Here is a 111675-nt window from a genome sequence, read left to right as displayed (position 1 = left end):
AGATGAATATGGGGCTGCGCCGTGTCATAGTGATTGGCGGCGGCCCATTCGAGCTTTGTTCCGAGATCCTTTTCCATATCACTGACGAGATCGCGGGTGAAATCTGTGAGGCTCGCAAGCTCGCCCGCATCTTCAGGTGAAATGATAAATCTGAATTGATGACGATCACCCTGGCTGCGCTCCATAAAGGTGTCTCGGTCCGCTTCCAGGGATGTGCCGTTATAGAGCTTGCCGCGCTCACCATCTCTGGCCGCGCTGTCGCGTTCAATATATTTCAGATGCAGGGTTTGAACCTTGGCACCAGACCCACTCAGCCTCTGAATGTGGGCTTTGACCAAAACGCGTCTTGCGAAGTGAGATTGCTGGGCAAAGTTTCGCTGGGTTTTTCTGTAATGACGAGACGCGCCTGCGAGACGTTTCCCGCCATATCTAACCTGTCCAAAAAATCCGCGCAATCTTGTGCTGCCGGATGGAGAACGTATACGCCCAAGCCTGACTTCAAACTGGTCAGAATTGCCCCTCTTGCTCATTGGGGTTTCCGTGACGTCGCGTGATAATCCGGGTAAGGAGCGCTCCCGATAAAGCCCATAGACTCAGGCAATCCGGCTAAAATGGGGGTGCTCCCTGCTCCCAAGGGAGTGCCCCCAAAACTGATGTGCAGACAACCGCTTAGCGCCCCAGGAGCGCTATTTGCTTTTATCTTGCCCTCCACGCCCTTCACCCGTGCCCAGCCCCCCAACGTATCCGATCGCTCCGACTTGTTTCCGAGGTAAGTCACGGTTCCCAGAATTTTTTCCATCGGGACAGCACCAAAATAGCGGCTGTCCCAGGATGTCTGCACATCTATGGATACAAGGAAGACTTCGTCTACATTAAGAGTGAAGCATCCTTCGAGCTGGGGCAGTTCTCGCCCAAAATCATCCTGCGCGCGCGCGTAAATATCAGGACGGTTTTGGGCTGAAACCCGCCCGTTTCTGACGCAAATCCGCTCGCCCCCAACCGCCCAGACGGTTTTAATGAGGGGGACATGCTCCGGCAAATACCCCCGTTCATGTGCAAGTTCTCGCGCCTTGTCTGGCGCAAAACCTGCGACGAGGGAGCCGCGTTTGACGTCTCTATCAGTGTGCAAGCGATACCATCCGGTGGGGGCACTGGCGCTACTATTATAGATGAGCCGCGGGCCCGGCGGCGCGTGTATCTGATAGAGAGTCGCGGCGCAAAACACAGTCACGGCGATATGGGGAAGCCAGCGGATCACGGATGCGGGGCCGTCTCAAAGGCGCGGCTTTGCAGCGTGGTCAACACATGCGGCTGACGGCCGGTTTCAAAGGCATTATGGGCATGTCGCCAGTAATGAGCGGATAATTGGCTAGGCTTAAGTCCCGATCTTTCCTGTTCTTGTAGCCAGCCAAGCACGCGTTTTGCCCGCGTCTTGCCTGTTGTTCGCAGCAGAATTTCCGCGCCGGGAATAACGCCTTTGACTCTGGTAACCGGGCCAAAGGAAACCGCGAGCAATACATAAGTCTCCCAGCTTTGGGTGCCGTATTTATTTCCCAGCCACCGTTCATAACCGAAAATCTGACCCGGATTGAACACGGCCAGTTTCCGGTGCCAGCCTCGCCGAACTGTCAGGATAGGCTCACCAAATACAAGCCGGTGATTGATGCGGTTCTTGCGATATTGAATGATGACGGCGGTCAGGTCACGCCTCATTATCATTCTCGCCCTTACTTTTTATGTCGTAACTCGGTCCGTCTCCGAAGTCGTTTTCCCGTGACCATCCTTCCAGATCGAGGCGGTGATAAATCACTTTCCCGCCATGCTTGCGCCAGTGCGGACCCTCTCCGCGCCAGCGCATATTATTCAGTGTGCGCTCTTCGAGGCGCAAAAAGGTCGCGGCTTCCGCAGCCGTTAAATAAGGGCTTTCGATTGAGACCTGGGCCATAAATTTACTCCTTAGTTTCAAATCGAGCCAAAACTAAAAAAGGCTCGCACAGGAAATCTAAGGTGAATATGGGATCGTTGAGAGTGTCGAAATCGGGACGGCAGAATATCGACACCCCAAAATTTTGTGATGTTTACAAGGTCTTTTTACCCAGCATGTCCAGATAATCACGGGTGACAAAAGCCATGCCTTTGTCCCGGGCGCGCCGGGCCATATCCTTCAAACAGCGCGATGTTCCGTTCCATTCTTCATCGACGCGGCGTGGTCCAACCAGCGCGGCGGCGATGTCTTTTAATGATCCTTTTGGCCGTTCAAACCCTGTCCAGATATCATATGCGGTCAATGCCCGTTGCAGCGGTTCAATGTTTTTGTGCCGCCCGATGCGCTGTAATTTTCCGCCGTTATTTCTGTAAAGCGACAAAAGCTGAGAGGCGGTATCAAGGTGCCGCTCCATAGTGGTTGCAGCGTTCATCCTGATACCGATATGGGCTGTATCTCCGATCACATTGGGCTTTCCGCAGAAGAGCTGTATCCAGAAACGGTGTCCATTCAGGACGATATGGCGTGCGCCATCCATGGTTTCCAGCAACACTCTTCGTGTCTGCAACCGATGCAGATAGATAGCCCCCATTTTGCTGTCCTGTTTAACTTCGTCTGGAAATAATCTGGATAGTCGCACGTCCAGACATCCGGAAAACACATGTGGGCACCAGAAAATATCGGCATCTATAGCGGGTTTTCGCGGGTCAGCAAAAGCCAGCAAACCGAACTTCTCCGCCCTGCGATGGCGTGAACGCATACGCAGCAATGTTGCCCCGGTTGTAAGATTTATGTTTGTCAGCGAGTGATGCCGTTCCGCGAAATAGGCCCGGCGATAATCAGGGTTTCGCCGCAATCCTTCCCAAGCCCACGCCGCATTGGGTGCACGGCGCGGCAATTGTATTTCGCCAGCCCGTTCCATAACATTGTTTTGGGAGATGCAGTTTCTATGCCATCTCTGGATGAATACATCGAAGTTTCAAGCATAAAGACGCCCGCCCGGCGTGAGCCGGGCGGGCGAGAGTTTGAGTCTTGTTGCCTTAGTCCTGCGGGTTCCAGAGCAGAACGTGGCGGCCTTTCTGGCCTTTGACAGGTGCGAGGTTTGCGTAAACCCTGCGTGGTCCGATGGCAGGGTCCGCGAGCGTCAGGGACACATATTTGCGGCCCGATGATTTGGCTTTACGGAACCAGCCACCGCCAATGTCGGAGCCGGTTTTGCGGCCCGCATAAACGCGGAAGTCAGGCTGTGCCTCACCAGTCTTGTCGCCATTTTTGACGATACGGATCGGTGTGGACAGGCTCATCATTGCGAGTGTGCCTTCAAAGCCGGTTTCAGTTTCAGTGACATATCCAAGTGCATTTGCCATGGTTTTCATCTCCATATGTTAATGTCGCAAGAGCCCAATGCCCTGTTGACGTGCCACCGCCCGATGGGCAGGTCCAAGGCGGGCAGCCTCGAACGTCAGTGAGAGGGCGTAACGTCAGAGAAGCGCCGCAGGCCGGACTTATTTTGCTGCGCGAGGAATGACGCGTAGCGTCAGGGGAAAATAAGTGCGGGCCAGGTCTGGTAAGCCGCAGGCTGTCCATCAGGTTGCACGCGGGAAACAGGGATATGGGGTCTTATGGTGACAACGGCTGTGATGAAGGCCACGGCAAATTGCTCGTTTTGTGCCTGATGAAAGCGGCAGAACCACAGCTGAGGGTGAGACTGTCCACACCGTCGTATTTGCGAGCGAACAAAAGCTGAGACACAGGCTTTTCTATCCTGCTTTACGGGTTTCCTTTACATCGGACGGCTTGTAACGCCCGACGCCGCACAAATATCCATCACTTACTGACTAGGTTCCGTCGACATCGAGAACACGTCGACAAACACAGCGAAACGATAAGTGCGGAGGTTCAGTTGGTAGGCTGGATAGACAAGAGCATCTGGCACTATTTCTCGCCGACCGAAAGTTTACCTGCGCGATGCTGCAAAGATGCCCGTCACCAGCCCATCACCAGAACGATATGCTGAATCATTAGGGTGCTGTAGAGTGCAAATGTCATGCTGCGCTGTTCGATTGGCCAGACGCTCGCCAAGTCAAAAACTGCCAGACAGCAACCGCGCCGACGGCCAGCGCGTCGGCCAAAACGAGAGTGCCTGCGCCTGCCTGGCGGTCTGGACCGAAAACAAGATAGGCAAGCAGAAGAAATGGGTAGGGACCAACGCATATCAGGTTGAGCTGCGTCCATAGTCGCACATCCGATCGCCTGTGGACAATCATGAGAACCACGAAGTGGACGAGGAGGAGTACCGCAAAAGCCTGCAGCCACAGAGCGTCATTCAGGCCAAGCGCCGGACCCAAACGCGCGGCAAACGCGCCAATCAGCAAGCCTGTCAACAGAGAGAGCACCGCATTGGCCAATAGCGACAGGCGAAGAGAACGAACTGCAGTTTGTGCCATCATTCACTTATCCTCCGCTTCTTGCCAGTCTTCGTCGCTCACTTTCCCCGCACCTTTGCTGTGCGTTTTTTATAAGCTACCGGGCTTTTATCCTCAAGGACGGAATGTGTGCGCAAGGTGTTGTAAGAGTTGTTGATGCAGGCAAACAGGGCGGCATAGACCTGCTGCTGTGTCTGCGAGAGTGAAGCTGTCAGATACTCCTGCATCTGCGAGCGAAAAGAAGCTGAGTCACAGGCTTTTCTATCCTGCTTTGCGGGTGTCGATTGCGGCTCCAAAGGAAGGCGAAGGCCGCGCCCAGATCGGACGCGGCCCTCTTGAGGCCATCGGGCTTGGCCCCGTCATTGCGCCCGCGTGTTGGAGACGTGCCTGTCGCGGGGGCAATCTCTCGAAATCAGGCCGCTTTCTGCTTGGGTGCTGTTTTGGCAAAAAGCTTCGCCGCCACCGTCCGGTCTGCGCTGGGCGGGCAGGTTTTGGCACTAAGATAATGGCGGGCGGCAACCTGCATCCAGCGGGGTCGCCAGTCAGGACGCGCCTTGTCTGCGCTGACACCAATGCCTTTCATCCGATTGCGGATAATCTCCTTTTGCGCCTTGCCCGTATCGGTCAGCGCGCCATCCGCGCAGGACTTGCCAGCAACCTCTTTGACCATTTCGTTGATGACTTTCTTGTCGCGCAAGATGTCAAAGAAAGCATCATCCGGCTCCCACAGGGTCTGCATATCGACAGGGATAGCGAGCGTCACAGCTTCGGTGATGGTCTCGCCCGCGCCAAGGCTCATGCCCATAGCAAGGGTCAATGCGCGCATGACCTGCGCATCTGATGTCTCCATAAGAACGGCGAACACCTCCGCCACATCCCCTTCGGCCAGTTGCTTGGTTGGGCCGTAATGGGCTTGGGCCGCTTGCAATCCAAGCGATTCCAGAACCTCTTTCTGTTCCTTGGCAAATCGCTGCGCACCCTGACTGTTTGCGACGCTTTCACTTGTCAAATCCTTGCGTGAAGTCGTTTTTTGCGGAGCAACCGACCACAGATTGGAGCCGACCAGCATATGCGCAACCGTCAGGCGCAGGGCCACCATGGGATGGTCTAACAGACTGGCGCGAATGGCGGCGTGGCGGTGCAAGCTGATATATTCGACCATTGGGCCTGACATTTCAGGTTTGGCTGATTTCGGCGCGTCGCCGCTGTCACTGCCAGTTTTAAGAATGGCGTCAATCTTCCTGATGTCCGCATTTGACAGATAACCGATATGCGGCGTCACGCTGCCATCATGGCCGATTGCGAGGAAGATTTTGCCGCCCTGTCCCTGTGTCCGCTTGCCGTGTTCCCATGTGGCGAAGTGTTCACCGCGCTCCATCACCACAATTTCGTTCCAGCCCTCGGCTTTCCATGTCTCTATGGCTTCGGCAATCGCTTTGTTCTGGTGCGTCCAGAATAAATCAGGGTCTTGAAAATAAGCACTCTCGCCAAACAGGTCGGTAATGATCGTGCCCGCGTAATCCTCAAGGCTGAACAGGGCGACGTCGGTCTTAATCCGCGCCCCGCCTGTCAGCCATGCCTTGAGTTGTTCCCCCTGCGGGGCGTAGTCGTCGGAATGAAAGACCTCCAGCCATGCGCTCTGTTGTTCTTCGGTGGCGAGGGTGAGGGCCTGCAAAGTGGCCCCGCGAATCTCTTCACTCTCATAAAGCGCAAGCAATTCAGGTTTGAGATTGGCGAGAGCCAGAACGCGCTTCACGTCCAGTTCCCTGATGCCAAAGGTTTCCGCAATCGCGGCGGTGTCTTTGCCCGTCTCGGCCAGTGCTTTGTAAGCGGCAAAGCGTTCCAGTTGCGTGGCAGGAAGGCGCGCGACATTCTCCAAAAGAGAAGCTTCACGGGCGGCCCCGATGTTCCCGCTCTGCATGATAATGCAGGGTGCGGTGACAGCCTTGCCCGTTTCTTTGGCTTTCTTCTTCAAGGCAAAGAGGCGGCGGCGTCCCGCGATGACACCCCAGCCTTTGCCTTCCTTGCGGACAAGTAAAGACTGGTGAATGCCGCTCTCCAAAATGCTCGGATATATGTCGCCTATATCGGGGGTTTGCTTGCCGTGCCGCATATTCAGCTTGCTCACATGCAGGTCAGCAACAGGCAGAAATCTGACCTGCGGTTTGGGCGTCGTTTTTGCCTTTGGGCGGGGTCTGGTTTTTGTATCGGTGCTCATGGTTTTGTCTCCTTCATTGATTGAGCGATGAGGTCACACAGGTCTGTTTGTGCACGGCCGACCTCATCAAACAGGCCGTGGTCACAGGGTTTCTGGGGAAGGCCCGCGTTCCGTTTCGGGGCCAAGGGCTGGGCGGCCAGAACACTGAGGCGGTCGCGCAAAGTTACAGGCCGCACGCCGGGAGTCAGGGTCTGCTCGCCAACATCGGTTGCTTCGGAGTCCTGTGCGTTCGGGCGGTTCATGCCGCTGCCGCCGTTTCGTTCTCAAAGGCGAGAATGTAATCCGCCGCTTTGCTGGCAAGAGACGCGGCGCGGAAAATCGCGCGCTTGTCTTCTTTCAGGACTTGCAGCCAGTTGGCGATATAATCCGTATGCCGCACGGTTGGTGTGATGGACTGCGCGGCACAGATAAACGCACTGGCCATTTCCGCGACCAATTCTTCGCGGGCATAGTCCTTACTTCCGAAACGGCTTTTCAGATTACGGTCAAGGCGGGTTTTATGTCCCGTCCAGTGGCCGAGTTCATGAAAGCAGGTGCGGTAATAGTTTATCTGGTCGTGGAAGGCGGGCTGCGGCGGGACTTGAATAAAGTCTTCGCTCGGCACAAAGAATGCGCGGTCTCCGCCAATCCGAAAATCTGCGCCCGTGGCCGCAATCAGTTTTTCCGCGCGGGGGATTAACTCGCGCTCTGGCAAAGGCGTGACGCCCTCAAAAAATCTGTCGTCCAGCCCGTCACACTGGTCAGCGTTAAAAACGGTATAGCGTTTTAAGAATCCCACGCGCTGGGCGTCTTCGCCCGTTCCCTGCGCCCGCTGCGCTTCGGCTTTCGGAATGAAAGTGTCAGCGTAACAAACGGTTGTGCCGCGCTCACCTTTTCGCACAGCGCCGCCAAGGGAAAGGGCCTGTTTGAAGGTCAGCCAATAAGGGGTGGTGCGGGCGGTCTCAATCGCAGCGCCCCACAAGAGCAGGATATTGATGCCCGAATAGCTGCGCCCCGTGCTGGCATTTTGGGGCAGCGCACAAGGGGCCGTGACATCAGGTCTGCCCCAAGGCTGCACCCATGGCACAGCGCCCGCTTCAAGCTGGGCAATCACGGTATCGGTGACCTCTTGGTAGAGGTCGCGCCGTGCTTTGCGCGGTTTGCGGTTTCTCGTCGCGGTTCCTTGGCTGGCGGTCTTGGTGCTCATGTCGCGTCTCCTTTAGCCCCCACACAAATTTCCCCGGGCAGGCGGGGTGGGCGGCAGGAAGGGACGGACAGGCTCAGGGCATCAGGACGGCGGGCAATTGTCTTGGTAGGAGAACTTAAAAGCGCTGAGACAGCTTATAGTCCCAAGGCGGTTGCGCGCTGGCCGCCCTGTGCCAGACCGGCCTGACGCCCACCCCGACTGCCAAGGGAAATTCTCCATAATGCCGGCGCGCCAGCGCCGTCCGCTGACCCACAAGACAATCAAGACGGCGCCAGGGATCAAAGCCGCATGGCGGACACGGCGCAAGCCGGGTCCGTTTACGCGAGCCCGGTCGCGGGCCAGCCCGCGAGGCGTCCGAATTTATGTTTTTCAGAACGCGATGTGATTGTGGCCCCAAAACCAATCCGCACTGCTAAACGTCAGAATCTCTCCCCGAGCTTGGTTTATGGTGTTTGCCGAGCATAGTCATAACTCAAAGAAAAATGTTCAGACACAAAAGACAATCTATCACTTGTTACATTCCGCTTCATCATAGAAATACCGATCAATCGAAACCGGAGACGAGGTTCCACTCTTCACGAAACCAATGCTTGTCAATCAGTATGGCATGGGTCTTGCCAAGTCTTTTCAGCCAAACTGACGATGCGGAATTTACGGCATCGCTGACCAGAAAAACGTCATGCCCGCGTTCCCCGGTCATCATCGCCAAAGCGGTCAGCCCGGCCGTCAGTGTGCTCGCAAATATGGCAATCTGCCGGCATTCGTTTTCGTCCAGAAAAGACAGAAGTTCCCGATTTTGCCAGGGCGGACATTCTATATCCGAGATTTCAAAATAGGGCCTGCCGGCTGTGCCCCGGTATGGTTGCACACGGTCAGATACATCCGTCCCGAAAGCAATCAGCGCAATATTGTCCGGATTTACCCAATGGAGCGGTGGTACAGGCTTATCGGTCATGACATCTGCTCAGACCGCAAGAAATCTCGCGCGTCACAACCGGTATCATTAAGCTGGTATATGCAGGCCAGCACCCATTTTGCCGTCCTCTGCCCGCCATGGCGGCCCCCTGAAAGTGAGCTGCCGACCAGGCTTGTTTCGATTGTGAGACATATCGCCATTCAATCGAACGCGTCACGCCGCACTGCAGGTTTCAATCGGGTAACTGGCACGCCGCCATTGCACGGTTTCACCGAGATGCTCCCGGCCAATGCCGGCTCTGGTAAAAAATGAAAGTAGGCTGACAATACCGGTGTCACCGCTCAACGCGCCGACACCCAGGCCGATGGCCTCATCAATGCTCGCCCCCAGATAAATCCGGGCTTCTATCTCATCGCGGGACTTTGCAAGAACAATAAGATTGTAAACCTGGCCCTCATTGGGATCATAAAGGGTGCCGCGATATATCTGAGCCGCTTCTGATTGCTCCAGATCGGCCACGATAAGGCTGCCGCAGAGTTTTTGTCCCCAGTGAAGCCAGCTTGGGTGGAGGTAATCCCGTGCTTTCGGATTTCCATCAAACGCAATTAAGTGGCCGCACAGTTTTTCAGTGTCATTTTTACAGGGACGTATTTCGATATAGGATGCAGCGTCGTCGATACGCCAAATTCCTTCTATAGGATGCACTGCGCGCGTTTGAGATTCGTTGGTAACGGGCGAAGTCGCGCAGGCTGACAATGCGATCGTCAGAACGACTAAAAAGCCGACCCGCCATTGCGTAAGCTGATATCGCTGTTCCGCGCTGATATTTGAAATATTCACTTGGCTCTCCAGACGACACTGACCTGTCGTCCGGAGTCTGATGCATTAATGATGGAATAGCTGCCAAGATTTTATGGAGAGACTGTGGATGTATCTCCAGGTAGCGGCAAACAGAGTGTGAAAGTCGCGCCTCCATGCGCGTTCGTACTGGCCGAGACCTTCCCGCCATGCGCCTCAATGATCGATTTGACTACGGACAGGCCGAGTCCCGTGCCGCCCTTGGCGCGATTTCGCGATTCATCCCCGCGCCACCACCGCTGAAAAACATTTTCGTGGTCCACAGGGTCGATTCCAGGCCCGCGGTCACTGACCTCAATATAGCCATGCATGCCATCCTTATAGGTCGAGATTTCGATGTGCTGTCCAGATGCGGCGTAATGTTTTACGTTGTCGATGAGTGCCGTTAGTGCCTGGCGAATACGAACGGGATCTGCGATGAGTTTCACGGGCTCATCGAGTAGAGTGATTTGAAGCCCCAGTGATTCAAGGTCGGGCCGCAGCGGTGTTACGACCTTTTGAACTTCTCCAACAAGGTCAATTTCGATCGCCTGAAGCTCGAATTTTCCGGCACTGAGCCGGGACAGCAGGCTCAGCTCGTCAACAATGCCCGATAGCGTATCGACCTGCGCGATGAGGCTATCGGTCATCTCTTTTGAAGGTTCGAACGCGCCATCATTGAGCCCCTGCAACCGGCCGCGCAGAATGGTCAATGGGGTGCGCAATTCATGGGCGATGGCCGCTGAGGATTCCATGGTTTCACGTTCCGCCGCAGACAGCGCATCGGTCATGGTACGGAAGGCTTTCACAAGCTCTTCTGTTTCAGCTGCGCCGCCCTGGATTTGAGGCAGTGCCAGAGTGAAATTGCCGTTTGCAATTTCCAGGGCCGCATCTGTAACAGTTTCGATTGGGGCGCACATTCTTTTGGACATAATAAGACCGATAACAACAGCGCACAGTGCCGCGAGGATCACTAAAGTGATGAGGGCGGCAAGCTCGGCCTGCGCGTATCCGCCGCTCCACGAAAATGAAAAAGTGCTTATCAGCGTGGTTAGGGCGTCGGACGAAACTGTTCCATCATCCATGAGTGTCTGGAGCGTGGCCCGGTTTTCATCGCTCAGTCCGCTGAGCCAGGATTTCTGCAAGAACAGGTAGAACGAGATCATACCCAGACAAAACACGCCAAGTGCAACGAAAGCTGTCATGATCATTGAAAATGAAAGCTGTGTCCGAAGTTTTGACCCGCGCCCGATCATTTGAGCGGTTCCAATCGGTATCCGACGCCTCGGACGGTTTCCAGAAACCCTGAGATACCGTTTGCCTCCAGCTTCCGTCTTGCATTTGAGACATGGCTGTCGATGGTGCGTTCAAGTGCTTCCCCTTCAGGCAGGCAGGCATCAACCAATTCTGCCCTCGAATAAGCCCGTTGCGGCGATCGGGCCATTCTGGCGACAATGCTGTATTCCGTTTGTGTCAGTGGAATCGGTTTGCGGCCACTCTCATGAGCCAAAAAGGCTGCATGTGCATTTGGGTCTATGATTAAAGACTGGATTGTAATGGGCCGGTCGCCTCGCTGTGCATTCGAACCGGCGCGCCGCAAGATGGCTTTTATCCGTTCAACGACCTCCAGTGTGTTGAAGGGTTTAACGACGTAATCATCCGCACCTAGACGTAGGGCTGAGATTTTTTCGATATCTTCGGCCATCGCTGTTACCATGATGACCGGCGTGTCCGAGGTCTGCCGTATAATGCGCAATACATCGATACCATCGCGTTTCGGCATTTTCACATCCAGCAGTATCAGCGCCGGAGAAAAATGCCGAAAATGGGAGAGTGCCATTTCCCCATCACCGGCAACCACCGTCCGGAAACCTGCCCGTTCCAGATAGGCCTGAATAATTTCTGCAATTTCACCTTCGTCCTCAGCGATGAGGATCAATTCGTTACTCATAGTCAAAGTCCTGAAAAACGCTGAGGGATAGTATATGAACAGTGCCGTGCAATCCAGAATTTATGGAGATTTGATGGAGACGAAAATAAATTGCTCCACGAAACCTTGACCAAATCTTCCAATCTTCTTGATGCCGCGAATTCACATTGCGTCTGACATTGATCAGAAATGTGAAAGGACTCTCTTATGTCAAAAAAATCACTCGCAGTAATTGCCGGCGCGGCGACCTTGTTCGCGACGCCAGCCATGGCCGGCCCGGACGGCGCATTCAGTGGACCGTTCATTGGCGGAGAAGCTGGCTTTCAGCGTAACAAGGTTGAACTCACGGCGCCGGGGAATGTTGCTTTGAAGGACCGCGACAAGGGTTTCAATCTGCGCGGTCTTGCAGGTTATGATGTCACCATGGGCGACAGTCTTGTATTGGGCGTTGAGCTTGGCTTAGGCCGCGGCGGCCCCGAGGTTGATGATACACAGGGAACGGCCTCGTTCAAGGCGGACCCGGGTTTGATGCTGGATGCATCGGCGCGCGCCGGCATTCTCGCAACACCCTCAACACTGCTCTATGGACGGGTCGGGTATGCCAACTCAAAGATAGATATCACGGCGACGAATACGGATATCACCGACGGAACATTCACCCGCGACAAACGCAAAGGCGGCCTGATGTTTGGAGCCGGCGCTGAGTTCGCTGTTACGGATGGCTTGCGTCTGCGTACCGAATATCGCCGCTCGAAGACTGGTGATCTAAAATCAGATCAAGCTCTGATTGGTGTCATTCTCAGCTTTTAACCGGGCAGCTAGTAAACACTTCACGCAGCATCTGCCGATTTTCGCCTGCTTCATCACGGCGAGCTGCCGGATGACAGGTGCTGCGTGATCTCCAAGGAGGTCAACCATGATCCATCCCCTTGAAATCCTGCGCGTGCTCCGCGCTTTTGCGCTGCTATCGCTCACTGTCCTGGTGGCGGCCTGTTCCCATAGCATGACAGATACCCGCACCGACTTTCCGCATAATGACAATATGCTGGCTGGCAGGCTACTGCTTCCAAAGACGCCCGGGCCGCATCCGGCGGTTCTCATTGTCCACGGGGATGGGGATAGCACCTGGAACGGCTATGGCTATTACAAACCCTTTATGCAGGCTCTGACTGAGGCCGGGTTTGCCGTTTATTCATGGGACAAGCCCGGTGTTGGCGGCTCCAGCGGGAATTGGCTGAACCAGTCCATGGAGGACCGCGCCGATGAGGTCATTGCGGCAGCAAATGTTCTGCGGCGCAGGTCTGATATTCGCCTGGATGAAATCGGATTACTGGGCTTCAGTCAGGCCGGCTGGGTCATGCCAAAAGCCATCTCAAAAGATCAGAATTTCGCATTTATGGTGTCAGTCTCTGGCGCCATTAACTGGCTCGAACAATCTGAATACACAACACGCAATCGGTTGCGTCTGGATGGCGCGCCGGATGCGGAAATTGAGATTGCGCTCACTTTTGACAAACGTGTTGTTGATCTTCTGATCAAGGAAGCTGACTATCAGGCTTATCAAGAGCTCATGAACAGTGCGCCCGAGTGCTGCGATGATGTTATGTCAGAAGAACGCTGGGCCTTTGTAAAGCTCAATTTCAGGAGCGATGCCCGTGAAGATCTCGCACGCGTCGACGTGCCGGTTCTCGCGGTTTTTGGCAATAGAGACATGAATGTCGACTTCGCCCAAAGCGCCGAAGTCTATATGGACATTTTATCAAAAACACCCGGTGCTGATGCCATTGTTACATTGCGCGATGCAGATCATATGCTCCTGCCCGCATTATCTGATCGCTACGTCACCGCCGATGCAGCACTTACGCAACGGATCATTTCGATTGAGGTATTCGGGGCGGATGCTTTCGCAGATGGCGCCATCGAACGCATCACAAATTGGATCAGTCGCCTTGATCATATTGCGCCGCCCGCGCTCCCGGCCAAAGAGCAGGAGGGCAACTGAGATGAGTGCATTTGAACTGCGGATTGCACCGCATGAAGGCTTGTTTGTGGCAGTAATCTCAGTCGCACTGTTCTTTTTTGTGATCATTTTTGCTGAAACCATTTTTGATCTTGCCACAGGAAGACGCTCTGGCTGGAGGGAAACGCTGGCCAATTTCACGATAGAAATTGGCAATCAACTCCTCGAAAGAACCATCTTTGGGACTGCGTTTGTTTTAGGGATTCTGTTTGTTGAACAGTTTGCCGTTCTTTCAATACCTGTAACTTGGTGGAGCTGGATTCTTGCACTCCTTGCAGCGGATTTCACCTATTACTGGATGCATCGCATCGAGCATGAGCGGCGTGTCTTCTGGGCGTATCACAGTGTCCATCACTCCTCGCCTGAATTTAATCTGACGACTTCTTTGCGATTGTCCTGGGTTGAGGGAATGGTGGAGTGGATCTTCTTTATTCCCATGATCATGCTTGGTTTCGATGCCGTGCAGATTGTCGGATCGATACTCATCGTCGTTGTGTATCAGACATGGATACATACAGAGAAGATTGGCCGCCTTGGAGTTCTGGACAGGATTTTCAATACGCCGTCCGTACACCGTGTGCATCATGGCCGAAACCCGGAATATCTCGACAAAAATTACGGCGGGATACTGATCATCTGGGATATTCTCTTCGGAACCTACCAAACTGAACAGGCGCCCGTTGATTATGGCGTAACCCAGCCGCTGGAAAGCTCCAACCCGGTCACGATCAACTTTCACGAATTCTGGTTGATGGCTCGCGACCTGCTGAATGTCCGAAAGGCTGCAAGCGTGTGGAATGTGCTTTTCGCGCCGCCAGGCTCCGACCCCAATTAAACGCATCCCAATCACAAAGGAACGCAAAAATGACCCATCTGACGCGGCGGCGTTTCATGTCCCTATCCGCGGCTTCGGTAATCGCGGGGCCGCATATCTCAGCCCATGCCCGGAACAATCCAGAAATGTTTGACACAATCATTATTGGCGCCGGGCTATCCGGTCTGAGTGCCGCTCATCGGCTTATTGAGCGCGGCGTCACGAATATTCTCATTTTAGAGGCGCGGGACCGGCTCGGCGGACGGATTTATTCTCAGCAAGTCGAGGGGCTCAGCCTTGAAGCCGGCGCCCAATGGGTGGGTCCCGGTCAAACCAGATTACTGGCACTGGCCGATACGCTGAACATAGAACGCTATCCAACATTTATGACGGGTAAATCCATAATTCGGTGGATGCGCCGCAACCATGTCATTTCCAAAGAAGAGACATTTGCGCAGTCTACTGCGCTCCGCACGGCCATCGCACAACTGGATAGAATCGCGGCGACTGTTCCGCTTTCTTCGCCCTGGAATTATCCCGGCGCGAAGAAAATTGACGACTTGTCTGTCGCAGCCTGGGCAAAGCAATCAGGCTATACCGGCCCGCCATACCAGGAGCTTCTAACTGAAACCATTGACGCCCTCGGGGGAAGTCCGGCCATGTCAGCTCTTGATTATCTCTGGTCTGTACGCGCCTGCGGCGGGCATGACAGCATCAACCGCTTTGAAGGTGGGGCCCAGGATTCACGTTTCATCGGTGGGCCGAGTGCAATCATCGAAATGATGGGCGCCCGGATGTATGATCACATACGGGTGGATGCACCTGTGACGTCCATTAGATATGGATCTGATACGGTGACTGTGAATGTCGAGGATCTCGCGCTACAGGCCCGTAAATGTATCATCGCGCTCAGCCCTCTGGATATGCAGCGAATAGAATTCACACCCGGGCTTCCATTGGACCGCAGAGGGTTGAATCAAAACTGGCGTATGGAGCCAGGGTTCAAAGCACACATCATTTATAAAACCCCTTTCTGGCGGAGCGGCGGCCTCAGCGGTCTTGCGGTTGGTCATAAACATATCGAGGCTTCGCTCGACAACACACCTGCTTTGAACACGGAAGGTTATGGGGCCTTGCTATTGTTCCTGAGCAAAAAAGCCGCTGATCTGTCACCGGGGCAGAGATACAAGTCAATCTTGAAAGAGCTGAAGAGTTTCTTCGGCAAAGAGGCAATGTCTCCGATTGGGTTTTCCGAAATGAACTGGGCGAATGATCCCTGGAGTGGTGGATGCACGTCCCCACTCCCGCCGGGTATTCTCACCCAATACGGTCCGGCTCTATTTAAGAATATTGGGCCCTTGCACTTTGCCGGCACCGAGGCGGCAACCGCTTGGCGCGGATATATGGAAGGCGCAGTACGGGCGGGCGAACGGGCGGCGGACGAAACGCAATCATGACCCAAGTGATAACCATTCGCCGTCGCTCTGCCCGTATCCTCGTGACCAATGAGTCGAAAGACGTGCTGCTTCTCAAGTTTGAATATGGTGACCAAAACAATCACCGGTCATATTGGGCGACGGTGGGCGGCGGTCTTGAAGCAGGTGAGACGCCAGAACAGGCCGCGCGCCGGGAGCTACTGGAGGAAGTCGGCCTTGCGGCTGACATCATGGATTATATCGGTGCGCAGGCCGCGCAGTTTACAGATCCGAACGGCAACAGAATCGAGGCTGAAGAGCATTTTTTCCACACAAACACTGCATCCCGGCAGATCAGTTTAGCCGGGCTATCGGGAGATGAAGCGGCGATGATCAAAGGTCATAAATGGTGGTCGGTTGAAGAGTTGAAGGCAACAAACGAAACATATTTTCCGAGTAACCTGCCTGAACTGCTGCAAAAGACGCTCAGTCCCTGAATGGGACATGGCGTTCGCTGTTGGTTCATTCCAGTGTAGCTAACTTCGCCATTTGATCAGCCTCCGGCCGAACTGGAAAATGCGGCGCGGACCTTTGCTTCGAGTTCAGGCCCGGCCTTTTCTGGTGATGCATCACCAGAAAAGCTGATAGGAAGCACTTGAGTGAAACAGTGTTGAAGTTACCCAGTAAACTCCGGAACTATAAAACATCGATTTTATTGACCCATTGGCGCGATCAGCTCTTCCCCTTGATTGCGAACATTCCCAACGGCTTTGTCCACTGGCCATGCATGCAAATCATTGCCCGCATACGGCGCGATCATCGCCATTCGCTCATCCAAGCTACCCGTAATCCATGCCTTAGCGTCAGATTGTTCGGGGATCAGCGGCATCCTATTGTGAATGCCCTCCATAAAGTCATTTGGCGCGGTGGTAAGTATGGTGAAGCTATCCAACGGCTCATCATCAATATACGCCCGATCCCATAGACCCGCCACATAGAACCATCGTCGGTTACGCATGGAGATTGCATATGGCTGCTTTTTGCCTTTTGGGCCTTTCCATTCGTAGAAACCGCTCATCGGCACAAGACAAGGTTTTGACTTGAACGCTGATCGGAAAGTTGGCTTTTCATGCGCCTCTTCCGCCTTTGCGTTGAAAGTTGAAAACTTCTTCTCGGATAAGGGTTTCTTCCACCAAACAGGCACGAGGCCCCACATGGCGAATGCGAGTTCTACCTCTTCGCTATCATGAAGTTGTCGGATGATGGGGGCAATTTGCGTTGGCGCTACATTGTACGCAGGTTCATTCTCCGGAATCTCATCCGGACGAAACAAAGCAAGCTGAGCATAATACTCTTCCCAACTGACCTTATGCCTGAAAAATCGTCCGCACATACTATTGAACCGAACAGGTGAAACCAAACTCTGAAATCTGCTTACTGACGAACCCAATTGCGTGAGGCTTGCAATAATTTCTATCATTCTTGGCAGACCAAAGCGTTTCGAAACCTTTTTCGGATTTATATATTACGCGGCACTTGTCTGAGGATTGAGAGCTAGGGAACTCTAGTGCGATTTGCCGTACGATGTCAGCCTTCGTGCAAATGAATGAGTGTCCGATGTAGCTCTCAAGTTGCTCATCTTGTGACTCTGAACTGACGCTTCCTACGGAAGCCCGGTAGTCAATGGACTCGCGTCCATCATTTTCTATAGCGGACTCTCTAATTAAGTCGTAACTTGGACCGCCTGTTCCAATATATGTAATCACAGTAGCAGGTGGAATTGTGAGCGCGGAAGAAACGGGGTCCATTTCCCAGTTTATTGCCCATTGATCGTGAAATACGGACATAGCATTCATCCCGGGAATTTTGGAAACTCCCGTCATTACCATTCCAGTTTCTTTCGACGCGAAATGCCCAATCCCAGTTTCGCCTGGTTGAGACCATTTACCGACATGAGGTCGGCGATTATCCAACTCGGCCATTATTCGGCTTTTGTCTCGAAATTTTGGAATTGTGCGTTCAGCATCTTCGTAAACAATCTGATTGTTTTCGTCCCTTACAAATATATCTTCTGTAGGGAGGCAACTGGCAGCAGAATTCTTAGCAAGGGATTCTGCAGTCACATTCAAACAATAAGCCTCTCCACGCGAAGCTTTCAATGAGTCTCGATCCAGATCATGTTCTGTAAGTTCCTTATAGCCATCTTTGACGACTACCAATCCAGCAGATAGAACAAATCCATCCAGCATCGCTTTCTCGTCACCGCCACTTGCCGCAACTGAGATGCCCCCAATTGCACCTGATAAAATTGCTTTCTTTGTGGTATGGCTAAGTCCTTCGCCCTGTATCCCGGCTACAGCTTCATTCCCGTAACTTGTTGCCGCTGTGATCACACCAACCTTAAGCGCTAACTCAATATCGCCCGTCTCATTATATGTTAGCCAAGCTGCATATGCAGCGGTACCAGCAGGGCCACCATATGCACCAGCAGCTACTTGCCCGACGGCACGAATTATATCGCTCTCCATAGCAGCGGCGGCAGCGGCTTCTTCAGTGTTTTTTACTGGGTCTGTTGCCAAGTGCCAAAGCGCGTCAACAACTTTTCCTTCTCTTACTCTCTTTTCGGCATCCGATAGCGAGTCACCTAAGCCATGAGCCTGAGATTCAATAAATTTTCCTACCGCGTGAACTGCTTCCTCCAGATTCTCTCCAGTACGCTCAGATTCGTCAAGGATGTCTGAGATTGCCTTATCCAGTGTGTCGCAAATATCTCCACCGCAATCGCCAGTTCTTATAGTCGTTTCAACATCGGAAAGAGCGTTTTTTACTTCGTTCTTTCCTTTTTCAAGCGCATCGCAGATGTCACCGCCACAATCGGGTAAAGTCGGGCCAATTACTTTCGCCGCCTCGCATGTTGCCTTGCATGCCGGTTCGCAAACCGTTTCCCCAAATATTTTTGTGCAGCATTTCTTCTTACAATCAGTTTCGGCGGACGCCTTTGAAAATAGGCACAGTGCCGCAGTAAACATGAATACGAAAATAAATTTTTTGCTCATTTTGTCCCCACTACCGAATGAACTAGTGAGGTTTCATTCGCATACTTTGCAGTATTTATACGCTATTGTTCTTTCAATGAAAATCCCGACTGTAAAAGAGCTTTTTGGCTTGTTGTCTCGGATGATGCGCGCCCGCGCCCAATCGCGCGTGCCGAGCGTTTTGTAGGGCGTCCGTGACCGTCTCTGATTGCGACTTCAAAGCTGGCCTTGGCCCTGTGCGATTGTCCTGCACGGGCCGCTTGGCCTCATCCATACGATCCGCGGATGGATCAATGGAGCCTCCCGCATGCGCCGTATCACCCAGCGTATCGAGTAAATACGAATAGTCCTCTATATGCGTGGCAATAACATGCGTGACTGTGCCTTCGCGCTGCAAACGCCCGCGAATATGCAAGAGCCGCCCGGCCATCACTGCTTTGCGGTATTTCTCAAATGTCTTGGGCCAAACAACGATGTTCGACACAGCGTTTTCGTCTTCGAGCGTCAGAAAGATAACCCCACTCGCTGTACCAGGGCGTTGTCGCGTTATCACAAGGCCTGCAACACTCAGCCACGTCTCATCTGCGATCTGGCGTAAGTCTTCAGCACCCATATAGCGTTTCATCTGAGGTTTCAGAAGTGTGGTCGGATGCTCTCGGAGTGTCAGTCGCGTTGCCACATAATCTTCAAACACATCCTCATCCAGACTGAGTGTTGGCAGCAATGCTGGAATATCCGGTAAGCCTTCACCGTCATTTTCAAAGAGTGGTAGCGGTTTATCCCCGCCAAGACCTTTCACTTTCCAAATCGCGTCTCGCCGAGATAGTTCGTATTCGGCAAAGGCATCTGCGCCAGCCAGTTTCACAAGCGTTTTGCGGGACACTCCCGCTCTGCGCCATACTGCATCAATCGCCCGATAGCCATTTCCGCGCGCTGCCGCAATCCAATGACCTTCTTCTTCTTTCAGCCCTTTGATCTGACGAAAACCCAACCGCACGGCGAGAGAACCATCATGGTCATATTCCAACACATTGTCCCAATAGGAACGCTCGACGCAAATCGGCTTAACGTTGACATCATGCTGAATAGCATCACGCACAATCTGGGCTGGCGCATAAAAACCCATGGGCTGCGAGTTTAAGAGCGCGCAGCAAAAGACTTCCGGGTGATTATGTTTAATCCAGCAAGAGGCATAAACAAGCAAGGCAAAGCTGGCGGCATGGCTTTCGGGAAAGCCATAACTTGAAAAGCCTTGAAGTTGTTTGAAACAGTTTTCGGCAAAAGCCAGTTCATAGCCGCGCTCCACACACCCTTTAATAAACCGCTCCCTGAAATCCTCCACTGCGCCTTGTCTGCGAAAGCCATTTAAGGCTCGGCGCAGGGCATCGGCTTCTGTTGGCGTGAACCCTGCTGCAACAATGGCAATCTGCATGGCCTGTTCCTGAAACAGCGGCACGCCATATGTGCGCTCCAAAACTTCCTTTAATTCCTCTGAGGGGTATGTGACCTTTTCTTCGCCGCGCCGCCTGCGGATAAAAGGGTGTACCATGTCACCCTGAATGGGACCGGGCCGGATGATGGCGACTTCGGCAATCAGATCCTCCAAATTGCGCGGGCGCATACGCGGAAGAAAATTCATCTGCGCGCGTGATTCAATCTGAAAAACGCCAACCGTATCGGCCTTGCAAATCATGTCATATGTGCCTGTGTCTCCCTGGGGCAGTGTCGCCAGCGTGTAATGCTCACCCTTCCATGTTTTCAGGAGGTCAAAGCTACGACGCAGGCATGAAAGCATCCCCAACGCCAAAATATCTATTTTCAGCATACCGAGCGTTTCGGCGTCATCCTTGTCCCATTCGATAACAGTGCGATCCTCCATGGCCGCATTCTCAATGGGGCACAGCTCATCGAGCCGCCCGCGCGTAATGACAAAGCCGCCAACATGCTGCGAGAGATGGCGAGGAAAGCCGATTATCTCTTTCGTAAGTTCCAAGGTAAGCGCGAGCCGCCGATCTTTCACATCAAGACCTGCAGCTTTGGCGCGTTCTTCGTCGAGCCCTGAACTGGAGACGCCCCAAACCTGACTGGACAGCGCAGAAACCGCATCTTCGGATAGTCCCATCGCTTTGCCGACCTCGCGGATGGCGCGGCGCGAGCGAAAATGCACAACGGTTGAGCAGAGGCCCGCACGGTGACGTCCATATTTCTGATAGATGTGTTGAATAACTTCTTCACGCCGCTCATGCTCAAAATCGACATCAATATCGGGCGGTTCATTCCGCGCTTCCGAGATAAAGCGCTCAAACACCATGGTAATCATTTCTGGTGAGGCTTCTGTGATGCCGAGCGCATAACAGACAACGGAATTGGCGGCGCTGCCGCGCCCCTGACAAAGTATGCCTTGGCCTCGCGCAAACTGCACAATGTCATGCACGGTTAGAAAATAGCGCGCATAATCGAGCTCCTTGATGAGCGAGAGTTCCTTTTCAATCATCGCACGGACTTTCAGCGAGACGCCATCGGGATAGCGCCGCTCCAGCCCGTCCTCAGTGAGCGCCCGCAGGCGTTCATCCGGATACATCCCATCGGTGATTTCGTCCGGGTATTCATATTTCAGTTCATCAAGGCTGAACGCGCATTTTTCCGCAATCACCCATGTATTCGCACAAGCCTCGGGATAGGCTTTGAACAGACGGCGCAATTCAAACTCTGATTTCACTCGGCGCTCAGCGTTCGGCTGAGCGTGGCGCCCCAATCTATCGATGGTGGTTTTCTCGCGCAAACAAGACAGTACATCAGCGAGGCGCAAGCGCCCGGCAGTGTGCATCAGCACATTGCCAAGACTCACAAGCTGAATCTCGGATCGCGATGCCATCGCGGCGCGTTCGGCAAAGCGGGTTTCATCCTCACCATCATAATGTGGCATAAGGCCGAGAAACACATCGCTTCCAAAACGTTCGCGCAGACGCGCTAAAAGCAATTCAAGATCAGGGGCGGTCAAAGCGACCAGCACGCAAGTCGCGCCCCATTCCAGCACATCGTCTAAGGTGAGATCGCAGTCACCCTTGGACGCCCGCCGCTTTCCAAGTGTGAGCAAGCGGCACAAATGACCGAAGCCTTTGCGGTTTTTCGGATAGGCGAGGATTTCACAGCCATCACTCAAAACAAGACGTACACCGACGATAAAGCGTAGGCCCAATTCTCTCGCTGCACCATGTGCGCGCACGATCCCGCCAAAAGTGTTCTTATCGGTGACGGCCATGGCCCCTAGGCCGAGTTGCACGGCGCGCGTAACAAGCTCCTCAGCGTGTGAGGCCCCGGTTAGGAAGGTGAAATTGCTGGTGACGTAAAGCTCGGCGTAGCTCATGCGAAACGCCCTGCAATATACCAGTCCGGTTCGGCTTGACCCGGATAATTCAAAAGCCAGAAACGCGGGCCTTCTTCAGTCTGCACCCGCCAATAATCTCGTGTGCGTCCATCGCTGCTTGCCCACCATTCTGGCGTCAGTCGTTCCGGGCCATTGGCAGTCTGTAAATGAAAAGATGCTCTGCGCCACTGGAAGCGGCGCGGCGGTCTGCCAGCTTCAATCAGATGCAAGCGCTCCGGCCCGTTAAACAGTCTCAAGGGACGCTGGCGAGGGGTCTGTGTCCAGCTTGGTGCATCCCGCCTGTCCATGGTTTCAAGCTGAAAAAACTCACTTTCGGGCAAGTGGCTTTCATGGCCTGCAAAATGGCGCACATGGTCAAAGCCGATCCGATTGCCAAGAGTCGAAACAATACGCGACAGTTCATTCTCCGTGTCCGTCTGTTCGGTCAGTTCCATTTGCTTTGATCGGACAGGCTCAATGTGCGCAGCGCGCAGACGAAACCAGTCCGCGCCAAACTCGATTTTCAGAGCGTCCAAGGGGCGCGCAAATTGCTGTAGGATCGGGCCTTCCTCGAAGCATGGCTTGGCAAAACCGACACGCAAGACATGATTGCCTGTATCCACGCAGCGGACTGTCAGTTCAAATCGGCGTGCGCCTTTTTGATCCGTTTGCAGCCGTCCACATACGCTGGAAGCAAGCCTTCCAATCACACCTTCAATGTCGGACAGATAACCAATCGGATCGGGAAGGCTCATACGCGCCGCATAGACTGGATTAGCTGCGCGAGGTGTGACCGGATCGGGCGCATGGCCTGACGCCGTTGAGAGTGCTTTCGTTAAGTCCAGACCGAACCGCCGCGCAAGTTCGCCTGACCGAATGTCCATAAGCTGACGAATGGTCGTCAAACCAGTTCGGCTCAGGTCAGAGATCGTCTTGTCGTCTAAACCTAACGCGGCAATCGGAAGCGTGCGCAAGGCGTCCATTGTCGCACCGATTTCAGCAATAGCCGGATTGCCCTTCCCATAACGCGCGAGCGCCCAGGCGCCACCCTTGGTATCAGCAATGCCCAGCCGCGCGGTGATCTGCATGTCAAACAAGCGCTCCTTGGCATGGGTCGCCATCTCTTTTTCGCCGCCAAATAAATGCGCGCAGCCCGCAATATCGAGGAGCAACCCGTCCGGCGCATCGAGCGCCACACGCGGCGATAGCACATCCGCCCATCGCCACAGCGCACGCAACAAAGACGCTTCGCGCATCTCGTCTGAAGGCTCGGTCAGCAGGTCAGGACAAATTGCCCGTGCATCAGGAATGGACAATCCGGGGCCGAGCCCTGCGCGCCGGCCCGGTGCATTCACATGAGTCAGGCGGTGCGCGTTTTTTATGTCTTTGGTGATCGCGAAGGGGCCTTCAAGGCGCGGGTCTTGTTGGCGCACCCATCGGTCAAGCGGCAGTTGCGGCAACCAAATGGACAATATCCTGACCATCGCGTCCTCCTTGCCATTTCACCTGCCATATGCCGGGTTCTCCTTTTCTGTTCTTTGTGCAGCGCCATTCCCAGTCATAAGCTGCGCTCGACACTGCATGGCAGTCCCACCGTGTTTCTGCCGCCGATGTCTGGGCGCGGCCTTCGATTAAGATAAGTCCGAGTGCGCCGCTTTCTTCGCAGGCGATTTGAAAACGGCGGCTTTCGCGCAAGTCAGGCCCATCGCGTAGTTCGACAATCACCACGCCCACGCCAGACATCCGCAACGCCTGCTCCGCCGACCACATGACTTCGCCCCGCGAGACACCTTCGACGAGAAGCAAGCGCGCCGGATCAAGAAAGTCCTGAATGGCGGTCGGGGCGAGCGTGCCAATATCCGTCCCGCCGCCACACCACAAAACAGGCCCCGAGACTTTCGCCGCAGCAATAAGTGCAAAGACATCGGCACTATCGCCCAGCACTTCATGCACACGGCCAAGCGCCAAGCAGATGTCATCGCCAAGGCGAAGCACCTTGTGGGCATGAGGGTACAGCTCCCCCGCAGCGCCGATAATGGCACCGGATGGTAGACTAATTTTGTCCATTATGTTCTTATTTTGTTCTTTTTGAGGAGCAAGAGTCAAGAGGTATATGAGTTTCAGCAAAGTTCTTGACTAAAGCTAGGACTGGAAATGGTAGATGGAATAGACGCGGCAGAACTCGTCCAACGCATCTCAAGTTAGAAATAGTAGCAACACAAATCGATTTTCAGAGTGGCACTGTTTAACTTCATCCACTCAGGGGAATACGATTGCGAGTTAGTCTGTTACGAGCGTACCGACATCGCCATCTACAAGAGAATAAAATGATAGTTTGGACAATGGGTGGCCTCACTATGCCAGTTAATTTTTCAAAGTGAGAAGTGGCGGTCCCTATTGGATTCGAACCAATGGCCTCTACCTTCGGAGGGTAGCGCTCTATCCAGCTGAGCTAAGGGACCGCAAATCGATTTCGGTGTTACCTATGTGTTACCTTTGTAATTTCCTCAATAGAGCGTCATAGGCAAGCATCAAGCTAAGTCTTTGACAGTTTTATTTTTTCCTTCTCTGCACCTTTTCCTTCAAACCGCTTGACACCCGGCTTCGGAGGGCGACGCTCTATCCAGCTGAGCTACGGGTGCATACCGTTCGCGAGATGCTTACGCCATGCTTACGCGAGATTTTCGTCGGCCTGAAGAGCGAACCCGACATCCGCTCAAACCGTTGTTTAGTCACTTCTTTCTTCCAACACCAACAACCATCGCCAGACTTGACATCCGCCTTCGGAGGGCAGCGCTCTATCCAGCTGAGCTATGGGTGCCAGCCGAAGCCGGTGAATACGGCAAGCGGCCGGAGAGTGCAACGCCGGAATGCGGTTCCCGCCGCACGCGGTGCTTGCGCCGCCGCCGGATTGGGCTAGGTCTGGATGTCCCGGAATTTTCAGGAGCCAATTCATGCGGAGAGTTTCCCTTGCCATGACAGGCGCCGCCCTGGCGCTTGCGTTCAGCCTGTCCGGCTGCGGCCCGAAGGCGGATGCGCCTGCGCCCGCCCCGGCGGCGCAGACGGCCGAGAGTCGCGCCGCACAACTCGAGGCCCAGAAGGCGGCCTATGCGGCCGCGCTGGCGGAGGCGGAAGCCTCCCGCGGGGCAGGGACGCCGGCGCTCTGGACGCTGTCGGATGAGGATACGACGCTCTACATGCTCGGCACGGTCCACCTGTTGCGGCCGGATCTCGACTGGCGCAGCGATGCGATCGATGCCGCGTTTGCCGAGGCGGACACGGTCGTGTTCGAAGCCGATGTGACAAGCCAGGCGGCGGCATCGGAAATGATGCGGTTCATATCCACCGAAGGCATGCTGGAAGGCGGGCAGCAGCTGACCAGCCTGCTGGACGAAGTGGAACGCGGTGAATTGCAGAAGGCGCTGGATCATGTCGGCATGCCGCTGGGCGCGGTCCAGCCGATGCAGCCCTGGTGGGCGGCGGTGAACCTGTCCGTCCTGCAGATCCAGAAAGAAGGCTATGATCCGAATTCCGGGGTCGAAATGGTGCTGGGCGCCGAGGCGCGCGCCGCGGGCAAGTCGCTGGCCTATCTGGAGACCATTGAGGAGCAACTCGGACGGTTTGCCGATCTGCCGATGGATGTGCAGGTGGACTTCCTGATCGGGTCTGCCGAATCCATCGAGGAAGGCGGCGAAGTGCTCGACACACTCGTATCCGAATGGGTGGATGGCGATGTGCATGGCATCGGCCTGCTGATGGCCAATCCGGACATGATGGGGTCGGACGAGGTTTATGATGCGCTGCTGAAATCGCGCAACGAAATCTGGGTCGGCAAGATCGAAGCCATGCTGGACACGCCGGGGACGCGGCTGATCGCGGTCGGCGCAGGCCATCTGGCCGGTGAGGACAGCGTGATCGACATGCTGGAAGCGCGGGGCCACACGGTCGAGGGCCCCTAGGCGCCGTCCGGCGGGCTCAAATCTCGGCGGACCGGCGCAGGGCCAGCAGGGCCTGATCCAGAATGTCCTGGCTGGCGCAGCAGACGATCTGGCCGCCCAGTCTCGGCGCATTGCCGCGCCAGTCTGTCGCCAGGCCGCCGGCCCCGCGCACGACCGGGATCAGGGCCGCAATATCCCAGGCCTTCAGCCCGCTTTCCGCAACCAGGTCGATCGTGCCGGCTGCCAGCCGGGCATAGGCATAGGCATCCAGGCCATACCGGCTGATACGGGCCGTGGCCCGCAAATGGGTCCATGCGCCCTGTTCTGCGGGGTTCAGGATGAACGGGTCGGTGGTCGAGATGACGGCTTCGCGCAGGTCGCGGCAGCCCGATACCCGGATCGGGGTCTGCGTGCCCGCCTGTTGCAGGGCCGCGCCGCCCGGCCAGCCAAGATAGCGCTCATCCAGCACGGGCTGGTCAATGATGCCGATCAGCGGTGTGCCCTCTTCGTCGCATAGGGCGATCAGCGTGGTCCAACTGGGCAGGCCGGCCACGAAGGCGCGCGTGCCATCGACCGGGTCCAGCAGCCAGGTCAGGCCGTTGCGGGACGGGATGTCCTCGAACTCTTCCCCGATGACGCCATGGTCCGGCCGCTCCGCCGCGATCAGGTCGCGCATGGCGCGCTCGGCGCCGGTGTCGGCTGCGGTGACCGGGTCAAACCCGAACTGGGCCGGGCCGCCCGTCTTGCCGTCAACACCATCCAAAGCGCGAAAATGCGGCCGGATCGCTGTCCGGGCCGCATCTGCCAGCCGGCCCGCAAAGGCCAACTCGTCTTCAAGGGAAAAGGGAGTGCTCATCGGCGCAGGGATTGCCCCGCGCCGTGCGCAGCGTCAAGCGACGCCGGTATTGCTGGTGTCGCCTTCGAGCGCCTTGGCCAGCTCCAGCAGGCGTTTGCGCGGGCGCTCGCCAAGCCGGTAATAGGCCCGGACCAGTTCCAGCGTTTCCTTTTGCGAAAGGATGTCGCCTTCCATGCGTTCGGCGTCATTGGCAGCATCCGGGGCATCGCTGGCGGGAATGCCGTCGAAGAAATATTGCACCGACACGTTCATCGCCTTGGCGAGTTCGTACAGGCGGGAGGCGGTGATGCGATTGGCGCCGCACTCATATTTCTGGATCTGCTGGAATCGCACGCCAACCTGGCTCGCAAGGTCCTGCTGGGTCATGCCAAGCAGTCGGCGGCGGCGGCGGAGGCGTTTGCCCACGTGCAGGTCTGTTTCGTCAGCCATATTCAGCTCCTTGCGGATGGGACCGGTATCAGTCCCAATTCGGGATGGTGTGGCCGATCCCTCGCAAATGGCGTGCCGATGGTCAGTTTTGCACAAATCTTGGGCGGGTGATTCAAAAAACAGCGAATTGCCGATTCAGCTGTTGCGTTTTGTGCGGCGCAACATAAATCTGGTCCTGCACTCCGGTGCAGACGCCTCTGGCGTTTCCTCCCTTTGACCTTGGCCGCGCTTTCGGAGCGCGGCCTTTTTTTTTGGAAATGAATCAAGGGGCTGGGCGTGGCTGTCCGGATCAATCCGGATCAGCGGGGCCCGATCTGTCCGGCCACAAGCAGGATTTCCTCGACCACTTCTGAAATCAGCTGCTGTACGTGGTCAAAGCCCGAAGCAACCGCCACAGCGTGCTCGTCCATGTAAAGGCCCCGATTGATCTCGATCTGGACGGCGTGAAGGTCCCGCTTGGGGCGGCCATAGCGGCGGGTCGTGTAGCCGCCGGCATAGGGCGCATTGCGCGCGACGCTGAGGCCGCGGGCCCGGAAGGCGCGTTCTATGCGGCCTGTCAGGCGCGGATCGCAGCTGGAGCCGAAGCGGTCGCCCAGAACGATATCGGCCAGATTCCGGCGGCCGGGCTGAATGCTGGGCATGGAATGGCAATCGATCAGGAAGGCGCGGCCATGGCGTTCCGCCAGCTGGCTTAGCTCCGTGGCGAGGAATTGGTGATAGACATCGTGAATTCCGGTCAGGCGAGCCTCGCCTTCAGCGCGGCTGAGGCGACGGCCATAGATCCGTTCCCCGCGGGCGGCCACACGGGGCAGGCAGCCAAGGCCGGCCTCGACGCGGGCCGTCGGCAGGCCGCAGGCCCGCGGCGGGCCGTCAACGAACATGTCCGGGTCCAGTTCCCGCGGATCTCGGTTCAGGTCGGCAACGCTGCGGGCATAGCGTGCCGCCAGCAGCATGGCGCCCTTTCCCGGCACATCCGCGAACAATTTGTCGACGAAGGCATCTTCCGTGCGGCGCAATGTCTGCAACGGCACACAGAGCGCTGACTGCATCTCGTCCGGATACAGGCTGCCGGAATGCGGAGAGGCGAAAATGACCGGGACATCCAGCGTTTCGGGCAGTTCCAGGCGATAGGGCAGGCCATAGCGCACCGCGCCATCCTGATCGGTCGGCGTCGTCGGCGCATGCGGCACGGGGCTAGTGTCGGTCCGGTCCAGGAATTGGGGCGCTTCGGTCATTCACCTTATCGTTTCGTGGTTTGCAGGAAGGTCAAGCCTTTTCGCCGTGCCGTGCAGTCAGGCAGAGCGAATATGGTTTCCCGTCCGTATCATTCACCCCTGATTTACCGAACTGCGTCTTTATGCTTAGGGTTCTACCGAGAAGAGGGCTTTCCGCGTGACCAAGATTCTGCTGGCCGAAGATGATGACTCCATGCGCATGTTCCTGGCGGCCGCCCTGCGCCGCGCCGGTCATGAGGTTCAGGATTATGCCGATGGGGAGAGCGCGCTTTCGGCGCTGGAGCGGGAAGTCTTCGACCTTTTGCTGACCGATATCGTGATGCCCGGCCTGGACGGGATCGAACTGGCCCGCCGCGGTGCGGAGCTCGATCCGGCCATGAAGATCGTCTTCATCACCGGCTTCGCCGCCGTCGCATTGTCGTCCGGCGCGCCCACACCTGCCGGCGCGAAGGTCCTGTCCAAGCCGTTCCACCTTCGGGAAATCGTCGACGAGGTCGACAAGGTGATGGCCGCCTGATGAGCCGGGGCGCCTCCGACGAGCCGCCCAAGCTGCTGAAATCCGTAAGCCATGATGCCGGCCGGCATTTTTTCGATGCCCCTGCCACGATGTCGCTCGACGCCTGCATGCTCCGCCTGTCGCAAATGGATGGGCTTTCCATCACGTCCCTGACGCCCTCGGAACTGGGCCACTGGCTGAGTTTCACCTGTGAAGGGTATGGGTTTGCCGCCAATGACCCGTTTGGTGAGGTCTGGTTCTTCGCCGAGGATCCGGAAACACCGGACGCGCTACTGCAGAAAATCGCCCTCTGCGTCGTTACACCGCCAAACCCGTCTTGACGGCGCGCGCCGAATTATTCATTACCCCTGCTTCCGACTGGATCGGGCGGTTAGCTCAGTGGTAGAGCACTACGTTGACATCGTAGGGGTCACAAGTTCGAACCTTGTACCGCCCACCAGGTCGTTTTCTGCTTCCCGCTCGTTTTGACTGCTTCATGCCTTGAAGCATAAGTGTCGCAAATCTCTGTTACGAGACCCGATCAGTTTGCGAGGCGACACCATGGATCATTCGGAAAACAGGACCAGCAATCCGCGTATCGGGCAGGGCGCCTCCACGATTGGCGACGTGATTGAGGCCCGCCTGTCGCGCCGGGGATTCCTCGGCGGGATGGCCGCATTGGGAGGGCTGACCGCAACCGGGTGCGCCGCGACGACGCGCGTTGACGGCAACATTCAGCCGCCTGCCGCTTTCGCCTTTGAAGAAATATCGCGCGGCATGGATGAGACTCATCACATCCCGCCCGGCTATCAGGCAAACACCGTTCTGCGCTGGGGTGACCCCTTGTTCCCCGACAGCCCTGAATTCGATCCGGCGCACCAGACCGAAGCCGCTCAGCTGCGCCAGTTCGGCTACAACAACGACTATCTCGGCTTCATCGCGCTCGCGCCGGATGCGGATGGCCGCCAACGCGGCCTGCTCTGTGTCAATCACGAATACACATCGACTCCGCTGATGTTTCCAAATGTGGCGCGCAGCTATCCGGCCAGCATGACACGCGATCTCTGCGCCGTGGAAATGGCGGCACATGGCGGCACAGTGGTCGAAATCGTGGAGACGCCGGAGGGCTGGCAGCCCGTGATCGGCTCCCCCTACAATCGGCGGATCACGGCCCATGCCACGCCGATGGAGCTGACGGGTCCGGCGGCCGGATCGCCTCGCCTGCGCACCAGCGCGGACCCATCCGGGCGGCGCGTGGCGGGCACGATGAACAATTGCGCCGGCGGCACCACGCCCTGGGGCACCTATCTGATGGCGGAAGAGAATTTCAACGGCAACTTCCTGGGCGCCTATACGGACGGACACCGTGAACAGGCCAATGGCGCGCGATACGGCGTGCCGGGCGGCTGGTACCAATGGGGGCGCTTCTTCGACCGGTTCGATGTCGGCAAGGAACCGAATGAACCGAACCGGTTCGGCTGGGTGGTCGAGGTCGATCCAATGGACCCGGCGTCCATGCCGAAAAAGCGCACTGCGCTGGGGCGGTTCAAGCATGAGGGTGCCGAAAGCGTCGTCGCGCCGGATGGACGTGTCGTGCTCTATATGGGCGATGATCAGCGTTTTGACTATGTCTACAAATTCGTCACCGCTGGCCGGTTCGAACCTGGCAACCCTTCGGCGAACCGGGACCTTCTGGATGAGGGGACCCTTTATGTGGCGCGGTTCGACGCGGATGGAACAGTCGAGTGGATGGCGCTGACACATGGGGCTGGGCCACTGACGGCAGAAAACGGCTTCGAGTCCCAGGCGGATGTCCTGATCGAAACGCGGCGTGCCGCTGACCTGCTCGGTGCAACCCCCATGGATCGTCCGGAAGATGTCGAGCCCGACCCGTCTGCCGGACGGGTCTGGGTCATGCTGACCAACAACAATCGCCGGACCCCCGACCAGATCGATGCCGCAAATCCGCGCGCGAACAATGTGTTCGGCCATATTATCGAGATTTCCGAGCCGGACGGGGATTTTACCGCCGAAAGGTCGCGCTGGGACATTCTTGTGCGCTGTGGGGATCCGACCCGTCCCGGGGCAGGGGCGGTGTGGAATCCGTTGACCAGCGAGAATGGCTGGTTTGGCAGTCCCGACAACTGCGCGGTGGATCCGTCCGGCCGTCTCTGGGTGTCCACGGACGGTAATGACGATACCGGTGCCGCGGACGGTTTGTGGGCAATGGAGACGGACGGCGCGCGCCGCGGAACCGGTCGTGCCTTCTTCCGCGCGCCGGTCGGGGCCGAAGTGTGCGGTCCCAAATTCTCGCCGGACGGGCGGACCCTGTTCGTCGCGGTGCAGCATCCGGGAGACGGAGAGCGGGCGAGTTTCGAGACGCCAACAACCCGCTGGCCGGATTTTAACCCGGACATGCCGCCACGCCCCAGCGTGCTGGCGATCCGGACCGTCACCAATGATCCGATCGGATCGTGACGGTCCGTCCAACGCTGTGACACCCGATCTTCGCGCGTTTTGTTTGCGATGGAAGGCAACCAAAGCCGGATTGCTGCGTAGCTGGAATAGTTCCACAGCAGGAAACCAGAATGTACGATGCCGAGTGGCCCCGATCCGACATGTTCATCGTCTACTACACCGGCGGCAAACCGCTGGAGGCGACGAACATCTCGCACATGGCGCGCAAGCTGGAGGAACGCCTGTTCCTGGTCTCGACACCGGAGACCCAGTCGAAACTCTATCACCATGTCAAACGGCTTGCCGCGCCGGAGGCGCTGTTCGTCGGGCGTCTGGCGGCGCTGCCGAAATTCAAGGGTATGCAGCCAGGCACGACCAAATGGGTGGGCAGCCTGATGCAGGCTGGGTGAAGCCTGCCTAGGCCTCGAACGGATCCTTCATCAGGATCACGTCCTCGCGTTCCGGGGAGGTGGAGACGAGCGCGCAGGGCTTGCCGACGAGTTCTTCGAGGCGGCGGACATATTTCACCGCTTCGGCCGGCAGGTCGGCCCAGGACCGCGCGCCCTTGGTGGAATCGGTCCAGCCGGGCATCGTCTCATAGACGGGCTCGACGGCGGCCTGGTCTGTCAGCCCGGCGGGGTAATAGTCGATCTCCTCGCCATTCAGCCGGTAGGTGACACAGACCTTGATCTCGTCGAGGCCGTCCAGAACGTCCAGCTTGGTCAGGGCGAGGCCCGTGACGCCTGACGTGGCACAGGCCTGGCGGACCATGACGCTGTCGAACCAGCCGCAGCGGCGGGCGCGGCCGGTGACGGTGCCGAATTCGTGGCCGACCGTGCCGAGGCGCTGGCCGATCTCATTGTCCTGTTCGGTGGGGAAGGGGCCGGAGCCGACGCGCGTCGTATAGGCCTTGGCGAGGCCGAGCACATAGGAGATCGCGCCCGGGCCGACGCCGGAGCCGGCCGAGGCATTGCCGGCCACCACATTTGATGAGGTCACAAAGGGATAGGTGCCATGGTCGACATCCAGCATCACGCCCTGGGCGCCTTCGAACAGGATGCGTTTTCCGGTGCGGACCTTCTCGTCCAGCAGTTTCCAGACCGGCTGGGCGAAGGCGAGAATCTTCGGGGCAATCTCCAGCAATGCGGCCTTCAGTGCCTCGGCGTCCGGTTCCGGCAGGCCGACCCCGGCGCGCAGCGGGCGGTGATGGGCCAGAAGGCGTTCGATCTTCAGGTCGAGCGCGGCCGGGTCTGCCAGGTCGGCGACGCGGATGGCGCGGCGGCCGACGCGGTCTTCATAGGCCGGGCCGATGCCGCGCTTGGTGGTGCCGATCTTGGAATCGCCCAGCGCGCTTTCGCGGGCGGCGTCAATATCCTTGTGCCAGGGCAGGATGAGGCAGGCATTGTCGGCCAGGACCAGATCGTCGGGCCCGAGGGTGACGCCCTCTTTCGCCATGCCGTCAAGCTCGGACAGGAGCTGCCACGGATCGACCACCACGCCATTGCCGATGACCGACAGCTTGCCGCCGCGCACGACGCCGGACGGCAGCAGGTTCAGCTTGAAGGTCTTGCCGTCGATGACCAGCGTGTGGCCGGCATTGTGGCCGCCCTGAAAGCGCACCACCACATCGGCGCGGCTGGACAGCCAGTCGACGATCTTGCCCTTGCCTTCATCGCCCCATTGGGCCCCGACGACTACCACTCCGGCCATGTTTCCTGCTCCTCAAAGTCCGCCGGGACATGGGCAGGATTTGGCCGCCAATTGCAAGGGGAAGAATGAAAACTCTCTGTCGCAGGCAGGCGCGCCTGCGCCGCCATCCGGACACGCGGGGGGCGCTCCGGCAAGGGACCCGATTTTTGAGGGGCGGGCCTAGCCCGGATCCTCCCAGGTCGCCGCGAGCGCGGCATTGAGCAGGCCCGGCAGCGCGGTGGCGAGCGCCCCGAGTTCGGGCGACAGGCGGAACGCGCTGTCCGCAGGCCCGGCCAGGGGCTTCGGCTCGCCGCCTGCCTTGAGGCGCTGCAGGGCGCGGGCAAGCCGTTTCGCGGCGGTGTCAGGGGATTTCAGAATGCGATGGATCGCCCAGATGCGGGCCATCAGCTTCGCGGTCGGCACCGGCCCCGGCGGCGGGCAGGCGGACCCGATAAGGCCATCAACCTGCCCGGCAAGCCAGGCGCGCGGGGCAGCCGGCAGCAGCGTGAAACATGGCGCCGCCGCACCGGGGAAGGTGACGAGCTCCACACCGTCCGGCAGGCCGGGGGCCGGCGCGCGCCGGCGCGGCGGCGCGAACACGATGTGCAGGCTGAGCGCCATCAGGGTGAGCAGGCGTCGCACGATGTGTTCAATTTGTTTCAACCGGCCATTGGCCCGGGCGCGGCGCCGGCGCGGCATCTTTTCGGGCCGCAGATGCAGATTGTCCCGCGCGATCACATCGAGTAGCGCCTGCTCGGCAATATCGAGGCCCAGGGTGAGGAAAGACCGGTCAACACTCATGGGCCCAAGTGTGGGGGCGGAATGTGTCAGACGAATTGGGGGACGCTTATCCTCGGGGGTGGGGGCTGGGAGGGGGAGGCATCCGCCACAGGCAGACGCCCCCATTGCACCCGCGCCTTCAAAGCCGGAACAGTCCGAGTCCGTCATAAATCTCGGATTTTGTCTGCTCCGTCAGGTTTCGCGCTGTCTGCGTGCCATCCCGAACGATGTCGCGGATATAGTCCGGATCCTGTTCAAGCTGGGCGCGGCGGTCTCGGATGGGCTCCAGAAAGTCCTGCAAGATTGCGGCAAGGCGCTTTTTCAACGTCACGTCTCCGAGGCCGCCGCGGCGATAGTGAGCCTTCAGCGCTTCCACTTCCTCGGCATCGTCGTGGAAGGCCTCAAGATAGGTGAAAACCACATTTCCCTCGACTTGTCCGGGATCCTGCACCCTGAGGTGATTTGGGTCTGTGTACATCGCATTTACCGCCGCCGAGATTTCAGCCGGGCTTGCCGACAGTTTGATGGCGTTGCCGGCGGACTTGCTCATCTTGGACGCCCCATCGACGCCCGGCAGCCGTCCTGCCTTCGGGACAATCGCCTCGATTTCTTCAAGCAGGGGGTGGCCGGCAACCGCATTCACTCTGCGAATGATTTCGTTGGTTTGCTCGATCATCGGGATTTGGTCTTCGCCCACCGGCACAAGGGTCGCCCTGAACGCCGTGATGTCAGCCGCCTGAGCGGCGGGATAGCACAGGAACCCGGCCGGGATGCTGTTTTCAAAGTCGCGCGCGCGGACTTCTTCCTTGACGGTGGGGTTTCGCTGCAAGCGCCCGACCGAAACGAAATTGAGATACAGCAATGAGAGCTCGGCCAGGGCGGGCAGATGCGACTGCACGCAAATGGTCGTCTTGCAGGGGTCAATCCCGATGGCGAGATAGTCCAGCACCACGTCCAGGACGCTCTCCCGAACCTTGCCGATATTCCCGATATTGTCGGTCAGGGCCTGGGTGTCGGCGAGCAGCACGAATTGCCTGTGCGTGTCCTGGTATTTCAAACGGTTCCTGAGGGATCCGGCATAGTGCCCCAGATGGAGCGGGCCGGTTGTGCGATCGCCGGTGAGGATGATGGGGTGTGACACTGTAGTCTCCTGGATGTGTGGGGGCACCGCAGGAGTGGAAACAAAAAAGGCCGCTCATGCGGCGACCCATTCTGGAATATGAAAGCTGGGCCACCCGATTATCGGATGTGCCACCAAGCGAAATTCGAGGTGCTTCGTTTGCTCATGAGCGCTGCCTATAGCGCGCACAGGGGCGCGTCAACTTTTCTGGCCGAGTCAGAGCGATTCTGACTCTGAAATATGATGGTGAGGCGTTCGTTGTTGGTGAGTTCGCGTGACAGGAAAAAGTGCAAGTTGGAGAACTTGCGACCAATTCTACTCTTGTCATCCCGGAAGCTGCGGAGCAGCTATCCGGGACCCAGACGGGGCGGATGGATAGGTAAAGTATTGGGTCCCGGATAAGCCCTGCGGGCTTTCCGGGATGACAAGGACCTTAATCCGTCCACCAGTGCGGCGAGCGCACGCCCCCCTCACACCAGCTCATAATCCTCCAGCTTCACCTCGGCGACGGCGTCGGCATAGGCGCGGGTGTGGCCGGACCAGTTCTGGGTGATCTTGCCGGTGCCGGTCTTGTACCAGGAGTTGCAGGCCGGGTCGGCCCAGACGGTTTTGGAGAGTTGCTCCTGCAGCGTCTTGTTGAAGGCGGCTTGTGCGGCCTCAGTCGGCACGAGCGCGGCGGCGCCTTTCGCGTCGAGCGCCTGCAGCGCCTTCAGCGTGTATTCTACCTGACGCTCCAGCATGAATGTGATGGAGTTGTGGCCGAGATTGGTGTTCGGGCCGTAGAGGACGAAGAAATTCGGGAAGCCGGTCACCGTGATGCCGAGATAGGCCTCCGGACCATCTTCCCAGGCAGCGGCGATGGACTGGCCGCCCCGGCCGATGACATCGACCGACCAGCGCCAGCCCGTGGTCTCGAAACCTGTGGCGAAGGCCAGTACGTCATATTCATGGATCTTTCCGTCCACGGTCTTGATGCCTTCCGGCACGATCTCGGCGATATGGTCCGTGATCAGGTCGACATGCGGCTCCATCAGCGTGGTGAAATAATCATCCGAGATCAGGATGCGGCGGCAGCCGACGGGATAGTCCGGCGTGAGTTTCTCGCGCATGGCTTGATCGGGGACCTGTTCGTTCAGATGATCGGTGGCGAGGCGCGTGAAATGGGCCCGGCCCTCCGGCGTCCATTCGAAGGCCTGCCAGAAGAAATAGTCGGCATTCTCATAGATCAGCTTGCGGTTCATCTCCGCGAATTCCATCGCCTTGTCCGGAATGGTGAACATCAGTGCCATTTCTTCCGGGGCAATGAAGCGGTCATTGCGGGGGATGACCCAATTGGGCGAGCGCTGGAACACGCCGACATTGGCGCAGGTTTTCGCGACTTCGGGAATGATCTGCACGGCGCTGGCGGCCGAGCCGATGATGCCGATCCGCTTGCCTTCCAAGTCAACCGAATGGTCCCATTCGGCCGAATGCATGATGGCGCCCTTGAAGCTGTCCTTGCCGGGAATGTCCGGCCAGAAGGGGCGGTTCAGCTGGCCCAGCGCGCCGATCACGGCATCGGCGGTCAGCGTGTCGCCCTTTGAGGTTGTGACGGTCCAGGTCTTCGCGGCCTCGTCCCAGACGGCTTTTTCGGCCGCCTCGTTCAGGCGCAGGTTCGGGCGCAGCTGGTAGCGGTCCGTGATCTCTTCGGCATAGGCCTGGATCTCGGGCTGTTGCGGGTAGACCCGCGTCCAGTTCATCGACTGGGCGAAGGAGAGCTGGTAGGCCGCCACGGGCACATCGCAGGCACAGCCCGGATAGGTGTTCTGCGCCCAGGTGCCGCCGACCCGGCCGGCCTGTTCCAGTATGGTGAACTCATAGCCGGCTTCCTGCAGCTTGATGGCCGCCGTCAGGCCGCCCAGGCCAGCGCCGATGATGACAATGTGCTTGTCCGGCATGCGTGTATCCTCCCATTATTCTTATGGGAGGAAGAGTGTCACGCCGCTGGCTTTAGACAAGGGGTTCCGCAGCGGGAGCCCTACTGGCCGAACGAATAGGTCGCGCGCAAGCCGATATTGTCGATGCCCTGATTGCGGCCATTGCCGAGGATCTGGCCGTGGCTGAGATGTTCGTAGAGCAGCTCTGCGCCCCAGGTCTCGTTGATCTCGTAATGCAGGCCGAAGGTCGTGCGGAACAGGTCACGCGAGCCGAACAGGACGTGTTCCTCGGTGAAGGCGTCGCCGCGCGGATCGCCCTGGGGGAAGGGGCTGGCCAGTTCGCCATCATGGATGACATAGCCGACGCTGGGCTCGAACGCCCATTTGTCGGCAAAGTCGAACGACCAGTGCAGGCCGAAGCCACCAAAGCTTGTGTCGCCCTGCGTGTTCAGGCTGCCCATGACATAGGGCTTGGGGCTCCAGATCAGGTCGAGAAAGTCCGGCGAGGCGAAGAGCAGTTCGGCGCTGATGTTCTGGCCCGGCTCCTTGTCGGCATTGTCGCAATCGAGGACGCAGATGTTTTCCTGCATCACCCCGAAACGGGCCTCGCTGAGAATGTCGGCCCGGGCGGTGCCGGTGGCCAGGATGGACGAACAAAGCAGGAGCGTGACGGCGCGATTCATATATTAACCCTGTGTAAGATTTTCCCTTATGAAGGGAGTCTGCCCCGCGCCGTCAACTGTCATCCGTCACGCAGCGCCACGAACCCAGCGCAGGGTGGCATTTGCGACACGCTCTCCGAACAGTTCGGCGGTCTTCAGGTCGGACGCATCCGGGCCATCCTCTGCCGACAGGTCCGTCAGCGCCTGTGTGGCGAGGCCATTGAAGTGGCCGGCGCGGTTCAAGGCTTCTGAAAACTGGTGTCCGGACGCGTTGAAGCCGGACTTCATGCCGAAATTCACCCAGACCATGCCTTGCTGTGCGGCAAGCGTGGCGAACTGGGCGAGCGTGCTGGACTTGTCGCCGGCCAGAGAGCCGGAATTGGTGAAGCCGGCCGCGATCTTGTCTTTCCAGGCATCGGTGAACCAGGCCTTGGAGGTGGCATCCATGAACTGTTTCATCTGGGCGGAGGCCGAGCCCATATAGGTCGGCGCGCCGAAAATGATGGCGTCTGCCGCGTTCAGCTCGTCCCATGGCCCGGACTCGGGGGAGGCGAGGTCCTCGGCCTTGTAGAGGGTGACGTCCGCGCCCGGGATGGCGGCGCCCTTGCGGACATGTTCGGCCACCTTGGCCGTGTGGCCGTAGCCGGAATGATATACGATGGCGATGCGGGCCATGAGAGAACTCCTTTGCTCTGTTGAAAGGAGCAGATAGGGCGGGCCGATCTCGCGATCAGCCCGCCCCGGGAGCATAGGATTTATGCGCTGCGCGTATGAAACGCGCCGCTCTGGCTTAGAATGTCAGCGCTTTTGCATAACGTACTTGAGGCAGGGCATCGAGTTTCTCGATCAGGTCCGCAGGCGGAACAGCGTCTACACCAACCAGTGCGATAGCTTCTTCTCCGGCAGCTGTCCGGCCAAGATGGAACGTGGCGATGTTGATGTTCGCTTCTCCCAGCATCTGGCCCAGCGCGCCGATGAAGCCCGGCGTGTCCAGATTGTTGATGTAGAGCGTGACAGGCGAGAAATCGCCTTCCAGCGCCATGCCCTTCACTTCGACAATGCGCGGCTGTCCGGCGATGATCGTGCCGGCCAGGGTGCGCCAGCCGCCTTCCGGGGCATTCTTCGTGGCCTTGGTTTTCACCTTGACGCGGATCAGGCTGTCATAGACCGGGCTGTCCTCGGTCTTGGTTTCGGTCAGCTTGACGCCGCTGTCGGCCAGGATGGCCGGAGCCGACACCATGTTCACGTCCCCGCGCGAGGCGCGCAGCAGGCCGGCCAGCAGGGCGGCTGTCAGCGGCTTGCGGTTCAGTTCGGCCACTTCGCCTTCATGTTCGATGACGACTTCATCATAGCCAAAGTCAGAGATCTGGCCGGCGAAGCTGCCGAGCTTTTCGGCCAGCACCGCGAACGGCTTGATGCGCGGGGCTTCCTCGGCCGTGATCGACGGCATGTTCAGCGCATTGGTGACGGCGCCGGACAGGAGATAGTCCGCCATCTGTTCCGCCACCTGAAGGGCGACGTTTTCCTGGGCTTCGGTGGTGGCGGCGCCGAGGTGCGGCGTCGCGATGAAGTTCGGCGTGCCGAACAGGGAGTGTTCCTTGGCCGGTTCCTCGGCGAACACGTCAAAGGCGGCCGCAGAAATGTGCCCGCTTTCCAGCAGGTCTTTCACGGCCACTTCGTCAACCAGGCCGCCCCGGGCACAATTGACGAGGATGACGCCCTTCTTCGTCTTCTCCAGCGCTTCACGGGAGAGGACATTGCGGGTCTGATCCGTCAGCGGAACATGCAGCGTGATCACGTCAGCGCGGGCGAGCAGCTCTTCCAGCTCGACCTTTTCCACGCCCAGTTCCACGGCGCGCTCATCCGTCAGGAACGGGTCATAGGCGGCGACTTTCATCTTCAGGCCGATGGCGCGTTCGGCCACGCGGCTGCCGATATTGCCGCAGCCGATCAGGCCGAGCGTCTTGTAGGACACTTCCGTTCCCATGAAGTCTTTCTTCGGCCATTCGCCGGCCTGCGTGCGGGCATTGGCGGCCGGGATCTGGCGCGCGGCGGCGAACATCATGGCGATGGCGTGCTCTGCCGTCGTGATGGCGTTGCCGAACGGCGTGTTCATCACAACCACGCCCTTGGCGGTGGCGGCCTTGATATCGATATTGTCCACCCCAATGCCGGCGCGGCCGATGACTTTCAGCTTGTCGGCAGCGGCGATCACATCGGCGTCCGGCTTGCAGGCGGACCGGACGGCGAGGCCGTCATATTGCGGGATGATCTCGATCAACTCGTCTTTCGACAGGCCGACCTTGATGTCGGTTTCAATGCCGCGGGCCTTGAAGATGTCCACGGCAGCGGAGCTGAGTTTGTCAGCAATCAGAACTTTGGTCATGTTCGGTATCTCTTGAAATGTCGTGCGGGACTAGAGCGTGGCAACCTGCTCGGCGAAGGCCCAGTCAAGCCATGGGGTCAGCTTGGCAACGTCGGACGGTTCAACCGTGCCGCCGCACCAGATGCGCAGGCCCGGAGGGGCCTTGGCATAGCCGGCCGCATCATAGCAGGCATTCTCGGCTTCCAACCGCTTCATCATGGCCTTGACGAAAGCCCGCTGGGCGTCTTCGTCGAGGCTGGCCACGCGCGGATCGGTGATCTTGAGCGTCACGCCGGTATTCGACCGGACATCCGCATCCGGACAAAGGAAGTCGACCCAGTCCGTTTTCGCGACCCAATCGGTGAGGTGGGCCAGGCTTTCATCGGACCGCGCCTTGAGGGCCGTCCAGCCGCCCAGGCTTTCACACCAGTCCAGTGCCTGCAGATAGTCCTCGACGCACAGCATGGACGGCGTGTTGATCGTGGCGCCCTCGAATAGGCCCTCGTTGAGCTTTCCGCCCTTGGTCATGCGGAAGATTTTCGGCAGGGGACGGTCCGGCGTGTATGTCTCGAGACGTTTCACGGCGTTCGGCGACAGGATCAGCATGCCATGGGCTGCTTCCCCACCGAGGATCTTCTGCCAGGAATAGGTGATGACATCGAGCTTTTCCCATTCGATGTCCTGGGCGAAGGCAGCCGAGGTCGCGTCGCAGATCACCACGCGGTCCGGGTTCGGCTTGATCCAGTCGGCATTGCGCACGCGCACACCGGATGTGGTGCCATTCCATGTGAAGATGATGTCGGCATCGTCCCGCGCCTTTTCGAAGGGCGGCAACTCGCCATACTCGCCGACATAGGTGTTGCAGTCCGCCAGCTTCAATTGCTTGGTGGCATCGGTGACCCAATCCTGACCAAAGCTTTCCCAGGCGAAGACGTCGACGGGCTTGGCGCCCAGCATGGACCACATGCACATTTCAACCGCGCCCGTGTCGGATGCCGGCACGATGGCCACGCGATAATCGTCCGGAAGGCCCAGCACGGCTTTCGTGCGGTCGATCGCGGCTTTCAGCTTTTTCTTCGCATCCGCAGACCGGTGCGAGCGTCCCAGGGCAGCGGTTTCGAGTTTTTGAAGGGAAAATCCGGGACGCTTGGCAGTCGGACCGGACGAGAAATGCGGGCATGCTGGCAGCACGCCGGGTTTGGCGACAATCGTCATCTGTTTTTACTCCTATCCTCACAGATAGGCTGGGCGCCGTTGGGGGCGCCTGGCCCGCCGCGTCTGTCTCATATTTCCGGGTCGGGCGCAAATGACTTTATTGCGTCCGGTGTGCGGCAATGCTTCACTGGTCCTATGACCCTGACCATTCAGCCATTGTCGGGCACGCTCGGCGCCGAAATCTTCGGGGCGGACCTGCCGAGCGGCTTGTCGAATGCCGAATTCGACGAGATCCATCAGGCGTTTCTCGATCACAAGGTGATCGTTCTGCGCGGCCAGAACGGGCTGACACCGGACCAGCAGAAGGCGTTTGCCCGCCGGTTCGGCACGCTGAACATCCACCCCTATGTGAAGGGCATGGCAGGCCATCCGGAGCTGCTGGAAATCATCAAGGAACCGGACGAGAAAACCAATTTCGGCGGCGGCTGGCATTCCGACATGAGCTTTCTGGAGGAGCCCGCCCTTGGATCTGTGCTGCATGCCCTTGAAGTGCCGCCCTATGGCGGAGACACGCTGTTCGCTGACCAGCAGGCAGCATACGACCGGCTGTCTGACGGGTTGAAGGCCACACTGGAGGGCATGACGGCGATCCACACGGCCAGCAAGGAATATGGCGCGGATGGCTATTCGGCGGCGGTGCGCCAGTCGATGGACGCGAAAGCCGCGCCGGATGCGCCGGAGTTCGAGCATCCCGTGATCCGCACCCATCCGCAGACGGGCCGCAAGGGCCTGTTCATCAATCCTGCCTTCACGCTGCGCTTTGCGGGCTGGAGCCGGAAGGAGAGCCGGCCGCTGCTGGCCTATCTGTTCGATCTGTCACGCGAGGAGCGCAATACCTGCCGCGTCCGCTGGCAGGCGGGCGATGTGACCATGTGGGACAATCGCTGCGTCTGGCATTATGCGCTGAATGATTATCACGGCCATCGCCGCCACATGCGCCGGGCCACGATCAATGGCGACCGGCCGCGTTAGGCGAGGTTGCCGAGCACGCCCCAGGCGATCAGCGCCTGACCCCCATAATACAGGAACCAGAGCGCGATGGAGGGCAGGGCCAGCCTGGGTGCATCTGCTGGCCTGACAAAGAGCTGGAAGGACAGGATGACGTCCGAGGCGATGAACATGAGTGCGCCCAGCAAGACCGGCAGATAGGCCGGCTCCAGCCGCAGGGCGGCGGCGCCCATCATCAGGATGATGCCTCCGTAAAGGATGACCGGCAGGCGCATCTCCTTCGTGACCGAGGGCGCCAGCCAGCGGATGAAGACCACACCGCTTGCGATCAGTCCGATCTGCGCGGCGAGGTTCAAAACCGAGCGGTCTGCCTGGGGCAGGGCCCAGAACAAGGCGATATAGGCAATGTGTGCCGCGAAGAAGGCCCCCATGCCGGGCAGCAGGAATCTGTCGCCTTCATCCGCCTCGAGAAAGAAATCGCCGAGGGAACTGAGCGCCAGCCCGGCCACCAGCAGGACCGGCCCGCCAAGCAAGTACGCCCAGAGCGCGAGCAGGGCGGTGGAGCCGGTCTTCACGACCAGCTTGAACAGGCTGTGCGGCCGCCAGCAGAGCGCAACGCCGTAAAGACCGCCAAGGGCCATCGAGGCCAGTATAATGCCGGTCTGAAGTGTCATCGGATCAGGCGTCGCGTTTGACCGGTTCCGGCAGCCGCAGCAGACGCCGCGCCATGCCGCGATGCACGTCCTTCACATGCATGCCGACAATGCCCAGCGCCGTCGCCAGCACGGTGGCGTCATCGGTGAAGCCCAGCCCGGCCAGGAAATCCGGCATCAGATCGATCGGCATGACAAAGTAGGCTGCGGCGGCGAACAGCACGCCCTTGGCCTTCAGCGGCGTGTTCGGGTCGCGCGCGGCGAAATAGGCTGCCGCAAGGTCATCCGCAAACGGTATCTTTCCGGCAACGCGCAACAGCTTGGGCACCAGGCCCCGTGTGTCACGTTCCATCCGCTCCACCGATTGCGGCGTGAACCGTCCATCGGCGTCCTGGACCATGTTGATAATTTCCGCTGCGTCAGACATTGCGAACTCCTGTCAGCACTATAGACCAGTAGTGTATCAACAAAAACAAGGGAGGGCAGCAGCCCATGGAACTGAACTCGAATATCTCCGCGGTCATTACAGGCGGCGCCTCCGGTCTCGGTGCGGCGACGGCCCGCAAGCTGGCCTCTCAGGGCGTGAAGGTCGCCCTGTTCGATCTCAATGAGGAAAAGGGCGAAGCCCTCGCCAAGGAACTCGGCGGCGTCTTCTGCAAGGTCAACGTCACCGACGACGCCTCCGTCGATGCCGGCTTCGAGAAAGCCCGCGCGGCGATCGGCCAGGAGCGCATCCTGGTGAATTGCGCAGGCACCGGAAACGCCATCAAGACCGCCAGCCGCAACAAGGAAACGGGCGAGATCAAGCACTTCCCGCTCGACAAGTTCGACCTGATCATCCAGATCAATCTCGTCGGCACTTTCCGCTGCATCGCCAAATCTGCCGCCGGCATGATGTCGCTGGATCCGATCAATGGCGAGCGTGGCGCGATCGTGAACACAGCCTCCGTTGCCGCTGAAGACGGCCAGATGGGACAGGCTGCCTACTCCGCCTCCAAGGGCGGTGTGGTTGGCATGACCCTGCCGATTGCCCGTGACCTGTCGCGCGAACTGATCCGTGTCAACACGATCCTGCCGGGCATCTTCGACACGCCGCTGATGCAGGGTGCGCCGGACAATGTGAAACAGGCACTTGCCGCCTCGGTGCCGAACCCGGCCCGCCTCGGCAATCCGGACGAGTATGCCTCGCTCGCCTGCGAAATGATCAAGAATGGCTACTTCAACGGCGAGGACGTCCGTCTCGACGGGGCAATCCGGATGGCCCCGCGCTGATCGGCTGACGCCTTTCACGAACGCTTCAAGGCCCGCACCCGAAAGGGGCGGGCCTTTTTGTTGGAAGCGGGCCATGAGGATGACAGGGAGCCCGGCTCCCGGTCGTCCCCTTACTGTCCCTGGCGTTGCTTGACGCCTTCCTCATCAGCAATGGCGCGATCTTCGTCGTCGAAGATGATTTCGGCTTCCTCGCCCTTGCCATAGGCCCGCGATTTCTTCGCGAGCGCAGACATGGACTCTCTCATCGAGCCCTGTCCGACGGCCATGGTCTTGGATGCAGATACGCCCACGGCCTCTGCATCATCGAACCGGGCGAATTCTGCGCCCAGGAACACAACTTCCCAGCCCTTGGCCTCGGCCCGATCCAGCGCGGCCTTCGCGCCATCCCTGGTCAGTTCCCGGGACGAATTTTCCAGCCCGTCCGTCATGATGACGATGACGGCCTTTTCTGGATTGTCGGCTTCGGCGCGCGACACGATCCGCCCGATGGCATCGAACAGGGGCGTCATGCCGCGCGGATTGGCTTCGTCATTGGTGACATCGGTCCAGTCTTCGGCCGTCACCTTGTCGCGCAGGACATCGAACTGCATGCCGTCCTGATAGTCGAAGATGGCAAGGGTGACATCCGTCTTGATGTCATCGCCTTCAATCTCTCCCTCGTCGGCTTCGCCCACGCTGGCGGCATAGGCGTTGACGGAGGTGAGGGCCTCGTCCCAGATGCTGCTCATCGATCCGGTGCGGTCCAGCAGGATGTAGGAATGCACCGCCCCCGGATCATCTTCCGGTTCCGGTGCTGGTATCTTGGCGGAGGCCTGCCCCATCAGGGCCATGGCGGCGGCGCCAGCGGCAAGTGTTGTGAAGAATTTGGTCATGTGCGTCCCTTCCCGGTAATCCACGATCGGGCCACCCGGCCTGATGCAGATCAATGTCCGGGCGAAATCGGGCGCCCATGTGGCATTAACGCGTTGTTAGGAAGGAAATCGGGTGCGAACGATGGTCCGCACCCGGTGAAAATGACTGGCTGTTCATGTTTGCGGGCGACAGCCCGCGGCTCACGCAAATTGCGGCGCGATCTTGAGGTTCCTCACCCAGCCGATCTTTTCCATCACGAGCAGGATGGTGCCGTTATAATCGACAATGCGGTTCCACAGGCCGCGGCGCGGGCGGTGCAGGGCGCTGACCGGCTGGTCGTGGTGATGATCGTGGAAGGCCTCACCGCCTGTCAGCAGCCCGATCACATGGTCGGCCCAGAGCGGGGTTTTCAGGTGGCCCAGCACATTGATGCCATAGACGGTGGCGTGGAACTGGATCGCACGGCCGATCACGACGCTGGCATGGATCAGGGCGGTCAGCAGCAGCGAGCCGCCAGCGGCCCATACGACGAGATAGATCGCCGCCGGGATCACAAGGTGCACGACCAGGCTGATCTCGTTGTAGAAGCGGTCCATCCAGACGACGGCGGGCTGGTTCTTCAGCCACATGGCCAATGGGCGCTGCGTATCCTTCTTGTCGCGCCACAGGATCCAGCCGACCCAGGCCCAGCGCTTGGATTCGAACGGATTGTGCGGATCGCCCGGCTTGTCGGAAAACCGGTGATGCTGCGAATGATAGTTCACCCAGTCCTTCACATTGCCCTGCATGGCGATGATCAGATTGATCATGGTGACAATCTGGCCCGGCATGGCGAGTTCGCCGGCGCGGTGCTGCAGGATGCGGTGAAGCGGCCCGATGCCGGCATTGCAGACAAAGATCGAGGCGCTGATCACGGCAATCGCCAGGGGAATGTACCACCAGTGGAACGTCAGCTGCGACAGCGCCAGCCCCAGAACGATCATGGTGATGAACAGGGCCAGGCCAAGGGCCGGATAGCCGAAGGCCGAAAAGAAGCTCGCATGATTGAAATTCTTCCACGTCTTGGGAATGGCGAGCGAACGCGGCAGGGTCATTCAGTTTCCTCCAGGAACCGCCCCCTGTGCGGGCGGTATGTTCTTAACTTTCCGGCAGGCCGGATTAACACAGACTTAAATCGACCGGCCCGAGCCCGTAAAGGTGCAACCGCACCCATGACAGAACCGTGATCTGCAAGTGTGGCACGGGGGTGACGAACCGGGCCTTGACCCGCTAGAACAGCTGGGGAACACCCACCGGGCCAACAGGGGAGGCGCTGCATGGCGGACGACCGTCGCCAGTTCGATCTGCAACGACTTCGCGATCTCGGGCTCGACCTCGATTCCAGTCAGGATGAGGCCGAGGTCAGAAGCAATTGCCGCCTCACACAGGACTGTATCGATGCGGGCGACACCAGCCTGACCCTGAACCCGCAGACCGAGCGCTTCCATTGCAGCAATTGTGGCCAGTCCGGCACCTTGCGCGATCTCGTGCGCGGGCTTGAGGCCGGGCCGGCCGCCCCTCAGCCCCCGGTCCCGGATGTGCTCGATGCCGAATTTACCGAGGCTCCCCTCGTCGCAAGCCGGGCTGTCGCCAGGACTGAACCGAAAGTCCTTCATCTGGAGGAGGGGCGGCGCGTCCGGTCAGAGGCGGAAGTCCGGGCCGAGGCCCGTGCAGCCCGCCGGGCGGCCCGGGAGGGGCGCCACACCGGTGAGCGCCTCATCATCACGCTGCTGGCGCTTGTCTTCCTGGCCGCCGGGCTGGCCGCGGCCGGCCTGTCGGGCTTTGCCAATTATCAGGCCTTTTCCCGGTCAGTCGCCGACCCGCTGCAATCCGGGGTCTGGGGCTGGACCGGAGTGATCGCGGCCATCATCTCTTTTGGCGGCTTCACCTTCTTCTACTGGCACACAGCCAATGGCCGGATGAAGGAAGGCGTGCGCGCCCTGCTGTTTGCCCTGGCCGGCGGCGGCACGTCCATTGTCGGCACGCAGATGTACATCGCCGCCAACAATCAGGCGGCCGCGGCCGAACAGGTGCAGGCTGGTTCAAATCGGGACGTGCTTGAGACACAGATCGCGGACTGGCGCCGGCAACTGGAAGGGATCCCGCCCGAAACGCGCTCGGTCGAAGGGCTCGAAGCCTATCTCGCGGAAGTGGAACGGGTCGGACGCACACATCAGAAACCGTATCGCGACGCCCAGAACGAACTGGGCCTGGCGCGTCGGCGGGACGAACTGCAAACCCGGATCGACGCGGCGAACGCAGAACTGCTGGGGACGGGCAGCGGCGACATCCTTGTTCAGGCGCAGACCCGCACATCCATTCCGGGCTGGTTCTTTGCCCTGATGCTGGAACTGTTTTCCAGCCAGGGCACCTCCATCGGACTTGTTGCCTTGCTCATCCTGTTCGGTCGTCCGGCGGTTAATGCAGGCACGGATAGCGCTAACCCTCAGGCGGCGAAAAAAAACTGAACCAAACACCCTGCTTGTGCATAGACCTCGTGAAGCAACGCTCTGGTGCTTCTCCATCTGAACTGAGCCGGCACAGAATGTGCCGGCTTTTTTCGTGCCTCGTGTAGTGTTTACTACATTTCTGGCCCGCGACTTGCGACATCCCCGCCGACGAGTGTGCGCCCGGTGCGCAGAAAACGGCGGGGGAGGCCGAACATGACGCAACGTGATCTGGTGATTTCCGGTAAAGGGTCTGTTTACCCTCGCATTAACTTGGCGGGGTAGAGTAGAGCCATGAATCTGTTCTTCAGGTTTCTTCGCATTTTCCTGCCGGCCCTCTTCACGAAAAAGCGGACCGGCCTGATGGATGTGCACACGATCCGGTCCGCCGTGTGGATCGGCGACCAGGATCCGCTCGGCCACATGACGAATTCGCGGTATTCCTCGTTCACCGATCTTGGAACGATGAACTATATGGGCCGCACCGGCGCGCTGATGACCTATCGCAAGCGCGGCTGGAGCCCGATCATCCAGTATGAATCCATCACCTTCTACCGGATGATGAAATTCCCGCAGAAATTCGAGCTGACCACGCAGCTCGTCGGCTGGAAGGATTGCTATATCTGCTTCCGGCACCAGTTCCACAGCAAGGGCAAGCTGATTGCCGAAAGCCGCATGGTGGCCCGCCTGGTCGGGCGGCGGCGCCAGAAGGTGACAACCCAGATGGCGCTCGAGGCCATGGGGTTGACCCTGACCAGCCCGCAGCTCAGCCAGCGCTATCTCGATGCGATCGCTGACCTGCAGGCAAAGGATGCCGAACGGGAGGCAGCGAAGCCGGACGCCTAGGTGCCGAGCTTGAAGGCGTGCGGCAGCAATTCGCCCATTGTCCATTCGGACAGGGCGCTGCCGTCGGCGGCCAGACTGTAGACGATGCAGTCGGCCTCACAGAGTTCCGCAATCCGCTGGCGGCAGCCGCCACAGGGTGTCAGTTCGCCGGTTCCGCCGATCACCAGGACATGGGTGCAGGTGCGCCCGCCAGCCGCGACCATGGCGCCCAGGGCGACCGCCTCGGCGCAGGTGCCCAGCGGAAAGGACGCGTTCTCCATATTGCAACCGGCAAAGATGCGGCCGTCGCCATCCATCACGGCTGCTCCAACCTTGTATCGGGAATAGGGGGCGTGTGCGTGATCGCGCGCCGCACGGGCTGCCTCGTGCAGGCGATCAATCAGGGAAGGGGATGGGTCGGTCAAACGAAGGCCTCCGGCCGATGGGACACTCTGCTTAGGAAGTCTTGCCGACAATGTCACGCAGTTGACGTGGTGGGCCGCTACGGCCCACAGGACATGTGGAAGAGAATTGGAGACCGCCCATGTTTCGATTGATTGCCAGCCTGACAGCTGCCGCACTGCTGGCCTTTCCGGCTGCCGCCTGGGGCAAGACCGGGCATCGCATTGTCGGGGAAGTTGCCACACACTATCTGAGCGCGCCGGCCGAGGCAGCGGTTCGGGAAATCCTCGGGCCGGAAGGCCTCGCCGAGGCGTCCGACTGGCCGGACTATATGCGGTCCAATCCGGATGCGTTCTGGCGGTCCGAAGCCAATCCCTGGCATTATGTGACGATCCCGGAAGGCATGACCTATGCGGAAACGACGCCGCCCGAGGCCGGCGACGCGATCACGGCGCTCACCAAATTCCGCGCCATTGTACTGGATGAGGAGGCGAGCCTGGACGACCGCCAGCTGGCGCTGCGCTTCATCGTACATCTCGTTGGCGACCTGCAGCAGCCGCTGCATGCCGGAAACGGCAAGGACCGGGGGGGCAATTGGGTCGACGTCGTCTTCTTCGAGGAGATGTCGAATTTGCATGAGGTCTGGGATGAAAAGCTGATCCAGTATGAGGAGCTGTCCTACACCGAATGGGCGGCCTGGCTGGTGCAGAAGATCACGCCGGCCGATCTCGGCGAGTGGGGCAGGGCGACCCCGGCCCAATGGGCCGATGAAAGCGCTGCCATTCGCGACACGATCTATCCGGAAACGGAAATCCTGTCCTATGATTATGCCTACATGGCCCGGCCGATCCTGAACCGGCAGATGAGCAAGGGCGGCGTGCGCCTTGCGGCCTACCTGAATGCGATGTTCGACCCGGCTCCCGGCGTGGCCGGAACAGACTAGGGCCTAGGCGCTTGCCCGCAGGATGCGGCGGCGCTGGACACTGGACGGGATGTTCAGGCTCTCGCGGTATTTCGCGACGGTCCGGCGGGCAATGTCGACGCCATAGCCGGTCAGGATCTCGACGATCTGGTCGTCGGAAAGGACATTGTCCGGCGTCTCGTTGTCGATCAGTGTCTTGATCCGGTGGCGGACGGCCTCGGCCGAATGCGCCTCGCCGCCGCCCGTGGCCGGGATCGAGGCCGAGAAGAAGTATTTCAGTTCGAACAGGCCGCGCGGCGTGGACATGTACTTGTTGGTGGTCACGCGGCTGACGGTCGATTCATGCATCTCGATGGCGTCGGCCACCTGTTTCAGGTTCAGCGGACGCAGATGCGCGACGCCATGCGCGAAGAAGGCATCCTGCTGGCGGACGATCTCGCTCGCCACTTTCAGGATGGTTCGGGCGCGCTGGTCCAGCGACTTGATCAGCCAGGTGGCCGAGGCGGCGCATTCGGAAATGAATTCCTTTTCCTTGTCGCGCATCGGCAGAGCCGTGACTTCGGCATAATAGGCCTTGTCCATCAGGACACGCGGCAGGTTTTCAGAGTTCAGTTCGACGGCGAACATGCCATTCGGCATTTCACGGACGAACACATCCGGTGTCACGGCCACGGAGGCGTCGCTGGCAAAGCTGGCGCCCGGCTTCGGAGACAGCTGGCGCAGCTCGGACATCATGTCCAGCAGGTCTTCCTTGTCGACCCCACAGGCCGCGGCAAGCCCCTTCATGTCGTGCTTGGCGACCAGTTGGAGATTGTTGACCATCGCCTCCATGGCGGGGTCGAAACGGCCAAGTTCCTTCAGCTGAAGGCCGAGGCATTCCGGAATGGACCGCGCCATCACGCCGGTGGGATCAAATCCCTGGCACACATCCAGCACGGCCTCGATATTGGCAATGTCGGCGCCAAGTGCCTGCGCCAGATCCTCGAGATCGGCGCGCAGATAGCCGGTATCATCGGTCTCGTCGATCAGGCGGGCGGCAATCAGGCGGTCCGCTGCCGACAGTCCGGCCAGATTCAGCTGTGTGTGCAGATGTTCGCGCAGGGATATGTCCGTGCTCAGATTGGCTGTGTAATCGAAATCCTCGCCGGAGCCGCCGCCGCCGACACCGGACCAGTCCGCCTTCGCGGACGGGCCGGACGTTCCGGCCGGCATGGCCGCGTCCGATCCCGTGCCCGGCTCGTAGACATCCTCGCCCGGCGCGTCCAGCTGGTCCCGCGCCTCGCCGAGACCGGAGCTTTCATCCAGCGACAATTGCTGGCGATTGTCCGGGCCGGTGTCTTCGCCTGACGGGGCAGGCTCTTCCTCGGCCTTGTTGAGAAGCGGGTTGCGCTCGATCTCGGCTTCGACGAATTCGCTCAGCTCCTGATTGGACAGTTGCAGCAGCTTGATCGCCTGCTGGAGCTGGGGCGTCATTACCAGGGACTGGCCCTGGCGCATGTCGAGTGATTGTTTCATTTGCGAGCCCGCGCCTTTCCTCAAGCGGCGAACTGTTCACCCAGATAGACCCTGCGCACATCCTCATTCGTCAGCACGTCTTGCGGCGTGCCATCGAACAGGACTTCACCTTCATACATAACATAGGCCTTGTCGACGATCTGCAGCGTTTCACGCACCTGGTGATCCGTGATCAGGACCCCCAGGCCGCGCTGCTTCAGATAGCGGACAAGTTCGGAAATGTCGGAAATGGCGAGCGGGTCAATGCCGGTGAACGGTTCGTCCAGAAGCATGAAGCTTGGACGCGATGCGAGCGCACGGGCAATCTCCACCCGGCGGCGTTCGCCACCCGACAGGGAGGTGGCCGCCTGGCCACGCAGATGTTCCACATGCAGTTCGCTGAGCAGGCTGTCGACCTGTGCCATACGCTTTGCGCGGTCCTTTTCCACAAGTTCCGCGACCGCCAGCACATTCTCTTCCACCGTCATGCCCCGGAAGATCGAGGCCTCCTGCGGAAGATACCCCACGCCCAGACGGGCGCGCTGGTACATGGGCAGACGCGTGACATCCTCGCCATCGATCGAGATGGTTCCGGAATCCGCGCCAATCAGGCCCATGATCATGTAGAAACAGGTCGTCTTGCCGGCCCCATTGGGTCCAAGCAGGCCGACAATTTCCCCGCGTTTGAGGCTGAGGGAGACGTCGCGCACGACCTGTCGCTTGCCAAAAGACTTGGCAATATTGCTTACGACAAGGCCTTCGGCCGACTCCGCCATCTCTGATGAGTCCCTCAATCTGCTGGGATTTTGCCACCCGGGAAAAGGCTTACCCCGACATACTTAAGATCGGCTTCACGATCTTGCTAAAATTAATTCAGTTCCCCGAATTTCCGTCCGGTTCGATCACCATCCGGGTGCGGCCGTCGCCCCCGTCCAGCGTGGTGCGGCGATTGCCGATCTCCACGCGCAGCACTGCGCCCTCGGCCACGTCCCGCTCGCGCATCAGGGCCACATTGCCGGTCATGGTGATGACATCGCTGGCCGCATCATAGACGCCGCGATCACCTTTCGCCTTCATGTCGGCGGTGATGTAGAAGACATTGCCTTCGGCCACCATGGTCTGGATCTGGCCAAAGCCGCTGCCGACGCCGGTTGTGTCGGCCGCCCCGGCCGGCCGTTCGGCAAAGATCATCGTCACCGTATCGGCCCGCAGGCGGGCATCGCCCTGCTGGATGTCGACATTGCCGACCAGCAGCACCTTGCGCTCGCGCTCCAGGCTCTCGGTCCGTTCGGAATTGATGTAGATCGGGCCGCCATCGGACGAGATCTGCGCCACCGCCGGCACTGCCAGCGCAACCAGGGCCGCCAGAGAAACTAGAACCTTATTGCGAGTCATCCGTTTCACCTTCACTTGTGTCCGCTGTGTCTGCCGGGGCAGGGTAGAGTACTGTTTTCACATTGCCTTTGCAGATGACCCGGTTGCCATCTTCAAGAACTTCATACGAGTCGCAGCTGATATCGCCAAGAGGCCCTCTGCCTTGCAGGGGCGAGAGGCCCTCGACCCGTCCCTCATCCACGAAGACGCGCGCGCCGGACGTCATGAACATGTAGCCGACGGCATCGGTGATCCGGACGTCTTCATAGAGTTCCAGGATTCCGGCCTCGCGGTCATACATGCCGGATGGCGCACTGATCTCGCTGCCGCTCTCATCCATGAGGACCGGATTGACCAGGTCCACCAGCGTGCCGGTCGTCTGGCGGCGTCGGGCCGAATCGGCCGTGATCTGGAAGCTCTGTCCCAGGGAATCCCGGCCCGAAAAGCGGGGATTCAGCATGGTGACGGCTTCGCCCTGTCCGACCTGGACCGGAGTGGCATCCTTCGCAATGGCGCTTCGGATGATGTAGCCGAGGAACAGGCCGATCGCGATGGCGGCCAGCGCGGAGAAGCCGAGCCGCAACAGCCGCACCGCCTGCGAGCGTTTGCGCGCCTGGGCCAGCGTCAGCTGACGCCGGGGGGCCCATAATGATGCCGGATCGTGATGCTTGACGGCGTCCATGAAAAGCGGGTGCCTGCTTTGGTGTCTACACTCGACGTTTAGCGGCCCAGCCTCGGAAACAAAAGCGGCGAAGGCATGACAGATGGGTTAGCTGTGCGCAAAAATGTCCGTTTCGCCCCAGCCCGACAGGTCCAGCGTCGCGCGGATCGGCAGGAAGGCAAAGCACGCCTCCGCCAGTTCCAGGCGGCCCTCGCGCTTCAGCATGGCTTCAAGGCCTTCCTTGATCCGGTGCAGATAGAGCACATCGGACGCCGCATATTGCAGCTGCGCATCGGTCAGTTCACCAGCGCCCCAGTCAGAGCTCTGCTGCGCCTTCGACATGTCGGCACCGGCAATCTCGCGGGCGACATCCTTCAGGCCGTGGCGGTCGGTATAGGTGCGGGCCAGTTTCGAGGCGATCTTGGTGCACCAGATCGGCGCGCAATCAATGCCCATCCAGCGTTTCATCATGGCGACGTCGAACCGCGCGAAATGAAACAGTTTGAGCACGTCCGGGTCCGTCAGGACCTTTTTGAGGTTCGGGCAGTCATAGGTCCGGTCGAGCTGTACCAGATGGGCCGTGCCATCGCCGGAGGAGAGCTGGACGAGGGTGAGATGGTCGCGCAGCAGGTTCAGGCCCATGGCCTCGGTATCGACCGCCACAACCGGGCCAAAATCGAGACCGTCGGGCAGGTCGCCCTTGTGAAGAGTAATGCCGTTCATGGCGAGGCTGTAGCACTTCAGGCGTTAAGGGCAAGTATCTCGCCGCCCGGCCGCGTCAGGCGCGGGCTTTCTTCATCGCCACAATCGCCGCGTCCAGCGCGTTCAGGAAGCGGGACCGGTCTGCCTTGGAGAAGGGGGCCGGGCCTCTCTGGATGCCGTCTCCCAGGCCCGCGCGCAGGTCGGCATGGATGGCCCGCACGGCGACGGCGCTGCCAATGGAGGCGTCGGTGAACGGCTTGCCATTGGGGGCGATGACGCGCGCGCCCGCCTTCAGGCAGCGGTCGGCCAGCAGGATGTCTGCCGTGATGACCAGCGTGCGCGCATCTGCGGCCTCGGCGATCCAGTCATCGGCGGCGTCGAACCCGTCCGACACGATCTTGCGGCTGAGCAGCCGGTGCTCGGGGATGCGGATATAGGCATTGGCGACAATCACCACCGGCACGTCATGGCGCAGGGCGACCTTGTAGGTCTCGTCCTTGACCGGGCAGGCATCGGCATCGATGAGGATTTGCAGGGGGTCAGTCATGCCGGATCACAATTTGTGGAGGAGCCTCGGCAGGAACCGTCCGGGAATGGACCCGGATTCGGCTTCGCCCGCAGGCTCGGCGCCCATATGGCGATAGAAGGGGGCGGCATCCGGATCGGCCTCGATGACCAATTCCCGCGCGCCCAGACCCTGCGCGAACCGGCAGGCCCAGACATAGAGCATCTTTCCGGTTCCCTCGCCGAGCCGGGCCGGTTCCACGAACAGCTTCTCCAGATGGCTCGTCCCGTCTTCTTCCAGCGAAACCTCGGCCAGGCCCGCGACGCCGCGCTTGTCTTCGGCAACGACCACCGCGTCGAAATCGAGGTCGTCTTCGGTCAGGGTCAGTTCGTCCCGGAACGCTTCCAGCATGGCCTCGTCATAATTCCACACGGCCTTGGACCGAAGGCACATGTCTGACAGGGCGGCCAGTTCATCCGGATTGGGGGGTCTCAGGATCATGGCTGTGTCTTCCTGCCGGTGGGCGCTGACGCAAGGCAAGGGCTTGCAGGCCCCGCGATTCCCCCTTCTTTTATCGGCAAAATGGAGGAAGTCACATGGCCGCTGCACCCGTTAGAACCCGCATCACCGAAATGCTCGGCATCGAAAAGCCCGTCATCCAGGCGGCCATGGGCTGGATCGCCCGGGCGCCGCTCTCTTCGGCTTTCTCGAATGCCGGTGGCATGGGCATTATCGAAACCTCCTCCGGAGAGCTGGATGCCATCCGCGAGGAAATCCTCAAGATGAAGGACCTCACCGACAAGCCGTTCGGCGTGAATGTGGCGCAGGCCTTTGTGCGTGACCCGAACATTGTCGACTTCATCATCGACCAGGGTATCAAATTCGTCACCACGTCAGCCGGCGATCCGATGAAATACACATCGATGCTGAAGGAGGCCGGCCTGACCGTGTTTCATGTCGTGCCCTCCCTGCAGGGGGCATTGCGGGCGATCGAGGCGGGTGTGGACGGCCTGATCGTCGAAGGCGGGGAAGGGGGCGGCTTCAAGAATCCGAAGGATGTGGCCTCCATGGTGCTGGTTCCGCTGGTCTGTGAACATGTGAATGTGCCCGTCGTGGCTGCGGGCGGCATCACCGACGGGCGCAGCATGGCGGCTGCCTTTGCGCTCGGCGCGGAGGGGATCCTGATGGGCACGCGCATTCTCTCTTCCGAAGAAAGCCCGGTGCACCAGAACTGGAAGGATGCAATCTTCGCAGCCGATGCCACCGACACTGTCTTCCTCAACCGGTCCGGGCCGGGTCCGGCGCTGCGCGCCTTGCGTACGGAGCGTACGGAACGCATCCTGAAAGAAGGGGTCGACAACATATTCGGAGAGTTTGCCGGCACGCAGAAAGTCTATTTCGGAGGCGACCTGGAAGCCGGCATCGCACTGACCGGACAGGTCGCCGGACGCATCACCGAGGCCAAGCCCGTGGCGCAGATTCTCGACGAAACCATTGCCGAGTATCACAAGGTCGTGTCCGGCCTGCCGAAATAGGTGGTCCGGGTCTGGTTTTTGCGCTCATTTATCGCTAAACGGCATCAACGGACCGGAGAACACTCAATGACCAGAAAATCCTTGCTCGCGAGCAGCGTTGCGGCGCTCGCTCTTGTCGTAACGGCCTGTGGCGCAAAACCCGATGCGCCGGATGCGGCGGCTGCGGAAGAGACCGCGGCCGAAGAAACGAGCCTGCCGGAGATCGAAGTGAGCGAGGCAGATCTTGTGGGCAACCCGTTCCGCGCCGAATGGGACACGCCCTATGGTGTGCCACCCTTCGCCGAGATCGAGGATGCGCACTACATGCCGGCCACCAAGCAGGCCATTCTGGAGCTGCGCGCCGAGATTGACGCCATTGTCGACAATCCGGATGCGCCGACCTTCGAGAACACCGTCGTCGCGCTCGATACGGCAGGGGAGTCCCTCTACAAGGTTCTGAACGTGTTCTCCAACATCACGAACACCGATACCAATGACACGCTCAGCGATCTGGAAGCCGAAATCTGGCCGATGCTGACCCGCGAAACCGACGCGATCAACTTCAATCAGGGCCTGTTTGACCGCGTGAAGGCGGTCTACGACCAACGTGATCGCCTGGGCCTCGACGAGCAGGATGCGCGCCTGCTGGAGCTGACCTATCGCGAATTCGTTCGCAATGGCGCAGACCTGTCGCCGGACGTGAAAGCCGAAGTTGCTGCCATCAATGAAGAACTCGCCGGTCTGACGACCAAGTTCGGGCGCAACCTGCTGCTGTCGACCAAGGCCTTCAAGATCGAGGTGACCGACGAAGCAGACCTGGCCGGCCTGTCCGAGGACTTCAAGAATGCGCTCAAGGTGGATGGAGAGGACAAATGGGTCCTCACCGTCGACCGCTCAGTCTACGAGACCTTCATGACGCAGAGCGAGAACCGCGACCTGCGCGAGCAGATGTTCAATGGGTATCGGCTGCGCGCGTCGGAAGGTGAGTATGACAATGGCCCGCTGGCCATCAAGATTGCGCAGCTGCGCGCCAAGCGTGCCGAGCTCATGGGATACAAATCGCATGCGCACTACCAGCTTGAAACCCGCATGGCGAAGACGCCGAAAGGCGCCGAGGACTTCCTGCTGAAAGTCTGGGAACCCGGCCTCGCCCGCGCCAAGGAAGAGCGCGCCGCCATGCAGGACATGGTCGGAGACGAGTTCCAGATCGCCGGTCATGACTGGTGGCATTATGCCGAAAAGGTCCGTCAGGACCTCTACGCCTTTGATGACAATGCGCTGAAACCCTATTTCGAACTGGGCGCCGTGCGCACAGGCGCATTCGACGTCGCCTCCAGACTGTTCGACATCACCATCGAGCCGGTCGAGGTGGAAGGCTGGAATCCGGTCGTCACCTCCTACGAGATCACGGATGCCAAGACCGGCGAGCATCTCGGCCTGTTCATGATGGACATGTACGCCCGGGATTCCAAGCGCGGCGGCGCCTGGATGAGCTCGTTCCGCAACACGTCCAATATCGACGGCAACAATGTCCGGCCGATCGTCTCCAACAATCTCAACCTGATCACGCCGGCCGAAGGCGAGCCGACCCTGATGCGGTTTGATGAAGTGGAGACGCTGTTCCACGAATTCGGTCATGGCCTGCATGGCCTGCTGACGCAGATCCGTTATTCGACCTTCTCCGGCGTCGACGGACCGCGCGACTATACCGAATTTCCGGCGCAGATCCTGGAGCATTGGGCAGGCGCCCCCGAAGTTCTGGCAACCTATGCCAACCATTACGAAACCGGTGAGCCGATCCCGATGGAGCTGATCGACAAGATGAATGCGGCGGCCACGTTCAATCAGGGCTTCAAGACCACCGAATTCATCGCGGCATCGCTGCTGGACCTGCGCTGGCACATGCTGACTTCGGAAGAGGCGGCCGAGATCACCGATGCGCGCGAATTCGAGCGTCAGGTGCTTGAGGAGTACGGCCTGATCCCGGAAATCGAACCGCGGTATCGCAGCCAGTATTTCAGCCACATCTTCGCAGGCGGCTATTCGGCCGGCTACTACGCCTATCTCTGGTCTGAAATCCTGGATGCCGACGGCTTTACGGCCTTCCGCGAGACCGGCGACATCTTCGATCCGGAGCTGTCGGCCCGCCTGAAGAAATGGGTCTATGAGGCTGGCGGCTTGCGCGAGGCCGACGAATTGTACCGCAATTTCCGTGGCTCTGACCCGACCATCGAGCCGTTGCTCCAGCTGCGCGGCTTTGCCGAACAGCCCAGCGAAGGCTGATCGCCGGGCACATCCCGCCATACAAAAAGCCCGCCGGTCATCCGGCGGGCTTTTTTAATGGTGTTCGGGAAAATCCGGTCAGGCCGATTGTTCGGCCGACTCCCGGCACACGATCGCTTTCACCTCATCTTCGGTCTTCGCCTCCCGCAGCGCGTCGCGAATGGCACTCTGGCGGAAGGTGCGGCTGACCTGCGCCAGGGCGCGAAGATGGTCGGCGCCTGAGGATTTCGGGGCCAGCAGCATGAAGACAAGGTCACAGGGACGGTCGTCGATGGCTTCGAAATCGACGCCGTGCACCAGTCGGAGATAGCCGCCGATGGGGGCCTCGATGCCGTCGAGCCGGGCATGCGGGATGGCGACGCCTTCGCCCACACCCGTGGAACCCAGGCGCTCGCGCTCCATCACGGCATCCTCGATTTCCCGCAGGCTCAGCCCGGTCGCCTCTGCCAGGGCTTCAGCGAGGGCGTGAATGGCTTGCTTGCGGCTCTTCGCATCAAACGAAGGGATGATTACCCCGCCTTCGAGCAGGGAGGTCAAATCAGTCGCCATGAGGTTGCTTTCCGTCTTCCGGCCTAGTTCCTCCGGGCGTTCTCGGGATCCACCCATCCGATATGCCCGTCTGGACGGCGGTAGACCATATTCAGGCCGTCATGGCCAGCATTTCTGAACATGAGGGCCGGCACTTCCTGCAGTTCGAGCTGCATAACGGCTTCCGACACGCTCATTGTCCGAATTGTGTGCGATGTCTCCGCAACCGTCAGCGGCGCGTCATCCGACCCTTCCACAGGCTCGTCGTCCTCGGCGTCGTGCCCGTTCACCTGGAACACGGATTCCGGCGCCAGTTCGCTTGGCATCGGGGCGGAATTGCCGGAGTGGTGATCCTTCAGGCGGCGCTTGTAGCGGCGCACCCGTTTCTCCATCTTGTCGAGACTGTTTTCGAGGGCGGCGTACGGGTCTTCGGCCTTGCCGGTGGACTGCAGAATGATCCCTGAAGGCAGATGAACATTGCAATCGACTTCAACGAACGGGCCCTGCTGTGAAACGAATACGCGGGCATCGCCACTTCGGTTGAAATACTTACTGACTGCCGCCTCTAATCCATCTTCGATCCGGCTCCGCAGAGCCTCTCCGAGATCCATATGCTTGCCAGTAATCTGTATCTGCACGGGCGGTCTCCTTTGTTTTTTCAGGATTCAATTATGGCGCAGAATTGCGACGGAGGCGAATCCAATTCCTCATCCGTAAGAGGTGGGGCCGAGCGTTCCGGGCCTCAAGACCCGGGCGGGCGCAATCAGGCCATCGGATGGCGCGATCCGGGCGCGTATCGCGGCAGTCGACCGGCGGAAACGGCGCAAAGCGGCGGATATAGAGAGAAAAAAGTTTAGATAATTCAGTGTGGTGCGGACGGCGCAGCTCGGGTAACCTGTTCTACACTTTCGCATAGTCTTCTCGATTAATATCCTTTCATCAAGGACGGGGCATGGGGAACGACACTCAGGAACAGGAATTTCTGTCGCGCGAAACGCTCGTCGCGCGGGAGGCCATGTTCCGGAACGCGTTCGAACATGCCAGCGTGGGCATCGCGCATGTCGGCCCCGAGGGACAGTGGCTGAACGTCAACCGGCGGGTTGCGGACATCGTCGGCTATGCACCGGACGAACTGCTCAAGATCACCTTCCAGGACATCACCCATCCTGACGATCTGGACCTCGATCTCGGCCTTCTGAACGAGGTGCTGGCCGGCACGCGGGACACCTACCGGATCGAGAAGCGCTACTTCCACAAGACCGGACGGATCGTCTGGGTCACCCTGTCGGTCAGCTGCATCCGTACCGAGGCGGGGGAGGTCGACTATTTCATCTCGGTCATCCAGGACATCACCGAGAAAAAGCGCATCAGCCGGGCGCTGGCTGACAGCGAGGCCCGGTTTCGGGCGGTCCAGGTCACCAGTCCCGACGGCTTCATGATCCTGCGAACCCTGCGCTCGCCGACCGGAGAGATCGAGGATTTCGTCTGGGAATTCGTCAATCCTGCGGCCGAACAGGTCACGGGGCGGACCGGCCGGCAACTGATCGGCAAACGCCTGTTGAAGGAAATGCCGCAAGTCCATGCGCGCGGCCTGTTCGAAGTGTTTTGCGGCGTGGTGCAGTCGGGCGAGCCCTGGCGGCGGGAGATGCTCTATCCGGGGCATCTGGGCCGGCGCTGGTTCAATTTCACGGTGGCGCGGGTGGGCGACGGGTTTGCCATCTCCTTCCAGGACGTCACGGCGCGCAAAGAGGCCGAACTGAAATTGCAGGCCAGCCAGGCGCGCCTGCGCACCATTCTCGACGGCGTGATGTCCATGATCGGACTGGCCCGTCCGGATGGTGTCATGCTGGAAGTGAACAAGCCCTCCCTGAGCATGACCGGGGCAAATCCTGCCGAACTGGTCGGCTTGCCCATCTGGGACCATCCTGCCTGGTCTCACTCTGCCGAGCTGCAGGACCGCCTCCGCGCGGCATTTGCCGAAGCGGGGCAGGGCCGTCTTATCCGCTTCGATGCCGAAATCGTGGATCATTCCGACAAACTGGTCCCGGTGGATGTGCAGGTGGCACCCATCATCGAGGATTCGGGCGAGATCCACGAAATCGTCATGTCGGCCATCGACATTTCGGAACGCAAGCGCGCAGAAGCGCACAGGGAAATGCTGCTCAGCGAGCTGAACCACAGGGTCAAGAATTCGCTCGCCACCGTTCAGGCCATCGCCTCCCATACCCAGCGCGAAGCCTCGGATCTCGACAGTTTCCGCACTTCCTTCACCGGGCGGCTGCGGGCCATTGCGGCCAGCCATGACCTGCTCGTCTCGACGCGGCAGGACTCGGCGGACCTGTCACGATTGGTGGCGGACCAGCTGAAGGGCTATGCCCCGGCCGAACCGGACCGCCTGACGATTGCCGGACCTTCCACCACGCTGGGGCCGCAGGGCGCCCATGCCTTTGGTCTGATCCTGCATGAGCTGGCGACAAACGCGTCCAAATATGGCGCATTTTCAAACGCATCCGGCCGGGTCCGGGTCAGTTGGGTGATTGCCGGAGAAGCCGCAGAGCCTGATATTGTCATTGAGTGGGAGGAAACCGATGGGCCGCCCGTTGCGCCGCCGAGCCGAAAAGGGTTCGGCTCGCTGCTGATCGAACATAGTCTGGCCCATTCCCTTGGGGGGGAATCCAGGCTCGAATTCAATGCGGAAGGCCTGAAGGCCCGGTTCCGGTTTCCAGTGAAGAGGTAGAGAAAGAGGTAGGGGGAACATGCCGAAAATACTGCTTCTGGAGGATGACTTTCTCATTGCGTTCGACATGAAGGCGCATCTCGAGGAAGCCGGATTCGAGATCATCGGGCCATTCGCCCGCAACGAGGACGCGGCGGAACATGTCGCGTCCGGCGCCCTGGATGCTGCGGTGCTGGACATGGATCTGGGCGGACAGGATTCCTTTCCGACAGCCAGCGGGCTGCAGGCGCGCGACATTCCCTTTGTCTTCGTGTCCGGAAACGACCGCGCCGAATTGCCATCCGGTCTCGCGGATAGCCCGGTTCATACCAAGCCCGTGGTCTTCTCTGTCCTGATCGAGGATCTGTCAGACGTCATCGCACGCCGCTGATACAGCCTACATGGCGCGCACCGGTCCGGAGACCGGTGTGCCGCCTTCAGGGTCTGCCGCCTTGCCCGGCTTGCGGCCGTATTCATGCTTTTTCAGCAGGCCCCGGAACTGGTGATAGGACAGGCCCAGCAGGTCGGCGGCGCGCCCCTGATGGCCCTGTGACAGGCTGAGCGCCTCGTCGATCAACTGCATTTCGAACGCAGCGACCTGGGCGCTGAAGTCCGCCGGTACGGGCCGCGTGTCCGCAGCCTTCGGGGACGGTGCCGGCGATGCCTGTGCCATGCCGGATTTTCCGGCCCCGGTGGGCCGCCAGGGGGAGTCGAACGGGTCCAGCGCGGCCGGATCGAACAGGATGGGTTCATCCGGGGCCATCAGCATGCCGCGATGGGCCAGCCGCTGGGCAAAGTTTCGCAGTTCGCGCACATTGCCGGGCCAGTCATGGGCCTCGATGGCGGCGATGGCCGAGGGCGCAAATCCCGGAAAGTCCTGCGCCATCTCGATCGCCATGCGCCGCGCAAAATGGTCGGCCAGGAGGCTGGCATCGCCCGGACGGGCGCGCAGCGGGGGCAGGGTGATCACATCAAAGGCCAGCCGGTCCAGCAGGTCGGCGCGGAAGCTGCCTGCCTCCACCATGCCGGGCAGGTCCGCATTTGTGGCCGCCACGATGCGCACATCCGTGCTGAGCACTTTCGAGCCGCCAACGCGCTGGAACTCTCCATACTCCACAATCCGCAGCAGTTTCTCCTGAACCTGATCGCTGGCGGTGGCGATTTCGTCGAGGAAGATCGTGCCGCCATCGGCCAGCTCGAACCGGCCCCGCCGCATCTCGGTTGCGCCGGTAAACGCGCCGCGTTCATGGCCGAACAATTCGGAGTCCAGCAGGGTCTCCGACAAGGCGGCGCAATTGACCTTGACGAAGGGCCCGTCCCAGCGCCGGGACAGGAAGTGAAGGCGCTCCCCGATCAATTCCTTGCCGGTGCCCCGTTCGCCGATCACCAAGATCGGGCGGTCCAGCGGCGCCACACGGGAAACATGTTCCTGCGCACTGAGCCAGGCCGGCGCCTGGCCAAGCAATTGCGTATTCTGGTCAACCATTTGGTCTAATTAGCTAAAAGTATCAGCAAAATCCACTATTAGATCAGTAAAAATGACCAAAATTGTAAAATGATTGGCGATGAAAATGATAAAAAGATGATAAATTTCAAGGTGTTATGAAATTAATTTTAATCTGGCACGGTCCTTGAAATGAGTGAAGGGCTCAGAGCGACAGGGCGTTGCTCTCAAACAGAAGGACAGATTGAAAATGGAAGATCGCTACAACACGACGGAAGCCCGCTCGGATGCCGGCCGCTTCGGGCGGTGGCTCGCGACGCGCCCTGCGGAAAGCTGGATGTTTTTCGTCATCGGCGTCTTCCTCGGCGGTCTGTTCTTCTAATCCTCCCCCCAATCACGAAAGGACACCAAAATGGGTTTGTTCTCCCGACTCGGTGACATCATCAATTCCAACATCAATGCGATGCTCGACAGCGCGGAAAATCCGGAAAAGATCGCCCGGCTGATCATCCAGGAAATGGAAGACACGCTGGTCGAGGTCCGCACCGCTGCGGCCCGCGCCATGGCTGACAAGAAGGAAATGGAGCGCGAGATCGCTCATTTCACCGCCACCCGCGACGAATGGGCCGCCAAGGCGGAACTGGCCATCGACAAGGGCCGTGAAGACCTCGCCCGTGGCGCACTGGTCGCCAAGCAGAAAGCCGAAAGCGAAATCGAACGCCGCAAGGTGGCGATGGATGCCGCAGAAGAGGCCTTCGAAAAGCGTCAGGACGATCTGGCCAAGCTGCAAGCGAAGCTGGACGAGGCCAAGGCGAAGCATCGTGCGCTGATGATGCGCCGCGAAGCGGCAGAGCAGCGGATCCGCATTCGCAGCCAGGTCTATGACGGCAAGGTCGATGATGCGCTGGCCCGCTACAGCAATATCGAGCGCAAGGTCGACGAAATGGAAGCCTATGCCGACACGATCAAGGGCCGCGAGCCGAGCCTGGAAGCCGAATTTGCGGCGCTCGAGCGTGACGAAAGCGTCGAGAAGGAGCTGGAGGCCCTGAAAGCTAAGCGCGCCAAGTCCTCGGCCAAATCGTCCAGCAAGAAGTCGGAGGACTGATAGATGCTGTTCTCGCTTGCCTGCCTCGTCGGCTTCATGACCGTCGTCTGCGCTCCGGGGCTGATCGCCCAGGCCCGCGCTGACCGCCGCAACGCCTCAGAAGAGGCTGCCTGATGGAAGAGATCCTCATCCCGATTGTTGCCATCGTTGCGCTGTTCATCGTCTTCCCCGGCATGATCTTCCACTACATCACCCTGTGGCGGAAGCAGAAGACCCTGATGCCGGATGACGAGCGCATGATGGAGGATCTCTGGAGATCGGCCCGCGCCATGGAGCGCCGGATCGAGACCCTTGAATCCCTCCTTGAACAGAGCGAGGCGGACAGCCCCCGCCGCCCGCCGCGCTCTACCCGCCCCACTTTTGACGACTAAGGACACCCCTATGACCCGCCATTCCCGCCCGTACCCAGACTCTGCCCCCGGAGGCGACCAGTACGGTTCCCCCAATCCGAAGCGGTACTACCGCTCCCGCCATGACAAGGTAATCGCCGGCGTCTGCGGCGGCCTGGCCGAACGCTTCGGCTGGGAGCCGATCCTCGTCCGCCTGCTGGCCGTGCTCGCATTTTTCTTCTTTGCCGGGCCCATCGCCGTCATCGCCTATATTGTCGTCTGGATGATCACTCCGCGCACACCGCAGGGCGGTCGTCCGATTTCGCCGGAAGAAGATACGTTCTGGCGCAATGTGAACGACCGCCCCAGAGCCACGTTCGGGAACCTGAAATACACATTCATGGATCTCGACGAACGTCTTCGGGATATCGAGCGCAAGGTCACGTCTGACGAGTGGCGCCTGCGCAAGGAATTTCGCGACCTGGAGCGTGGCAACTAAGACCCGCGCCCAATCACCCCAACACTCCGACAAGAAGGACCGGAAAGAATGCGTAAGGGGACGCTACTCACAAACAACTGGCTGCTGGGGGGCGTGTCCGTCCTCATCCTGATGATGGTTCTGATCATCTCCAGCCTGCACGGCCACACGGCGCTGGAGTTCGGCGGGCTCCAGATGACCTTCGGCCCGCACGAGGACGGGGGCGTTCGCCTCAGCATCGCCCGCTCCCTCGGCCAGTCAGATTTCGCCGCGCTTTAAGGCGCGCAGGATCAGGCGCAGGGGGCTCACGGCTTCCAGCGCCTCAGTCTCGGCGGGAACAGGCCCGCCCAGGCACAGGGCCGCCAGCATCCGCCCGGCCCAGGGGCCCCAGGTAAAGCCGCGCGCCCCAAACCCGTTCACCATGAAAATGCCCGGCATCAGGGGCGCGTCCGCATCCGCCGGGCGCCCTGTCCGCAGACCGGCGAAGGCGGCGAGTGTCGCGGCTGCGTCCGGCACCGCTCCGATCAGGGGCAGGCGGTCTGCCGTCGTCGCGCGGATCGCCGCGCGCGATGTCACCGCCAGCGTTCGGGCGTCCCGCTGCCACCAGGGTGACAGCTGCTCGAGGGCAGCATCATTCTGGTCGCGGGCAGCCTGCGAAACTTCGGCCGGCATGTCGTCTTCGATTTTCTCGAATGTTGCGCCCCAGAGGCGCTCATCGCGCAGCGCCAGCGCGTAGTGCCCGCTTGCCATCGCATCCGCCGTTGCCACTGCGCCGCCGGTCAGATGCTCCACCTGTCCAAGCCGACCTTCCAGACGGATCCAGTCCAGCTGCCGGTTGGCTGCCAGGGCGTTGGCCAGGATGATGGCGTCGAAAGACTCGCCGTTGACCCTCCGGTCCGCAAGGTCGGCCTCCACGCGCCCGGTCGATACCCGGATGTTGCCGAGCAGGCCGGAAACAATGCGCCGGGGTTCCAGGATCATGGCGCGCTTGTGCAACAGGCCGCCCCCTGAAATGGCTTCCAGGTCTTCCAGCGGCAGAGGCGGGTCCGCCAGCAGCTTTGCGAACCGGATGCGTTCGGCCTCATCCTTCGGCATCTGGCGCACGCTGGTCTCATGTGCGCCGTCCATTCCGGCATAGGTCTGCCGCGCCGCCAGATAGGCATCGATCAGCAGGCGTGCCTGCGTCGTGTCGCCCGCATCGAGGCGCGGCATCAGCAAGGCCAGCGGATTGCCGCTTGCACCGCTGGCGATGCCTGCCGGATCAAAGACAGTGACATTCGCTCCCCGCACGGACAGGGCATGCGCCGCACTGGCGCCGGCAATGCCTGCGCCCAGAATGGCCACTTTCTTCGCCGCCGCGGGCAGGCCGCGCAGGCCGTGCACGTCCGGCTGCGGGGCAGGGGCCTGCTTCAGTCGCGCTTCCAGCCGTTCGCGCTTGCGGCCATGGCCCGGGGCTTTGGAAACTTCAAATCCAGCGCTTGCCAAGCCGCGCCGAACGGCGCCGGCAACGGTGAACGTGCCGATCACCGCGCCCGGCTTTGACCGGGCCGCGATCAGGCCGTAGAGGCCGGCCGACCACATGTCCTCATTCCTGGCCGGGCTGAATCCGTCGAGGAACCAGGCGTCTGCCTGAAACCGGCTCTGGGGCAGCGTGTCGTGTATGTCGCCCAGATGCAGGGTCAGCGTCACGCCGAAATCCGCCCAGACGAGATGATGAACGCCGCGCACCGGACCGGGCCAGGCCGCCAGCAATCGCGCGGCCAGACCTTCGAGCTCCGGCCATGTGCTCAGCGCGCGCGCGGCATCCGCCTGCGTCAAGGGGAAGCCCTCAAAGCTGACGAAATGAAGCCACGCATCCGGCGCCGGTCGGTGAGCCTGCCACAAGTCACACAGGGCCAGGAAGTTCAGCCCCGTGCCGAAACCGGTCTCGCCAATCGTGAAACTGTCCCGCCCGTCCCAGGCTTCCGGCAGGCCGCAGCCTTTCAGGAAGACGGCGCGCGTTTCCGCAAGGCCGTCCCCGGCGGTGAAGTACACATCGCCCGCCTCCCGCGCGACGGGCGTACCGTCTTCCTTCCAGTCTATGGTGGGGTGGGGCAGCAGCCGGGTCATCGCACAGCAGGTAGCCGGGGCGCGCCGATTTGAACAGTCCCCGCCCGCCATGTGCAACCTGAAGCGGATTTAATCGGATCGCCCGGCCGGGTCGCGCGTTGTTCAGATGACCGCACTGATGCGGCCGTCACAGATCGAAAAGGAGATCCATATGGACAAGGAACATATCAAGGGCGCCGCCAAGAAGGCCGAAGGCGAGATCAAGGAAACTGCCGGTGAAATGACCGACAACAAGAAGATGCAGGCCGAAGGCAAGATGGACAAGGCCGAAGGCGAAGTCCGCGAGACCGCTGGTGACGTCAAGGATGCCGCGAAGCACTAGGCACGCCGCCCAAACTGAAGAAGCCGCCTCTCACGGGGCGGCTTTTCCTTGCGCGCGGCGCATGTGCACGCCACATAGGAATCCGAGCAGAAGGCGAAGACAATGAGCGAGATCGAGATCAGACGCGAAGACGGCGAGTCCGGCGGGCGGTACGTCACCCTCGTCAACGGTCACGAGGCCGAGATGACGTTTTCAAAGGCGGGCACGCAGCGCATCATCATCGACCATACCGGCGTGCCGAAGGAACTGGGCGGTCTGGGCGTGGGCACGGCGCTGGTGAAGCGTGCGGTCGAGGATGCCCGGCGCGATGGCATCAAGATCATCCCGCTCTGCCCCTTTGCGAAAGCCCAGATCGAGAAACACCCCGAATGGCAGGATGTTCTGGCATGACGACGACAGCGATCACGCATGACGAGAATTTGATGCGCTACAGTCATTTCGAAAACGGGCTCGAGGCCTATCTCACCTATGAGCGTCCGCGCACAGGCCATCGCCACATCACGCACACCATCGTGCCGGGCGCGCTTGGCGGCAAGGGGCTGGGCAAGCGACTCGTCAAGGCCGTCATGGACGACATCATTGCGGCGGGCGAGACCGTATCCTCCTCCTGCTGGTTCGCCACGGCCCTGATCGAGAAAACGCCTGAATGGGCGGCACTTCGTGTATGACGCGGCCCTTCTGGCAGACAAAGACCCTCGACCAGATGACACCGCAAGAGTGGGAATCGCTCTGCGATGGCTGCGGCAAATGCTGTCTGTTGAAACTGGAAGATGAGGATACGGGCGAGATCGCCTACACGCGCCTGCACTGCCGCCTGTTTGACGGGGAGACCTGCCGGTGTGCGGACTATGAGAACCGCAAGAAGATCGTGGAAGACTGCGTGATCCTGACGCCGCAGAAAGTGGAGGAAATCCGCTGGATGCCGCAGACCTGCGCCTATCGCCTCATTCACGAGGGCAGGGACCTGCCCGCCTGGCACCATCTGGTCTGCGGGGACCGCGAACGCATCCATGCCGAAGGCCATTCCATCCGGGGACGCACGGTTTCGGAAGACACCGTGTTCGACGAAGATACCGAAGACTGGATTGTCGACTGGGAGGGCAATGCGCCCTAGACGCCGACGACTTCGCTGCTGGTCGCCTCGGCTTTCAGCCATTTGATGAAATTGCGCACATCCGGCGTCAGGTGACGGCCCTTCGGATAGACGATCCAATAGCCGAAATCGATCAAATGGGAGCCATCCGCAAACGGCGCGACCAGCCGGCCGGAGGCGAGGTCTGCAGCCGCAATGGCGCGCTTGGCCAGTGCCACGCCGCGCCCGGCAGCGGCCGCCTCGATCACCAGGATGGCCTGGTTGAACCGGGGGCCGCGCGTGCCATCGACATCGGTCACATTGCGGGCGCGCAGCCAACTCGCCCAGTCCGGACAGGACGGATCATTCTCATTGCTCTCATCATGGATCAGCGTGTGATGGCGCAAATCGGACGGTTTGCGGATCGCGTCCGGCCCTTCCAGCAGGGCCGGGGAGCACACCGGCAGCACCGTCTCGTCCATCAGCTTTTCCGATTTCAGTCCGTCATAATTGCCCCGGCCATAGCGGATGGCGAAGTCGGCATCGGCGGTCGTGAAATCGGTCAGGCCCATATCTGCGCTGATCCAGGCCTCGACATCTTCATGATCGCGATGGAAGCCGTCGAGACGCGGCGCCAGCCATTTTGCGGCAAAGGAGGGGGCGGATGAGACCATCACCCGGCCTTTCCGCGCCGGGGCCTGCATGATGCGCCCGGCTTCAGAAATTCTCTCGAATGCGTCGCGGACAAGCGGCAGGCTGGCCTGCGCGGCGTCGGTCAGCAGGACAGACCGTCCGGTCCGCTTGAACAGGGGCGTCCCGGCATATTCCTCCAGCTGCCTTATCTGTTGTGAAATGGCGCCGGGCGTGACATTCAACTCCTCGGCAGCCTGTGTGAATGACAGGCGCCGCGCGGCCGCTTCAAAGGCTCTCAGCGCGTTCAAGGGGGGGAGACGGTCTGTTGGGTCGGACATGGATAGTTTCTCTAAAGGATCGCTGTAGGGGTTCATGGTTGCGTCCGCCGCGTCAAGAGCCATTTTGGCTTTTGATCGATCAGCTAACCTAACAGGGGCCCGCCCGCATGCGCCAATTCCCGGCTTTCTTCAACATGGACGATGCCCGTGTCGTCGTGTTCGGTGGCGGCGAAGAGGCCCGCCGCAAGGTGCGGCTGCTGGCGAAGACCAGCGCCCACATCACCGTGATCATCGGCAAGGACATCGATTCCGGCTTCGCCGAGGAGTTTGCCGGCCGCATCACCATTGCCCCGCAATCCGAAGCCGGTCCGGTGCTGGACGTCGCCCGGTTCGCGATCGTGGCCTGCCGCCTCGACGAGAATACGGAGCGCGCGATCACCTGGGCCCGCCAATATGGCGTGCCGCTGAATGTGGTCGACCGGCCGGATTTGTGCGATTTCACCGTGCCGTCCATTCTCGACCGGGGCGAGATCGTGGCTGCCGTCGCATCCGGCGGTGCGGCGCCGGTCCTGGCAAAATCCGTCCGCACGAAACTGGAATCCCTGTTGCCGGCCCGGATCGGCGATCTGGCGGCGCTGGCCGGCCGGATGCGTGATGAGGTCAAGGCCGCGCTGCCCGATTCCGCTGACCGACGCGTTTTCTGGGAAACCGTCTTGAACGGAAAACCGGCCGAACTGGCCTATGCCGGCGAGATTGAAGCGGCCCAGCAGGCCATGCGCGACGCGCTTCACGGGCGGCGCGCACAGGGCGTTGTCCACCTGGTCGGTGCCGGTCCCGGCGATCCGGAACTGCTGACCCTCAAGGCCCTGCGTCTGCTGCAGGAAGCCGACATTGTCTATTTCGACCGACTGGTCAGCGATGACATCCTGTCGCTGATCCGCCGCGACGCAGACCGGGTGCCGGTAGGCAAGAGCAAGGGCAACCATTCGGTGCCTCAGGAAGAAATCCATGAAATGCTGATCCGCTCGGCGCGGGACGGCAAGCGCGTGGTGCGCCTGAAAGGCGGGGACCCGTTCATTTTCGGCCGCGGCGGCGAAGAGATGGAAGCCGTGCTGGCTGCGGGTGTCGAGGCCTTTGTCGTGCCGGGCATCTCGTCCGCGCTCGGTTGCGCGGCGCAGGCCGGTGTGCCGCTTACCCATCGCGATCATGCCCAGAGCCTCACCTTCGTGACAGGTCATGCCAAATCCGGCGGCGTGCCTGATCTCGACTGGGAGTCTCTGGCGCGCCCGAACCAGACCGTCACCGTATTCATGGGGGTCGGCACGGCGCCGGCCATTGCCGACAAGCTGATCGAGGCGGGCCGCGCCCCCGACACGCCCGTGGCCGTGATCGAGAATGGCACCCGCCCCAACGAGATCCAGGTCTTCGGCATGCTGGCCGAACTTCCGGACCTGATCACGGAGAATGAAATCATGGGGCCGGCCCTGCTGATCATCGGCGAGGTGGCCGGCCTCCCATTCGCCAGTGGCGCCATCGGCCTCACCGGCGGTGTCGTCCAGGAGACTTTCGCATGACATCCGTCCGCCCCAAACTGAAACCCGAGACTCCGAAAGCTGTCACCGCCTGGGAAACCGCGACCGGCCAGAATGTCTGGATGACCGCTGACGGAAGCTGGACGAAGGACCCGTCCCGTATCGGAGCCTTCACGGGAGACGAGGCAGAGGCCCGTCTTGCGGAGGCGCAGGCCCAGGAGGGGCAGGTCACCGATCCCTATTTCATGGAAGTCACCGAGACCGGCGCGATCACCGGCCGCGAGACGCTGCGCGAAACCATTCGCGCCTCCGGCCCGACCGTGGCGTATGGGGATGGCGCCTGATGCCGACCCGCGAGATCACGCGCCTGACCCTGTATGGCGATTCCATTTCCGGCAATTGCATGAAGCCGAAATGGACCGCCGACCTGCTGGGCATTCCCTATGACTGGGTTGAAGTGGACATCCTGCAGGGTGGGACGCGTACGGAAGATTTCCTGGCAGTGAATCCGGCCGGGCAGGTGCCTCTGGCGCGCTGGCCTGATGGCCGCGCCTTGCCGCAATCCAACGCCATCATGCTCTATCTGGCCGAAGAGGACGGCAGTGATCTCGTTCCGGCGGATACGTTCACCCGGGCGCAGATGATGAGCTGGTTGTTCTGGGAGCAGTACTCGCATGAGACCGCGATCGCCGTGCGCCGGTTCCACAAGCACTATCTCAAGACCCCGGACGACCAGATCGATCCGCAACTCCTGGCCAAGGGCCGCCGCGCGCTCGGCGTGATGGAGCTGCAATTGACCTATACGGACTGGCTGGTCGGTGACGCGATGACGCTGGCCGACATCGCCCTGGTCGCCTATACGCGCGTCGCCCATGAGGGCGGCTTTGACCTTTCCGAGTTTCCCTCCGTCGAGAGATGGGTCAGCCGCACGGAAGCGGCGCTCGGTATCCCGCACGCAAAAGAGGCTGCGTAATGTACAGATATGACGAGTTTGACGCCCGGATCGTGTCCGAGCGGGTCGCGCAATTCCGTGGACAGGTCGAGCGGCGCCTCGACGGCACATTGCTTGAGGACGAATTCAAGCCTTTGCGGCTGCAGAATGGCGTTTACCTGCAGCTGCATGCCTACATGCTGCGGGTCGCCATTCCCTATGGCCAGCTCAGCGGCCGCCAGCTGCGCCAGCTCGCCATTGTCGCGCGGGATTATGACCGCGGCTATGGTCACTTCACCACCCGCCAGAATATTCAGTTCAACTGGGTCGCGCTGAAGGATATTCCCGATGTGCTGGCCAAGCTGGCCGAGGTCGAGATGCACGCCATCCAGACGTCGGGCAACTGCATCCGCAATGTCACCTCAGACCATTTCGCCGGCGCCACGAAGGATGAATTGATGGATCCGCGCCCCTGGTGCGAGATCATCCGCCAGTGGAGCACCTTCCATCCGGAATTCGCCTTCCTGCCGCGCAAGTTCAAGATCGCCGTCACCGCAGCCGAACATGACCGCGCGGCCATCCGTGTGCACGATATCGGCCTGCACATCCGCAAGCGCGGCGACGTTGTCGGATTTGAAGTGCATGTCGGCGGGGGGCAGGGGCGCACGCCGCATCTGGCCACACTGGTCAACGAGTTCGTGCCGGAAGCCGAACTGCTCGACTATCTCGAAGCCATCATGCGCCTCTACAATCGCTTCGGCCGCCGGGACAACAAGTACAAGGCCCGCATCAAGATCCTTGTCAGCGAGCTGGGCGAAGCGGAATTCCGCCGCCTGGTCGAAGAGGAATATGCGGCCCAGCGCCCGCATGAGAAGATTGACCTGCCGCAGGCCGAGATCGAGCGCATCCATGCCTATTTCGCGCCGCCCGCCCTGGCGCCCAAGGCGCCCACATCGCCGGTCGTGGAGGCGCTGAAGGCCGAGGATCCGGAATTTGCCCGCTGGGCGCGGGTAAACCTGCATCCCCACAAGGTGGACGGATATGCCTCCGTCACGATCAGCCTCAAGCCGGTGGGCGGCCTTGCCGGGGATGCCACCGATGCGCAGATGATGACTGTGGCGCACCTCGCGGAAACCTATGCCCATGACGACATCCGCGTCAGCCATGCCCAGAACCTGGTCCTGCCACATGTGGCGCTGGACGATCTGCCGGATGTCTATCGCGAACTGAAGGCCGCCGGTCTGCACATCGCGAATGAAAGCCTGATCACGGACATGATCGTCTGCCCGGGCCTGGACTATTGCAACCTCGCCAATGCCCGCTCGATTCCGGTGGGGCAGGCCGTGCAACAGGTCTTTGCCGATCCGGATTATCAGGAAGACATTGGCCGCCTGCACATCAATATTTCCGGCTGCATCAATGCCTGCGGCCACCATCATGTCGGCCATATCGGCATTCTCGGCGTCGACAAGAAGGGTGAGGAATTCTATCAGATCACCTTTGGGGGCCGGGCCGACGAGAAGGCGGCAATCGGTGCGATTGCCGGGCCGGGCCTGAAGGCAGACGACGTGCCGGGCGCCCTGAAACGAGTTGTCGACACCTATCGCGACCTGCGCGCCGACAAGAGCGAATTGTTTATCGAGACTCTGGCCCGGCTGGGTCACGATCCCTTCAAGGAGGCGCTGTATGCCGCTGGTTAAGAACGGCACGGAGATCGACAATGTCTGGGCCCATGTGCCGGATGAGGGCGAGCTGTCCCCTGGTGGCTGTATTACAGTTTCGCTGGCGCGCTTCCGCAGCGAGCAGGACCTGCTCCTGGCCCGCAACACCGATATCGGCGTGCGGCTGGAGCCGGGCGATGATCCGCATGAACTGGTGGAACATCTGGACCGTCTCCAGCTGATCGAGATCAGTTTTCCCAAATACACTGACGGGCGCGGATACTCCCAGGCTCAGCTGCTCCGCCGCCGTTTCGGCTATACCGGAGAGTTGCGGGCCGTCGGACACGTCCTGCGGGATCAGATATTCTATATGAACCGTTCAGGCTTTGATGCTTACGAGACCGACCGGGCTGACCTACATGAAGTGCTGAACGCACTGAATGAGTATTCCGAGGTCTACCAGCCCGCAGCGGGTGAACGGACGCCGGTGTACCGAAAGAGACACGAAGGCTGATCCACATGCCCTATGGCGATATTTCCATTCGCAAGGCCGAAGCGCCGGAAGCCCGCCTCGCGCGCTTGAATACCGAGCTGCGCGATGCGTCGGCGCAGACGGTGCTGCGTGTCGCCATGGTGCGGGAATGGCGTGACAGCCTGACCTATGTGTCCAGCTTCGGCGCGGAAAGCGTGGCCATGCTGGCCCTGATCGCCGATGTGAAACCGGACCTGCCGATCATCTTCCTCGAAACCGGCATGCATTTCCCGCAGACGCTGGACTACAAGGACGAGCTGATCGAGAAGCTTGGCCTGACCGGCGTGCGGGACATCCCGCCGAGCGAGACAGAGCGCAAGGTGCTCGACCCGAAGAACAATCTCTGGAAGACCGATCCGGACGCCTGCTGCGCCCTGCGCAAGGTGCGTCCGCTGGAGCCGGCTCTGGAAGGGTTTGATGCCTGGATCACCGGCCGCAAGCGCTTCCATGGCGGGGCCCGGATGAGCCTGCCGGTCTTCGAATTCGCCAGTGGCCGCTACAAGGTCAATCCGCTGGCCAACTGGACGCCGGAAGATGTTGACCTGCTGATCAAGCAGCGCAACCTGCCGCGCCACCCGCTGGTGGCCCAGGGCTATCCGTCCATCGGATGCTGGCCCTGCACCCAGCCATCCGACAATCCGGACGATCCGCGCGCAGGCCGCTGGGCCGGCCAGCAGAAGACCGAATGCGGCCTCCACGTCGAAAAGACGGAACGCCCGCGGGTATTCTAGGCCGTCGCAGCAAACAGGTGCGCCAGCGCAACTGCGCCCGCCGTTGCCACGTTCACACTGTCGAACCCTTCTGACATCGGAATGCGCACCGGCGTACAGGCGGCGATCAGGTCTTCCGGCAGGCCGGGCCCTTCCGCGCCCAGCAGGATGGCGACCTTGTCCGGACGGGGCAGGGAGGTGAGTGGCGCAGCGTCCATGCGGGGCGTCATCGCCCAGACCTCATAGCCGGCCGCCTTCGCCGCGTTCACCATGTCGATGCCTGTCCCGCCATGGGCATAGGGCAGCCAGAGCGTGCTGCCGGACGAGACGCGGATGGCCTTGCGATAGAGCGGTCGCAGCACTGCCCGTCCATCAGCACGGCGCCTGCTCCGAAGGCGGCGGCGTTGCGGAAACATGCGCCGACATTGTCATGGTTCGAGAGGTCGGAGAGGAGAAGGAGGGGGCTGTCCTCCCCCGCAGGCGGGGGAGGACCAAGAAACTCCCTCGGCGCCGGAATCTCCCCCTTCAGTCCGCAGGCCAGCACGCCGCGATGCATCGGGAAACCGGCGACGGCGTCCATCACCGCCTGCGGCGCAACCAGAACCGGCACATCCTCCGGCACCAGATCCAGCAATTCCGCCAGCGGCGCCACCCGGCTTTCAGCCAGGAACACGCTTTCCAGCTTGAATCGCCCCCGCCGCAGCGCGGTCTCCAGCGTCACCTTGCCCTCAATGATGAAGCGCGCGCCATGTCCGGATGTCAGATCCTTCTCGCGGATCGACAGATAAGGCGTCAACCTCGGGTCATCTTTCCGATCAACCTGTATTGTCAGATGCATGGCCGGGTCTCTATCATGACATGTATTGAACGAGATAATTCGAATGGGGTCTCATGACACAGAATGAACACGGCGCAGCCGATTACCAAATTACGCCACCAAAGCGCAAGTCACGTGCGATCTGGTGGATCATCGGCGGCATCGTGCTGGCCGTGGGGCTGCTGGGAACCTGCGTGCGCGGGGGCGTGAAGATGTTCGCGGCGTTGGGGGAGCGTTCGGACGCAAGTCTGGAATTTGCCAAGCGCGTCATGGAGGATGGGCCGCCCCCGATGGGCGACGAGATCTATGCGCAGGATTTTGAGGCCACGCAGCCTCAGATCGACAAGGTTCAGCGGATCATCGAGCATTTCGGTCAGGTGACGGAGTATGGCACGCCGACATGCTCGCTGCGCTCGTCCGCCAATCTGGACAAGTCCCGCTCCGGCACCTTTGCGGATTGTGTCATCGGCATCGAGACCGAGCACTCTCCCGGCAGGATCTCCATCAACTGGAAACGGGACGAGGAAGCCTGGAAAGTGCTCGGATTCCACGTCAATTATCTCGACCAGAGCGTATTGCTCGACAAGGCCGATCAGGCGGACCGACAGTCTGAGGCGACGGACGCAGACCCTGAGTAGACGGCCCTGTCGCAAGGCCGGCGCCCTGCTTCTATGCGCCCGAGGCCGCTTCCGGCCACGACGACACAGCCTGAGCCTCGCCCCCTGCAGGAGCCGGAGAGACGACGTAGCAGGACTGCTACCGGTGTCATGTGCGCCGGAGTTTCTTCCCCAATCACGCGAAAAATTCAATCACGCCTATTGTGATTGCAATCATAAATAGATAGGGAGGTCCCGTCCCAAAACGAATCGCAGGCTGACTCCGGGGGTCCAGATGCGCGACATCAAGAAAACTTTGGCCGTGTTGTGGGAACACCGGTTGGCGCTGATCCTGCTCGCTGTGGGAATCAGCCTGTTGGCGCTATCAGCCGGAGCCGGCATGTACCGGGCGGCCATGGTGCGGGATGTCAGCCATTTGCAGGCCGGACTCAACCGTGAATTGGGTGTGTGGAGCGGCAAGGAAATCGCGCCAGCCACCCTGCAGGGCGCGGATGAGGCTGCCACGCGGCGCCTCGCCAACTGGGCCCTGTCCGGCGGCGCGCTTGTCCCGTCCGCGCCCGCCTGCCGTTATGTGCGCCAGCGCTCCATACTCGGTCCACCGCCCAGGCTCGCCACCTGCTCGGCCGCGCCGGTGCCGGCTGCGCGCAGCGGTATCGCCTGCGAAACCGCGATCACGCTCATGCCGGCCGACACCCTGTCACAGGCAGGCCGGGATGGTCCGGCCTGTCTGGTAACGACCTGGGCCCGGCAGCAGGAGACCTGGTCCATGGTCACGGCCAGCCTGGAATGGGATACGGTATCGGCCCGACCCGACGGGCCGGGGCAGGATCTGGATGCGGCGGCAGGGGGCGGCGAGGTGGTCCGGCGCTAGGCTGCGCCCGCGGCCCCGGCCGGCAGGCCCTGTTCCTTTGCCATCCGCTTCATCGCCTTCTGCAGTTTCTCGAAGGCGCGCACTTCGATCTGGCGGATCCGCTCACGGGAGACATTGTAGACTTCCGACAATTCCTCCAGCGTCTTCGGCTCCTCGGACAGGCGGCGCTCGGTCAGGATATGCCGCTCGCGCTCATTCAAATCTTCCATGGCAGAGGTCAGCAGTTCCATCCGCGCATTGAATTCCTGCTTGTCGGCGAATTCCTCGGCCTGGCCCTGTTCGTCATCGGCCAGCCAGTCCTGCCACTCCATGTCGCCATCGGTGCCCATCGGCACGTTCAGGGAGGCGTCAGAGCCGGACATCCGGCCATTCATGGAATAGACTTCGCTTTCGGTGACGTTCAGCTTTTCCGCGATCAGCTTGGCCTGTTCCGGCTTCAGATCGCCTTCGTCCAGCGCCTGCATTTCGCCTTTCAGTCGGCGCAAATTGAAGAACAGTTTCTTCTGCGCGGCGGTGGTGCCCAGTTTCACCAGGCTCCAGCTGCGCAGGATGTATTCCTGGATCGCGGCCCGGATCCACCACATGGCATAGGTCGCCAGACGGAATCCCTTGTCCGGATCGAATTTCTTGACGGCCTGCATCAGGCCCACATTGCCCTCGGAAATGACTTCCGCCATGGGCAGGCCATAGCCGCGATAGCCCATCGCGATCTTCGCGACGAGACGCAGGTGGGAGGTCACCATCTTTTCTGCGGCTTCGGTATCTTCCTGCTCGCGCCAGCGGCGGGCGAGCATGAATTCCTCATTCTTCTCGAGCATCGGAAATTTGCGGATTTCCGTCAGATAGCGGCTCAGACCCTGTTCCGGGCTGAGAGTCATGCTCGTGCTGGCGCTGATCTTGTTCGCCATGATCTGTCTCCTCCTTTGCTGACCAACCCCGCGATGCGGCGATCGTTCCAGCCTTCAGATGTTGAAAGACGTCTAGCCCCGCTTTGCGGCGGCGTCGCCCCGTACTGTCCGCATGATTGTCATCGCGGATTAACATAAATAAGGAGTCGGCCCCCGCATTTGAAGCCTCCCTGCACATGAAATCCGCGTCATGAGAGGCCGGTAATCCTGCCATTTCCGGCGCTTGAGCCGGCTCTGCTGTCTTCCACCTGAAATTGGGGAACCTGTTGGCCCGTCGCGAGGTTGGTTGGGCGATAACAGTTCAGGACCTCGCCCCCATGGAAACGATCACACGACAAAGGCCCCCCGCGACCCAGACCCCCACAGAGGCGTTCCGCGCCTTCGTGAAATCCGACTCCTTTCCCTGCATCGGGGCGAAGTCGGCCATGGTCCGGGACCAATTGGTGATTGCGGAATTCGGCGACATCGATTCCGCCGCCGGAGACATCAAGTTGCGCCAGGCGCTGGAAGGCTTCATCGACCAGCTCGAATTCGACTCGCCGGTCGTGCAATCCTTCGTGGCGATCTTCTCCGGCCCGGACGGCCTTACCGAAACCGCGTTCGAACGTGCCCTGTGGAACCGGCTCCAGTCGCTGCACAATCTCGATGTCGTCGAGGGCAGGGGATGGGCCGAGAATGCTGCGCGCGATCCGCAGTCGGCCCATTTCTCCATGGGGCTTCTGGGCGAGGCTTTCTTCGTCATCGGCCTTCACCCGAATGCATCCCGACCGGCCCGCCGCTTCCGCTATCCGGCGCTTGTCTTCAATTCCCACGAACAGTTCGAACGCCTGCGTGCCGACGGCCGGTTCGACAAGATGAAGCAGATCATCCGTGAGCGGGACAAGGCGCTGGCCGGGTCCGTCAATCCGATGCTCGCCGATTTCGGTGCCGGATCGGAGGCCGCCCAATATTCCGGCCGCGAGGTCGGCCCGGACTGGAAATGTCCGTTCACCCCACAGGAACCGATCAAATGACCCATCGCATCCCCCCGAAATCCGGCACGGCCTTTATTCTCCGCAAGGGCCAGCGCCTGACCGTGACCGACCCCGAAGGCGAACAGGTCAGCGACATGGTTGCCTACAATCTCGACGACCGGAAGGAAGTGATCTCGTCCGGCCGTTCACTCGACTATGCCGGACGCATGTTTCTCTCCACGGGGGACATTCTCTACTCCAATCGCAGCCGCGACATGCTGAAGATCATCTCGGACGAGGTCGGCCGGCATGATTTCACGCTGACGCCCTGTTCGAAGGACACGTTCCGCAAACTGTACGATCAGGCCGATCCGGAAGGGGGCTGCCAGGAAAACCTCGAGGCGGCCCTGTCAGAATACGGAATCGGGCCGGATGACATCCCGATCGCGTTCAACATCTTCATGCATGTCGCCTCCGATCCCGAGACCGGCGAGATCCAGGTCCTGCCTCCGCTCAGCAAGGCGGGGCAGTCCATCACCTTCGAGGCCTGCATGGACCTGCTGATCGGCATGACCAGTTGCTCGGCCGGCGAGTCGAACAATTTCGCCTACAAGCCCATCGACTACGACATCGCGCCGGAGCCGGCCTGATGGATATTTCGGCAATATTCCATGATGGCTGGAAGGATTATGTCCGCATCGGGCTCGCCGCACCCGTCATCTATCTGACAATCATCGCCTTCATCCGCCTGGCTGGAAAGCGCTCGACCTCCCAGATGAACAATTTCGACTGGGTGGTGACGGTGGCGCTCGGCTCGATTGCGGGCGCCGGGATCACGTCGAACTCCGTCACCGCGCTCGAAGCCCTGTTTGCCATCGGCATCCTGCTCGCCATCCAGTGGGCGCTGACCTGGCTGATGGCGCGCAGCGAGCGGGCCGAACAGGCGGTGAAGTCCAGTCCGCGTCTTCTGGTCTTCAGGGGCGAGTATCTCGATGATGCGATCCTGGCCGAACGGCTTACCCGGTCGGAGGTCCGCTCGGCCCTGCGCGAACAGGGGATCACACAGGTCTCGGATGCCGAGGCTGTGGTGCTGGAAACCGATGCCTCCTTCAGCGTGATCGCGAAGCCGGATGCGGACGTGTCCGCAGACCATCTGGCCGGCGCGATTGTGGGTGTGCCCCGCTCCTGATGAGCCCTTGTTGACTGTGCGTCTCATCATTGGGACAGGTCGAGTGTCACAATAACTTCATGTTTTTTCGGGCTTTACGTCCTGTAATGGCCATTACTGGTTACCAAGTTTTCAGAATGTACTGATAGCGAAACGCTCAGATTGCCTTGGGTGGGGCAGATGGGTTTGTCATGAAGTTTCGCTCCACGTCCTGGATGCATTTTCCGCCGCTGTCGGTAGATGACAGTTTCGATGCGCTCTCGGCATTTTTCGTCAACAATCCGGAGGCCACCCTGTGCCCGGTCGTTGACCGGTGGGGGCGTCCCGTTGCCTTTGTCTCGCTTCAGGCCTTCCAGCGGCTGATCTCGAATCCCTATGGCTACGCCCTCAATCAGAAGAAGGGATTGCGCGGCGTGCTGGATTACAATCCGCTCGTTCTGGAAATGAATGAGGACGCGGCCAGCGTGTTCGGCAACATCCGGGACAAATCGGAATTGCTCACCAATGGCGTCATCCTGGTGCACGAAGACGGTGTCTATGCCGGCTGTCTCAATGCGCTCGGCGTGTTTCACGCGCTGACGGAAATCCATGCGAACATGCTTGCGGATCTTCAGGGCGAAATTCAGGAACGGGAACGGGCCGAGCGGAAAATTCGCCAGCTGGCCGATACCGATCCGCTGACCCGCATCCTGAACCGGCGGGCCTTCATCCGGGAAATGAAAGGCTTGATCGGGCAGGGGCGGCCATTCACCTGCGCCCTGATCGACCTGGATCGGTTCAAGCCGTTGAACGACCGTTATGGTCATGCTGTCGGGGATCATGTCCTGAAGGTGTTGGCGCAAAGATTGAGCGTGCTGGAAGGGGGTATTTTTGCCTGCCGTCTTGGTGGGGACGAGTTCGCCTTTCTTGTTCCGGATACGGGCGATCCGGCACTGGAGATTGCTGCCCGGGCACAGAGCGCCATCGTGTCGCCGGTCGATACCGATCTCGGCCTGGTTGCAGTCGGGGCCTCGATCGGCCTTGCCGCCTATCCGGAGGATGCCGCCGACGAAGTAAATCTCATGCACGCGGCCGACAAGGCGATGATGCGGGTCAAATCGGCGAGCGGCGGCATCGCGGCATTCGACCGCCGTGAGGACCTGTCCGACATGGACGCCGAGGAATTCGACAGGACGATCATCGGCGCCGTCCGTGACAACCGGTTCCAGCCGGCCGTTCAGCCCATTCTGGACCTGCGGACACATTCCATTGCCGGCTATGAAGTTCTCGCCCGTTGGCCGCAAAGCGGGCTCCGCCGGCAGCCGACGCCCCAGCAATTCATGCCGGCGGTCGAACGCCTCGGCCTGATCGACAGCTTCTTCTGGTCCATGCTCAATCAGGCGCTGCGATGGATGCCGGACGGCAACAGCTTCCTGTCCTTCAACGTGTCGCCATCCCAGCTGACCTCGCTGGAATTTGCTGACCAGTTTTTGAACGCGCTGAGACGCCATGGCATTCAGCCGGAACGAATTGAACTGGAAATCACCGAAAATGTGCTCTTCCGGAACATCGACACGAGCAAGCAGATCCTCAACCGGATCGTTGAGACCGGCGTGTCTCTGGCACTGGATGATTTCGGAACGGGATATTCGTCCCTGTCCCTGCTTGAGGAACTGCCCTTCAAAAAGGTCAAGCTCGACAAGAGTCTTCTGGGCAAGAGCGATTCCGGCATTCTGCCGAAAGTCCTGACCGGCAGTCTCAAAATGTGCCGGGAGATGAATCTGGTCAGTTGCGCGGAAGGCGTCGAGACCAGTTCGCAGCTGGAACAGCTCGCCCGGCGCAATTGCGACCTGGTGCAGGGATACCTGATTGGCCGCGCCGTGCTGTGCCGGGAAATGACATCCCCCTCGATGATCACGCAGGCTTCCTGACCGCTTCTGTCCCACACCTTCCCCGGCCAGATCCATTGCGGTGACGGGGCAGGGCAGGTTTCTTGTCCAACCCCCTTGCGGCCTGGCGTATACTGGCGCGCATGGACCGGCTGTTTGCCCCGCTCACTTTTGACCTGCCGCCGCATCTCGAACCCGTCCGGTTCTGGATCTGGCTGCAGGTCGTGGCACTGCGTTTTCATGTGCGCACGCGGTATGGTCGGCGCATCCCGTTCCAGGTCTCGATCGACGTGCAGGGCCAGGTCCGTCTGGTCCGCATCGGACGGCGCGCGGAAGACCTGACGCCCGATCCCTTCAGCTTCACCCCTTCAAAAGCCTGGCAACGGGCGCTCACGGGCACCTGCCCGGTGCATCCCGGCGAACAGCGGGACAGCGCGCCGCTCGCCATTGCCCCCAAGCCACGCCGCCCGCGCCGGATCGCGGCGCGCGCGCTGCCTCTGCCGGACACCTGACCCGCGCAGCCCTGATGAAAATACAGACTGTCCCCGAAGCGCCCTCACAGGCGTCGCATGTGCAGCAGCCGGCTAGTCGCGCGGCGCGTCCACATCGATCTCGACGCGCGCTTCGGCCAGATAGTCCGTAGAGCGCATTTCATGCAGGCGGCTGGCGGTGCGTTCGAATTCGAAACTGCCATCGCCTTCCGGATAGAGATGTTCCGGCTCGGCTGCCGCGCTTGCAACCAGCTTGATCCGCGCTTCGTAGAATGCATCGATCAGCGCCACGAACCGGGCGGCCTCATTGCGGTTTTCCGGGCCCAGTTTCGGAATGCCGGACAGGATGACCGTGTTGAAATTGGCCGCGATCGCCAGATAGTCACGCGAGCCGAGCGGCCGGGCGCACAATTCCTCGAAACTGAACCAGGCGACACCAGCGGCTTCGCGCGGCACGTCCAGTTTCCGGCCCTTCACGGTCAGCACGCAATGCTGCGGTTCCGCGCCGAGGGTCAGCCGGTCCCAGGCCGCCTCCAGCGCTGTCTCGGCCTCCGGCCCCAGCGGCGCATACCAGACCGGCGCCTCGATCAGGCGGTCCAGGCGATAGTCCCGGTCCGACGCCAGTTCCAGGATCCGGCAATGGGTCTTGAGATGATCGATGAAAGGCAGGAAGAGGGGGCGGTTGATGCCGTCCTTGTAGAGGTCGTCAGGATGACGGTTCGATGTGGCCACCACCGTCACGGCGCGCTCGAACAAGGCATCGAACAGGCGGGCCAGAACCATCGCATCGGCAATCTGGGTCACCTGGAATTCGTCGAAACAGAGCAGGTTCGCCTCGGACGCGATCTGTTTCGCCACTGGCGCGATCGGGTCGTCGCCGGCACCCTTGACGCGCCATTCGGACCGCTTGCGCTCGTCCGGGGTCAGCCGGCGCCATGCATCCAGCCGATCATGCACTTCGGCCATGAATTCATGAAAGTGCACCCGTCTGCGCGCCGCGACCGGCGCATGTTCGAAGAACAGGTCCATCAGCATGGATTTGCCCCGACCGACGCCGCCCCACATGTAGAGGCCGGTCACGGTCTCGGCTTTCGAGAACCAGCCGCCCGTCTTGCGATTGGCCAGCCGGTGAGCCAGATCGTCCAGCGCCGAAGCGGCCTCGGCCTGGACCGGGTCCGGCGTCAGCTGGCCGCTTCCGATGCGGGCCTCATAGCGGTCGATCACATATCCCATTCAGCCTAGCCGTTCGGCGATCTGGGCCAGAAGCCGACTGAGGGCATTCGGTTGCAGCACTAGGGTCAAAATAAGGCCAGCAATCGCGCCGCCCAAGTGGCCACCGTGAGCAATAACGGCATTGTCACGCCGAGATAAGACCAAACTGACGATGATAAAAAGTGCACCGAAAGCGCCTGCCCAAATTGGAATTGCGAACATCAAGTAGATCGTAGCAAATGGGAAGAGAACGGCGACTGCCAGCATTAGGCCGGATATTGCGCCGGATGCTCCCACTGCCCGGTAGTCCAGAGAGTCCCTTTTAGCGAAGTACATCCATATGGACCCACCTAAGAGAGACGCAAAGTACAATAGGAGGAAATTGGTAGTTCCAAAAATTCGCTCGAGGGGGGGGCCAAAGAAATAGAGCGTCAGCATATTGACTAGCAAGTGCCCTGTGTTCACGTGCAGAAAGCTTGACGTGATTGATCGATGCCACTGGCCGCTTTCACGAATAGGCCGAATCCAAAAGCTGTTCGCTTCGCGAAACTCGTGTGAGCTAAATGCTATGAAGCTCGCGATTACGTTTGCAGCCAGTATGCCAAATGTAGCCGGGGAAGCGATTAGAGTTTCCATGTCACTACAGCTCCTTGTTGATGCCCAGCAAAAAGCCGCCCGGACCTGTCCCGGGCGGCTTAGCAAGGGGAGGGGGCGCTTCGCAAGCGCCGGTTTGGGTCAGGCCGCGCAGACCGCCGGGGTCTCGGCCGCCGGCATCAGGTCCATGAGGAAATCCTCGAAGGCGTCCGGGCGCTGGATGAAGCGGTTGAACGGCAGGTTCGCCTTGAAGATGGCTTGCGGGTGGATGTTCGCACCGCAGCGCAGGGCCGACTCGACAGCCTGGTCGCGCACATCCATCGAGGAGACAACCGCGATGCGGTATTTGCCCATGTTTGCCACCCGCGCAATCGTCATGTCCGGGTCGAAGGAGTCGGGCAGGCCGAGGTCCAGGACAACAAGGTCGAAGCGCTCCAGCCGCAGGCGGGATTCCGCAGCCATCAGGGTCGGCGCCATGACCAGGTCGATCTGCACGCGGGAGCGGGCTGCCTTGTCCGCGGCAATCGCCAGCATGTCCCTGACCGGCTCGTGATCTTCAACCCAAAGAACTTTCATCTACGCTCATCCCGATTTGTGTGACCTGTGGTGGAAAGGCTTAAACGGCCCCCCGTTCTGGATTTACCTTGCCACGCGGCTCTTACGTCTTGGTAAAGCGAAACTTTCCGAAGTGTTTATATTTCAACAGAATGCGCGGTTCGCAGCGCATCGGGGACAGGCTATGATCCTGTACTTCCCGCTTTCGGCAACCCGCCGGACCCCCTATGTATATGGGGGGAGAACGGAGTGGCCAGTACACAATGAGCGATGAGAGCCTCAGCGTGAATCCGCCCGCCTTGCGGGCCTCTGCATTTCTCGATGCAGAAAAAAATTCCGACCAGCATATCGTCGATACGCTGATCGAGGAGCGCTGCCCGAAACTCCGCGAAAGCTGGACCTGGCCTCTCGTGCGTCCGGTGCTCTACAAGACGCTCGGTTATCGCCGCGCCCGTGAAATGGCCGACACGATCATGCAGATGAATGGCCGCGACTCCTTCGATCATCTGTCCCGCCAACTCGATTTCTCCCTCGACATCGAAGGTCTGGACCGCCTGCCAGGCTCTGGCCGGGTCATCATCGCTGCCAACCATCCCACCGGGCTGGCCGATGGAATCGCAGTCTGGGACCTGCTGAAGCAGGTGCGCCAGGACATCATCTTCTTTGCCAATGCCGATGCCGTGCGGGTCAATCCGCGCTTTCAGGATGTCATCATCCCCGTCGAATGGGTGGCCGAGAAGCGCACGCCCGCCAAGACGCGCGAAACACTGAAACGCGCCGGTCAGGCCTTTGCCGAAGAGAAGTGCGTGGTCATCTTCCCGTCCGGGCGCCTTGCGAAAAAGGAAGACGGTCGGCTGGTCGAGAAGGACTGGTTCTCCACCGTTGTCGGCCTCGCCCGGAAACAGGGCGCGCCCATCCTGCCGCTCAATCTCGATGCGTGGAATTCGTGGCTGTTCTACTTCTTCAGTGAGCTGAACGGGGAGCTGCGGGACATCACCCTGTTCCATGAACTCCTCAACAAGCGGGGCGCGAATGTCCGGATGACCTTCGGCCAGTTGATCCCGCCGGATCGGTTGCAGGGAGACGTCAACGAATTGACCGAGAAGCTGAAACATCATGTCGCCTATGATCTCGGTCGCGACGCATCTGCCGTGTTCGAGCCCTAGCCGATGTGCGGACGTTTCTTCCGGCATGGGGTCTCTTGGGAAGAGTACCACAACGCGCTCAACCTGATTCATCCCGAGGGTGTCCAGCCGCCGGCACCCGCCTACAACATCGCGCCGACGCAATATGCCCCGATAATCCGCATGGCCCCGGAAGGGGAGGATGTGCCGCGCGGCGCCGTCCAGATGGCCCCGGCCATGTGGGGCTTGGTGCCAAGCTGGTGGAAGAAGCCGCTCAGCGAGAAGAAATTCTCCACCTTCAACGCCCGCAGCGAAGGACTTGAGGCGTCGAATACGTTCCGCGGTCCGTTCCGGCATCATCGCTGTCTCGTGCCGGTCAGCGGATTTTATGAATGGACCGGGCCGAAGGGCAAGAAGCAGCCCTATGCGATCGGCCTGCGCAATCGTCGCTGGTTCTGCTTTGCGGGACTCTGGGATCGCGCCATGATCGACGGGTCGGAGATCGACAGTTTCACCATCCTGACCACAAAGCCCAACGATCTCATGGCCGGGCTCCACACACGTATGCCGGTCATTCTGCACCCGTCCGACTACCGGACCTGGCTGGACGCCGACAATCGCAAGGTCGGGCATTTGTACGAGCCCTTCCCGACAGAGGACATGCATGCCTGGCCGGTTGATCCGGCTGTTGGCAATGTCCGCAATCAGGGGCCGCAGCTGATCGCGGAAGCCTAGTTCTTCTTCCAGGCCACCTGATAGAGGTCGAGACGTCGGTCCTTCAGGTTCTGCACCGCGCCGGACTGGCGAGCGGTCAGAAGGTCTGAAATGGACAGGTCAGCCAGGGCGATCGTCTCCGTATTCGGCGCCGTATCTGCGGCAACACCATCGCGCGAGAAGGGGAAGTCGGACGGGGTCAGGATACAGCTTTCCGCATAATGAATGTCCATGTTCTCGACATTGGGCAGATTGCCGACGACGCCGGACAGGGTGACATAGCACTGGTTTTCGACGGCCCGCGCCTGGCAGCAATAGCGCACACGCAGATATCCACGCCGCTCGTCCGTACAGAATGGGACAAACAGCATCAGCGCGCCCTGGTCGACCAGATGGCGGGCAATTTCCGGGAATTCGCTGTCATAGCAGATCATTACGCCGATGGGGCCGCAATCGGTCTGGATCACCGAATTGCCCCGGCCGCCCTGAATGTTCCACCAATGACGTTCCGACGGGGTCGGGTGGAGTTTCTGCTGCGTGTGCACAGACCCGTCACGCAGGAAGACATGGGCGACGTTCAGGATTTCCCCGTCCGGCATCTGGCTTGGATGCGTGCCGCCGATGATGTTGATATTGTACGACACGGCGAGCTTTTCCATGAACTCGACAAAGCGCGGTGTGTATTCGGAGATCTGTGCGATTGCATCGACCGGACCAAGCGGACGTTCGGCCAGCGAGAGCAATTGCAGGGTCAGCATTTCCGGGAAGACAACGAAGTCGCTCTTGTAATCGGAAGCGATATCGACCCAGTATTCAAGCTGTCCCTCGAACTCATCAATCGACGTGATCCGCCGCATCTGCCATTGCACGGTCGCAATGCGCACGCTCTCCGGCAGGGACGTGTCGCCAAAGCTCGTATTGGTCTGGATCTTCTCCTGCGCCAGCGGGTTTTCCCAGAACATGTGCGTGGCATGCCCCATCGAGTCCGTATCCTCCGGAAGGTAGTGGCGCAGCACGCCCAGCGGCTCATAGCCCTGGTTCAGCTGGAAGGTGATGACCGGATCGCGAAGTTTGGATTCGCGCACGGCCTTCACATAGTCTTCCGGGTTCGGGTACTGCCTGGCGCGACGGGCATAGCCGGGCATGCGGCCGGCAAACACGATGCCTTTCAGCTCCAGCCACTGGCACAATTCGCGGCGCGCCTTGTAGAAGCGTTGGCCGATGCGCAGGCGGCGATAGTCGGGATCGACGGCAACATCCATGCCATACAGCACATCACCTTCAGGATCGTGCCGGGCGGCATAGCCCCCGCCGGTAATCTGCATCCAGGTGTGCGGGCCAAAGGCATGTTCCGAGGCGATCATGAAGGTGGCGCAGTGGCCGACAATCGTGCCCTCATATTCGGCGACGAACTGGCCATCGGGGAACCGGTTGATCTGGGCCATCAAATGGTCGCGGGAATACTCTTCTCCCTCGCCATAGACCTTTGCGGACAGGGCCTGCAGGCCCGGAATGTCATCCGGCGTCGCGTTGCGGATGATCAGCTTGGCTTTGCTATTGCTCATGGCGGAGAAATGCCTCTGAAAGGAGATGGTTCAATGGGGCAGGCGCAGGCTGGCCCTCAGGCCGCCCAGCGGGCTTTCGCCGAGGCGAAGGTCCCCGCCATGCGCGCGGGCCGTATCACGGGCAAGCGTCAGGCCCAGCCCGGTGCCGGGCGTGTTCTGGGTGCGGGCTTCGTCAAGTCGCATGAAAGGCCGGAATGCGTCCTCATGACGCTCCGGGGGAATGCCCGGTCCGTCGTCATCGACATGTATATCCACCGCATGCGGACCGTCCACAAGCGAGATTTGCACATGGGTGGCAAACTTCGCCGCATTGGACACAAGATTGGTCACCGCCCGCTTGATGGCCAGCGGCCGCCCATTGACCGGAATGGAGGCAGGACCGGTCACTTCGATATGCGGGCCAAACCCTGCCGCGGCGTCCCGGACCAGGTCGGCCAGGTCGAACGTGCTCGGCTCGTCGCCTTCCTCTCCCCGTGCAAAGGTCAGGTATTCGTCCAGCATCATCGACATGTCATCAAGGTCTGCGCGAGCCGCCTTGATGTCATCGGTCTCGTCCATCATCGCCAGCGCCAGTTTCAGGCGGGTGAGCGGGGTGCGTAGATCGTGGCTCACCCCGGCCAGCATGGCGGTGCGTTGTTCGGCAAAGGCGGTCAGCCGGTTTTTCATGTCGATGACGGCGCGGGCGGCTTCGCGCACTTCATTGGCGCCTGACGGGCGGAAGTCCGGCACGTCCCGGCCGCGCCCGAAGGCCCGCGCCGCCTTGGACAGGCGCAGGATCGACCGCACCTGCTGGTTCAGGAATCCGATGGCCAGCGCCACCATGAACAATGAGAACAGGATCACCCAGACAATGAAGATGTGCGTGTTGGCCGCCAGAACGCGTTTGCGCTCCACAATGATTTCCACGGTGCGCGGCCCGGACGGGAAGCGCAGGTGCAGCATGGAATCCTTCGGGTCCAGCGCGGTTTCCACCGGCACGCCCAGTCGGGTTTCGAGCTCATTGTCCAGGGTTCGGCTGTAGGCGAAGACATGCGCATATTTCGCCTGTTCCAGCGGGCCGGCAGGGCTGTCGCAGGTGAATGTCAGGTCAAGGCGTTCATCAATCGTGCGATGGGCCAGTGCGGACTGTTCCCGGCGGTCGCAATAGGCCTGCACCAGGCTCGCATCCCTCGCGATGGACTGGGCCAGCTTGCGGTTCACCTCGGCGATATGGCTGTCATAATAATACCAGGACATGAGCGACAGGATCAGCACGACGGGCGCGATCACCATCAGCATGCTGCGGGCATACAGCCCGCGCGGTGTGATATCCCTCAACCGGAACATGCGGCTCAGTCCGGCATCAGGCGGTAGCCGATGCCCCGCACGGTCTGGATGTGGATCGGTTCCTTCGGATTGGGTTCGATCTTGCGGCGCAGGCGCGTGACCTGCACATCCACCGAGCGTTCCATGCCGGCCGAGGTCAGGGCGGCCAGATCCTCGCGGCTCACCGGCTCACCCGGCGTCGCTGCCAGGGCAGTCAGCAGTTGCAGCTCAGCCTCGGTCAGCCGAATTCGGTCCTCGCCGGCTTTCAACTCGCCCCGTTCCGCATTGAACACCATGCCGGACATTTCCACTTCGGCCGGAGGCGGGGCCTTGTGGGACCGTCTCAGGATGGCGGCGCAGCGCAGGGACAATTCCTCCGGTTCGAACGGTTTGGCCAGATAGTCGTCCGCGCCGTGTCTCAGGCCTTCGATCCGGCTGGTTGCTTCGCCCCGGGCCGTCAGCAGGATGACCGGGGTTTCCCGGTTGCGGCCTTCCCGCATGGATCTCAGCAGGGACAGGCCATCCTCGCCCGGCATCATGATGTCCAGAATGGCAAGGTCGAACTCCATGCCCGTCATCAGCTTGCGGGCCGCCGCTGCGTCAGGCGCCGAAGTCACGCGGAAACCCTCGCGCGACAGGTAACGTTTCAACAGGTCACGGATCCGGTCGTCATCATCGACCACGAGAATATGGGCTGTGTCGCGGGTCATCTGACAAGTGCGTCCATGACCTTGCGGGCCCCTTCGACCGCATCCGGGCCGGCGCTCCGGTAAGCGAGGCGCAGGCGCTCGCGCAGGACAATGGTGATCTGGGTCGTCAAGGTCGTGCCGGCCTCCGACAGGGTCAGGGTGCGGCGGCGCTTGTCGCTGACCTGTTCGCGCTCTCGTTCGATCAGGCCGCGCTTGTCCAGTTCGCCAATGATCCGGGCAAAGGTCGGCACCGTCATGCTCAGCGCATCGCGCAGATCGCCCACGGTCTGGCCGGGCGAATAGCGCACAGCCATGAGAATTTGCAGCTCTGGCTTGCTCAGCCCCGCCTTGTGCCGGGCCTCTTCTGCGGCTCTCATCAATTCCGCACTGCCGGCCAGCAAGAGTCCCACGCCCCGGTCAAGCTCCTGATCCATAAGGAAAAGGCGCGGATCGAACGGTCTATTCAGGTTGACGTCAGGGGCCATGTTCTGAAATGAACGCAAAAAATGCTATAAGTGCAAGCGAGGAGCGCTGAACTATTATGTCTGCATATGACGACCGCGACGGTTATATCTGGATGGATGGCGAATTCGTGCCGTGGCGGGACACGAAAGTTCACGTCCTGACCCATGCCTTGCACTATGCGTCGTCCGTGTTCGAAGGCGAGCGCGCCTATGGCGGCAAGATCTTCCGCTCCCTCGACCATTCACGGCGGCTGCACAAATCCGCCGGGATCATGGGCTTCGAAATCCCTTTCTCGGTTGAACAGGTCGAGCAGGCCAAGACCGAGGCGCTGGCGAAATCCGGCCTTGAAAGCGCCTATGTCCGGGCCGTCGCCTGGCGCGGGTCCGAAATGATGGGCGTCTCGGCCCAGAACAACACGATCCACCTGGCGGTCGCCGTCTGGCATTGGGGCGATTATTTTGCCGACAAGATGAAGGGCATCCGCATGACGCATGCCCAGTGGCGCCGCCCCGCGCCGGACACGGCGCCCTGCCATGCCAAGGCGGCCGGCCTCTACATGATCTGCACCCTGTCCAAGCACGCGGCCGAACGTGACGGCTATGCCGATGCCCTGATGCTGGATTATCGCGGACAGATTGCCGAAGCGACCGGCGCCAACATCTTCTTCGTTCGCGACGGGGCGCTGCATACGCCGACGCCGGACTGCTTCCTGAACGGGCTGACCCGCCAGACGGCGATCCGGCTGGCGAAGGAACGCGGCATTGAAGTCATCGAGCGGGCCATCTTCCCGGATGAGCTGTCCACCTTCTCCGAATGCTTCATCACGGGCAGCGCTGCGGAAATCACACCGGTTGCCGAGATCGGCGAACACACCTTCAAGCCGGGCCAGATTTCCGAAGCTCTGGTCAATGACTATACGGCCTTGGTGAATGGCCGTCTGGAGCTGGCGCTATAAGGGCGCCAGCGCAAGCTGTACGAAAAGTAACTGAGGCCGTTAAGGGCTGGCTGCTAGGGCTTTCGCCCATGGGTGGAGCCTGGAAAGAGTTCGCGCGCGAGCGTCTTCCCTTCGTGGCGGGGTCATTGGGCTTCAACGGCCTGATGCTGATCCTGTTTGCCCAGGCCTTCGGACACAGGCTCCCATCGCCTCCCGAGCCCGAAGTTTTCGAGGTGGACATCGTCGAGCTGCCACCGATACTTCTGCCAGAGCCAGAGCCAGAGCCAGAGCCAGAGCCAGAGCCAGAGCCAGAGCCAGAGCCAGAGCCAGAGCCAGAGCCCGACCCGGTCCCGCCGGTTCCTGTTCCCGAGATAGACCCGGCCCCGCTGCCGGAGCCCGAGCCCGATCCTGTCCCGCAGCCTGACCCTGAACCGCTGCCCGAGACGGAGCTGGTCGTGGACGATCCGCTGCCACCGCCGGAAGCACCGGTGGAATTGGTGATGGAAGACCCGGTCCCCGAGCCGGAGCCCCTGCCGCTGGCCGTCGAGGAGGAAGCCCCGACAGATCCGCAACCGGGAATGCCGCTGGACGAGGCGCCCGACCTGCTGGCCATGCCGGAACCCGAGGAGTTGCCGGAGGAGCTGCCCGATACGCTGGAAGTGCCGCTCGAGGAGGCCGAGCCGGACCTGACCGCAGAGCCGCTGCCCGAGGAAATGCCCGATCTGCCGCTGGACGAACCGGTCGAGGAGCTCCCGGACGAGCTCCCCGAGGAGCCGGTCCTGGAGATCCCCGAAGAGGTGTTGCCTGATCCGGAGCCCGACGCGGCCCCGCCGGAAGAGGACGTGCCCCCGGCGCCGGAGCCTGTGCGTGAGCCGGACCCTGTTCCGGACCCCGAACCCATGCCGGACCCGGCACCCGAGCCGGAGGAAGAAACGCCTGCCGAGCCAGACCCGGAGCCTGAGCCCGACCCTGTGCTCGACGCGCCGCCGGAGGTCGACTTGCCCGATGTGCCGGTTGAAACGCCGGAACCTGACGAGGAAGCTGTCACGCTGCCCGAACCGGGAGAGTCGCCGCCGCCCCCTGCCGAAGCCCCCCTCCAGACATTGGCGCCGCCGCCTTCCGCACCGCCGCCCACAACGGCGCGTCCCTTCGCCCTGCCATCGCCGTCCGGGCCACGGCCAGCACCGCGCATTCCTGGCATTGAATTCAGCCTGCCGCCTGCGTCCGGCCGGGCAGGGGGCGGCGGCGCGCTCGGTGCCCTGATGTGCCACAAGCTGACCGAGGAACAGCGCATCGAGGCGAATTGCGATGTCGATGCGACGCGCGAGGCGTACCGGAACGCGGCCAATGCCGGCCTCGACCGGGAGGAGACCAACCGGTTGGGGGACGCCTATGAAAGCGGATTGCGCTCAACCCTTCCGCCAGATAGCGCGTTCGAGAGGTTCCTCAAGAAGAATGACGGCGTCGACAAATTCACGCTCGACGGCATCGACAACACGATCTTCATGGACCGCAAGCCGGAGTCGGAGCGCGAGCATGATCAGCTGATGCGCGGCGACCGGATGGACTGGGAAGATGAAATCTTCGAGGCTCATCAGGACGAGGACTGATCCGGGCCGCCCTGACTGCTTGACTTGGTCATGCGACTCCGCCAACGGCTTGGGGCATGACCAAGGTTAACGTCTCCGTCCGCCCGCTGCCCCATTTTGAGGGGCTTGATTTGCCTGCCTATGAAACCGCCGGTTCGGCCGGAATGGATGTCCGCGCCGCCGTGCCGGAGGACGATCCGGTCCTGCTGCAGGCAGGGGAGCGGGCGATGATCCCGACGGGCCTGTCGGTCGCCATTCCGCAGGGCTATGAGATTCAAGTGCGCCCACGTTCCGGCCTCGCTGCCAAGCATGGCCTGACCTGTCTCAACACGCCCGGCACGATCGACAGCGACTATCGCGGCGAGATTAAGGTGATCCTGGTCAATCTCGGCCAGGACGCCTTCACCATCAATCGCGGCGAGCGCATCGCCCAACTGGTATTGGCACCGGTCACCCAGCTGGCCTGGGAGGAAGTGTCCGAACTCGACGAGACCGCACGCGGTGCAGGCGGGTTCGGTTCTACCGGAAGATAATCCGGTTTTCTTCTTGAACAGGTATTCATCGCTTCCTACATATTGATTATCGATAAGTTCAGGAGAGCGGTGCATCCGGCGAATTGCGGATCCATCCAAGAAACGGGGGAGCTCCAAACGACTGGCTTTCGGAAAGATGGTCTTGTCAGAAAAGGAGCCCCGCCATGTCGTTCTTCGCTTTCATCCTGTTCGTCGTCGTGATCATCATGATGACCCGTTCTGGACGTCGACCAGTGCAGACTGCGCCGCGCGAGGATGACCGGATCGCTCAATTGTCGGAGCGTGTCCGTACGCTGGAATCAATCATCCTGGATCGTGACCGCCGTTTGCGCCGCGAGATTGATCGCCTCGGCTAAGCGCAGCGCGCGACACGCGCCATTTTGGCTTGTAATCTGATCGCGAGCGCGATATATCGAAAAACGATATAAATGGGAGTTGCCACATGGGCGTTTTTGAAATGGTCGTCATCATCGTGATGATAAGCGTCGGCGCGGGTGTGCTGAACAATTATCTGAAGATGAAGGCAGATCGCGAACACGATAAGGCCTCCGATCAGGAAATGAAGCGGGTGCTCGACGAAGTGGCGCATCTGAAACAGCGCGTGCGCGTTCTGGAAGAGATCGTCACCGACCGGGAGCGCCAGCTCTCGGAGGAAATCCGGAAACTGGCCTAGTTTCCGCCGCTGCCGGGAATGCGCATGCGGCGGCGATGAGCGGCCACCTGCGACAATGACTTGCGCTCGCTGGCTGTGCCCATGCCCTGTCTCAGGAGACAGCGGCGCTGACGGCGTTCAAGGACTGCGTTCATGACGTGCCTTTCTCTGCTGGCGGCGTACACGAGATCGTCAGAATGCGGCCGGATTGTGAGCGAAAGGTTAATGCCCCGAAATGGCCTAAATCAGCGTATCGTCTGACTTGGCAAACCGCGCCAGCAGATAGGCGTCAGTGTCCTCGATGGTTTCCAGCTTGCCGAACGCAAAGGCATCCCGGTCCAGGACCAGGTCGCGGGGCCGCAAGGGCCGGCTGATTGACAATCCGTCCAGCGAACGCGCCCGCGAAAACGCGACATAGGCCTGTCCGTGGGCGAACATGCCGGAATCGAAATCGATGAACACCTTGTCCAGGGTTAGCCCCTGCGCCTTGTGGATGGTGACGGCATAGGCCAGCCGCAACGGCACCTGTTTGAATGTGCCGACAACTTCGCGTTTCACTTTCTTGGTCTCGGGATCCAGTTCGTAGCGATACTTTTCCCAGGCCGTCTGCTCGATCTCGTACACATGATCGTCAATCTCGACGATCACCCGGCTGCCCGAAAAGCCGGCTACCGTTGCCAGCGTGCCGTTCACCCAGCGCCCTTCCGGATCATTCTTGATCAGCATGACCCGGGCGCCTTCCTTCAGCTCCAGGTCGGCTTCCGTCGGGAAGGCCTTTTCCTCGAACTGGCCCTGCACATCCGCCTCGAAGGTCTGGGACCGTGTGGTCAGCCCGTCCAGCCGCGCCTGGTTGATCCGAAACGCATTGGCATTGTTTGGAGTCAAAACGACATGGCTTTCGGACGCTTCGACCGCCGATTTCGAACTGACCAGACCGCGCAGAACGGCCTCGTCATTTGGCGTGACACGGCCGGTCCTCAAGGCTCCCAGCAGGGCCAGGAAGCGCGGCTCGGCCTGACGGAACACATGTTTCAGGGCCAGCAGCGAGAATTCCGCCTCGCGAAAGGCCGGCGCATTGAAGAAATAGCTGCCGCCATAACGTTCCTGCAGGATCGGCGCTTCCTGACCGGATACCACCGGCGGCAACTGGTGCAGGTCACCCGACAGGATCATGCGTACCCCGCCAAAGGGCCTCTTGGATGCGCGGTTCAGCTTCAGGCTCTTGTCGATGGCGTCCAGCATGTCGGCCCGAACCATGGAGATCTCGTCAATGATCATCGTGTCGATGGCTTTCACGAGACGCGTCGAGCGCAGGCGCTTGATGTCGGTCGGTTCAATCAGGCGCGGCGGAAACTTGAAGAAGGAATGGATTGTCTGGCCGCCGGCATTCATGGCCGCCACGCCGGTCGGGGCCAGGACAATCGCCTTGTCGCCCGCGCCAGCCAGGAATTTCCGCAGCATGGTTGTCTTGCCGGTTCCCGCCCGCCCGGTCAGGAACAGGTTTCCCTGCGCGCCGGTCCCGGTGGCGACCCATTCGGCCGGGGCGGCGTAGATCGTGTCGGGGGTTGTCGGAGCAGTCACGGAAACCGGCTTAAAGGCGTTTCGTCAGGAAGGCGAGAGCGGGTCTGCCAGGAAAGGAAAAGCCCCCGAAGAATGACTTCGGGGGCTTCCTGTCAGACGCAAGGGTGCGTGCCGGGTCTAGCCGGCGATGCGACGGACATAATCATAGGCGCCTTTCCGGCTGTCGCGCTTGCGCGCAGGCTGGAACGCCACCTTGGCATGTTCGGAACAATAGGGACCGCAATCAGCCTTCCGGCCGCAGAAGGCAAATTTCGGATCGGCCGGATCGCCAATCGGCCATTTGCACATGGAGTCCCGCAACGTGAGGATCGAAGCAGGCTCACCATCGGCCTGCTGCAGCGGAGGCAGCGGCGCCATCACTTCGGTGCTGCGCTCGATCGGACGGGTCTCGGTCTTTTCCGGCACCGCGGGGGCGGCCACCTTGACGCTGCCGTCCGGCATCACCCGTGGCTTCGGACGCGCCAGACGCGGCGGGCGCTTGACCGGACGGGACGGCGTCGCACGACCGGACAGGCCAAGACGATGCACTTTCCCAATCACGGCATTGCGGGTCACGCCGCCCAGCTGTTTGGCGATCTGGGAAGCGGAATGGCCCTCCGCCCAGAGTTTTTTCAGCACGCTTACCCGTTCTTCGGTCCAGGACATGGTCAATGTCTCCCAGCTCGGATGAAGATCGTTAACACCAACGATCTTTCAGCCCCTATATATTGAGATGGCTCGCTACGCGCCATCCGCTCAGCACCTAGATATCGTATCAGCAGCGAAACGAAACACAACATGCAGCGCACGCTTTCCACAGGCTTTCTACATCTTGTGGTTAACTGTGCTGACCTGTGGACAAAAAACAGGCACGCGAATTTCCGTGACTTTTCCGTCCATTGCCCCTCGCAGACTCGTCCAATCATGCCTAGATAGCGCGGATGACCGATACAGCCGCCGCCCAGAGCTCCGCCCAGCGAAACGTCCGCCAGTATGGCAGTATCAATGGATTGGGGCTTTGGACCCTATTCAAGCGGGAAATCGGCCGGTTCATGAAGGTGTGGATGCAGACCGTGTTTGCGCCCGTGGTGACAACCCTGTTGTTCATGACGGTGTTCAAGCTTGCTTTCGGCGACCGTGGCCGGCTGATGGGTGATTTCGAGGGGCTGAACTATATCGAGTTCCTGGCGCCGGGCCTGATCGTGATGGCCATCCTTCAGAATGCCTTCCAGAATACCAGTTCCAGCCTCGTGCAGGCCAAGTTCAATTCCACCTATGTCGATTTCCTGATGCCGCCGCTGTCGCCCATGGAGCTGACCATCGGCTTCATTGGCGGATCGGTTGTGCGCGGGCTGCTCGTTGCGCTGATTTCTGCCATCGGGATCCAGATCAGCGGTCTGGCGGACCTCACCATCGTCCATCTCTGGCCGATACTCTGGTTCAGCGTTACATCTGCGATTGCACTCGGCGCACTTGGCGCCATTGGCGGGATCTGGGCGGACAAGTTCGACCATTTGTCCGCGGTCACCAATTTCGTGATCGTGCCGCTCACTTTCCTGTCCGGCACCTTCTACGACATCAAGGTGATGTCCGAGCCCTTCTACACAATGGCCCTGCTTGATCCATTCTTCTACATGATTGACGGGTTTCGGTATGGTTTCCTCGGGGTCGCCAACAGCTCCGTGATTGTCGGGGTCTGGGTAACCGGATTGTTGGCTGTGGCCGGTATCTTTGCTGTCTGGCTCATGTTCCGGTCGGGTTACAAACTGAAAGCCTGAGGACTCCCCTCAGGCGGGAGCGGCATTGACGCTCCGGGTCTGTGCCCCTTGAATATCGGCCAAAATGGCTGGGGCCAGAAATGGAGAACAATATGGGTAGTGGGAAATTCCTTGCAGGGGCGGTCCTGTCGACCGCGCTTCTGGCAGGCTGTCAGATGATACCTGCTGAACAGTCAGTGGCAGAATATTGCGCCAATCCGGACAAGGCCGGCGAGGCGGTGTGCAAGCTCAAGCTGGAAATCGATGGCAACACGACGGCGCTCGCAGACACGGACATGCGCCTGTCTCAGGCCCGCTCGATGGCCGACAACGCCACGGAGGCGGCTGCGCGGGCACAGGCCAGCGCAGACGCGGCGCAGGCACAGGCTGACGCCGCCCTCGCTCTGGCGGAGGCGGCCAACAGCAAGGAAGTCCAGTGCGAAACCCGCACCATCCAGAATTCCGACACCGGAACCTGTCGGCCGGGCTATGCTCTGACCAGTTGCACCCAGACCCGCTACACTTACCGGGCGGGCGGCATGTCCATACTGCGCGAGATCAATGACGAGAAATGTCGCTTCAACAGCCGTGTGCTCGAGATGCAGGTGCGTTGTTGCGCCGTGTCCGGCTCTGCGCCGGCGCCGGAAGACACGCTGGTGGAGCATGATGTTCCCCCGCCGCCACCTCAGCCCGAAGCGCCGAAGGAGCCGGTTCCCGTCAGCCCGTAGGCCGGCAGGACCAGACCCGGACTTCAACACCGCCGAACGGGGTTCGGCGGTGTTTTGATTCCGGGGTGGGGCTAGTCCGCGTCCTGGATGAAGTAGAAATCACCGCCCGTCGTGCCGTCGGTGTAGACCGGTCTCTGCTTTTGTCCCGTGCGCGCTGCGACCGCATCCTGGACACGTTTGAACACGACATTGGCCGGGTCATCGAGCGTGCGGATCAGGACGGACAACTCCTCGGAATAGACGCCATCATCGGCAGCGGTCTTGCCGGGCTCGGTCGCGAAGGCCTGGAACACGCCGGACGCCCAGCCTACAGGGCTATAGGCCCGCATCAGGCCCCGGCTTTCATCATCCATGACAGTCCGGCAGGCATCGAACACGATAAACGAGGTGGGCGCGACAGTTGTCGACACGCGATTGAATATCTGTTCGAAACTGACACCGAAATCCCGGATTTCTTCGGGAGACGCGCCGGGAATGTCCGTGGGCAGGATGAAATTGGTGCCGCCGACATTCACGCCATGGCCGGAATAATAGAAGAAGGTGACCGGATAGGCACCGGCATCCTTGCGGGCTTTCGACATGCGGCCAAGCAGGCTGAGCGCGCGAACCGTCTGGCGCTGGCCAAGGTCCTGACATTTCAGCACCGAAAACCCGACCGCAGACAGTGCGTCGGTGATCCGGTCGCCGTCTTCATGCGTCACGGAAAGCCGGCTGACCGGCGGGGCGTAAGCCAGATTGCTGAGCACCATGGCCTGCCGGTCCGGATTGGGACCACTGACCCAGGTGCATCCGGCAATTTCCGTATCCGGCAGCAGGCCGGACGCGGCGTTCGCAATGTTGGCAACACTCATTTCCGTGGTATCGCTTACGCCGGAGGGCGGCGCGGTGAGGGACCCGGTCAGCGGCATCACCGTGTCTTCGTCCGATCCAGCTGACCGGCGCGCATCCGCGGCTTCATCTGCTGCCGGGCCGGGATCGGCGAGCAGCACGTCCAGTGACACCACATTCACCGAAACGGGAATGGTCTTGACCACTTTTGCAAGGTTCTGACCCTCGACCGAGACGCGCTGGGACACGGTGAACGTCAGATTTGGTGTGCCGACCGAGCGCGGAACGACTTTCCATTGCCACAAGGTCGGCTCTCCCGGCACGACGGGCTGGGTTTCGGGGGTCATCAGGGTCAGGTCAAACGCGTCGGCCGTGGCATTGGCCATCATGACCTGACTTGCGCGGACCGTGTCGAATTCCAGCGAAAAGGCCTGCTCCGAACTGTCAGCAGCCAAGCCCGTTCCCATCACGGCGCGCAGGGAGTCGTCAACTTCAGCTTCTGTCGTGTTGCTCTGGATTGGCTGAATCGCGATTTCGAGAAAATAGGGCTGCCCGAGCACCATCTGTTCCGGCGCATGGTGTGCGATCCGGCCGCTGTCGAATGCAGCAGCGGCTTCGGCGGCCAGCTCCGAGTAGCGGAAGTCCCAATCGGGACAATTCATGACGAGGTCTGACCCGTCGATCGAGATGGTCTCGCTCCAGAAACAGAGCTGGCGGTCGAACAGGCCTACCTCCAGACCTTCGCCGGCAAGATCGCGTGCGAGCAGGTCGAGGGTTTCGGTCAGGTCCCCTTCGATGCGATGCGTGGCCTGGGAGTAGGTGCCGGATCCGGCGCCGTCGCAGGTGATCAGCAGGGTGCGGGGGGCCGAGATTTCAGCCTGGCAGAATTCTGTGTCGGATGCGCCGGCCGCAGGTTCGAGGGCGGCAAGGTCCTCTGCACCGTCGGCAAAGCTGTCGAGCCACTCGAGAAATGCCGGATTATCGGCATGGAGTTCCCGCAACTCTTCCAGATCGGACGCTTCGCCGAAGCCAAGGCTCGGGCTGCCGGGCTCGTCGTTCTCGTCTTCATCCGCGATGTCCCCAGGCAGTTCCGGAGACACGCCCGGCCTGTCGCGGCCAGGGTTGGGGCTGCTGCCGGGCGCCGATGCGCGGGGCGGCTCCGGCTCCGTTGGGGAGTCGATCATGGGCGGAGGCGGAGGCGGCGGCGGAGGAGGAGGCACTTCGAATTGCGGGTCCGGCTCTGGCTCCGGATCATAGGCCTGACCCGCGTCCTGCTGCGCACTGCAGGCCGCGAGCAGGGCGGCGAGCGCCAGGGCGCACAGATTGGAAACCAAGTTTATTCGCCGCATCACCGTCCCCTCGGTATTGGTTAAGCAGAGGTTACACGCGATTTCCGGGCATGCCAATCTGACAGGGATCAAGGGCCGGGGCGGAGGTGGAAGCCGTACAGGATGGGATAATGGTCCGATCCGCACGGACGCAGGCGGCAGATGCGCGTCAGATCGAAGTGCGGCGTGGCAAAGGCATGGTCCAGCGGCCAGGCCAGGAAGGGCGACTTCGCGCCATAGGAATTGTACAGGCCACGGCCCCGTTTCGGATCGCACAGGCCACCATGCTGCTTGAACTCCTTCACCATCCACGACCAGCCGACCTCGTTGAAATCGCCGATCACGAGGGCAGGGCGGTGCTGTTCGCGCAATTCATCGGCCACGATCATCAATTCGTCATCGAGATGTTGCGTGTCATCGCGCGGGCGGGGGGGGCGCGGATGGATGCAGTAGAGGCGCACCTCGCGGCCGGCCAGATCGATGTCCATGGTCAGGGACGGCACATGATCCTGGCAGAGATAACGTTCCTGGGTGCGTGTGACGGGATGGCGCGAATAGAAGAGGAGGCCGTTATGGTCTTCCTTGTCGAGCAGGAAGGTGTGGAGATAATCGGCCTCCAGCGGGGCAAGGGCGGCGCGCCAGCGGGCATTGGTTTCCGACAGGAAGACAATGTCGGCATCGCTGTCACGGATGCGGGCGAGCACGGCAGCATGGTCCTCATTCTCCTGCAGCACGTTCAGCAGCAGCACGGACAGCGGGGTGCCGGGACTGCCGGGCCGGGCACGGCGCAATTCGCGCTTCCGGCCGGGCAAATAGGGCCAGATGTCCAGCGCGCAGATCGACAGGCCGACCGCATAGGCCATCAGCAGGGTGGCCGTGCCGATGTCGCCGACGGGATAGAGCGCGAGATACAGGCCGAGGGCCGCGAACAGGATGAGGCAGGTCTGCAGCCGGCCATAGACCCAGATGCGCATCCACCAGATTTCCGTGCGCAGCTTTGGCGCGAGGGCGGCGAACAGGCCCCACACGCCGATCAACACGAAGACGGGTTCGAGCAGGGCGAGCATGGGGGCGGGGCCTTTCGGGATGGGGCGTGTCAGGGATCGGGTTCGCAGAGACTACGCGCGAGACGGGGCAGGGGTTGCGGCGGCGTCTGCGGCCGGACTCGCGCAAGAGGCGAATTCCGGAAAACCGCCGCGCGCAAAAAAGAAGGTGTGATCGCGGACGATCACACCTTCTCTGGTGCTTCGAATCAGACTATCGAGACATTGTGCATGCACTCGTTGTCGGTCCTCGATTGACACCGGGCAAGGATCGGGCTCGCGAAAGCGGGCCTTTTCTTTTGCCCTTTGTCAGGATCCGGTCTGGTCGCCGCCACACATCTTGCGAGCGGGCTTGCGCCCAAGGCCGTCTCCCGGATCAGACTTTCCCTCATTCGCACGGGCGAGTTCGCGTCAGCCTGACCTAACCGCCGGAAATCCTTTCGGATTTTCCTTTGGTGACGTGTTTCGGATCGCGCTCCGGTCACGTCCTACAGCCCTTCGCTCGGGGTCTAGCTCCCCTCATCGAAGACATCGCCTGCCTTGTCTCGCGGTCCCGCCTGGCCCTTTGCGCCGCTGCTCTCGCAGCCTTGCTTCTGGCCCGGCCCTTCCGTCGAGGGCGATGTACTTGCCGCCGCTCCTGAAGCGGGTTGGCGCCCGCCCGGATTTCGTTGGCTAACCGAAATGATTCCCCAAAACTGCCCTTGAGTCGAGTCCCTTCCGACGAGAATTTCACAGTTTTGTGACCGGGCCCGAATCCTGGGTCAAAATCCCGGCCGCGCCCCCGCCCGTCATACAGGGCGCTGGGCATCGGGCGGCGAATGCGCTTAGGTGAGCCGCGTGCACGCAAGGAGGCCGGGCCCTGGACATTCTGACGATACTGCCGCCCGTGCTGGCGATCCTGGTCGCGCTGGCGACGCGCAATGTCTATGCCGCGCTGGGCCTGGCATTGCTGGCCTCGGAAACACTGATTGCCGGCTTTCATCCGGGCCTCGGCGCGCTGGGCGCGATTGACCGTGCGGTCGGCGTGTTCGAGAGCCCCGGCAATACACGCGTCCTGTTGTTCTGCCTGCTGATCGGTGCGCTGATCGCCTGGATGCGCGATTCCGGCGGCGTCGAGGCGCTGGTGCGCGGCCTGATGCGGCGGGGCCTGGCATCGACGCCGCGCCGCGCTGCCCTGGCCCCGGCGCTGGCGGGCACAGCCATCTTCGTCGAGACAAATGTCAGCCTGCTGAGCAGCGGCGTGCTGGGCCAGCGCCTGTTCGATGCGCATGGCCTGTCGCGCGAGCGGCTCGCCTATATCATCGATTCCACCTCGGCCCCGATCAGCGCGCTGATCCTGCTGAATGGCTGGGGCGCCTATGCGCTCGGCCTGGTCGAGCCCTATGGCTTTGACAGTCCGATCGGCGTGGTGGCGGGCACGATCCCGTGGAATTTCTATGCCCTCCTGACGCTGGCCGGCGTATATGCCACCGTGTTCACCGGCCGGGTCTTCGGCCCGATGAAAACGGCGGGGCAGGGCGCCGGCGTGCAGGCCGAAGCAGACGCGCCCGTCGCGCCGACGCGCGCGATATATATGTGGCTGCCGCTGGCCGTGATGATTGCCGGCGCGCTCGGCTTCATGGCTTGGACCGGCGGCGGCAACATATTGGCCGGCAGCGGCAGCCAGTCGATCCTCTGGGCGGTGTGCCTGGCCATGGCCGTGGCGGCCGGGCTGCTGGCGCTGGGCAAGGCCTTTCCGAAGGGCGGCCTGCAGGCACGCGGCTTTGCCGGGATTGCCGAAATGGTGCCTGTGGTGACCATTCTCTTCCTCTCCATCGCGCTCGGCGACAGTCTGCGCGTGCTCGGCACGGGGGCCTTCCTGTCGGGCGTTGCGGCCCAGTTCGTCTTGCCGGTCATCGTGCCGGCCGTGCTGTTTGTCGTGGCGGGCGTGACCGCCTTCATGACCGGCACCAGCTGGGGCACCTATGGCATCATGATCCCCATCGCCATGCCGCTCGCCGCCGCGCTCGGCCTGCCGCCCTCGCTGGTGCTGGCAGCGGTGCTGGGCGGCGGTGTCTTCGGCGACCATTGCTCGCCGATCTCCGACACGACGATCATCGCCTCGCTGGCGGCGGGCTGTGACCATATCGACCATGTCCGCACCCAGATGCCCTATGCGCTGGTCACCGGCGGGCTGGCCGTGGCGCTCTACCTGATCGCCGGCGCCCTGATGGCATAGGGGGAAATCCTCCCCCGCATGCGGGGGAGGTGCCGAGCCCCGCGAGGCGGAGGGGGCTGGTGCCGCGGGTCCGGAATCCCCCCTCCGTCAGCCGGCTGCGCCGCCTGCCACCTCCTCCGCAGGCGGGGGAGCAGAAGGACGGATTGTATCGTCCCGTTCCTGTCATCCCGCACCCAGTGTCTGGGTCCCGGATAAATCCTGACGGATTTTCCGGGATGACAGGGTTGAAGGCGGGACGGGGTTGGCGGGTATCGCTGCGCCGGGCCTGTCCTGCCTCACCCCCCTCCGCCTGAGCTGGCGAAGGGCGATGGCCATGCCATCGCGATCCCCCTCTAACTCCCCCTTTGCAAGGGGGAGAACGGCCCCTCAAGCAAGGCGGCTGCTGTCTGCGTTCCTCCCCCTGCAAGGGGGAGGACAGGTGGGGGTCTGCGAGGTTTCCTCCAACGCGTTTGGCCGGACTGGCGCGCGCCATCCGGGGATCCAACAACCGGCCCCAACAGAGCCATGGCGCGGCGGGCGCCGTGGCGCTCCGCCTGGAACTGAACAAGGCTACGGAATGGAGCGTTACCGCCCGCCGCGCCGGACAGGGGCTTCGGCGGGACACCCTCATGGGGGCCCATGGTCCCGGGTCTTCGTTACCGGCGCCGCACGAACGGGTCTTCCGTGCTTTTCACACGGGAAGTCCATCCGGGGATGTCTCCCGGGCTGCCGGACGAGGCGGGTTCCCTACCTGCTTTCGCAGGCTCACCCTGGCCTGACCTGCCTAGGGCCATGCGGGACCGTCTGTCTCCCGCAAGGCCCATCCTGTCCCTGCCTCTCCGACCAGAACGGTACCTGATCCGGCTCCCGGAAGGGCAGGTCACCATCATCGCATGAGGGGCTGTGCGTCGGATTGGGAAAGGCCGATCTCTCCTCCCAAAAGGTCGTCACCCCCGATGGCCACAGGCCATCTGGGGGCCCATCTCGGGCCGGTGCGGCGAGTGTGGTGGGGGGATGGTGAGGGCGATAATTCAAGCCCGGAGATACCTGCGAAGGCAGGTATCCATCTCCCGCCATCGCCTGAAGCGCTTGAGGAGGGAGCTGGAGATGGGCCCCTGCCGCCGCAGGGGCCTGCGGGGGGAGAGTGCAAACCTCTATCCCCGCAAAGTCCGCATCCCCGGCGCATGCCGGGGTCTCCCGCCGTTGGAGCGCGGAGCCAGCCGCAAGAAGCGGACTCATCCTGAGCGGGGCTTGCCCCGGTGAAAGCCGGGGTCGAAGGACGAAGGGGCGGCAGGCGGGTTACGCTTCGCTAACCCGCCTGCTACGGCACGGCGAAGTGGTGCGGTGCTGGGCGGTCCCATATGTGGGCAGATATCTTTCAGAAATTAAGGGTGTATGAACCCCGTCCGCATAGCAATCTATGATAGACAGATCGAGCCATGAAAGATAGATGTAGGTTCAAATAGGGGGGGAGTGTTGACCACAGAAATACCAAAACACCAATCCATACGGTTGGCTTCGGTTCTGGCTGGCGCTCAGCCCTTCAAAGAAGGCAATGTGAACGATACTTACCGCGGACAGATACTTACGGCGGGTTTGACAACTTGTTCTGCAATCTTGAAGGACCTTGAGCCGAAGGAGCTTTGTAATGAATTGCTAGCTTCAGCATGCGCCACTGCTCTAGGGCTGCCCATCCCCATCACTTATCTGGCAGTCGTGAGAGATAATAGCCTGCCTGCAAAAAAAGGTCCCAAAACCGTTGATGGTCTTCCTCTTGTTCTTGCCAGTGCGGATGTTAGCACGCCAAGCCTGAGATTTAGACTGCAGGCCGTAGACCACGGCCAAATTCTTGGTCTGCTAAAAGAACTAATCGCTTGGGCAGATTTGGGTAAGTTATATGCTTTTGACACGTGGGTCGCAAATATCGACCGGCATGCAGGAAACCTGATTTTTGGTGGAAAGGATGCTATCTGGCTAATCGATCATGGTCACTCTTTTACGGGTCCGAAGTGGTCGGCAGAAAATCTTGATCCTTCTGCAGACTATATCAACAGGCTGTCTGAATGGTTGACTGTTCACATGAGTGAAGACGAGAAGGCGAACCATGCCGGAGTTTCTTCTGCACTTTGCCGAGACATTAACGCTCTAGATATTGCCGCGATGCTCGCAGATAGTGGCGTTGAGCCATACTTGACAGAAGGCGACCGAAAGGCGTTGAACAACTTCCTTGAAAAGCGAAAGTCCGAGACACCTGCGAAATCGGCTAAAGCATTGAATTATCTGGTATAGCCATGTCATCTCTGATCTCAGATATGTTTCCAAGTTTTCGATCTAAGGTGGATGCGAAGTGGGCTCCCCTTTTGATTCAGCCCATTGAGGGCTCGTATGAGCGCCTAGTGTTCGGTGTGGCTGTGGTTTCCAGCGACGGCTTCCATCTGGAGATTGCTAACCGCTTGGATCGACTAAAATGCCTCTATGCAGATCAATCCAAGATTGTGATATCGGTGATTGAGTGGACTGCAGAGAGTTTACGGTCTGATTTGGCCATGCGCTCAATTGAGGCGCTGCTGGAGCCCAGCGTCCCGTTTTCTGGTGTGAAGGTTGGTGAACTCCGGAACGGGGAAGGTGAAAGTCTGAAACAAATTGCCTGCTCGTGGATGGTCAGCCTGTCATCTCTTTATGCTGATGAATATTCAGAAGAATTTGAACTAGATATAGTAGAGACGCTCGTCGAAGAGGCGAGACCAAGAACCGGCGGAGGTGATAGACTGCCGATTTTGATCAAGGACTATATCAAAGAAAAACGGGTCGGCTTAGTGCCATTCTTTAGCGAAGATGTTCGGTTGGAAAGAAAGCGACGCTCCGCTCGCCGTGGGGCTGAAGTGAATATTGATTTTGCAGGTTCAAAACTAGTTGCAAATTTTGGAACGCTGCAAGCAAACGGTGTTTCCGCTTCATCAGGACGAATAAAATCCAGATTATGGGAACTAAAAGTAAATAGGGACGCAGACTGGGATCGGGGGCAGGATAGATATCACGAGATGCTTATTCAGATCCCACCTAAAAATGACCCTCAATTTTCCGCCAAACAAATGAGGAATGTTGCGGATGCGCTTGAAACGCTTGAGGAGCAAGCTGATCAAGAGGAGATTCGTATTCGTGGTATGACCTCAGTCGAGCAAATCGGGGAGCACTTGCTCCAATTAGAAGCTGCCTAAAGCCCCAGCTCTTCTTCCCTCAGCCGCTTTACCTCGTCCCTCAGCCTTGCAGCCTCCTCGAATTCCAGGTTCGCGGCGGCTTCGCGCATTTGTTTTTCGAGGTCCGCGAGGACGGCTTTGAGATTGTGGCCGCTTTCGCCCGCAAGTGGCAAGGCTTTTGTTTCGGCGACGCCGCGCGTCTTGCCCTTTGCCTTGTCCTTGCCGCGGCCGCGGGCGCGGGGGGTGTCGGATTTTTCGCCGAGGTCGCCGAGGATGTCGGCGACGGCGCGCTTGATCGTGGTCGGCGTGATGCCGTGTTCCTCATTATAGGCGATCTGTTTGGCGCGGCGGCGGTCTGTCTCGTCCATGGCGCGTTGCATGGAGCCGGTGACCTTGTCGGCATAGAGCACGACGCGGGCCTCGGCATTGCGCGCGGCGCGGCCGATGGTCTGCACCAGGCTCGTCTCTGACCGGAGGAAGCCTTCCTTGTCCGCATCGAGAATGCCGACAAAGCCGCATTCCGGAATGTCGAGCCCCTCGCGCAGGAGGTTGATGCCGACCAGGACATCGAACACGCCGAGGCGCAAATCGCGGATGATCTCGATCCGCTCGATCGTGTCGATGTCGGAATGCATGTAGCGCACTTTCACGCCATGCTCATTGAGGAAGTCGGTCAGGTCTTCCGCCATCTTTTTCGTCAGGGTCGTGATGAGCGATCGATAGCCCTTGGCGGCGACGGCCTTGACCTCTGCCATGACATCATCGACCTGGTTGGCGCCATCCTTCGAGACGGGGCGGACCTCGACCGGCGGGTCGAGCAGGCCGGTCGGGCGGATGACCTGTTCGGTGAACACGCCGCCGGTGCGGTCGAGCTCCCACGGGCCGGGGGTGGCCGAGACGTGCACGGTCTGCGGGCGCATCGCGTCCCATTCCTCGAATTTGAGGGGGCGGTTGTCCATGCAGGAGGGCAGGCGGAAGCCATATTCGGCCAGCGTCGACTTGCGCGAGAAGTCGCCGCGATACATGGCGCCGATCTGCGGCACGGTCTGGTGGCTCTCATCGGTGAAGACGAGGGCATTGTCCGGCAAATATTCGAACATGGTGGGCGGCGGATCGCCGGGCTTGCGGCCGGTGAGGTAGCGGGAATAGTTCTCGATGCCATTGCACGAGCCCGTGGCGGCGAGCATTTCGAGATCATATTGTGTGCGCTGCTGGATGCGCTGGGCCTCCAGCAATTTGCCGTGTTTCTCGAAATGGTCGATGGTCAGCTTCAGCTCCGCCTTGATCTTCTCGATGGCCTGGTTGAGCGTCGGGCGCGGCGTGACATAATGGCTGTTGGCGTAGATCTTGATCGCCGGCAGCTTCTGCATGGTGCGGCCGGTGAGCGGGTCGAATTCGGTGATGCTTTCCAGCTCGTCGCCGAAGAAGGAAAGCTTCCAGGCGCGGTCCTCGAAGTGGGCGGGGTAGATGTCGACGACATCGCCCTTCACGCGGAAGGTGCCGCGCACGAAATTCATGTCATTGCGCGTATACTGATTGGCGACCAGCTGTTCGGCCACGGCGCGCGGGTCGATGCGCTGGCCCTCTTCCAGCTTGAAGGTCATCGAGGTGTAGGTCTCGACCGAGCCGATGCCGTAGATGCAGGAGACCGAGGCGACGATGATGACGTCGTCGCGCTCCAGGATGGCGCGGGTGGCCGAGTGGCGCATCCGGTCGATGGCCTCGTTGATGGAGGATTCCTTCTCGATATAGAGATCCGAGCGGGGGACGTAGGCCTCGGGCTGGTAATAGTCGTAATAGGAGACGAAATACTCGACCGAGTTTTCCGGGAAGAAGGATTTGAACTCGCCATAGAGTTGCGCGGCGAGTGTCTTGTTGGGCGCCAGGATCAGGGCCGGGCGCTGGGTCGCCTCGATGATCTTGGCCATGGTGAAGGTCTTGCCCGTGCCGGTGGCGCCGAGCAGGACCTGGTCGCGCTCGCCGGCCTGGATGCCCTCGACCAGTTCCGGGATGGCGGTGCGCTGGTCGCCGGCGGGCTCGTATTCGGAATGCACCTTGAACCGCTTGCCGCCTTCCAGCTTGACCCAGTCGCGGTCCGGCCGGTGGGGCGTCCAGTTGTCAGAGGGCAGGGCGCCCGCAGCATCGCGCGCGAACCCATCAAGCGAAAACACGCTGGGCGCTTCGGAAACGCCTTTCGGGGGAGGGGGAGGAGCCATGCCGCGAGATATGGGGCGAGGGAGCGCAGGTGTCTAGGGTGTTCTTGTTTTGTGCGGTGGTGGGTGTTGACGGTGCAACCTCATTCAGGTTGAGTTCCGTTTCCGCAGAGGATGAGTGTGCCATCATGGAATTTGCGAACTGGCTGAAAGAGACCGACCGCGTTTTCGTGCGGCGTTTCGGAATTGACCATGTCATGGGAGGCTTTGCCCGCGCCGAGATGATGCGTGATTGGCAATCTGGAGAGTTACCGACCGAATGGGTGGAGCGGATCGGGCTTAAATATGATCTGGATGAATGCGACCAGCAGGGAGCACCAAGCGTTGGGTGGTAACTTTGGCTGAGCGCAAACCGTGGGAGCGGCGCGACCAAGTGCTCGCCTTGGAGCTGTATGTACGCACGCCATTTGGCAGAATGCATCGTGGCAACCCCGACGTGATCAAACTCGCCGAACGGCTCGGTCGTACTCCGAGTTCAGTGGCGATGAAACTCGCCAACTTTGCTTCACTCGATGAGACTTTAAACCGTACGGGGCTGCAAGGGGCCTCGAAGGCTGACCGGGAGATATGGGACGAATTTTTTGCTGACCCCGAAAGGTTTCTAGAATCGGCACAATCTATCCTCATGTCTGAGGGTGAATGGCCCACGAGGGATGAGGACTCTGAGCCTTTGGAGTTTCGCGAAGGTGAGGATACTTTACGAACAGTGAGGGTCCGCAAGAACCAGTCGGCATTTCGCGCCATGGTTTTGTCGGCCTACAACTCCCGTTGTGCATTGACAGGGATTGAGTTGCCGGAAGTTCTGATTGCGAGTCACATCATTCCCTGGAGTAAGAATGAGAAGCTTCGACTGGACCCCAGAAATGGAATATGTCTCAACTCACTGCATGATCGAGCTTTCGACAAAGGACTCATCACCCTCAACAACGATCTGACGGTGAGATGCTCACCGAAACTTGTGGTGCCAAACGATATTCGTGGTCTGTTTGAAGGACGGATCGCCACCGCACCTGAGAAGTTTCATCCGCTTCCAGAGTATTTGGAGTACCATAGAGACGAAGTGTTCGAGGCCGCCTGACATGACCCCCCTATCCCAATCCCGTATCGCCAATGTCCGTCATCATATGGCGCTGGAAGTCACGCATGATTGGGATGCGGTTTTGGCGACGTTTGAGCATCCGCGCTATGAGATGCATGGCGGCGGGCAGGTGTTTGACGGGGCGGCGGCGGTGCGGCGGTATTTCGAGCTGTCGCGCACGCCCTTTCCGGACCAGGACAATGAGATCATCTCGATCGCGGCCGATGAGGCGGCGGATACGGTTCTGGTCGAGTTCTGGCTGACGGGCACGCATACCGGGCCGCTGCGCGTGGGCAACACGACTGTCGAGCCGACCGGGCGGCGCTTTCGGGTGCGGATGGCGGCCACGTTCGAGTTTGCGCCCGGCAGTGACAAGATTATCTGCGAACGGCCCTATTTCGATCAGGGTGCCGTGTTGCGGGCGCTGGACCTCGCCTGACCCGTCAGGGGGGGGGCTTGCAAAAAAATACCTGGCGCGACGGAACGATTTTGACGTGTCGCGCATAGGTTGCGCATGACCGATCTCTCAGCCTTCCGTCCCGACCCGGCCCTTGCGCCGCAGGAATTGCGCCGGTCCCCCCGCCTCAAGGTGAGGGGCATGGCCTGGATCGTGCTGATGGATTACAGCGAAGCCCGCAGCGTGAGCGTGAAGGACATTTCGCCCGATGGCGCCCGGCTGTCGGTGGGCAACTGGATGTTCCTGCCAGACACGTTTCACCTGTTGCTGCAGACCTCGCCTGCCGAACCGAATTTCCAGATCGATTGCGCCATCCGCTGGCGCGCGGGAGACCAGGTCGGCGTGGAATTCCGCCACGCGCTGGCCAGCCATGTGCTCGACGATCTCGTGGGCCACCGGTCCGTCGTCTAGACCTGTCGTGCGGATCCGTCGTCCGGCCTGGGCCTGACGGAGCGGGGTCTAGTCGGCCTTGCCGGTTTCAGTGCGCTTGCGCTTTTCCTTGTCGCGCAATTCCGACATCAGTTTTTCAAGACGTGCCGATGGCGGCGCCTTCAGGGAATCTTCGAAGGATTGCCGAAGCGCGTCACGCAACATGTCGCCGGTAGTCTCCACTCGCTTCGTTCCGGGCGGTTTGCCCGGCCCCTGATTATCCTGCATGCGTTGCGTCCCCTGACCGCGCAGCCTGTCTGTGCCGGAATCGCACCATAGGGCCCGACCCAAGCCCCGGTGACTACGTATATTTACGGGGCTTGTCGATGCCCATACGGGGGGATGGCGAGCATTCTCACCGGGAATTGATGGGTGCGCCGCCAGTTGAGGGGCGGTCCGGGGCGGGCCACAGGAGACTGCCGAAACGGACCCGGATCTCAGGAAGCCCGGCTGGCAGGCTCCAAACCTGTTGCAAATGCAACAGATCCGGGTGTGGAGGGCGAAGGGAGCGCGCGCGCCTGGGGGCGGGACAGTACGTCCCGGCCAGCGCGGCGCCGATCGGGCGGGCCGTGTCACATTCTGTCGCGATCCGTGATGTCCGGGCCGGGAATGACCGCTGTCATTTGTGTGCAATTGCCGGATCGGTGCGCAAAACCG

At 60.6% G+C, this 111675-nt stretch carries 120 protein-coding genes and 2 tRNA genes (1 of these 122 running past the window's edge); 58 read left to right on the top strand and 64 right to left on the bottom strand.

The annotated features are described in order from the left end of the window. From HF955_RS04160 to HF955_RS04100, 13 genes are all read right to left on the bottom strand, one after another. Positions 1-530: the 5' portion of a DUF3363 domain-containing protein gene (locus tag HF955_RS04160; RefSeq protein ID WP_291078162.1), read on the bottom strand. 1402 nt of this gene lie to the left of the window's left edge; the window shows 530 of its 1932 coding nt (coding positions 1-530); the start codon lies at positions 528-530; its stop codon lies beyond the left edge, outside the window. After that, positions 527-1258, bottom strand: coding sequence for a S26 family signal peptidase (locus tag HF955_RS04155; protein WP_291078160.1), 732 nt, complete (start codon positions 1256-1258; stop codon positions 527-529). Before HF955_RS04155 ends, HF955_RS04160 begins: the two co-directional genes overlap by 4 nt. Further along, the gene (locus HF955_RS04150) at positions 1255-1713 is read right to left on the bottom strand and encodes a DUF2840 domain-containing protein (protein ID WP_291078158.1); all 459 of its coding nucleotides are present in this window, start codon (positions 1711-1713) and stop codon (positions 1255-1257) included. The genes HF955_RS04155 and HF955_RS04150 overlap by 4 nt, the downstream gene beginning before the upstream one ends. Further along, on the bottom strand, positions 1703-1945 hold the full coding sequence (locus tag HF955_RS04145) for a helix-turn-helix domain-containing protein (RefSeq protein ID WP_291078157.1): 243 nt from the start codon (positions 1943-1945) through the stop codon (positions 1703-1705). The genes HF955_RS04150 and HF955_RS04145 overlap by 11 nt, the downstream gene beginning before the upstream one ends. A 133-nt stretch (positions 1946-2078) precedes the next feature. Then, entirely contained in the window at positions 2079-2906 is an 828-nt protein-coding gene (locus HF955_RS04140; RefSeq protein WP_291078155.1) for a DUF2285 domain-containing protein, read from the bottom strand. Positions 2907-3024: 118 nt separating this feature from the next. After that, on the bottom strand, positions 3025-3351 hold the full coding sequence (locus tag HF955_RS04135) for a DUF736 domain-containing protein (protein ID WP_291078153.1): 327 nt from the start codon (positions 3349-3351) through the stop codon (positions 3025-3027). A gap of 678 nt (positions 3352-4029) precedes the next feature. Then, the gene (locus HF955_RS04130; RefSeq protein WP_291078151.1) at positions 4030-4434 is read right to left on the bottom strand and encodes a hypothetical protein; all 405 of its coding nucleotides are present in this window, start codon (positions 4432-4434) and stop codon (positions 4030-4032) included. Positions 4435-4822: 388 nt separating this feature from the next. After that, complete coding sequence (locus tag HF955_RS04125) at positions 4823-6628, bottom strand: ParB/RepB/Spo0J family partition protein (RefSeq protein ID WP_291078150.1); 1806 nt, start codon at positions 6626-6628, stop codon at positions 4823-4825. Between the two features lie 238 nt (positions 6629-6866). After that, the gene (locus tag HF955_RS04120) at positions 6867-7814 is read right to left on the bottom strand and encodes a zincin-like metallopeptidase domain-containing protein (RefSeq protein ID WP_291078148.1); all 948 of its coding nucleotides are present in this window, start codon (positions 7812-7814) and stop codon (positions 6867-6869) included. A 544-nt stretch (positions 7815-8358) separates the two neighbouring features. Beyond that, positions 8359-8769: a hypothetical protein gene (locus HF955_RS04115; protein WP_291078147.1), complete on the bottom strand. Its 411-nt coding sequence runs from the start codon at positions 8767-8769 to the stop codon at positions 8359-8361. A gap of 174 nt (positions 8770-8943) precedes the next feature. Further along, entirely contained in the window at positions 8944-9570 is a 627-nt protein-coding gene (locus tag HF955_RS04110; protein WP_291078145.1) for a DUF2147 domain-containing protein, read from the bottom strand. Between the two features lie 71 nt (positions 9571-9641). Further along, entirely contained in the window at positions 9642-10823 is a 1182-nt protein-coding gene (locus HF955_RS04105) for a cell wall metabolism sensor histidine kinase WalK (protein WP_291078143.1), read from the bottom strand. Further along, on the bottom strand, positions 10820-11518 hold the full coding sequence (locus HF955_RS04100; protein ID WP_291078142.1) for a response regulator: 699 nt from the start codon (positions 11516-11518) through the stop codon (positions 10820-10822). Before HF955_RS04100 ends, HF955_RS04105 begins: the two co-directional genes overlap by 4 nt. 186 nt (positions 11519-11704) lie before the next feature. Between HF955_RS04100 and HF955_RS04095 the strand changes: the two genes are divergently transcribed. The 5 genes from HF955_RS04095 to HF955_RS04075 all read left to right on the top strand — a co-directional run bounded on the left by HF955_RS04095 (position 11705) and on the right by HF955_RS04075 (position 16243). Next, positions 11705-12307 (top strand): outer membrane protein, encoded by a 603-nt coding sequence (locus tag HF955_RS04095; protein ID WP_291078141.1) that lies wholly within the window; start codon positions 11705-11707, stop codon positions 12305-12307. Between the two features lie 106 nt (positions 12308-12413). Then, positions 12414-13499 (top strand): alpha/beta fold hydrolase, encoded by a 1086-nt coding sequence (locus tag HF955_RS04090; protein ID WP_291078139.1) that lies wholly within the window; start codon positions 12414-12416, stop codon positions 13497-13499. A 1-nt stretch (position 13500) separates the two neighbouring features. Then, entirely contained in the window at positions 13501-14352 is an 852-nt protein-coding gene (locus tag HF955_RS04085) for a sterol desaturase family protein (RefSeq protein WP_291078137.1), read from the top strand. A gap of 29 nt (positions 14353-14381) precedes the next feature. Then, on the top strand, positions 14382-15788 hold the full coding sequence (locus HF955_RS04080; protein ID WP_291078135.1) for an FAD-dependent oxidoreductase: 1407 nt from the start codon (positions 14382-14384) through the stop codon (positions 15786-15788). Next, positions 15785-16243 (top strand): NUDIX domain-containing protein, encoded by a 459-nt coding sequence (locus HF955_RS04075; RefSeq protein ID WP_291078133.1) that lies wholly within the window; start codon positions 15785-15787, stop codon positions 16241-16243. Before HF955_RS04080 ends, HF955_RS04075 begins: the two co-directional genes overlap by 4 nt. Positions 16244-16458: 215 nt before the next feature. Here HF955_RS04075 and HF955_RS04070 read toward each other — a convergent pair whose 3' ends face one another. The 6 genes from HF955_RS04070 to HF955_RS04045 all read right to left on the bottom strand — a co-directional run bounded on the left by HF955_RS04070 (position 16459) and on the right by HF955_RS04045 (position 24610). Continuing rightward, entirely contained in the window at positions 16459-17139 is a 681-nt protein-coding gene (locus HF955_RS04070) for an SOS response-associated peptidase (RefSeq protein ID WP_291078131.1), read from the bottom strand. A gap of 1 nt (position 17140) precedes the next feature. Then, positions 17141-18802, bottom strand: a complete 1662-nt coding sequence (locus tag HF955_RS04065; protein ID WP_291078129.1) for a hypothetical protein — start codon at positions 18800-18802, stop codon at positions 17141-17143. Positions 18803-18875: 73 nt separating this feature from the next. Beyond that, positions 18876-22148, bottom strand: coding sequence for an error-prone DNA polymerase (locus HF955_RS04060; protein ID WP_291078127.1), 3273 nt, complete (start codon positions 22146-22148; stop codon positions 18876-18878). Next, entirely contained in the window at positions 22145-23632 is a 1488-nt protein-coding gene (locus HF955_RS04055) for a DNA polymerase Y family protein (protein ID WP_291078125.1), read from the bottom strand. The genes HF955_RS04060 and HF955_RS04055 overlap by 4 nt, the downstream gene beginning before the upstream one ends. Then, positions 23589-24275 (bottom strand): hypothetical protein, encoded by a 687-nt coding sequence (locus HF955_RS04050; protein ID WP_291078123.1) that lies wholly within the window; start codon positions 24273-24275, stop codon positions 23589-23591. The genes HF955_RS04055 and HF955_RS04050 overlap by 44 nt, the downstream gene beginning before the upstream one ends. A gap of 258 nt (positions 24276-24533) precedes the next feature. Continuing rightward, positions 24534-24610 (bottom strand) — tRNA-Arg (locus HF955_RS04045). Positions 24611-25102: 492 nt separating this feature from the next. On the opposite strand from HF955_RS04045, the gene HF955_RS04040 reads away from it, so the two are divergent. Continuing rightward, entirely contained in the window at positions 25103-26107 is a 1005-nt protein-coding gene (locus HF955_RS04040) for a TraB/GumN family protein (RefSeq protein ID WP_291078122.1), read from the top strand. Positions 26108-26123: 16 nt separating this feature from the next. Here HF955_RS04040 and HF955_RS04035 read toward each other — a convergent pair whose 3' ends face one another. The 3 genes from HF955_RS04035 to HF955_RS04025 all read right to left on the bottom strand — a co-directional run bounded on the left by HF955_RS04035 (position 26124) and on the right by HF955_RS04025 (position 28606). Then, entirely contained in the window at positions 26124-26942 is an 819-nt protein-coding gene (locus HF955_RS04035) for an inositol monophosphatase family protein (protein WP_291078120.1), read from the bottom strand. 33 nt (positions 26943-26975) lie between these two features. After that, the gene (locus HF955_RS04030) at positions 26976-27371 is read right to left on the bottom strand and encodes a helix-turn-helix domain-containing protein (RefSeq protein ID WP_027839044.1); all 396 of its coding nucleotides are present in this window, start codon (positions 27369-27371) and stop codon (positions 26976-26978) included. A gap of 299 nt (positions 27372-27670) precedes the next feature. Next, on the bottom strand, positions 27671-28606 hold the full coding sequence (locus HF955_RS04025; RefSeq protein WP_291078117.1) for an N-formylglutamate amidohydrolase: 936 nt from the start codon (positions 28604-28606) through the stop codon (positions 27671-27673). A 157-nt stretch (positions 28607-28763) separates the two neighbouring features. Between HF955_RS04025 and cpdR the strand changes: the two genes are divergently transcribed. From cpdR to HF955_RS04000, 5 genes are all read left to right on the top strand, one after another. Beyond that, on the top strand, positions 28764-29123 hold the full coding sequence (gene cpdR / locus HF955_RS04020; protein ID WP_027839043.1) for a cell cycle two-component system response regulator CpdR: 360 nt from the start codon (positions 28764-28766) through the stop codon (positions 29121-29123). Beyond that, positions 29123-29443 carry a hypothetical protein gene (locus tag HF955_RS04015; protein WP_291078114.1) on the top strand — a complete coding sequence of 107 codons (321 nt, stop codon included), beginning with the start codon at positions 29123-29125 and terminating at the stop codon, positions 29441-29443. Before cpdR ends, HF955_RS04015 begins: the two co-directional genes overlap by 1 nt. Positions 29444-29487: 44 nt before the next feature. Then, positions 29488-29562, top strand: a tRNA-Val gene (locus HF955_RS04010). Between the two features lie 101 nt (positions 29563-29663). After that, on the top strand, positions 29664-31580 hold the full coding sequence (locus HF955_RS04005) for a PhoX family phosphatase (protein ID WP_291078112.1): 1917 nt from the start codon (positions 29664-29666) through the stop codon (positions 31578-31580). A gap of 110 nt (positions 31581-31690) precedes the next feature. Then, positions 31691-31969 (top strand): hypothetical protein, encoded by a 279-nt coding sequence (locus HF955_RS04000; RefSeq protein ID WP_291078110.1) that lies wholly within the window; start codon positions 31691-31693, stop codon positions 31967-31969. A 7-nt stretch (positions 31970-31976) separates the two neighbouring features. Here HF955_RS04000 and HF955_RS03995 read toward each other — a convergent pair whose 3' ends face one another. The 8 genes from HF955_RS03995 to HF955_RS03960 form a co-directional block, all read right to left on the bottom strand. Further along, the gene (locus HF955_RS03995) at positions 31977-33269 is read right to left on the bottom strand and encodes an adenylosuccinate synthase (RefSeq protein WP_291078109.1); all 1293 of its coding nucleotides are present in this window, start codon (positions 33267-33269) and stop codon (positions 31977-31979) included. A gap of 159 nt (positions 33270-33428) precedes the next feature. Continuing rightward, positions 33429-34049 (bottom strand): hypothetical protein, encoded by a 621-nt coding sequence (locus tag HF955_RS03990; protein WP_291078108.1) that lies wholly within the window; start codon positions 34047-34049, stop codon positions 33429-33431. Positions 34050-34167: 118 nt separating this feature from the next. Next, positions 34168-35169, bottom strand: coding sequence for a tryptophan--tRNA ligase (trpS, locus tag HF955_RS03985; protein ID WP_291078106.1), 1002 nt, complete (start codon positions 35167-35169; stop codon positions 34168-34170). A gap of 449 nt (positions 35170-35618) precedes the next feature. Then, positions 35619-37085: an NAD(P)/FAD-dependent oxidoreductase gene (locus HF955_RS03980; RefSeq protein ID WP_291078104.1), complete on the bottom strand. Its 1467-nt coding sequence runs from the start codon at positions 37083-37085 to the stop codon at positions 35619-35621. Between the two features lie 80 nt (positions 37086-37165). Beyond that, positions 37166-37747 (bottom strand): acyloxyacyl hydrolase, encoded by a 582-nt coding sequence (locus HF955_RS03975; RefSeq protein ID WP_291078102.1) that lies wholly within the window; start codon positions 37745-37747, stop codon positions 37166-37168. A 66-nt stretch (positions 37748-37813) separates the two neighbouring features. Beyond that, positions 37814-38401 carry a flavodoxin family protein gene (locus HF955_RS03970; protein ID WP_291078100.1) on the bottom strand — a complete coding sequence of 196 codons (588 nt, stop codon included), beginning with the start codon at positions 38399-38401 and terminating at the stop codon, positions 37814-37816. Positions 38402-38516: 115 nt separating this feature from the next. Then, positions 38517-40112, bottom strand: coding sequence for a phosphoglycerate dehydrogenase (gene serA / locus HF955_RS03965; RefSeq protein ID WP_291078098.1), 1596 nt, complete (start codon positions 40110-40112; stop codon positions 38517-38519). A 30-nt stretch (positions 40113-40142) separates the two neighbouring features. After that, the gene (locus HF955_RS03960) at positions 40143-41306 is read right to left on the bottom strand and encodes a phosphoserine transaminase (RefSeq protein WP_291078096.1); all 1164 of its coding nucleotides are present in this window, start codon (positions 41304-41306) and stop codon (positions 40143-40145) included. A gap of 135 nt (positions 41307-41441) precedes the next feature. On the opposite strand from HF955_RS03960, the gene HF955_RS03955 reads away from it, so the two are divergent. Then, the gene (locus HF955_RS03955; protein ID WP_291078094.1) at positions 41442-42278 is read left to right on the top strand and encodes a TauD/TfdA family dioxygenase; all 837 of its coding nucleotides are present in this window, start codon (positions 41442-41444) and stop codon (positions 42276-42278) included. Here the strand turns inward: HF955_RS03955 and HF955_RS03950 are convergent. Beyond that, positions 42275-42928: a lysoplasmalogenase gene (locus HF955_RS03950; protein WP_291078092.1), complete on the bottom strand. Its 654-nt coding sequence runs from the start codon at positions 42926-42928 to the stop codon at positions 42275-42277. The genes HF955_RS03955 and HF955_RS03950 overlap by 4 nt on opposite strands. A 4-nt stretch (positions 42929-42932) precedes the next feature. Next, positions 42933-43334: a YkvA family protein gene (locus tag HF955_RS03945; protein ID WP_291078090.1), complete on the bottom strand. Its 402-nt coding sequence runs from the start codon at positions 43332-43334 to the stop codon at positions 42933-42935. 65 nt (positions 43335-43399) lie between these two features. Here HF955_RS03945 and HF955_RS03940 point away from each other — a divergent pair, with 65 nt between their 5' ends. Then, positions 43400-44179, top strand: coding sequence for an SDR family NAD(P)-dependent oxidoreductase (locus tag HF955_RS03940; RefSeq protein WP_291078088.1), 780 nt, complete (start codon positions 43400-43402; stop codon positions 44177-44179). 110 nt (positions 44180-44289) lie between these two features. Here the strand turns inward: HF955_RS03940 and HF955_RS03935 are convergent, their stop codons facing one another. Both HF955_RS03935 and HF955_RS03930 read right to left on the bottom strand, forming a co-directional pair. Then, on the bottom strand, positions 44290-45051 hold the full coding sequence (locus HF955_RS03935; protein ID WP_291078086.1) for a vWA domain-containing protein: 762 nt from the start codon (positions 45049-45051) through the stop codon (positions 44290-44292). A 180-nt stretch (positions 45052-45231) separates the two neighbouring features. Then, positions 45232-46125 carry an acyl-CoA desaturase gene (locus tag HF955_RS03930; protein ID WP_291078085.1) on the bottom strand — a complete coding sequence of 298 codons (894 nt, stop codon included), beginning with the start codon at positions 46123-46125 and terminating at the stop codon, positions 45232-45234. Between the two features lie 222 nt (positions 46126-46347). On the opposite strand from HF955_RS03930, the gene HF955_RS03925 reads away from it, so the two are divergent. Together HF955_RS03925 and HF955_RS03920 are read left to right on the top strand one after the other, a co-directional pair. After that, positions 46348-47538 carry a hypothetical protein gene (locus HF955_RS03925; RefSeq protein ID WP_291078083.1) on the top strand — a complete coding sequence of 397 codons (1191 nt, stop codon included), beginning with the start codon at positions 46348-46350 and terminating at the stop codon, positions 47536-47538. Positions 47539-47811: 273 nt separating this feature from the next. Next, a complete protein-coding gene (locus tag HF955_RS03920) occupies positions 47812-48363 on the top strand; it encodes a thioesterase family protein (protein ID WP_291078081.1) in 552 nt (183 codons plus the stop codon). Here the strand turns inward: HF955_RS03920 and cdd are convergent. Next, complete coding sequence (gene cdd, locus HF955_RS03915) at positions 48360-48767, bottom strand: cytidine deaminase (RefSeq protein ID WP_291078079.1); 408 nt, start codon at positions 48765-48767, stop codon at positions 48360-48362. The genes HF955_RS03920 and cdd overlap by 4 nt on opposite strands. A gap of 119 nt (positions 48768-48886) precedes the next feature. Here cdd and HF955_RS03910 point away from each other — a divergent pair, with 119 nt between their 5' ends. After that, positions 48887-49687: a S1/P1 nuclease gene (locus tag HF955_RS03910; protein WP_291078077.1), complete on the top strand. Its 801-nt coding sequence runs from the start codon at positions 48887-48889 to the stop codon at positions 49685-49687. Between the two features lie 3 nt (positions 49688-49690). Here HF955_RS03910 and rpoN read toward each other — a convergent pair whose 3' ends face one another. The 7 genes from rpoN to HF955_RS03875 form a co-directional block, all read right to left on the bottom strand. Further along, positions 49691-51181: an RNA polymerase factor sigma-54 gene (gene rpoN / locus HF955_RS03905; protein ID WP_291078075.1), complete on the bottom strand. Its 1491-nt coding sequence runs from the start codon at positions 51179-51181 to the stop codon at positions 49691-49693. Between the two features lie 20 nt (positions 51182-51201). After that, positions 51202-51936: an LPS export ABC transporter ATP-binding protein gene (gene lptB / locus HF955_RS03900; RefSeq protein WP_291078073.1), complete on the bottom strand. Its 735-nt coding sequence runs from the start codon at positions 51934-51936 to the stop codon at positions 51202-51204. 97 nt (positions 51937-52033) lie between these two features. Further along, a complete protein-coding gene (locus HF955_RS03895; RefSeq protein WP_291078071.1) occupies positions 52034-52555 on the bottom strand; it encodes an LptA/OstA family protein in 522 nt (173 codons plus the stop codon). Continuing rightward, positions 52542-53216 carry a hypothetical protein gene (locus tag HF955_RS03890; RefSeq protein ID WP_291078069.1) on the bottom strand — a complete coding sequence of 225 codons (675 nt, stop codon included), beginning with the start codon at positions 53214-53216 and terminating at the stop codon, positions 52542-52544. Before HF955_RS03890 ends, HF955_RS03895 begins: the two co-directional genes overlap by 14 nt. 87 nt (positions 53217-53303) lie before the next feature. Then, positions 53304-53918, bottom strand: coding sequence for a ribonuclease D (locus tag HF955_RS03885; protein ID WP_291078067.1), 615 nt, complete (start codon positions 53916-53918; stop codon positions 53304-53306). Between the two features lie 55 nt (positions 53919-53973). Beyond that, positions 53974-54444, bottom strand: coding sequence for a YaiI/YqxD family protein (locus HF955_RS03880; protein ID WP_291078065.1), 471 nt, complete (start codon positions 54442-54444; stop codon positions 53974-53976). A gap of 6 nt (positions 54445-54450) precedes the next feature. After that, entirely contained in the window at positions 54451-54903 is a 453-nt protein-coding gene (locus HF955_RS03875) for a GNAT family N-acetyltransferase (RefSeq protein WP_291078063.1), read from the bottom strand. Between the two features lie 95 nt (positions 54904-54998). Between HF955_RS03875 and HF955_RS03870 the strand changes: the two genes are divergently transcribed. Further along, complete coding sequence (locus tag HF955_RS03870) at positions 54999-55937, top strand: nitronate monooxygenase (RefSeq protein WP_291078061.1); 939 nt, start codon at positions 54999-55001, stop codon at positions 55935-55937. A 66-nt stretch (positions 55938-56003) separates the two neighbouring features. Next, a complete protein-coding gene (locus tag HF955_RS03865) occupies positions 56004-58199 on the top strand; it encodes a M3 family metallopeptidase (protein ID WP_291078059.1) in 2196 nt (731 codons plus the stop codon). A gap of 78 nt (positions 58200-58277) precedes the next feature. Here the strand turns inward: HF955_RS03865 and HF955_RS03860 are convergent, their stop codons facing one another. Next, a complete protein-coding gene (locus tag HF955_RS03860) occupies positions 58278-58748 on the bottom strand; it encodes a PTS sugar transporter subunit IIA (RefSeq protein WP_291078057.1) in 471 nt (156 codons plus the stop codon). 23 nt (positions 58749-58771) lie between these two features. Next, on the bottom strand, positions 58772-59365 hold the full coding sequence (gene raiA, locus HF955_RS03855; RefSeq protein WP_291078055.1) for a ribosome-associated translation inhibitor RaiA: 594 nt from the start codon (positions 59363-59365) through the stop codon (positions 58772-58774). 314 nt (positions 59366-59679) lie between these two features. On the opposite strand from raiA, the gene HF955_RS03850 reads away from it, so the two are divergent. Together HF955_RS03850 and HF955_RS03845 are read left to right on the top strand one after the other, a co-directional pair. Continuing rightward, the gene (locus tag HF955_RS03850) at positions 59680-61464 is read left to right on the top strand and encodes a sensor histidine kinase (protein WP_291078053.1); all 1785 of its coding nucleotides are present in this window, start codon (positions 59680-59682) and stop codon (positions 61462-61464) included. A 19-nt stretch (positions 61465-61483) separates the two neighbouring features. Beyond that, positions 61484-61834, top strand: coding sequence for a hypothetical protein (locus tag HF955_RS03845; protein WP_291078051.1), 351 nt, complete (start codon positions 61484-61486; stop codon positions 61832-61834). Positions 61835-61840: 6 nt separating this feature from the next. On the opposite strand, the gene pspF is transcribed toward HF955_RS03845, so the two are convergent. Further along, the gene (pspF, locus tag HF955_RS03840) at positions 61841-62929 is read right to left on the bottom strand and encodes a phage shock protein operon transcriptional activator (protein WP_291078049.1); all 1089 of its coding nucleotides are present in this window, start codon (positions 62927-62929) and stop codon (positions 61841-61843) included. Between the two features lie 208 nt (positions 62930-63137). On the opposite strand from pspF, the gene HF955_RS03835 reads away from it, so the two are divergent. The 5 genes from HF955_RS03835 (at position 63138) to HF955_RS03815 (ending at position 65078) form a co-directional block, all read left to right on the top strand. Next, positions 63138-63269, top strand: a complete 132-nt coding sequence (locus HF955_RS03835) for a hypothetical protein (RefSeq protein WP_291078047.1) — start codon at positions 63138-63140, stop codon at positions 63267-63269. Positions 63270-63299: 30 nt separating this feature from the next. Continuing rightward, the gene (gene pspA, locus HF955_RS03830) at positions 63300-63992 is read left to right on the top strand and encodes a phage shock protein PspA (RefSeq protein WP_027839007.1); all 693 of its coding nucleotides are present in this window, start codon (positions 63300-63302) and stop codon (positions 63990-63992) included. Between the two features lie 113 nt (positions 63993-64105). Then, on the top strand, positions 64106-64363 hold the full coding sequence (gene pspB / locus HF955_RS03825; RefSeq protein ID WP_291078045.1) for an envelope stress response membrane protein PspB: 258 nt from the start codon (positions 64106-64108) through the stop codon (positions 64361-64363). Positions 64364-64373: 10 nt separating this feature from the next. Further along, on the top strand, positions 64374-64820 hold the full coding sequence (pspC, locus tag HF955_RS03820; protein WP_291078043.1) for an envelope stress response membrane protein PspC: 447 nt from the start codon (positions 64374-64376) through the stop codon (positions 64818-64820). Positions 64821-64868: 48 nt separating this feature from the next. Next, a complete protein-coding gene (locus tag HF955_RS03815) occupies positions 64869-65078 on the top strand; it encodes a hypothetical protein (protein ID WP_291078041.1) in 210 nt (69 codons plus the stop codon). On the opposite strand, the gene mnmC is transcribed toward HF955_RS03815, so the two are convergent. Next, positions 65058-66908 (bottom strand): FAD-dependent 5-carboxymethylaminomethyl-2-thiouridine(34) oxidoreductase MnmC, encoded by a 1851-nt coding sequence (gene mnmC, locus HF955_RS03810; RefSeq protein WP_291078039.1) that lies wholly within the window; start codon positions 66906-66908, stop codon positions 65058-65060. The genes HF955_RS03815 and mnmC overlap by 21 nt on opposite strands. Before the next feature lie 151 nt (positions 66909-67059). On the opposite strand from mnmC, the gene HF955_RS03805 reads away from it, so the two are divergent. The 4 genes from HF955_RS03805 to HF955_RS03790 all read left to right on the top strand — a co-directional run bounded on the left by HF955_RS03805 (position 67060) and on the right by HF955_RS03790 (position 68344). Then, positions 67060-67230, top strand: a complete 171-nt coding sequence (locus HF955_RS03805) for a CsbD family protein (protein WP_291078037.1) — start codon at positions 67060-67062, stop codon at positions 67228-67230. Between the two features lie 102 nt (positions 67231-67332). Next, positions 67333-67620 carry a GNAT family N-acetyltransferase gene (locus HF955_RS03800; RefSeq protein ID WP_291078035.1) on the top strand — a complete coding sequence of 96 codons (288 nt, stop codon included), beginning with the start codon at positions 67333-67335 and terminating at the stop codon, positions 67618-67620. Next, complete coding sequence (locus HF955_RS03795) at positions 67617-67898, top strand: N-acetyltransferase (protein ID WP_291078033.1); 282 nt, start codon at positions 67617-67619, stop codon at positions 67896-67898. The genes HF955_RS03800 and HF955_RS03795 overlap by 4 nt, the downstream gene beginning before the upstream one ends. After that, on the top strand, positions 67895-68344 hold the full coding sequence (locus HF955_RS03790; RefSeq protein ID WP_291078032.1) for a YcgN family cysteine cluster protein: 450 nt from the start codon (positions 67895-67897) through the stop codon (positions 68342-68344). The genes HF955_RS03795 and HF955_RS03790 overlap by 4 nt, the downstream gene beginning before the upstream one ends. Here the strand turns inward: HF955_RS03790 and gcvA are convergent. Further along, a complete protein-coding gene (gene gcvA / locus HF955_RS03785; protein ID WP_027838999.1) occupies positions 68341-69273 on the bottom strand; it encodes a transcriptional regulator GcvA in 933 nt (310 codons plus the stop codon). The two genes, HF955_RS03790 and gcvA, sit on opposite strands and share 4 nt — an antisense overlap. Positions 69274-69380: 107 nt before the next feature. Here gcvA and cysG point away from each other — a divergent pair, with 107 nt between their 5' ends. Genes cysG through HF955_RS03755 form a run of 6 tightly spaced genes read left to right on the top strand, consistent with a single transcriptional unit; the run spans position 69381 to position 74600 of the window. Beyond that, complete coding sequence (gene cysG / locus HF955_RS03780) at positions 69381-70787, top strand: siroheme synthase CysG (protein WP_291078030.1); 1407 nt, start codon at positions 69381-69383, stop codon at positions 70785-70787. Further along, positions 70784-71089 carry a DUF2849 domain-containing protein gene (locus HF955_RS03775; RefSeq protein WP_291078028.1) on the top strand — a complete coding sequence of 102 codons (306 nt, stop codon included), beginning with the start codon at positions 70784-70786 and terminating at the stop codon, positions 71087-71089. Before cysG ends, HF955_RS03775 begins: the two co-directional genes overlap by 4 nt. Continuing rightward, entirely contained in the window at positions 71089-71718 is a 630-nt protein-coding gene (locus tag HF955_RS03770) for a glutathione S-transferase family protein (protein ID WP_291078027.1), read from the top strand. The genes HF955_RS03775 and HF955_RS03770 overlap by 1 nt, the downstream gene beginning before the upstream one ends. Then, positions 71718-73376: a nitrite/sulfite reductase gene (locus HF955_RS03765; RefSeq protein WP_291078025.1), complete on the top strand. Its 1659-nt coding sequence runs from the start codon at positions 71718-71720 to the stop codon at positions 73374-73376. The genes HF955_RS03770 and HF955_RS03765 overlap by 1 nt, the downstream gene beginning before the upstream one ends. Next, positions 73363-73851, top strand: coding sequence for a DUF934 domain-containing protein (locus HF955_RS03760; protein ID WP_027838994.1), 489 nt, complete (start codon positions 73363-73365; stop codon positions 73849-73851). Before HF955_RS03765 ends, HF955_RS03760 begins: the two co-directional genes overlap by 14 nt. A gap of 5 nt (positions 73852-73856) precedes the next feature. Continuing rightward, on the top strand, positions 73857-74600 hold the full coding sequence (locus HF955_RS03755; RefSeq protein WP_291078023.1) for a phosphoadenylyl-sulfate reductase: 744 nt from the start codon (positions 73857-73859) through the stop codon (positions 74598-74600). On the opposite strand, the gene HF955_RS03750 is transcribed toward HF955_RS03755, so the two are convergent. Together HF955_RS03750 and HF955_RS03745 are read right to left on the bottom strand one after the other, a co-directional pair. Continuing rightward, positions 74597-74941 (bottom strand): TrmH family RNA methyltransferase, encoded by a 345-nt coding sequence (locus HF955_RS03750; RefSeq protein WP_291078021.1) that lies wholly within the window; start codon positions 74939-74941, stop codon positions 74597-74599. The genes HF955_RS03755 and HF955_RS03750 overlap by 4 nt on opposite strands. Then, positions 74845-75417 (bottom strand): hypothetical protein, encoded by a 573-nt coding sequence (locus tag HF955_RS03745; RefSeq protein ID WP_291078019.1) that lies wholly within the window; start codon positions 75415-75417, stop codon positions 74845-74847. The genes HF955_RS03750 and HF955_RS03745 overlap by 97 nt, the downstream gene beginning before the upstream one ends. Before the next feature lie 53 nt (positions 75418-75470). Between HF955_RS03745 and HF955_RS03740 the strand changes: the two genes are divergently transcribed. Then, positions 75471-76034 carry a hypothetical protein gene (locus HF955_RS03740; RefSeq protein ID WP_291078017.1) on the top strand — a complete coding sequence of 188 codons (564 nt, stop codon included), beginning with the start codon at positions 75471-75473 and terminating at the stop codon, positions 76032-76034. 253 nt (positions 76035-76287) lie between these two features. Next, positions 76288-76884: a hypothetical protein gene (locus HF955_RS03735; RefSeq protein WP_291078015.1), complete on the top strand. Its 597-nt coding sequence runs from the start codon at positions 76288-76290 to the stop codon at positions 76882-76884. Here HF955_RS03735 and rpoH read toward each other — a convergent pair. After that, complete coding sequence (gene rpoH, locus HF955_RS03730) at positions 76881-77792, bottom strand: RNA polymerase sigma factor RpoH (RefSeq protein WP_027838989.1); 912 nt, start codon at positions 77790-77792, stop codon at positions 76881-76883. The genes HF955_RS03735 and rpoH overlap by 4 nt on opposite strands. 317 nt (positions 77793-78109) lie before the next feature. On the opposite strand from rpoH, the gene gntA reads away from it, so the two are divergent. From gntA to HF955_RS03705, 5 genes are all read left to right on the top strand, one after another. Then, positions 78110-78805 carry a guanitoxin biosynthesis heme-dependent pre-guanitoxin N-hydroxylase GntA gene (gene gntA / locus HF955_RS03725; protein ID WP_291078012.1) on the top strand — a complete coding sequence of 232 codons (696 nt, stop codon included), beginning with the start codon at positions 78110-78112 and terminating at the stop codon, positions 78803-78805. Beyond that, positions 78802-79395, top strand: coding sequence for an urea carboxylase-associated family protein (locus HF955_RS03720; protein WP_291078010.1), 594 nt, complete (start codon positions 78802-78804; stop codon positions 79393-79395). The genes gntA and HF955_RS03720 overlap by 4 nt, the downstream gene beginning before the upstream one ends. Next, positions 79395-79934: a DUF421 domain-containing protein gene (locus tag HF955_RS03715; RefSeq protein ID WP_291078008.1), complete on the top strand. Its 540-nt coding sequence runs from the start codon at positions 79395-79397 to the stop codon at positions 79932-79934. Before HF955_RS03720 ends, HF955_RS03715 begins: the two co-directional genes overlap by 1 nt. 170 nt (positions 79935-80104) lie before the next feature. Further along, on the top strand, positions 80105-81823 hold the full coding sequence (locus tag HF955_RS03710) for an EAL domain-containing protein (protein WP_291078006.1): 1719 nt from the start codon (positions 80105-80107) through the stop codon (positions 81821-81823). 62 nt (positions 81824-81885) lie between these two features. Next, positions 81886-82293 carry a hypothetical protein gene (locus HF955_RS03705; RefSeq protein WP_291078004.1) on the top strand — a complete coding sequence of 136 codons (408 nt, stop codon included), beginning with the start codon at positions 81886-81888 and terminating at the stop codon, positions 82291-82293. Positions 82294-82365: 72 nt separating this feature from the next. On the opposite strand, the gene zapE is transcribed toward HF955_RS03705, so the two are convergent. The 3 genes from zapE to HF955_RS03690 form a co-directional block, all read right to left on the bottom strand. Beyond that, positions 82366-83505, bottom strand: a complete 1140-nt coding sequence (gene zapE, locus HF955_RS03700; protein ID WP_291078002.1) for a cell division protein ZapE — start codon at positions 83503-83505, stop codon at positions 82366-82368. Beyond that, a complete protein-coding gene (locus tag HF955_RS03695; protein WP_291078000.1) occupies positions 83506-84120 on the bottom strand; it encodes a rhomboid family intramembrane serine protease in 615 nt (204 codons plus the stop codon). A 99-nt stretch (positions 84121-84219) separates the two neighbouring features. After that, positions 84220-84654: a response regulator gene (locus HF955_RS03690; protein ID WP_027838981.1), complete on the bottom strand. Its 435-nt coding sequence runs from the start codon at positions 84652-84654 to the stop codon at positions 84220-84222. 242 nt (positions 84655-84896) lie between these two features. Between HF955_RS03690 and HF955_RS03685 the strand changes: the two genes are divergently transcribed. Further along, positions 84897-85799: a GNAT family N-acetyltransferase gene (locus HF955_RS03685; RefSeq protein WP_291077997.1), complete on the top strand. Its 903-nt coding sequence runs from the start codon at positions 84897-84899 to the stop codon at positions 85797-85799. Positions 85800-85802: 3 nt separating this feature from the next. Continuing rightward, on the top strand, positions 85803-86492 hold the full coding sequence (locus HF955_RS03680; RefSeq protein WP_291077995.1) for an SOS response-associated peptidase: 690 nt from the start codon (positions 85803-85805) through the stop codon (positions 86490-86492). Here HF955_RS03680 and HF955_RS03675 read toward each other — a convergent pair. From HF955_RS03675 to HF955_RS03660, 4 genes are read right to left on the bottom strand one after another with little or no spacing between them, the layout of a single operon-like run. Beyond that, positions 86489-88036, bottom strand: a complete 1548-nt coding sequence (locus HF955_RS03675) for a bifunctional GNAT family N-acetyltransferase/carbon-nitrogen hydrolase family protein (RefSeq protein WP_291077993.1) — start codon at positions 88034-88036, stop codon at positions 86489-86491. The two genes, HF955_RS03680 and HF955_RS03675, sit on opposite strands and share 4 nt — an antisense overlap. Positions 88037-88066: 30 nt before the next feature. Then, positions 88067-89362, bottom strand: coding sequence for an ATP-binding protein (locus HF955_RS03670; RefSeq protein ID WP_291077991.1), 1296 nt, complete (start codon positions 89360-89362; stop codon positions 88067-88069). Between the two features lie 5 nt (positions 89363-89367). After that, a complete protein-coding gene (locus tag HF955_RS03665) occupies positions 89368-90051 on the bottom strand; it encodes a response regulator (protein ID WP_291077989.1) in 684 nt (227 codons plus the stop codon). Beyond that, on the bottom strand, positions 90048-90440 hold the full coding sequence (locus tag HF955_RS03660) for a MarR family winged helix-turn-helix transcriptional regulator (RefSeq protein ID WP_291077987.1): 393 nt from the start codon (positions 90438-90440) through the stop codon (positions 90048-90050). The genes HF955_RS03665 and HF955_RS03660 overlap by 4 nt, the downstream gene beginning before the upstream one ends. 131 nt (positions 90441-90571) lie before the next feature. Between HF955_RS03660 and HF955_RS03655 the strand changes: the two genes are divergently transcribed. From HF955_RS03655 to HF955_RS03635, 5 genes are all read left to right on the top strand, one after another. After that, positions 90572-91450, top strand: a complete 879-nt coding sequence (locus HF955_RS03655) for a branched-chain amino acid aminotransferase (protein ID WP_291077985.1) — start codon at positions 90572-90574, stop codon at positions 91448-91450. A 68-nt stretch (positions 91451-91518) separates the two neighbouring features. After that, positions 91519-93039, top strand: a complete 1521-nt coding sequence (locus HF955_RS03650) for a hypothetical protein (RefSeq protein WP_291077983.1) — start codon at positions 91519-91521, stop codon at positions 93037-93039. A 56-nt stretch (positions 93040-93095) separates the two neighbouring features. Continuing rightward, positions 93096-93551: a dUTP diphosphatase gene (dut, locus tag HF955_RS03645; protein WP_291077981.1), complete on the top strand. Its 456-nt coding sequence runs from the start codon at positions 93096-93098 to the stop codon at positions 93549-93551. A 164-nt stretch (positions 93552-93715) separates the two neighbouring features. Further along, positions 93716-93907, top strand: a complete 192-nt coding sequence (locus tag HF955_RS03640) for a hypothetical protein (protein ID WP_291077979.1) — start codon at positions 93716-93718, stop codon at positions 93905-93907. A gap of 86 nt (positions 93908-93993) precedes the next feature. Next, positions 93994-94224, top strand: coding sequence for a hypothetical protein (locus HF955_RS03635; RefSeq protein WP_027845171.1), 231 nt, complete (start codon positions 93994-93996; stop codon positions 94222-94224). On the opposite strand, the gene HF955_RS03630 is transcribed toward HF955_RS03635, so the two are convergent. From HF955_RS03630 to HF955_RS03620, 3 genes are all read right to left on the bottom strand, one after another. Further along, entirely contained in the window at positions 94221-94358 is a 138-nt protein-coding gene (locus tag HF955_RS03630; protein ID WP_291077977.1) for a hypothetical protein, read from the bottom strand. The two genes, HF955_RS03635 and HF955_RS03630, sit on opposite strands and share 4 nt — an antisense overlap. 85 nt (positions 94359-94443) lie before the next feature. Next, positions 94444-95784: an ATP-dependent RecD-like DNA helicase gene (locus HF955_RS03625; RefSeq protein ID WP_027845172.1), complete on the bottom strand. Its 1341-nt coding sequence runs from the start codon at positions 95782-95784 to the stop codon at positions 94444-94446. Positions 95785-95901: 117 nt separating this feature from the next. Continuing rightward, entirely contained in the window at positions 95902-96429 is a 528-nt protein-coding gene (locus HF955_RS03620; RefSeq protein ID WP_291077975.1) for a GcrA family cell cycle regulator, read from the bottom strand. Positions 96430-96704: 275 nt separating this feature from the next. On the opposite strand from HF955_RS03620, the gene HF955_RS03615 reads away from it, so the two are divergent. Both HF955_RS03615 and HF955_RS03610 read left to right on the top strand, forming a co-directional pair. Continuing rightward, positions 96705-97541, top strand: a complete 837-nt coding sequence (locus HF955_RS03615) for an ABC transporter permease (RefSeq protein WP_291077973.1) — start codon at positions 96705-96707, stop codon at positions 97539-97541. Positions 97542-97633: 92 nt separating this feature from the next. After that, on the top strand, positions 97634-98248 hold the full coding sequence (locus tag HF955_RS03610) for a hypothetical protein (protein WP_291077971.1): 615 nt from the start codon (positions 97634-97636) through the stop codon (positions 98246-98248). A 71-nt stretch (positions 98249-98319) separates the two neighbouring features. Here the strand turns inward: HF955_RS03610 and HF955_RS03605 are convergent, their stop codons facing one another. Both HF955_RS03605 and HF955_RS03600 read right to left on the bottom strand, forming a co-directional pair. Next, positions 98320-100425 carry a caspase family protein gene (locus HF955_RS03605; RefSeq protein WP_291077970.1) on the bottom strand — a complete coding sequence of 702 codons (2106 nt, stop codon included), beginning with the start codon at positions 100423-100425 and terminating at the stop codon, positions 98320-98322. Positions 100426-100493: 68 nt separating this feature from the next. Then, positions 100494-101471 carry an endonuclease/exonuclease/phosphatase family protein gene (locus HF955_RS03600; RefSeq protein WP_291077968.1) on the bottom strand — a complete coding sequence of 326 codons (978 nt, stop codon included), beginning with the start codon at positions 101469-101471 and terminating at the stop codon, positions 100494-100496. Between the two features lie 862 nt (positions 101472-102333). Between HF955_RS03600 and HF955_RS03595 the strand changes: the two genes are divergently transcribed. From HF955_RS03595 to HF955_RS03585, 3 genes are all read left to right on the top strand, one after another. Further along, on the top strand, positions 102334-103665 hold the full coding sequence (locus tag HF955_RS03595; protein WP_291077966.1) for a Na+/H+ antiporter NhaC family protein: 1332 nt from the start codon (positions 102334-102336) through the stop codon (positions 103663-103665). A 1455-nt stretch (positions 103666-105120) separates the two neighbouring features. Continuing rightward, entirely contained in the window at positions 105121-105933 is an 813-nt protein-coding gene (locus HF955_RS03590) for a HipA family kinase (protein WP_291077964.1), read from the top strand. A gap of 2 nt (positions 105934-105935) precedes the next feature. Next, positions 105936-106862, top strand: coding sequence for a hypothetical protein (locus HF955_RS03585; RefSeq protein WP_291077962.1), 927 nt, complete (start codon positions 105936-105938; stop codon positions 106860-106862). On the opposite strand, the gene uvrB is transcribed toward HF955_RS03585, so the two are convergent. Next, a complete protein-coding gene (gene uvrB, locus HF955_RS03580; protein WP_291077960.1) occupies positions 106859-109057 on the bottom strand; it encodes an excinuclease ABC subunit UvrB in 2199 nt (732 codons plus the stop codon). The genes HF955_RS03585 and uvrB overlap by 4 nt on opposite strands. Positions 109058-109182: 125 nt before the next feature. On the opposite strand from uvrB, the gene HF955_RS03575 reads away from it, so the two are divergent. The 4 genes from HF955_RS03575 to HF955_RS03560 all read left to right on the top strand — a co-directional run bounded on the left by HF955_RS03575 (position 109183) and on the right by HF955_RS03560 (position 111000). Beyond that, positions 109183-109389, top strand: coding sequence for a hypothetical protein (locus HF955_RS03575; RefSeq protein ID WP_291077958.1), 207 nt, complete (start codon positions 109183-109185; stop codon positions 109387-109389). 2 nt (positions 109390-109391) lie between these two features. Then, entirely contained in the window at positions 109392-110132 is a 741-nt protein-coding gene (locus HF955_RS03570) for an HNH endonuclease (protein ID WP_291077956.1), read from the top strand. Position 110133: 1 nt separating this feature from the next. Continuing rightward, positions 110134-110571 carry an ester cyclase gene (locus tag HF955_RS03565; protein ID WP_291077954.1) on the top strand — a complete coding sequence of 146 codons (438 nt, stop codon included), beginning with the start codon at positions 110134-110136 and terminating at the stop codon, positions 110569-110571. 75 nt (positions 110572-110646) lie between these two features. Further along, positions 110647-111000 (top strand): PilZ domain-containing protein, encoded by a 354-nt coding sequence (locus tag HF955_RS03560; RefSeq protein ID WP_291077952.1) that lies wholly within the window; start codon positions 110647-110649, stop codon positions 110998-111000. A gap of 48 nt (positions 111001-111048) precedes the next feature. Here HF955_RS03560 and HF955_RS03555 read toward each other — a convergent pair whose 3' ends face one another. After that, positions 111049-111246: a hypothetical protein gene (locus tag HF955_RS03555; RefSeq protein ID WP_291077950.1), complete on the bottom strand. Its 198-nt coding sequence runs from the start codon at positions 111244-111246 to the stop codon at positions 111049-111051. Positions 111247-111675 lie beyond the last annotated feature (429 nt).

This window comes from Hyphomonas sp., from assembly GCF_017792385.1.
In the GTDB taxonomy this organism is placed as follows: domain Bacteria; phylum Pseudomonadota; class Alphaproteobacteria; order Caulobacterales; family Hyphomonadaceae; genus Hyphomonas.
The sequence above is the reverse complement of the archived record's forward strand: the minus strand, read 5'-3'. Positions and strand labels throughout refer to the sequence as shown.

Coding starts and splice junctions, on each gene's coding strand:
- HF955_RS04150 (WP_291078158.1), bottom strand. CDS start 1,713: ATGAGGCGTGACCTGACCGCCGTCATCATTCAATATCGCAAGAACCGC.
- HF955_RS04145 (WP_291078157.1), bottom strand. CDS start 1,945: ATGGCCCAGGTCTCAATCGAAAGCCCTTATTTAACGGCTGCGGAAGCC.
- HF955_RS04140 (WP_291078155.1), bottom strand. CDS start 2,906: ATGGAACGGGCTGGCGAAATACAATTGCCGCGCCGTGCACCCAATGCG.
- HF955_RS04135 (WP_291078153.1), bottom strand. CDS start 3,351: ATGGCAAATGCACTTGGATATGTCACTGAAACTGAAACCGGCTTTGAA.
- HF955_RS04130 (WP_291078151.1), bottom strand. CDS start 4,434: ATGATGGCACAAACTGCAGTTCGTTCTCTTCGCCTGTCGCTATTGGCC.
- HF955_RS04125 (WP_291078150.1), bottom strand. CDS start 6,628: ATGAGCACCGATACAAAAACCAGACCCCGCCCAAAGGCAAAAACGACG.
- HF955_RS04120 (WP_291078148.1), bottom strand. CDS start 7,814: ATGAGCACCAAGACCGCCAGCCAAGGAACCGCGACGAGAAACCGCAAA.
- HF955_RS04115 (WP_291078147.1), bottom strand. CDS start 8,769: ATGACCGATAAGCCTGTACCACCGCTCCATTGGGTAAATCCGGACAAT.
- HF955_RS04105 (WP_291078143.1), bottom strand. CDS start 10,823: ATGATCGGGCGCGGGTCAAAACTTCGGACACAGCTTTCATTTTCAATG.
- HF955_RS04100 (WP_291078142.1), bottom strand. CDS start 11,518: ATGAGTAACGAATTGATCCTCATCGCTGAGGACGAAGGTGAAATTGCA.
- HF955_RS04095 (WP_291078141.1), top strand. CDS start 11,705: ATGTCAAAAAAATCACTCGCAGTAATTGCCGGCGCGGCGACCTTGTTC.
- HF955_RS04090 (WP_291078139.1), top strand. CDS start 12,414: ATGATCCATCCCCTTGAAATCCTGCGCGTGCTCCGCGCTTTTGCGCTG.
- HF955_RS04085 (WP_291078137.1), top strand. CDS start 13,501: ATGAGTGCATTTGAACTGCGGATTGCACCGCATGAAGGCTTGTTTGTG.
- HF955_RS04080 (WP_291078135.1), top strand. CDS start 14,382: ATGACCCATCTGACGCGGCGGCGTTTCATGTCCCTATCCGCGGCTTCG.
- HF955_RS04075 (WP_291078133.1), top strand. CDS start 15,785: ATGACCCAAGTGATAACCATTCGCCGTCGCTCTGCCCGTATCCTCGTG.
- HF955_RS04070 (WP_291078131.1), bottom strand. CDS start 17,139: ATGTGCGGACGATTTTTCAGGCATAAGGTCAGTTGGGAAGAGTATTAT.
- HF955_RS04065 (WP_291078129.1), bottom strand. CDS start 18,802: ATGAGCAAAAAATTTATTTTCGTATTCATGTTTACTGCGGCACTGTGC.
- HF955_RS04060 (WP_291078127.1), bottom strand. CDS start 22,148: ATGAGCTACGCCGAGCTTTACGTCACCAGCAATTTCACCTTCCTAACC.
- HF955_RS04055 (WP_291078125.1), bottom strand. CDS start 23,632: ATGGTCAGGATATTGTCCATTTGGTTGCCGCAACTGCCGCTTGACCGA.
- HF955_RS04040 (WP_291078122.1), top strand. CDS start 25,103: ATGCGGAGAGTTTCCCTTGCCATGACAGGCGCCGCCCTGGCGCTTGCG.
- HF955_RS04035 (WP_291078120.1), bottom strand. CDS start 26,942: ATGAGCACTCCCTTTTCCCTTGAAGACGAGTTGGCCTTTGCGGGCCGG.
- HF955_RS04030 (WP_027839044.1), bottom strand. CDS start 27,371: ATGGCTGACGAAACAGACCTGCACGTGGGCAAACGCCTCCGCCGCCGC.
- HF955_RS04025 (WP_291078117.1), bottom strand. CDS start 28,606: ATGACCGAAGCGCCCCAATTCCTGGACCGGACCGACACTAGCCCCGTG.
- HF955_RS04015 (WP_291078114.1), top strand. CDS start 29,123: ATGAGCCGGGGCGCCTCCGACGAGCCGCCCAAGCTGCTGAAATCCGTA.
- HF955_RS04005 (WP_291078112.1), top strand. CDS start 29,664: ATGGATCATTCGGAAAACAGGACCAGCAATCCGCGTATCGGGCAGGGC.
- HF955_RS04000 (WP_291078110.1), top strand. CDS start 31,691: ATGTACGATGCCGAGTGGCCCCGATCCGACATGTTCATCGTCTACTAC.
- HF955_RS03995 (WP_291078109.1), bottom strand. CDS start 33,269: ATGGCCGGAGTGGTAGTCGTCGGGGCCCAATGGGGCGATGAAGGCAAG.
- HF955_RS03990 (WP_291078108.1), bottom strand. CDS start 34,049: ATGAGTGTTGACCGGTCTTTCCTCACCCTGGGCCTCGATATTGCCGAG.
- HF955_RS03980 (WP_291078104.1), bottom strand. CDS start 37,085: ATGCCGGACAAGCACATTGTCATCATCGGCGCTGGCCTGGGCGGCCTG.
- HF955_RS03975 (WP_291078102.1), bottom strand. CDS start 37,747: ATGAATCGCGCCGTCACGCTCCTGCTTTGTTCGTCCATCCTGGCCACC.
- HF955_RS03970 (WP_291078100.1), bottom strand. CDS start 38,401: ATGGCCCGCATCGCCATCGTATATCATTCCGGCTACGGCCACACGGCC.
- serA (WP_291078098.1), bottom strand. CDS start 40,112: ATGACCAAAGTTCTGATTGCTGACAAACTCAGCTCCGCTGCCGTGGAC.
- HF955_RS03960 (WP_291078096.1), bottom strand. CDS start 41,306: ATGACGATTGTCGCCAAACCCGGCGTGCTGCCAGCATGCCCGCATTTC.
- HF955_RS03955 (WP_291078094.1), top strand. CDS start 41,442: ATGACCCTGACCATTCAGCCATTGTCGGGCACGCTCGGCGCCGAAATC.
- HF955_RS03950 (WP_291078092.1), bottom strand. CDS start 42,928: ATGACACTTCAGACCGGCATTATACTGGCCTCGATGGCCCTTGGCGGT.
- HF955_RS03945 (WP_291078090.1), bottom strand. CDS start 43,334: ATGTCTGACGCAGCGGAAATTATCAACATGGTCCAGGACGCCGATGGA.
- HF955_RS03940 (WP_291078088.1), top strand. CDS start 43,400: ATGGAACTGAACTCGAATATCTCCGCGGTCATTACAGGCGGCGCCTCC.
- HF955_RS03935 (WP_291078086.1), bottom strand. CDS start 45,051: ATGACCAAATTCTTCACAACACTTGCCGCTGGCGCCGCCGCCATGGCC.
- HF955_RS03930 (WP_291078085.1), bottom strand. CDS start 46,125: ATGACCCTGCCGCGTTCGCTCGCCATTCCCAAGACGTGGAAGAATTTC.
- HF955_RS03925 (WP_291078083.1), top strand. CDS start 46,348: ATGGCGGACGACCGTCGCCAGTTCGATCTGCAACGACTTCGCGATCTC.
- HF955_RS03920 (WP_291078081.1), top strand. CDS start 47,812: ATGAATCTGTTCTTCAGGTTTCTTCGCATTTTCCTGCCGGCCCTCTTC.
- HF955_RS03910 (WP_291078077.1), top strand. CDS start 48,887: ATGTTTCGATTGATTGCCAGCCTGACAGCTGCCGCACTGCTGGCCTTT.
- rpoN (WP_291078075.1), bottom strand. CDS start 51,181: ATGAAACAATCACTCGACATGCGCCAGGGCCAGTCCCTGGTAATGACG.
- lptB (WP_291078073.1), bottom strand. CDS start 51,936: ATGGCGGAGTCGGCCGAAGGCCTTGTCGTAAGCAATATTGCCAAGTCT.
- HF955_RS03895 (WP_291078071.1), bottom strand. CDS start 52,555: ATGACTCGCAATAAGGTTCTAGTTTCTCTGGCGGCCCTGGTTGCGCTG.
- HF955_RS03890 (WP_291078069.1), bottom strand. CDS start 53,216: ATGGACGCCGTCAAGCATCACGATCCGGCATCATTATGGGCCCCCCGG.
- HF955_RS03885 (WP_291078067.1), bottom strand. CDS start 53,918: ATGAACGGCATTACTCTTCACAAGGGCGACCTGCCCGACGGTCTCGAT.
- HF955_RS03880 (WP_291078065.1), bottom strand. CDS start 54,444: ATGACTGACCCCCTGCAAATCCTCATCGATGCCGATGCCTGCCCGGTC.
- HF955_RS03875 (WP_291078063.1), bottom strand. CDS start 54,903: ATGATCCTGAGACCCCCCAATCCGGATGAACTGGCCGCCCTGTCAGAC.
- HF955_RS03870 (WP_291078061.1), top strand. CDS start 54,999: ATGGCCGCTGCACCCGTTAGAACCCGCATCACCGAAATGCTCGGCATC.
- HF955_RS03865 (WP_291078059.1), top strand. CDS start 56,004: ATGACCAGAAAATCCTTGCTCGCGAGCAGCGTTGCGGCGCTCGCTCTT.
- HF955_RS03860 (WP_291078057.1), bottom strand. CDS start 58,748: ATGGCGACTGATTTGACCTCCCTGCTCGAAGGCGGGGTAATCATCCCT.
- HF955_RS03850 (WP_291078053.1), top strand. CDS start 59,680: ATGGGGAACGACACTCAGGAACAGGAATTTCTGTCGCGCGAAACGCTC.
- HF955_RS03845 (WP_291078051.1), top strand. CDS start 61,484: ATGCCGAAAATACTGCTTCTGGAGGATGACTTTCTCATTGCGTTCGAC.
- pspF (WP_291078049.1), bottom strand. CDS start 62,929: ATGGTTGACCAGAATACGCAATTGCTTGGCCAGGCGCCGGCCTGGCTC.
- HF955_RS03835 (WP_291078047.1), top strand. CDS start 63,138: ATGGAAGATCGCTACAACACGACGGAAGCCCGCTCGGATGCCGGCCGC.
- pspA (WP_027839007.1), top strand. CDS start 63,300: ATGGGTTTGTTCTCCCGACTCGGTGACATCATCAATTCCAACATCAAT.
- pspB (WP_291078045.1), top strand. CDS start 64,106: ATGGAAGAGATCCTCATCCCGATTGTTGCCATCGTTGCGCTGTTCATC.
- pspC (WP_291078043.1), top strand. CDS start 64,374: ATGACCCGCCATTCCCGCCCGTACCCAGACTCTGCCCCCGGAGGCGAC.
- HF955_RS03815 (WP_291078041.1), top strand. CDS start 64,869: ATGCGTAAGGGGACGCTACTCACAAACAACTGGCTGCTGGGGGGCGTG.
- mnmC (WP_291078039.1), bottom strand. CDS start 66,908: ATGACCCGGCTGCTGCCCCACCCCACCATAGACTGGAAGGAAGACGGT.
- HF955_RS03805 (WP_291078037.1), top strand. CDS start 67,060: ATGGACAAGGAACATATCAAGGGCGCCGCCAAGAAGGCCGAAGGCGAG.
- HF955_RS03800 (WP_291078035.1), top strand. CDS start 67,333: ATGAGCGAGATCGAGATCAGACGCGAAGACGGCGAGTCCGGCGGGCGG.
- HF955_RS03795 (WP_291078033.1), top strand. CDS start 67,617: ATGACGACGACAGCGATCACGCATGACGAGAATTTGATGCGCTACAGT.
- HF955_RS03790 (WP_291078032.1), top strand. CDS start 67,895: ATGACGCGGCCCTTCTGGCAGACAAAGACCCTCGACCAGATGACACCG.
- gcvA (WP_027838999.1), bottom strand. CDS start 69,273: ATGTCCGACCCAACAGACCGTCTCCCCCCCTTGAACGCGCTGAGAGCC.
- cysG (WP_291078030.1), top strand. CDS start 69,381: ATGCGCCAATTCCCGGCTTTCTTCAACATGGACGATGCCCGTGTCGTC.
- HF955_RS03775 (WP_291078028.1), top strand. CDS start 70,784: ATGACATCCGTCCGCCCCAAACTGAAACCCGAGACTCCGAAAGCTGTC.
- HF955_RS03770 (WP_291078027.1), top strand. CDS start 71,089: ATGCCGACCCGCGAGATCACGCGCCTGACCCTGTATGGCGATTCCATT.
- HF955_RS03765 (WP_291078025.1), top strand. CDS start 71,718: ATGTACAGATATGACGAGTTTGACGCCCGGATCGTGTCCGAGCGGGTC.
- HF955_RS03760 (WP_027838994.1), top strand. CDS start 73,363: ATGCCGCTGGTTAAGAACGGCACGGAGATCGACAATGTCTGGGCCCAT.
- HF955_RS03755 (WP_291078023.1), top strand. CDS start 73,857: ATGCCCTATGGCGATATTTCCATTCGCAAGGCCGAAGCGCCGGAAGCC.
- HF955_RS03745 (WP_291078019.1), bottom strand. CDS start 75,417: ATGCATCTGACAATACAGGTTGATCGGAAAGATGACCCGAGGTTGACG.
- HF955_RS03740 (WP_291078017.1), top strand. CDS start 75,471: ATGACACAGAATGAACACGGCGCAGCCGATTACCAAATTACGCCACCA.
- HF955_RS03735 (WP_291078015.1), top strand. CDS start 76,288: ATGCGCGACATCAAGAAAACTTTGGCCGTGTTGTGGGAACACCGGTTG.
- rpoH (WP_027838989.1), bottom strand. CDS start 77,792: ATGGCGAACAAGATCAGCGCCAGCACGAGCATGACTCTCAGCCCGGAA.
- gntA (WP_291078012.1), top strand. CDS start 78,110: ATGGAAACGATCACACGACAAAGGCCCCCCGCGACCCAGACCCCCACA.
- HF955_RS03720 (WP_291078010.1), top strand. CDS start 78,802: ATGACCCATCGCATCCCCCCGAAATCCGGCACGGCCTTTATTCTCCGC.
- HF955_RS03715 (WP_291078008.1), top strand. CDS start 79,395: ATGGATATTTCGGCAATATTCCATGATGGCTGGAAGGATTATGTCCGC.
- HF955_RS03710 (WP_291078006.1), top strand. CDS start 80,105: ATGAAGTTTCGCTCCACGTCCTGGATGCATTTTCCGCCGCTGTCGGTA.
- zapE (WP_291078002.1), bottom strand. CDS start 83,505: ATGGGATATGTGATCGACCGCTATGAGGCCCGCATCGGAAGCGGCCAG.
- HF955_RS03695 (WP_291078000.1), bottom strand. CDS start 84,120: ATGGAAACTCTAATCGCTTCCCCGGCTACATTTGGCATACTGGCTGCA.
- HF955_RS03690 (WP_027838981.1), bottom strand. CDS start 84,654: ATGAAAGTTCTTTGGGTTGAAGATCACGAGCCGGTCAGGGACATGCTG.
- HF955_RS03685 (WP_291077997.1), top strand. CDS start 84,897: ATGAGCGATGAGAGCCTCAGCGTGAATCCGCCCGCCTTGCGGGCCTCT.
- HF955_RS03680 (WP_291077995.1), top strand. CDS start 85,803: ATGTGCGGACGTTTCTTCCGGCATGGGGTCTCTTGGGAAGAGTACCAC.
- HF955_RS03675 (WP_291077993.1), bottom strand. CDS start 88,036: ATGAGCAATAGCAAAGCCAAGCTGATCATCCGCAACGCGACGCCGGAT.
- HF955_RS03670 (WP_291077991.1), bottom strand. CDS start 89,362: ATGTTCCGGTTGAGGGATATCACACCGCGCGGGCTGTATGCCCGCAGC.
- HF955_RS03665 (WP_291077989.1), bottom strand. CDS start 90,051: ATGACCCGCGACACAGCCCATATTCTCGTGGTCGATGATGACGACCGG.
- HF955_RS03655 (WP_291077985.1), top strand. CDS start 90,572: ATGTCTGCATATGACGACCGCGACGGTTATATCTGGATGGATGGCGAA.
- HF955_RS03650 (WP_291077983.1), top strand. CDS start 91,519: ATGGGTGGAGCCTGGAAAGAGTTCGCGCGCGAGCGTCTTCCCTTCGTG.
- dut (WP_291077981.1), top strand. CDS start 93,096: ATGACCAAGGTTAACGTCTCCGTCCGCCCGCTGCCCCATTTTGAGGGG.
- HF955_RS03640 (WP_291077979.1), top strand. CDS start 93,716: ATGTCGTTCTTCGCTTTCATCCTGTTCGTCGTCGTGATCATCATGATG.
- HF955_RS03635 (WP_027845171.1), top strand. CDS start 93,994: ATGGGCGTTTTTGAAATGGTCGTCATCATCGTGATGATAAGCGTCGGC.
- HF955_RS03630 (WP_291077977.1), bottom strand. CDS start 94,358: ATGAACGCAGTCCTTGAACGCCGTCAGCGCCGCTGTCTCCTGAGACAG.
- HF955_RS03620 (WP_291077975.1), bottom strand. CDS start 96,429: ATGTCCTGGACCGAAGAACGGGTAAGCGTGCTGAAAAAACTCTGGGCG.
- HF955_RS03615 (WP_291077973.1), top strand. CDS start 96,705: ATGACCGATACAGCCGCCGCCCAGAGCTCCGCCCAGCGAAACGTCCGC.
- HF955_RS03610 (WP_291077971.1), top strand. CDS start 97,634: ATGGGTAGTGGGAAATTCCTTGCAGGGGCGGTCCTGTCGACCGCGCTT.
- HF955_RS03605 (WP_291077970.1), bottom strand. CDS start 100,425: ATGCGGCGAATAAACTTGGTTTCCAATCTGTGCGCCCTGGCGCTCGCC.
- HF955_RS03600 (WP_291077968.1), bottom strand. CDS start 101,471: ATGCTCGCCCTGCTCGAACCCGTCTTCGTGTTGATCGGCGTGTGGGGC.
- HF955_RS03585 (WP_291077962.1), top strand. CDS start 105,936: ATGTCATCTCTGATCTCAGATATGTTTCCAAGTTTTCGATCTAAGGTG.
- uvrB (WP_291077960.1), bottom strand. CDS start 109,057: ATGGCTCCTCCCCCTCCCCCGAAAGGCGTTTCCGAAGCGCCCAGCGTG.
- HF955_RS03575 (WP_291077958.1), top strand. CDS start 109,183: ATGGAATTTGCGAACTGGCTGAAAGAGACCGACCGCGTTTTCGTGCGG.
- HF955_RS03565 (WP_291077954.1), top strand. CDS start 110,134: ATGACCCCCCTATCCCAATCCCGTATCGCCAATGTCCGTCATCATATG.
- HF955_RS03560 (WP_291077952.1), top strand. CDS start 110,647: ATGACCGATCTCTCAGCCTTCCGTCCCGACCCGGCCCTTGCGCCGCAG.
- HF955_RS03555 (WP_291077950.1), bottom strand. CDS start 111,246: ATGCAGGATAATCAGGGGCCGGGCAAACCGCCCGGAACGAAGCGAGTG.